The sequence below is a fragment of the Paenibacillus violae genome (assembly GCF_032461945.1).
In the GTDB taxonomy this organism is placed as follows: domain Bacteria; phylum Bacillota; class Bacilli; order Paenibacillales; family NBRC-103111; genus Paenibacillus_E; species Paenibacillus_E violae.
The window spans coordinates 115,343-230,685 of sequence record NZ_JAWCUD010000004.1; the positions used below are offsets into that span (position 1 = coordinate 115,343).

Annotated in this window: 101 protein-coding genes and 3 pseudogenes (2 of these 104 running past the window's edge); 27 read left to right on the forward strand and 77 right to left on the reverse strand. The window is 47.1% G+C overall.

Going from position 1 to position 115,343, the window contains the following annotated elements:
* Nucleotides 1–791, reverse strand: the 5' portion of a protein-coding gene (locus RQP52_RS14495; protein WP_315952386.1) for an L-fucose isomerase. 1,000 nt of this gene lie to the left of the window's left edge; only the first 791 of its 1,791 coding nucleotides appear in the window; it begins with the start codon at nt 789–791; the stop codon falls past the left edge of the window.
* Nucleotides 792–874: 83 nt separating this feature from the next.
* Nucleotides 875–1,300, reverse strand: coding sequence for an L-fucose mutarotase (fucU, locus tag RQP52_RS14500; protein WP_315952387.1), 426 nt, complete (start codon nt 1,298–1,300; stop codon nt 875–877).
* 120 nt (nt 1,301–1,420) lie between these two features.
* Here fucU and RQP52_RS14505 point away from each other — a divergent pair, with 120 nt between their 5' ends.
* Together RQP52_RS14505 and RQP52_RS14510 are read left to right on the forward strand one after the other, a co-directional pair.
* The gene (locus RQP52_RS14505) at nt 1,421–2,428 is read left to right on the forward strand and encodes a LacI family DNA-binding transcriptional regulator (protein WP_315952388.1); all 1,008 of its coding nucleotides are present in this window, start codon (nt 1,421–1,423) and stop codon (nt 2,426–2,428) included.
* 66 nt (nt 2,429–2,494) lie between these two features.
* Nucleotides 2,495–2,806: a hypothetical protein gene (locus RQP52_RS14510; RefSeq protein ID WP_315952389.1), complete on the forward strand. Its 312-nt coding sequence runs from the start codon at nt 2,495–2,497 to the stop codon at nt 2,804–2,806.
* A 318-nt stretch (nt 2,807–3,124) separates the two neighbouring features.
* Here RQP52_RS14510 and RQP52_RS14515 read toward each other — a convergent pair whose 3' ends face one another.
* The 7 genes from RQP52_RS14515 to RQP52_RS14545 form a co-directional block, all read right to left on the reverse strand.
* Nucleotides 3,125–3,634: a hypothetical protein gene (locus RQP52_RS14515; RefSeq protein ID WP_127450038.1), complete on the reverse strand. Its 510-nt coding sequence runs from the start codon at nt 3,632–3,634 to the stop codon at nt 3,125–3,127.
* Nucleotides 3,635–3,709: 75 nt separating this feature from the next.
* The gene (locus RQP52_RS14520) at nt 3,710–4,552 is read right to left on the reverse strand and encodes an SDR family oxidoreductase (protein WP_315952392.1); all 843 of its coding nucleotides are present in this window, start codon (nt 4,550–4,552) and stop codon (nt 3,710–3,712) included.
* A gap of 234 nt (nt 4,553–4,786) precedes the next feature.
* Nucleotides 4,787–6,589, reverse strand: coding sequence for a CBM96 family carbohydrate-binding protein (locus RQP52_RS14525; RefSeq protein ID WP_315952393.1), 1,803 nt, complete (start codon nt 6,587–6,589; stop codon nt 4,787–4,789).
* A gap of 200 nt (nt 6,590–6,789) precedes the next feature.
* The gene (locus tag RQP52_RS14530; RefSeq protein WP_315952395.1) at nt 6,790–7,635 is read right to left on the reverse strand and encodes an AraC family transcriptional regulator; all 846 of its coding nucleotides are present in this window, start codon (nt 7,633–7,635) and stop codon (nt 6,790–6,792) included.
* Nucleotides 7,636–7,825: 190 nt separating this feature from the next.
* The gene (tatA, locus tag RQP52_RS14535) at nt 7,826–8,038 is read right to left on the reverse strand and encodes a twin-arginine translocase TatA/TatE family subunit (RefSeq protein WP_315952397.1); all 213 of its coding nucleotides are present in this window, start codon (nt 8,036–8,038) and stop codon (nt 7,826–7,828) included.
* A 20-nt stretch (nt 8,039–8,058) separates the two neighbouring features.
* Nucleotides 8,059–8,619 (reverse strand): RidA family protein, encoded by a 561-nt coding sequence (locus RQP52_RS14540; protein WP_127450048.1) that lies wholly within the window; start codon nt 8,617–8,619, stop codon nt 8,059–8,061.
* Nucleotides 8,620–8,639: 20 nt separating this feature from the next.
* Entirely contained in the window at nt 8,640–10,247 is a 1,608-nt protein-coding gene (locus RQP52_RS14545; RefSeq protein ID WP_315952398.1) for a flavin monoamine oxidase family protein, read from the reverse strand.
* A gap of 231 nt (nt 10,248–10,478) precedes the next feature.
* Between RQP52_RS14545 and RQP52_RS14550 the strand changes: the two genes are divergently transcribed.
* The 3 genes from RQP52_RS14550 (at nt 10,479) to RQP52_RS14560 (ending at nt 12,462) form a co-directional block, all read left to right on the forward strand.
* A complete protein-coding gene (locus RQP52_RS14550; RefSeq protein ID WP_127450523.1) occupies nt 10,479–10,706 on the forward strand; it encodes a MerR family transcriptional regulator in 228 nt (75 codons plus the stop codon).
* Between the two features lie 28 nt (nt 10,707–10,734).
* Nucleotides 10,735–11,493 carry a twin-arginine translocase subunit TatC gene (gene tatC, locus RQP52_RS14555; protein ID WP_315952400.1) on the forward strand — a complete coding sequence of 253 codons (759 nt, stop codon included), beginning with the start codon at nt 10,735–10,737 and terminating at the stop codon, nt 11,491–11,493.
* A gap of 81 nt (nt 11,494–11,574) precedes the next feature.
* Entirely contained in the window at nt 11,575–12,462 is an 888-nt protein-coding gene (locus RQP52_RS14560) for a LysR family transcriptional regulator (protein WP_315952401.1), read from the forward strand.
* Here the strand turns inward: RQP52_RS14560 and RQP52_RS14565 are convergent.
* Complete coding sequence (locus RQP52_RS14565) at nt 12,446–13,777, reverse strand: APC family permease (protein WP_315952402.1); 1,332 nt, start codon at nt 13,775–13,777, stop codon at nt 12,446–12,448. The genes RQP52_RS14560 and RQP52_RS14565 overlap by 17 nt on opposite strands.
* 325 nt (nt 13,778–14,102) lie before the next feature.
* Between RQP52_RS14565 and RQP52_RS14570 the strand changes: the two genes are divergently transcribed.
* Both RQP52_RS14570 and RQP52_RS14575 read left to right on the forward strand, forming a co-directional pair.
* Nucleotides 14,103–14,474, forward strand: coding sequence for a hypothetical protein (locus RQP52_RS14570; RefSeq protein WP_315952403.1), 372 nt, complete (start codon nt 14,103–14,105; stop codon nt 14,472–14,474).
* 183 nt (nt 14,475–14,657) lie between these two features.
* The gene (locus tag RQP52_RS14575; protein ID WP_315952405.1) at nt 14,658–16,082 is read left to right on the forward strand and encodes a discoidin domain-containing protein; all 1,425 of its coding nucleotides are present in this window, start codon (nt 14,658–14,660) and stop codon (nt 16,080–16,082) included.
* 248 nt (nt 16,083–16,330) lie between these two features.
* On the opposite strand, the gene RQP52_RS14580 is transcribed toward RQP52_RS14575, so the two are convergent.
* From RQP52_RS14580 to RQP52_RS14605, 6 genes are read right to left on the reverse strand one after another with little or no spacing between them, the layout of a single operon-like run.
* Nucleotides 16,331–17,314 carry an ROK family protein gene (locus tag RQP52_RS14580; protein ID WP_315952407.1) on the reverse strand — a complete coding sequence of 328 codons (984 nt, stop codon included), beginning with the start codon at nt 17,312–17,314 and terminating at the stop codon, nt 16,331–16,333.
* 17 nt (nt 17,315–17,331) lie between these two features.
* Complete coding sequence (locus RQP52_RS14585) at nt 17,332–18,015, reverse strand: N-acetylmannosamine-6-phosphate 2-epimerase (protein ID WP_315952409.1); 684 nt, start codon at nt 18,013–18,015, stop codon at nt 17,332–17,334.
* Entirely contained in the window at nt 18,012–18,938 is a 927-nt protein-coding gene (locus RQP52_RS14590) for a dihydrodipicolinate synthase family protein (protein WP_315952410.1), read from the reverse strand. The genes RQP52_RS14585 and RQP52_RS14590 overlap by 4 nt, the downstream gene beginning before the upstream one ends.
* Before the next feature lie 29 nt (nt 18,939–18,967).
* Complete coding sequence (locus RQP52_RS14595) at nt 18,968–19,861, reverse strand: carbohydrate ABC transporter permease (protein WP_315952412.1); 894 nt, start codon at nt 19,859–19,861, stop codon at nt 18,968–18,970.
* Nucleotides 19,862–19,870: 9 nt separating this feature from the next.
* The gene (locus tag RQP52_RS14600) at nt 19,871–20,872 is read right to left on the reverse strand and encodes a carbohydrate ABC transporter permease (RefSeq protein WP_455430405.1); all 1,002 of its coding nucleotides are present in this window, start codon (nt 20,870–20,872) and stop codon (nt 19,871–19,873) included.
* Nucleotides 20,841–22,226, reverse strand: coding sequence for an ABC transporter substrate-binding protein (locus RQP52_RS14605; RefSeq protein ID WP_315952414.1), 1,386 nt, complete (start codon nt 22,224–22,226; stop codon nt 20,841–20,843). The genes RQP52_RS14600 and RQP52_RS14605 overlap by 32 nt, the downstream gene beginning before the upstream one ends.
* A 220-nt stretch (nt 22,227–22,446) precedes the next feature.
* Here RQP52_RS14605 and RQP52_RS14610 point away from each other — a divergent pair, with 220 nt between their 5' ends.
* Entirely contained in the window at nt 22,447–24,090 is a 1,644-nt protein-coding gene (locus tag RQP52_RS14610) for a response regulator (protein ID WP_315952416.1), read from the forward strand.
* A complete protein-coding gene (locus RQP52_RS14615) occupies nt 24,091–25,899 on the forward strand; it encodes a cache domain-containing sensor histidine kinase (RefSeq protein WP_315952417.1) in 1,809 nt (602 codons plus the stop codon).
* Between the two features lie 64 nt (nt 25,900–25,963).
* On the opposite strand, the gene RQP52_RS14620 is transcribed toward RQP52_RS14615, so the two are convergent.
* The 6 genes and pseudogenes from RQP52_RS14620 to RQP52_RS14645 all read right to left on the reverse strand — a co-directional run bounded on the left by RQP52_RS14620 (nt 25,964) and on the right by RQP52_RS14645 (nt 30,419).
* Entirely contained in the window at nt 25,964–26,758 is a 795-nt protein-coding gene (locus RQP52_RS14620) for a sporulation protein (RefSeq protein ID WP_315952418.1), read from the reverse strand.
* 2 nt (nt 26,759–26,760) lie between these two features.
* Complete coding sequence (locus tag RQP52_RS14625) at nt 26,761–27,519, reverse strand: AAA family ATPase (protein WP_315952419.1); 759 nt, start codon at nt 27,517–27,519, stop codon at nt 26,761–26,763.
* Nucleotides 27,520–27,542: 23 nt separating this feature from the next.
* Nucleotides 27,543–28,013, reverse strand: coding sequence for a pentapeptide repeat-containing protein (locus RQP52_RS14630; RefSeq protein WP_315952421.1), 471 nt, complete (start codon nt 28,011–28,013; stop codon nt 27,543–27,545).
* 138 nt (nt 28,014–28,151) lie between these two features.
* Nucleotides 28,152–28,250 (reverse strand): annotated as a pseudogene (locus RQP52_RS14635) (SDR family oxidoreductase); the annotation flags it as partial.
* An 82-nt stretch (nt 28,251–28,332) separates the two neighbouring features.
* The gene (locus RQP52_RS14640) at nt 28,333–29,256 is read right to left on the reverse strand and encodes an EamA family transporter (protein ID WP_315952425.1); all 924 of its coding nucleotides are present in this window, start codon (nt 29,254–29,256) and stop codon (nt 28,333–28,335) included.
* Complete coding sequence (locus tag RQP52_RS14645) at nt 29,253–30,419, reverse strand: iron-containing alcohol dehydrogenase (RefSeq protein ID WP_315952427.1); 1,167 nt, start codon at nt 30,417–30,419, stop codon at nt 29,253–29,255. Before RQP52_RS14645 ends, RQP52_RS14640 begins: the two co-directional genes overlap by 4 nt.
* 138 nt (nt 30,420–30,557) lie before the next feature.
* Here RQP52_RS14645 and RQP52_RS14650 point away from each other — a divergent pair, with 138 nt between their 5' ends.
* On the forward strand, nt 30,558–30,896 hold the full coding sequence (locus RQP52_RS14650) for a L,D-transpeptidase (protein ID WP_315952428.1): 339 nt from the start codon (nt 30,558–30,560) through the stop codon (nt 30,894–30,896).
* Between the two features lie 59 nt (nt 30,897–30,955).
* On the opposite strand, the gene RQP52_RS36485 is transcribed toward RQP52_RS14650, so the two are convergent.
* The 3 genes and pseudogenes from RQP52_RS36485 to RQP52_RS14660 form a co-directional block, all read right to left on the reverse strand.
* Entirely contained in the window at nt 30,956–31,408 is a 453-nt protein-coding gene (locus RQP52_RS36485) for a sensor histidine kinase (RefSeq protein WP_379171496.1), read from the reverse strand.
* Nucleotides 31,409–31,462: 54 nt separating this feature from the next.
* A pseudogene (locus RQP52_RS14655) lies at nt 31,463–36,151 on the reverse strand (AAA family ATPase); the annotation flags it as partial.
* Between the two features lie 103 nt (nt 36,152–36,254).
* Nucleotides 36,255–37,907 (reverse strand): hydroxysqualene dehydroxylase, encoded by a 1,653-nt coding sequence (locus RQP52_RS14660; protein WP_315952431.1) that lies wholly within the window; start codon nt 37,905–37,907, stop codon nt 36,255–36,257.
* 465 nt (nt 37,908–38,372) lie between these two features.
* On the opposite strand from RQP52_RS14660, the gene RQP52_RS14665 reads away from it, so the two are divergent.
* A complete protein-coding gene (locus RQP52_RS14665) occupies nt 38,373–39,602 on the forward strand; it encodes a PASTA domain-containing protein (RefSeq protein WP_315952433.1) in 1,230 nt (409 codons plus the stop codon).
* 57 nt (nt 39,603–39,659) lie between these two features.
* Here the strand turns inward: RQP52_RS14665 and RQP52_RS14670 are convergent, their stop codons facing one another.
* From RQP52_RS14670 to RQP52_RS14685, 4 genes are all read right to left on the reverse strand, one after another.
* Nucleotides 39,660–41,426 (reverse strand): methyl-accepting chemotaxis protein, encoded by a 1,767-nt coding sequence (locus tag RQP52_RS14670; RefSeq protein WP_315952435.1) that lies wholly within the window; start codon nt 41,424–41,426, stop codon nt 39,660–39,662.
* A 166-nt stretch (nt 41,427–41,592) separates the two neighbouring features.
* Nucleotides 41,593–41,967, reverse strand: a complete 375-nt coding sequence (locus RQP52_RS14675) for a hypothetical protein (protein WP_315952436.1) — start codon at nt 41,965–41,967, stop codon at nt 41,593–41,595.
* Nucleotides 41,957–42,127, reverse strand: coding sequence for a hypothetical protein (locus RQP52_RS14680; protein WP_157321945.1), 171 nt, complete (start codon nt 42,125–42,127; stop codon nt 41,957–41,959). Before RQP52_RS14680 ends, RQP52_RS14675 begins: the two co-directional genes overlap by 11 nt.
* Nucleotides 42,128–42,351: 224 nt before the next feature.
* Entirely contained in the window at nt 42,352–42,537 is a 186-nt protein-coding gene (locus tag RQP52_RS14685; protein WP_315952438.1) for a hypothetical protein, read from the reverse strand.
* Between the two features lie 74 nt (nt 42,538–42,611).
* On the opposite strand from RQP52_RS14685, the gene RQP52_RS14690 reads away from it, so the two are divergent.
* On the forward strand, nt 42,612–44,936 hold the full coding sequence (locus RQP52_RS14690; RefSeq protein WP_315952440.1) for an ATP-binding protein: 2,325 nt from the start codon (nt 42,612–42,614) through the stop codon (nt 44,934–44,936).
* A complete protein-coding gene (locus RQP52_RS14695; RefSeq protein ID WP_315952442.1) occupies nt 44,933–45,580 on the forward strand; it encodes a response regulator transcription factor in 648 nt (215 codons plus the stop codon). Before RQP52_RS14690 ends, RQP52_RS14695 begins: the two co-directional genes overlap by 4 nt.
* Before the next feature lie 108 nt (nt 45,581–45,688).
* Here the strand turns inward: RQP52_RS14695 and RQP52_RS14700 are convergent, their stop codons facing one another.
* The 7 genes from RQP52_RS14700 to RQP52_RS14730 form a co-directional block, all read right to left on the reverse strand.
* Nucleotides 45,689–46,411 carry a nucleoside phosphorylase gene (locus RQP52_RS14700; protein ID WP_315952443.1) on the reverse strand — a complete coding sequence of 241 codons (723 nt, stop codon included), beginning with the start codon at nt 46,409–46,411 and terminating at the stop codon, nt 45,689–45,691.
* A 1-nt stretch (nt 46,412) separates the two neighbouring features.
* Nucleotides 46,413–47,090, reverse strand: coding sequence for a sulfite oxidase-like oxidoreductase (locus RQP52_RS14705; protein WP_315952444.1), 678 nt, complete (start codon nt 47,088–47,090; stop codon nt 46,413–46,415).
* A gap of 21 nt (nt 47,091–47,111) precedes the next feature.
* A complete protein-coding gene (locus tag RQP52_RS14710) occupies nt 47,112–48,035 on the reverse strand; it encodes an ABC transporter permease (protein WP_315952446.1) in 924 nt (307 codons plus the stop codon).
* Entirely contained in the window at nt 48,019–49,086 is a 1,068-nt protein-coding gene (locus tag RQP52_RS14715) for an ABC transporter permease (RefSeq protein ID WP_315952448.1), read from the reverse strand. Before RQP52_RS14715 ends, RQP52_RS14710 begins: the two co-directional genes overlap by 17 nt.
* Nucleotides 49,079–50,578, reverse strand: a complete 1,500-nt coding sequence (locus tag RQP52_RS14720) for an ABC transporter ATP-binding protein (RefSeq protein ID WP_315952449.1) — start codon at nt 50,576–50,578, stop codon at nt 49,079–49,081. Before RQP52_RS14720 ends, RQP52_RS14715 begins: the two co-directional genes overlap by 8 nt.
* Nucleotides 50,579–50,668: 90 nt before the next feature.
* Entirely contained in the window at nt 50,669–51,700 is a 1,032-nt protein-coding gene (locus RQP52_RS14725; RefSeq protein WP_315952450.1) for a BMP family lipoprotein, read from the reverse strand.
* A gap of 226 nt (nt 51,701–51,926) precedes the next feature.
* Nucleotides 51,927–52,178: a late competence development ComFB family protein gene (locus RQP52_RS14730; protein ID WP_315952451.1), complete on the reverse strand. Its 252-nt coding sequence runs from the start codon at nt 52,176–52,178 to the stop codon at nt 51,927–51,929.
* Between the two features lie 318 nt (nt 52,179–52,496).
* Here RQP52_RS14730 and RQP52_RS14735 point away from each other — a divergent pair, with 318 nt between their 5' ends.
* On the forward strand, nt 52,497–53,006 hold the full coding sequence (locus RQP52_RS14735; RefSeq protein ID WP_315952452.1) for a metal-dependent hydrolase: 510 nt from the start codon (nt 52,497–52,499) through the stop codon (nt 53,004–53,006).
* A gap of 51 nt (nt 53,007–53,057) precedes the next feature.
* Here the strand turns inward: RQP52_RS14735 and RQP52_RS14740 are convergent, their stop codons facing one another.
* The 3 genes from RQP52_RS14740 to RQP52_RS14750 form a co-directional block, all read right to left on the reverse strand.
* On the reverse strand, nt 53,058–54,809 hold the full coding sequence (locus tag RQP52_RS14740) for a sensor histidine kinase (RefSeq protein ID WP_315952453.1): 1,752 nt from the start codon (nt 54,807–54,809) through the stop codon (nt 53,058–53,060).
* Nucleotides 54,810–55,277: 468 nt separating this feature from the next.
* Nucleotides 55,278–55,544: a hypothetical protein gene (locus RQP52_RS14745; RefSeq protein WP_315952454.1), complete on the reverse strand. Its 267-nt coding sequence runs from the start codon at nt 55,542–55,544 to the stop codon at nt 55,278–55,280.
* Nucleotides 55,537–56,928 carry a hypothetical protein gene (locus RQP52_RS14750; RefSeq protein WP_315952456.1) on the reverse strand — a complete coding sequence of 464 codons (1,392 nt, stop codon included), beginning with the start codon at nt 56,926–56,928 and terminating at the stop codon, nt 55,537–55,539. Before RQP52_RS14750 ends, RQP52_RS14745 begins: the two co-directional genes overlap by 8 nt.
* A gap of 152 nt (nt 56,929–57,080) precedes the next feature.
* On the opposite strand from RQP52_RS14750, the gene greA reads away from it, so the two are divergent.
* Nucleotides 57,081–57,551, forward strand: coding sequence for a transcription elongation factor GreA (gene greA, locus RQP52_RS14755; protein WP_315952457.1), 471 nt, complete (start codon nt 57,081–57,083; stop codon nt 57,549–57,551).
* An 80-nt stretch (nt 57,552–57,631) separates the two neighbouring features.
* Here greA and murI read toward each other — a convergent pair whose 3' ends face one another.
* The 8 genes from murI to RQP52_RS14795 all read right to left on the reverse strand — a co-directional run bounded on the left by murI (nt 57,632) and on the right by RQP52_RS14795 (nt 66,320).
* Nucleotides 57,632–58,408, reverse strand: coding sequence for a glutamate racemase (gene murI / locus RQP52_RS14760; RefSeq protein WP_315952458.1), 777 nt, complete (start codon nt 58,406–58,408; stop codon nt 57,632–57,634).
* Between the two features lie 31 nt (nt 58,409–58,439).
* Nucleotides 58,440–59,210 (reverse strand): Cof-type HAD-IIB family hydrolase, encoded by a 771-nt coding sequence (locus RQP52_RS14765; protein ID WP_315952461.1) that lies wholly within the window; start codon nt 59,208–59,210, stop codon nt 58,440–58,442.
* Nucleotides 59,211–59,335: 125 nt separating this feature from the next.
* Nucleotides 59,336–59,866 carry an ATP-dependent Clp protease proteolytic subunit gene (locus tag RQP52_RS14770; protein WP_315952463.1) on the reverse strand — a complete coding sequence of 177 codons (531 nt, stop codon included), beginning with the start codon at nt 59,864–59,866 and terminating at the stop codon, nt 59,336–59,338.
* A 151-nt stretch (nt 59,867–60,017) separates the two neighbouring features.
* The gene (locus tag RQP52_RS14775; protein WP_315952464.1) at nt 60,018–62,018 is read right to left on the reverse strand and encodes an MASE4 domain-containing protein; all 2,001 of its coding nucleotides are present in this window, start codon (nt 62,016–62,018) and stop codon (nt 60,018–60,020) included.
* Nucleotides 62,019–62,141: 123 nt separating this feature from the next.
* Nucleotides 62,142–62,459 carry an MGMT family protein gene (locus RQP52_RS14780; RefSeq protein ID WP_315952466.1) on the reverse strand — a complete coding sequence of 106 codons (318 nt, stop codon included), beginning with the start codon at nt 62,457–62,459 and terminating at the stop codon, nt 62,142–62,144.
* Nucleotide 62,460: 1 nt separating this feature from the next.
* Nucleotides 62,461–63,540, reverse strand: coding sequence for a lactonase family protein (locus RQP52_RS14785; RefSeq protein WP_315952468.1), 1,080 nt, complete (start codon nt 63,538–63,540; stop codon nt 62,461–62,463).
* A 269-nt stretch (nt 63,541–63,809) separates the two neighbouring features.
* Nucleotides 63,810–65,378, reverse strand: a complete 1,569-nt coding sequence (gene pruA, locus RQP52_RS14790) for an L-glutamate gamma-semialdehyde dehydrogenase (protein ID WP_315952470.1) — start codon at nt 65,376–65,378, stop codon at nt 63,810–63,812.
* A gap of 27 nt (nt 65,379–65,405) precedes the next feature.
* On the reverse strand, nt 65,406–66,320 hold the full coding sequence (locus tag RQP52_RS14795) for a proline dehydrogenase (protein ID WP_315952471.1): 915 nt from the start codon (nt 66,318–66,320) through the stop codon (nt 65,406–65,408).
* Nucleotides 66,321–66,549: 229 nt separating this feature from the next.
* On the opposite strand from RQP52_RS14795, the gene RQP52_RS14800 reads away from it, so the two are divergent.
* Nucleotides 66,550–68,277 carry a sigma-54 interaction domain-containing protein gene (locus RQP52_RS14800; protein WP_315952473.1) on the forward strand — a complete coding sequence of 576 codons (1,728 nt, stop codon included), beginning with the start codon at nt 66,550–66,552 and terminating at the stop codon, nt 68,275–68,277.
* Between the two features lie 56 nt (nt 68,278–68,333).
* Here the strand turns inward: RQP52_RS14800 and RQP52_RS14805 are convergent, their stop codons facing one another.
* Both RQP52_RS14805 and RQP52_RS14810 read right to left on the reverse strand, forming a co-directional pair.
* Nucleotides 68,334–69,068: a nucleotidyltransferase domain-containing protein gene (locus RQP52_RS14805; RefSeq protein ID WP_315952475.1), complete on the reverse strand. Its 735-nt coding sequence runs from the start codon at nt 69,066–69,068 to the stop codon at nt 68,334–68,336.
* 70 nt (nt 69,069–69,138) lie between these two features.
* Nucleotides 69,139–69,951: a phytanoyl-CoA dioxygenase family protein gene (locus RQP52_RS14810; RefSeq protein ID WP_315952476.1), complete on the reverse strand. Its 813-nt coding sequence runs from the start codon at nt 69,949–69,951 to the stop codon at nt 69,139–69,141.
* Nucleotides 69,952–70,136: 185 nt separating this feature from the next.
* Between RQP52_RS14810 and RQP52_RS14815 the strand changes: the two genes are divergently transcribed.
* Nucleotides 70,137–71,069 (forward strand): NHL repeat-containing protein, encoded by a 933-nt coding sequence (locus RQP52_RS14815; RefSeq protein WP_315952478.1) that lies wholly within the window; start codon nt 70,137–70,139, stop codon nt 71,067–71,069.
* A gap of 352 nt (nt 71,070–71,421) precedes the next feature.
* On the opposite strand, the gene RQP52_RS14820 is transcribed toward RQP52_RS14815, so the two are convergent.
* From RQP52_RS14820 to RQP52_RS14920, 21 genes are all read right to left on the reverse strand, one after another.
* Nucleotides 71,422–72,837: a sulfatase-like hydrolase/transferase gene (locus RQP52_RS14820; RefSeq protein WP_315952480.1), complete on the reverse strand. Its 1,416-nt coding sequence runs from the start codon at nt 72,835–72,837 to the stop codon at nt 71,422–71,424.
* A 5-nt stretch (nt 72,838–72,842) separates the two neighbouring features.
* Nucleotides 72,843–74,234, reverse strand: a complete 1,392-nt coding sequence (locus tag RQP52_RS14825) for a sulfatase family protein (RefSeq protein ID WP_315952481.1) — start codon at nt 74,232–74,234, stop codon at nt 72,843–72,845.
* Nucleotides 74,231–74,770: an adenylyl-sulfate kinase gene (cysC, locus tag RQP52_RS14830; RefSeq protein WP_127450158.1), complete on the reverse strand. Its 540-nt coding sequence runs from the start codon at nt 74,768–74,770 to the stop codon at nt 74,231–74,233. The genes RQP52_RS14825 and cysC overlap by 4 nt, the downstream gene beginning before the upstream one ends.
* 24 nt (nt 74,771–74,794) lie before the next feature.
* Complete coding sequence (locus RQP52_RS14835; RefSeq protein WP_315952483.1) at nt 74,795–75,790, reverse strand: Gfo/Idh/MocA family protein; 996 nt, start codon at nt 75,788–75,790, stop codon at nt 74,795–74,797.
* Nucleotides 75,784–77,232 carry a sulfatase gene (locus tag RQP52_RS14840; RefSeq protein WP_315952484.1) on the reverse strand — a complete coding sequence of 483 codons (1,449 nt, stop codon included), beginning with the start codon at nt 77,230–77,232 and terminating at the stop codon, nt 75,784–75,786. Before RQP52_RS14840 ends, RQP52_RS14835 begins: the two co-directional genes overlap by 7 nt.
* A gap of 31 nt (nt 77,233–77,263) precedes the next feature.
* On the reverse strand, nt 77,264–78,064 hold the full coding sequence (locus RQP52_RS14845) for a sugar phosphate isomerase/epimerase family protein (protein WP_315952486.1): 801 nt from the start codon (nt 78,062–78,064) through the stop codon (nt 77,264–77,266).
* A gap of 18 nt (nt 78,065–78,082) precedes the next feature.
* Complete coding sequence (locus RQP52_RS14850) at nt 78,083–79,072, reverse strand: Gfo/Idh/MocA family protein (protein ID WP_315952487.1); 990 nt, start codon at nt 79,070–79,072, stop codon at nt 78,083–78,085.
* Nucleotides 79,073–79,093: 21 nt separating this feature from the next.
* Nucleotides 79,094–80,050 carry an AraC family transcriptional regulator gene (locus RQP52_RS14855; RefSeq protein WP_315952488.1) on the reverse strand — a complete coding sequence of 319 codons (957 nt, stop codon included), beginning with the start codon at nt 80,048–80,050 and terminating at the stop codon, nt 79,094–79,096.
* A gap of 75 nt (nt 80,051–80,125) precedes the next feature.
* The gene (locus RQP52_RS14860; RefSeq protein WP_315952772.1) at nt 80,126–80,884 is read right to left on the reverse strand and encodes a DeoR/GlpR family DNA-binding transcription regulator; all 759 of its coding nucleotides are present in this window, start codon (nt 80,882–80,884) and stop codon (nt 80,126–80,128) included.
* A gap of 50 nt (nt 80,885–80,934) precedes the next feature.
* A complete protein-coding gene (locus RQP52_RS14865) occupies nt 80,935–81,756 on the reverse strand; it encodes a sugar phosphate isomerase/epimerase family protein (protein ID WP_315952490.1) in 822 nt (273 codons plus the stop codon).
* A 27-nt stretch (nt 81,757–81,783) separates the two neighbouring features.
* Nucleotides 81,784–82,239 (reverse strand): hypothetical protein, encoded by a 456-nt coding sequence (locus RQP52_RS14870; RefSeq protein ID WP_315952491.1) that lies wholly within the window; start codon nt 82,237–82,239, stop codon nt 81,784–81,786.
* Nucleotides 82,223–82,621 (reverse strand): hypothetical protein, encoded by a 399-nt coding sequence (locus RQP52_RS14875; protein ID WP_315952493.1) that lies wholly within the window; start codon nt 82,619–82,621, stop codon nt 82,223–82,225. The genes RQP52_RS14870 and RQP52_RS14875 overlap by 17 nt, the downstream gene beginning before the upstream one ends.
* Nucleotides 82,618–83,643 (reverse strand): ABC transporter ATP-binding protein, encoded by a 1,026-nt coding sequence (locus RQP52_RS14880; protein ID WP_315952495.1) that lies wholly within the window; start codon nt 83,641–83,643, stop codon nt 82,618–82,620. The genes RQP52_RS14875 and RQP52_RS14880 overlap by 4 nt, the downstream gene beginning before the upstream one ends.
* Nucleotides 83,640–84,674 (reverse strand): ABC transporter ATP-binding protein, encoded by a 1,035-nt coding sequence (locus tag RQP52_RS14885; RefSeq protein WP_315952496.1) that lies wholly within the window; start codon nt 84,672–84,674, stop codon nt 83,640–83,642. Before RQP52_RS14885 ends, RQP52_RS14880 begins: the two co-directional genes overlap by 4 nt.
* Before the next feature lie 12 nt (nt 84,675–84,686).
* Nucleotides 84,687–85,847: an ABC transporter permease gene (locus RQP52_RS14890; RefSeq protein ID WP_315952498.1), complete on the reverse strand. Its 1,161-nt coding sequence runs from the start codon at nt 85,845–85,847 to the stop codon at nt 84,687–84,689.
* On the reverse strand, nt 85,844–86,842 hold the full coding sequence (locus RQP52_RS14895) for an ABC transporter permease (RefSeq protein WP_127450180.1): 999 nt from the start codon (nt 86,840–86,842) through the stop codon (nt 85,844–85,846). Before RQP52_RS14895 ends, RQP52_RS14890 begins: the two co-directional genes overlap by 4 nt.
* A gap of 100 nt (nt 86,843–86,942) precedes the next feature.
* Entirely contained in the window at nt 86,943–88,904 is a 1,962-nt protein-coding gene (locus RQP52_RS14900; protein WP_315952499.1) for an ABC transporter substrate-binding protein, read from the reverse strand.
* A 1,192-nt stretch (nt 88,905–90,096) separates the two neighbouring features.
* Entirely contained in the window at nt 90,097–90,957 is an 861-nt protein-coding gene (locus RQP52_RS14905; RefSeq protein WP_315952500.1) for an AraC family transcriptional regulator, read from the reverse strand.
* Nucleotides 90,958–91,177: 220 nt separating this feature from the next.
* A complete protein-coding gene (locus tag RQP52_RS14910; protein WP_315952501.1) occupies nt 91,178–91,990 on the reverse strand; it encodes an MBL fold metallo-hydrolase in 813 nt (270 codons plus the stop codon).
* Nucleotides 91,991–91,994: 4 nt separating this feature from the next.
* A complete protein-coding gene (locus RQP52_RS14915) occupies nt 91,995–92,897 on the reverse strand; it encodes an SMP-30/gluconolactonase/LRE family protein (RefSeq protein WP_315952503.1) in 903 nt (300 codons plus the stop codon).
* A gap of 136 nt (nt 92,898–93,033) precedes the next feature.
* The gene (locus RQP52_RS14920) at nt 93,034–96,936 is read right to left on the reverse strand and encodes a polysaccharide lyase family 8 super-sandwich domain-containing protein (RefSeq protein WP_315952504.1); all 3,903 of its coding nucleotides are present in this window, start codon (nt 96,934–96,936) and stop codon (nt 93,034–93,036) included.
* A gap of 363 nt (nt 96,937–97,299) precedes the next feature.
* Between RQP52_RS14920 and RQP52_RS14925 the strand changes: the two genes are divergently transcribed.
* A complete protein-coding gene (locus RQP52_RS14925; RefSeq protein WP_315952505.1) occupies nt 97,300–98,451 on the forward strand; it encodes an MFS transporter in 1,152 nt (383 codons plus the stop codon).
* A gap of 48 nt (nt 98,452–98,499) precedes the next feature.
* Nucleotides 98,500–99,279, forward strand: a complete 780-nt coding sequence (locus RQP52_RS14930; RefSeq protein WP_315952507.1) for a 3'-5' exonuclease — start codon at nt 98,500–98,502, stop codon at nt 99,277–99,279.
* Between the two features lie 86 nt (nt 99,280–99,365).
* Here RQP52_RS14930 and RQP52_RS14935 read toward each other — a convergent pair whose 3' ends face one another.
* Nucleotides 99,366–99,743, reverse strand: a complete 378-nt coding sequence (locus tag RQP52_RS14935; protein ID WP_315952509.1) for an IDEAL domain-containing protein — start codon at nt 99,741–99,743, stop codon at nt 99,366–99,368.
* A 100-nt stretch (nt 99,744–99,843) separates the two neighbouring features.
* Nucleotides 99,844–100,349 (reverse strand): annotated as a pseudogene (locus RQP52_RS14940) (polysaccharide deacetylase family protein); the annotation flags it as partial.
* A 192-nt stretch (nt 100,350–100,541) separates the two neighbouring features.
* Here RQP52_RS14940 and RQP52_RS14945 point away from each other — a divergent pair.
* The 4 genes from RQP52_RS14945 (at nt 100,542) to RQP52_RS14960 (ending at nt 107,280) form a co-directional block, all read left to right on the forward strand.
* Nucleotides 100,542–102,110, forward strand: coding sequence for an SWIM zinc finger family protein (locus tag RQP52_RS14945; protein WP_315952510.1), 1,569 nt, complete (start codon nt 100,542–100,544; stop codon nt 102,108–102,110).
* Nucleotides 102,107–105,019 (forward strand): DEAD/DEAH box helicase, encoded by a 2,913-nt coding sequence (locus tag RQP52_RS14950; RefSeq protein WP_315952511.1) that lies wholly within the window; start codon nt 102,107–102,109, stop codon nt 105,017–105,019. The genes RQP52_RS14945 and RQP52_RS14950 overlap by 4 nt, the downstream gene beginning before the upstream one ends.
* A 67-nt stretch (nt 105,020–105,086) precedes the next feature.
* Nucleotides 105,087–106,355 carry a uracil permease gene (gene uraA / locus RQP52_RS14955; protein ID WP_315952513.1) on the forward strand — a complete coding sequence of 423 codons (1,269 nt, stop codon included), beginning with the start codon at nt 105,087–105,089 and terminating at the stop codon, nt 106,353–106,355.
* A 67-nt stretch (nt 106,356–106,422) separates the two neighbouring features.
* Nucleotides 106,423–107,280, forward strand: coding sequence for an AraC family transcriptional regulator (locus RQP52_RS14960; RefSeq protein ID WP_315952515.1), 858 nt, complete (start codon nt 106,423–106,425; stop codon nt 107,278–107,280).
* An 89-nt stretch (nt 107,281–107,369) separates the two neighbouring features.
* Here RQP52_RS14960 and RQP52_RS14965 read toward each other — a convergent pair whose 3' ends face one another.
* Together RQP52_RS14965 and RQP52_RS14970 are read right to left on the reverse strand one after the other, a co-directional pair.
* Nucleotides 107,370–108,779: a HEAT repeat domain-containing protein gene (locus tag RQP52_RS14965; protein WP_315952517.1), complete on the reverse strand. Its 1,410-nt coding sequence runs from the start codon at nt 108,777–108,779 to the stop codon at nt 107,370–107,372.
* Between the two features lie 118 nt (nt 108,780–108,897).
* On the reverse strand, nt 108,898–110,130 hold the full coding sequence (locus RQP52_RS14970; RefSeq protein WP_315952519.1) for an HAD-IA family hydrolase: 1,233 nt from the start codon (nt 110,128–110,130) through the stop codon (nt 108,898–108,900).
* 195 nt (nt 110,131–110,325) lie between these two features.
* Here RQP52_RS14970 and RQP52_RS14975 point away from each other — a divergent pair, with 195 nt between their 5' ends.
* Nucleotides 110,326–111,219: a helix-turn-helix transcriptional regulator gene (locus RQP52_RS14975; protein ID WP_315952521.1), complete on the forward strand. Its 894-nt coding sequence runs from the start codon at nt 110,326–110,328 to the stop codon at nt 111,217–111,219.
* A 188-nt stretch (nt 111,220–111,407) separates the two neighbouring features.
* Here the strand turns inward: RQP52_RS14975 and trhA are convergent, their stop codons facing one another.
* The 3 genes from trhA to RQP52_RS14990 form a co-directional block, all read right to left on the reverse strand.
* The gene (gene trhA, locus RQP52_RS14980) at nt 111,408–112,052 is read right to left on the reverse strand and encodes a PAQR family membrane homeostasis protein TrhA (RefSeq protein ID WP_315952522.1); all 645 of its coding nucleotides are present in this window, start codon (nt 112,050–112,052) and stop codon (nt 111,408–111,410) included.
* A 112-nt stretch (nt 112,053–112,164) separates the two neighbouring features.
* Nucleotides 112,165–112,797: a glycerol-3-phosphate acyltransferase gene (locus RQP52_RS14985; RefSeq protein ID WP_315952524.1), complete on the reverse strand. Its 633-nt coding sequence runs from the start codon at nt 112,795–112,797 to the stop codon at nt 112,165–112,167.
* Entirely contained in the window at nt 112,794–113,888 is a 1,095-nt protein-coding gene (locus RQP52_RS14990; protein ID WP_315952526.1) for a glycosyltransferase, read from the reverse strand. Before RQP52_RS14990 ends, RQP52_RS14985 begins: the two co-directional genes overlap by 4 nt.
* Nucleotides 113,889–114,096: 208 nt before the next feature.
* Here RQP52_RS14990 and RQP52_RS14995 point away from each other — a divergent pair, with 208 nt between their 5' ends.
* From RQP52_RS14995 to RQP52_RS15005, 3 genes are all read left to right on the forward strand, one after another.
* The gene (locus RQP52_RS14995) at nt 114,097–114,663 is read left to right on the forward strand and encodes an S-Ena type endospore appendage (protein WP_315952527.1); all 567 of its coding nucleotides are present in this window, start codon (nt 114,097–114,099) and stop codon (nt 114,661–114,663) included.
* Nucleotides 114,664–114,795: 132 nt separating this feature from the next.
* Nucleotides 114,796–115,128, forward strand: coding sequence for an S-Ena type endospore appendage (locus RQP52_RS15000; RefSeq protein WP_315952529.1), 333 nt, complete (start codon nt 114,796–114,798; stop codon nt 115,126–115,128).
* Nucleotides 115,129–115,288: 160 nt separating this feature from the next.
* On the forward strand, nt 115,289–115,343 hold the 5' portion of the coding sequence (locus RQP52_RS15005; protein WP_164819425.1) for a hypothetical protein. It continues 122 nt past the right edge of the window; only the first 55 of its 177 coding nucleotides appear in the window; the start codon lies at nt 115,289–115,291; its stop codon lies off the right edge, out of view.

The following is a 115,343-nucleotide window of genomic DNA, read 5'->3' on the forward strand; positions in this document are numbered from 1 at the left end:
TGATCTTTTCTTTCACGTGTTGTTTGGATGGCAGCTGGATTATTATCCGGCCCTTCTGAGCAGTTCTCTTTGACCCAGTTTAGCGCCAATTGGTACTCTTCCGGATCAAAAATTTCCTCCTCTATGCGGCGAACCAGCTCCGACATATCGACATATTCGTTGCGCATGCCCAGATAGTTCTGGAATAACTCCTCGTTCACGATTGAACCCGCAATCCCCATGGAAACGGAGCCAATCGCCAAGTACGATTTGCCTTTCATGTAAGCGGCTGCAAGACCAGCCTTAGAGAAACGGATCAATTTCTCTTGAACGTCTTGAGGAATGTCCGTCGTACCGGAATCCTGCACATCTTCCCCGTAAATACCGAAGGCAGGAATCCCTTTTTGGGCGTGACCGGACAAAACTGCCGCCAAATAAACAGCGCCAGGACGCTCTGTACCGTTAAAGCCCCAAATCGCTTTCGGTGTGGAAGGATCCATATCCATCGTTTCTGTTCCGTAGCACCAACAAGGAGTAACCGTAATAGACACGCCCACACCGGATTTCGAGAACTTGTTTGCTGCAGCTGCTGCTTCCGCTACCCCGCCAATGCAAGTGTCCGCGATGACACACTCAACAGGCTCGCCATTGGGATATTTAAAAGTTTCGCTCAATAGTGCCGCTACGGCTTTAGCCATGTTCATCGTTTGTTCTTCAAGGGATTCGCGAATCCCTTTTCTTCTGCCATCAATCGCTGGTCTGATCCCGATCTTCGGGAAATCCTGGTTCCATCTGTGATTGCTGTTTGGCATTTTTTATCCTCCTCAGTAGTGGGTTATTGCGATTTAAAAGGTTCTATCACACGCCGACTTTTTAGAGTTATCGATAATTCAAATTATGAGCTAATAACACCTTTTTTCAAAATTACATTGGCGTACAGAGCTTTCTCGCTTGTTGCTACAATGGCATAGGCTTTCTTAGCTCTTTCATAAAATGCAAAGCGTTCTACGTACTCAATCTCAGGTTTCATGTGCTTTTGAATGATTTGTTCGTATACGCCCCAGATCGGCGTTTCTACTTGATCTCCGGGGACAACGGCCATTAAAGCTACCGGCTGTTCACTGTATGTATCCAGTGGGAACAACGATAAAACCGCTTCCAATAATTCCGGAACGCCATGGCCGTCGCATCGAAGCAGACGATTCGTATGACTTGCTGCCGGAAAGTTCCCATCCGCTAAAACAATTTCATCACCATGGCCCATCTCCATCAACACCTTCAATAATTCAGGTGACAAGATAGGGGGTATCCCTTTTAGCATATTCAAGACCTCCTCAAAAGTATGTGTTATCGGTAACTCAAAATTATCAACTTTAAGCCTTGCTGTCAATCTTTAATTTCTATACAATAGACAAATATATGAATGAAAAGGTGACGCTACTTGATTACAATTTATGACATCGCTGAAAAAGCCGGTGTTTCCGCCATGACCGTTTCCCGAGTTATCAATAACACGGGCCGTATCAGCGAAGCCACGCGCAAGCGTGTGAAGAAGGTTATGGAAGAACTTCACTATATTCCGAACTCGATGGCCCGCAGCCTCGTCCTTCAAAAGACGAAAATTCTGTCACTGCTCATAACAGATATTACGAACCCGTTTTATACAACACTCGCCCGCGGGGCTGAGGATGCCGCTCTTCGGGCCGGTTACCGGCTGTTGTTCGCAAATAGCGATGAGGACTACGCGAAGGAAAAAGGTTATGTCGATATGATGTTGTCTACCCGTGTGGATGGCGTCCTGTTCGCCCCTACCGGGGATCACTCGCTCGAGAATTTGCTGCAGCTGCAAAAACACAACATTCCTTTCGTTATGCTTGACCGTGAAATTCCGGGCATTGGAGCGGATCTCGTGCTTGGGGACAGCAAGGAAGGCGCAAGAAAGCTTGTAGAGCACTTGATAGAGCTCGGGCATCGCCGGATCGCCATGATTAACGGTTCCCCTGATGTCTCTACCGCTCGACTAAGGTATTCAGGATATCGCGAAGCACATCTGCTCAACGGGCTCTCTGTCGAAGATTCGCTCGTGATTCATCGGAACTTTCGGGATTTTCAAGATGAATCCGCGCTTGATGCGCTGATCCATCACGAGAACCCACCTACCGCCATTTTTGCAGCTAACAACATGCTGGCCATTGGCGCCATTCAAGCCTTGAGAAAACGCGGCCTACAGGTTCCCAGCGATCTCTCGCTCGTTTGCTTCGATGGTTTTGGCCCCACGGATGCCTTAAATCCTTTTTTGACCGTAGCTTCACAGCCGGCCTATCAATTCGGTGCACTGGGCATGCAGCTGCTCGTTGAGCGCATTGAGGGCGAAGCAACGCCGGAGCATCGGAAGATGATCCTGCCTTCGGAGCTGCTCATTCGTTCATCTGCGCAAGCTTTGAGGTGAGTAAAATTGCCCTATTCTCTTACGCCGCACGCGCAGCAAAATCAACAAGTTATCAAAGGAGATCACATGAATCCAACCGTTAAACAAGCCCTGCAAACGACCATCGACAACTGGAACGCCATGTCAGCCTCGCGAAACGATGAGCAGGAAGCAGTCGCGGACCAATTCCAGTCCTCTTTTTACCTATTCATCGATGTTTTCCGTGAATGGGTCCAGGCATTGGAGCCGCGGCCGCATTCCATCGACGATCTGATGAATTTGGAGATGGTGCAGGACATCCTGGACATCCTCCCCGCACCGCTTCACCTCAACTTCGAGACAGAAGCCGAGTTGATCATGGATAATGTCCTCCGAGTTGACGAGGATAAATATGATTAAGCGCGGCATTCGTTTGAATATGGCGGCCAACGTTACTTACATTTAGCGGAACTACAAGACGCTATTCTCTGAAAAACAGGCGATTTGGCAGCGGAAACGGAACTACAGGGTTCTATTCCAGCGAAATCGCCCCATTTTATCCAAAAACCTTAAAATAGTGACCCACAGTTCCCTTACAATGGCTCAAATGGCCAATTACATCAAAATAGCGCCCTGGTGTTCCCTTATCTCTCCTATCTCCCTCATCTGCACCACGGCAAACAAAAAAAAGCTGTCTCCAAAGGTCCATCAGACCCACGAAGACAGCTTCATTCATGCCTATACCGTTTTATCCACAAAAGCAACTTGATTCTGCTCAGCAAATTTCTTCAATCTGCCCGCCATGGCCGCCACGTCAAAACGATTCAACGTTCTGTTGTACACCCAGCGCGGGGACTTGCCTTTCAGATGAATAACCACTTGTCCTGGCGCATACACGATCTCGTTAATGTTATCCGCGCCAAGTACCAGCTCTCTAGCAAATCCACGCTTCGATAAACTCGTCTTACTCACCTTGAGATAAGGTCTGCGAATGAAATAAACGAACAAACCAACAACCATATAGGCGCAAGTTGTATACCAATACATGGTGTCCCCACTCGTTTTAGTCAAAGTCAACAATAGAAAGACGGAAATCAGAACGAAAAACAAAGCTAACATAATGCTTCTGCCCTTAAATACTTCAGCCCGATCAGGATCTGTAGAAATTGGGGCAATCCCTCTTTTGGACCTATCCTTATTGATTTTCTTAGCATTTTTACTGACCATTCGTTCCCACTTGCGAGACATTCATTTCACTCCTTGATTTTCTGCATTCTGGACTCCCCGTTACAGCCACTGTCACTACCACTGTCATTGTCATTGTTATTTCAACAATCGATGTAATAGGCCTTCATACCATTTCCATGGCAAAAAACTTCTAGCCCAAAGCCCCATCTGCACGCCGCGACCAAGCGGATAGCGAAGTTTCGTTCCCGGCTTGTCCACCAGGCGCGCGATTGTATCTGCCACTTCCTGCGGATCGGGGGCTGTCATTGCCGCTTTCCGCGAATACGCCAGCACCTTGCTGAGCTGCTGCCAGTACGGCGATGCTTCCGTCGTATGAATAGCCTCGAAACCTTTTCGCCAAATCTCCGTGCGGTAAGCTCCCGGTTCAACCAGATGTACACGAATGCCAAACGGCAGCATTTCCAAACGAAGGGATTCGCTAAAACCCTCGATCGCGAACTTGGATGTGCTATAAGGTGCGTAACCGGGAAAGGCTGACAGCCCGCTCACACTGCTCACATTGACGATACAGCCTGATTGGTTAGCGCGCATAATCGGTAAAACGGCCTTGGTCGTGGCAATGACCCCAAACACATTCGTTTCCAGTTGGAATCGCCAGGCTTCCATCGGAACATCTTCCACATAGCCGCCAACAGCGAAGCCGGCATTGTTAATCAGCACATCGATTCGTCCATACTTCTTCATGATAGCAGAAACAGCTTCTTCAATCGATGTCTGAATCGTTACATCTAAGTGCAAAGTGTCGATAGCTGAGCTTACGCCTGCCTTTTCCGCTTGCAGCAGCAAAGAATCGCTCCTGCTCAGTTCCCGCATCGACGCGATCACATGATACCCTTTTTGAGCCAGCGTTATGGACGTTAATAAGCCGAATCCGCTGGACGCGCCTGTCACCAGTGCGATTCCACGTTTACTCCCCATCGCCGCCACCGCCTCTCATCTCGCCATCACTACCCTACATAATCCCACACAAACTTCACAATGTCGATATGTAAAAGTGATGAAGCGAGAGCAATCATTCTCATGCATGCCCATAACGCCAACTTTTAATCCCCTCTCACTGGGAATTTCATTCCATTCCAATAACGCCCACTAATTCTCTAATTCCCTCAAACTAAAAGAAGCCCCACATCAAGGGCTTCTCCTTCTTCGCTATCATTTATTCACATTGGAGTTGTACAAATTACCTCCGCCCGTACGGGTGTCATTCTGTGCCGTCGTCCCCGTAGCAGCGCTTGTCGCATAAACTACATAGCCTGTTGAGTTATCCAAATTTACGGTGTTATTGTTAAAAGCATTATTCGTACCTGTCGCATACTCCGTGCCATGGGTACGAACTTGGAACGCATCCAGCACGTTGGAGTTGCCGTTTCGGAACCCTTGATTATAGCGCACGATTGTATTTACACCTTTGATATCGATAAAGCTGTCCGCACTGTTCGCTCCACTTATACCGGTTCCGTTGAACGTACAGTACTCAATAATTGTACCGCTGGCTCCTTCTTTAACGTCAATATGTTCAGCGGTAATCCCGCCGTCAAAATTCGTGTGTGAGATCACATTTCCTGTCACAACATGCTCATAATTCGAGCTCGAATCCGAACCTACATAGGCCCCTTCACCGTAACCCGCTTGATATTTGCCGGTATCATAGATCAAAGAATACTCCAATGTGTTGTTCGAGCTGCCGTCACGGAAATGCACACCTTCGTCTCCCACATAATGAACTTCAACATTGTTAACCAGATTGCGGTTTCCATTGTCAATGATGATTCCTTTTTGGGCATTGGTGATCTCCATATCGCGAATTTGCCAGTAATCACCTGTCAGATGAATGCCATAGGAACCATCATTCACGTTCATGCCTTTGAGGATCGCAGGATTCGCAGCATCGCAGCTTTTCAAGATAATCGGATTGGCAGATGTCCCGCTTTTACCCGAGTAGAACAACCCTTGACCACCCGGATCGCCACTTGTCGATTGGTTGCCTACGTAAGTGCCTGGAGCAATAGAGATGACACTGCCTGCTGACGCATTCAGCATGGCATCCTGGATGGCAGCTGTTGTATTCAGCGCATTCGTGCAGCCCGTCGGCGGTGTCCCTACACTCGTTGTCGCATTGATCGTGCTGCTCTGCGCGGAGGCATTGCCTGCGGCATCTTTCGCTTTGACATAATAGCTGTATGTCGTCGAAGCCGTCAGACCGGTATCGCTAGTCAAAGTGCCGCTCACGTTCTTCAGGAATGTGCCGTTGCGGTACACATCATAGCCTGTAACCCCCACATTGTCGGTGGATGCGTTCCAGCTTAAATTAATTTGTGAGCTGGAGGCCGCTGATCCCGTCAAACCGGAAGGCGCAGAAGGCGCCTGCGTATCCCCGCCTCCGCCCGCACTGCCGCTAACGATAACAAGCTGAGGTTTATTCGCCGCATTTTCACTGCTGTTCAGGGTTGTATACTTGCCGACACTTTCCTGGAGTGCAAAAGAAACAACGCCATCCCCTGCAGCTTGCGCAGTTACATAGGACGTCACATCAATTTCGTTATACGTATTCGTCGTATTGATCGAAACACTGCCAGCCGAACTACCCACCGCAGGCTTATTGTTCCAGGTAAGCGCCGACTGCGTCCAACTGTCAGCCGTTTGATAAGCAGATAGAACCGTAGCTGCCGACGCACTCCCGTACACGCGCAATTTGGCGCTTGTCACATCGGTTAGACCGCTTAGATTAAATTTAAGATACGAGTAGCGAGATGCGCTTGCATCATTTTTGACATACAAGGAAGTGGCTGTCCCATAATTGGAATCCCCGTTACTTTGATGAACGTAAGCGTCATCAGACGGAGTGAGCGTCGACGTTGCGGCACTTGCGAACGATGGCAGCGCCATCAGCATCCAAGATGAGAGCAGCACCGCAGCCCAAGTCTTCCCTGCATGTTTGCGAACGATTGTAACCATTACACCATTCCTCCCAAAAGTTCAAATCATCTTCTCGTTGCCCGGTAAATCAGAGGTAATCAGAAGCAGACAGGTTCACACACTCCTCTTTTCCACACATTCTCACCAACTTGGCAACGCTTACATATGAAAGTATAAAAGATTGCCAGCTCAGCATGTGTCCATTTATTGTCTAGAAGTTGCACTGTATTGCGGTATTTCTAAAGCTGCAAACGGTATGTCTTCGGAGTGATGCCAAGCACCGTTTTAAATACCCGGCAAAAATAGGACCCATTCAGAAAGCCGACCTCCTGCGCGATGAAGCCGGCCGTTTTATTCGTCGTTTCGAGCAGCAAACAGGCTTCCTTTAGCCTGCGTGCCACGATAAATTCCGTGATGGAACTGCCCGTAGACTGCCGGAAAGTATGAGACAAGTAATAGGTGGATAAGTGCAAATCCTCGGACATCCGATTTAAATCGAATTTCTCTTTATAGTGAAGTTCAATCCATTCGATCATCTGTATGGCGGTATGCGAATAACGTGGTCTGAGCTTGTCTTCAAGACCGCTGTACAGCTTTTTCCTCACAGGTTCAATCCCCTGAAGAATAGCTAAAAGCGATAAAATGAACTCTTCCTCCTGTTTATGAAGGAGCGTACGCGCCAGCTTCTCGTGGAGTCGCTCAAATAAAACAGCCACATGCTGCTGCTCCCCTATAGCCTGACATTGTAACGGCTGCTTCCAGAGGATATTGAACCACTGACGTATTCCGCTGAAAGCGAGCAGCGCTGCATCCAGCTTATAGGGATCGAACATGAGAATGGAGCGGACGAACGGCCCCTTGATTTGAAGCCGATGCAATTGAAATGGCTGAAACACCAGCAGCGTGCCAGGTTCAACAGGCAAAACCTGCTTATTCACCTCGACACGGCCATGGCCCTCGTAGACATACAGAAATTCCATACAAGGATGAGCATGGTAAATTTCCCACGCGGGCTTTCGGCTGATCTTGTAATGGTTCAGGTGAAACGGTTCTTTTCTCACATCGACATTCGTGCTTAGCTTCAATCGCGATCCCTCCAACTAATGGAATGAAATGGCAGCCTTTTGCGTGAGCACACTATATCACATCCAGCCTTCCTGCAATTGTGTAAAACCTAGGTTTGCCAGTGTTTTTTATAGGCAAAAAAACCTGCACTTGCTCCCTCGCAATTAAGGAGGATCGCAGGTACAGGTTTCTTGTCTTCACACCGTCAAGTTAAGCTTTTGCTTTATCAAGCAGCTTATCATCGTTCTCGATATGGTCCGCTGTTTCTTTACTTTCGGAAACAAGCTCCCTTGCCGAGCTCTTAAACTCATGCAGCGTACGTCCAACAGCGCGCCCAAGCTCCGGGAGCTTGGATGGCCCGAATAACACCAGCACAACAACTAAGATTAACATAAGACCTGGAAACCCGATATTTTGCAGCATAGATCTTCAACTCCGTTTCATTAGTCTTGGTTATGATGTTTCGGATACACCGCTACCGCTTCGATTTCGATCAACCAGTCAGAGCTGACAAGGCCTGCCACGCCTACTGTGGAACGCGCCGGTTTAACAGGATTGGCTTCCGTACCGAAGAATTGGGCATAAGCATCAAACCAGCCTTGATAGTCGAACTTGTTCTCTTTGGCGGCATCAGCTGTCACATAGACTCGCAGATAAGCTACATCGGCAAGCGTCAAGCCTTTCTCCTTCAATTGCTTTTCAATTTCCTTCAAAATTCCGATACCTTGCGTTTTGGTATCCCCGTAACGTTCATAAACGGTTTTACCGTCCTTATTAATAACCGGCGGCACCGTACCGCTTGTAAACAAATAAGAAGAACCAGCAGGGACGGATACGCCCGCAGAAATCGAAGAGCTCGGATTGCCGTAGAACTCAACTTCATTAATAGGCTCCGCTGCGTATTTATTTGTCTTCTCAGCTCCTGCTGCATAAGCGCTAACACAAATGAGGCATGAACCTATGGTGGCAGCTGCTATGGTTTTCACTTTTTTAGTTAAGATCATCGTTCATCGCTCCTCTTTGTCTACTCTTTCATGACGCGCTCATGAATCTCGGTGACCACTTTTCTTGCAGATTCGATAGCCCCTGCTTGCCAAGCGGTAATATAGCTGATGTGCTCTCCCGCCAAATAAATACGCCCGTCCGGCTTACATAACGTCGGATAGTAGTTTTTACGGTCATCCGCCGTATAGGACGCCCATCCGCCCAGATTATACTTGATCTTCTTCCAGTCAATGGAGAACGAAGCTTCAAACTCTTTATAGTATTGCGGATGGATTTTAGCGCCTTGGCTTAATGCATAATCTTCGCGCTGGGCCGGCGTCATTTTGCCGAGTTTATCCGCATTTCCGCCGAACGCGTAGTACCCGAGCAGAAGCCCTTTTTTCGCAAAATAGTCGGTAGGCGGGTAATAAATGCTGGAAATATCCATATTCGTCAGTGTGCTTCCGCCATAGATGAACTCATCTTCCTCCCAGAAGCGGCGTTTGAATTGAAGACCGATTTTACCTGCAGATGCGTAAGCAATCTTGGAAATCGCCGTTCTCATTTCCGCGGAGAAATCAGCCTTAATATTATTGAGAACAGGAAGCGGAATGGTACAGATACAGAAGTCTCCTGAAATCTCTTTACCGGCACCCGTGTTCAAATCCTTGTACAGAATGGTTACGCCGTCGGATGATTGTTTAATTTCTTGCACTTCGGAATGGAAGACAATTTTGTCGCTGACACGCTTCTCGAAAGCTTTGGCAATCATGTCCATCCCGCCAACCGGGTGGAACATCATCATTTGTTGATCATAGGAGTATTCGCTGCTAAAAAATTGCCCAAAACCGGAATTGATGATGGCCTTTAAGCTAAAAGGATCTTTCCGGACGCCGGAGTCGAATTTACCGCCTGGTTCCTCGGTGTACCCGGCCCGCTCCGAGCCTTTGTAGAACAGATCCGCATTCAGATCCCCTTCGGATTTCAAGTAGGCGACAAGCTTCGCTTTCTCTTCCGTTGTTAGCGGGAGATCCAGCGCCTTCTGATTCACTGCTTTCGCCAACATTTCAGCGACATAACCTCTAACGTCCGCTTTCGCCTGGCGCTTCGGAATTTTCACACCCGATAGCTCGCCAACATTTTCATTGTAATAGTAGCCACTTTCGTTCACATTGTTAAAAGGCTCGATCGCTACACCGAATTTACGGGCATAATCCAAAGTCACATGAAACTGTGGAATCCGCATCGGTCCTGCGTTAAAATACATCCCATTATCAAAGCGGGCAACTTGCTTGGTACCACCAATTTCTGTGACCGCTGTTCCTCTGCGAACCGACCACGCTCTACCGCCTGCACGAGCTCTAGCTTCTAGTATAGTGCATTGATACCCCGCATTCCCTAGTTCATAGGCGGCTGTTAAACCTGCAATTCCTCCGCCCAAAATGATGACTTTCTTACCATTGCGATTGGTAGATGTGAGATCCCAGCCTGAAGGAGGCGTATAGTCGGCTGCTTTCATTGTCTCTGGGGATAACAAACCTAATGTACCCATTACACTGAAAAGTGCGGCTGACCCTCCTACTTTTCCGACTGTCGTCAAAAATTGTCTACGTGTAATTTGATCTTCTTTGATCGGTGTCTTCTCCATGCTCCCATCTCCTCGTTCGTGTTTGGATAAATCGCACCTTAAACATACCAACGGAAAATGGTTTCGTCATTAGTTTATGTAAGATAACATTACATAAATTAAACTTATACTAGGATAAAAATGGATTATTTGATCTGTTTTTGCCGAAATGATAGAGTTTACTTATGTTTACGTCACTTACATGTTAGTTTAACTTACATAATTGGAGGTTGGATAACGATGATAACGAAGATGACGCAAAAGAAAGTGATACAAATCGGCGTGGTCAGTGAATTAACCGGATTATCGGAGAGACAAATTCGCTACTACGAGGATCGGAAGCTTATTTTTCCGGAGAGGAGCAAAGGTGGCGTTCGCAAATATTCGTTCGAGGATATTCAGATGATTATGGACATTCATACCAAAATGTCGGACGGCTTCCATACCCTTGAGCTCAAGCGCATGCTGGCAGGTTCGTAAGGCAAACTGAGAGTTGGAGGCGCCTTCTATGCAACTAAAAGAAATGATGTCATTAGTTGACCATTTATCCGAACTTCGAACCCGCATTATTCGAATTTTGGTCGTGTTAGTTCTTACTATGATCGGCGGCTTTTTCGCAGCACAGAAAATTCTCCTTTACTTCAAAGAAACACCACCGGCTTCTACTATGAGTTGGCATGTGTTCTCTCCCATGGACGGTATTCGCATTTATATGATGATCGCTTTCGTCATTTCACTTACGATTACGCTGCCCTTCATCCTTTTTCAACTATGGGGCTTCGTGAAAGAAGGTCTTACCAAGGAAGAACAAAGCGCAACGCTGCGTTATATCCCTTATACGTTTCTCTGCTTTATCATCGGCCTTTCCTTTGCCTACTTCGTCGTTTTCCCGATGTGTATGACATTCACCGTACGCATCACGGAAAACCTTGGCTTAACCCAAACCTATGGCGTCGCTCAATATTTCGGCTTTATGTTGAACATCGTGCTCCCTTTATCCATTGCGTTCGAATTGCCGATCGTCGTGATGTTCCTGACGCGAATCAAGCTGCTCAATCCGAAGCTGCTGCACAAATTTCGCCGGTACGCTTACCTGGTTCTCGTCATCACGGCCAGCCTCATTTCACCGCCTGATCTTATTTCACACCTGATGGTTGCCGTGCCCTTATTTGCTTTATATGAAATCAGCGTCGTGCTTTCCCGCTTCGTGTTTAACGCGCAAATGCGCGAAAACAGTAAAGTAAGCGCAGAACTCCCTTCTTATTAAAATAGGCCTTCATTATCATTGCCTTCCCTTGTTGTATGGGATATATTTACACCAAGATATCCTACAGGGGCAGGGTGAATTATGCGTATCGAACAACTGCTGTATATGATTGAAATCAATCAAACAGGATCTATTTCGCTTGCAGCTGAGAAACTGCATGTTTCCCAACCGAATATTTCACAAGCCATCGTCTCTTTAGAGGAGGAACTTGGCGTGAAACTTTTTAATCGATCCCGTTTTGGTGCCGCACCTACCGTAGAAGGCAAGCTAATCATTAGTAAAGCAGAAGAAATCATAAACAAAGTAGAGGAGCTTCGGGAGTCCGTCAGTCATCATGACAAAGAACTCTCTGGACTCCTCTCCATTGCGTCCATACCCAGCTTGTGCTTAAGCGTTCTCCCAGGAGCGTTAGCGGTTTTTAAAGAAAAACACCCTGAGGTTGAGTTAGAGATGCTTGAGCTTGATTACCAGCAGATCAAACAAGAGGTTCTTTCCGGCAACGTGGACATAGGGTTAATTGCTTTGTCAAAACAGCACGAAGAGAACAATAAACAATTAACGGTAGAAAAGCTGATGGATAACCGAGTCATGGCGTGTGTAGGCAAAAATTCACCATTCGCTCATCGGACAAGCATTTCCATTGAGGAACTAGCGAATCAACCGATTCTGCTCAATTCCGAATACTTAATTGAAAAGCTCAAAAAATACGGGGAGCCGAACATTTTATTCAAACTCGGAAACTCGGAAGCTGCGAAACGCGTGATTGCCGAGGGTATTGCGATTGGCTTTTATACCGAACTCGGCTTGAAATATGACCCCTATATTCTTACAGGCAACACGATTGCCCTGGAAATCACCGGAGAAGACATGGATGTCACTTTCTGCTCCATCAGATTAAGAAATCGGCATCAATCCATCGCATCCAGAGAATTTGCCAAAGAATTAAAAGCGATTATTGCGTTAAATTAATTTCTAAGCGATCAGTTCTTCGTCTGCCAACCATTTTCACATAGAGGATCGAAGCGATGAATAGCAGGACATTCCCTATAATTAATGGCGTTGACAACCGGCTTAGCAGTAAATAACCCTGGTACACTAGTAAAATAACAGCTACGGAGACAATGATATATAGTAGTGTCGGTTTCATGGTGAAGGGAGCTTTCCGGTAAAGATCCGGATGTTTGCGTGGCAGTTGAAGTGCCGAGAGGACTGGGAAAATGCTTGAAAAAAGCAGGATGCCGACGCCAAGCTGAGAAATCGTCGTTAAAGATACGCCTGTCACGATCGGTATGACGCCGAGTACATAGTAAAACGACAGCAGCCAGTGCGGCGTGCCGAATCGGCGATTAACGGCGCCAAAGGCGGCAGGAAGCCAACCGTCCCGGCAGGCGACCAGCATTCCTCTCGTCACCCAAGAGAAGGTTACATTCAAGGTTGAAGCTAGCGCGAACATAGCTCCCCCAACGATAAAAAACAAAAACAACGGATTGGGCAATATCGTTCTGGCCACATCAGCAAGCGACTCTCCCGCAACCTCGCTAACCGGCAAAACACCGGTCGCCACAATGCCAATACCAATGTACAACAGCGCAACGATGCCACTGCTAATTAATATCGCAAGCGGAATGTCCCGATGAGGACGCTTCATCTCCCCTCCCATTTCAACAACCGCATACGCGCCGCCGGAAGCGAAGGAGGTCATCCCTACAGCCGTTAGCAGCCCCGTCCAGCCACCTGGCATCATCTCCTTTGGATGAAACACCGAGTAATCGACTTCCGTCACTCCCCACACAATGAAAACGAGCAGCGAAAGCAGCTTGATTACGACCAACAATTTACCCAAAGATGACATGAATTTCACGCCGAACAAATTAATCAGATAGAAAAATGTGAGAATACTGAAGGCAACCAGCATAATTGGCGCATCTGGCATAAGTCCTTGTAAATACTGAGCAAAAGAGATGGCATACACCGCTATCGTCAAATGGCCGAAAGTAAATAAAAGCAGATAAACAAACCCTGCATTCGGAGACAGCAGCCGGCTTGTGTACGTGTACATTCCTCCCGTTGCAGGCATGACAGATCCAAGTACCGCAAGAGGAATCGTAATAATGAGCATAAAAATCGAGGAAAGCAGGAAAGCAAGCGGCACCCCCGTCCCTGTTAAGCCAATAGCGATCCCTGTAATGGACATAATGCCCGCTCCAATGATTTGACCAATGGCAATGCCAATCGCGTCTTTTAACCCTAATACCTTTTTCAAATCCGCCACTTCATTCGTCACAATGACAACCCCCTCACAACTTTATTCACAAAGTTAACAACCAAATTCTTCATGCAGCCGACATTCCCTGCTTATTTTCTGAATATTTATATTTTTTGTAATCCGGCATAAATCTTCCCTGCACCTGCATAGTTTATATAGTTGCTAATTACTGAAAGCAGCATGAAACTTTTACAGAAAATCATTTTTACTTGGGAAGGGAAGTTGATTTCGTATTCTTACACTTGAGAAAATCGAACACATTGAGGTTGGCTGTACAAATCCGCAGGACGCCGTTATTATCCGCCTGCTGGTCGAGGGCATTGAGGCTCACGAAATCGTTTATTTGAAAAAGAGCTCCTTAGACGCCAAGAAGCAATTGCTTACTGTCACTGACGCATTCGGGGCCAAAAGAGCGGTACACGTCTCAAAACGGTGTGTCGACTTGTTTCAAAAGGCCGTCCTCCAAACGCAATATGTCGCCTATCTCGGCCATCCAACCAAACAAAAGATCACCGATCTGCGCAACAGCGACGACCTGATCAAAGTCAGCATGGACGATTTCATCGCAAACCGTTGTCTGATTACGCAGATGGATTGCGTACTTTTAAGAACAATTTATATGCGCCTTCGGCAGTTAGCGGAAAGGTTTGCCACGCCGGAGCTTACATATTTAACTACGACCAGGCTTGAGATTAAACAAGCCGCACATGCTTAACATGGAAAAAGAGGCCCTAGGGCCTCTTTTTTTGATAGCTAATTCCTGCCAACCTCCCCTTATACCACTAGTAAAATGTTCTTTTTTTATTGTTTATGTACGAAAATGTTTGAAAAGTTGAGGGTGATATGCTATCGTCATTGTTGTAAACGATTACATATAGGTGAAAGGTGGTATGAGGTAATGACTTATTTCTCAATGAGGACAGCCAACCTATCCAACGTTTTCAGGAGGAGATCCTCCCGACTGCTGCTCGTCTCGACGCTAGCAGCTGCATTTGCACTGCCGGCGCAAGCTGGAGCAGCTACCGTTAACTGCAGTACAGCCTCGTGTCTGACAACCGCACTGGCGAATGCCGCCCCCGGCGACAGGATCATACTTGCCGCAGGCAACTACACAGGCAACTTTGTGTCCGGTGTAAACGGAACGGCGGCGAATCCGATCACCATTGAAAGCGCCAGCGCCACCAACAAAGCTATTTTGAATGGCGGAGGAACTTCCAGTGGTTACACTCTTTACTTGACCGGTGATTACACCCAAGTGAAAAACGTGAAGATTACCAATGCCAAGAAAGGCATTATGATCGACAATGCCAACTATGGCCTAATTGATGGCGTCGAAGTGTATAATATTGGCGAAGAAGGCGTTCATTACCGTGATGGAAGCTCCAACAACGTCATTCAAAACTCTAGTGTGCATGATACCGGACAAGTCACCGCCGATTATGGCGAAGGTCTATACGTTGGTTCTGATGTCGGTAAATGGGAAACATACGTCAAGGAAGCGGATAACAATCGCATTACGAATGTAACGATTGGGCCGAACGTGACAGCGGAATCCGTTGATATCAAAGAAGGCACGACTGGCACCATCGTAGAGAACAGCACTTTTAACGGCACAGGCATCAGTGGTGCTAATGCAGCCGATAGCTTCATGGATGTCAAAGGCAATAATTCCATCATTCGCAATAACATCGTGAACCGCAATGGCAACACCATTATCGTTGACGCCTTCCAGGTGCATGAACGTTCACCAGGTTGGGGTTATAACAATGACTTTTACAACAATACGGCCAATTTAGATAATGCTACTCCCAACGTCGTGCTGGTGAACGGCGGTTCTGCGAAAGCCTGCAATAATACCCGCACGCCTGCGGGGAACATGTATACCACTGGTGTTACAACTTATACATCCTGCACGGGCGGGACACCGACGCCCTCCCTTCTGACTGTTTCAACCGTTAGCGATAGCGGCAACGATGGGAATGTCGCCACGAATACGCTGGACAACAACTTAAGCACACGCTGGTCCTCTCAGGGTGACGGTCAATGGATTAAATACGATTTGGGCGCCAGCAAAACCATCGCCTATGCTTCGATCGCCTTCCATCAAGGCGACATTCGCACGACAACCTTTGATGTCCAGATTTCATCGGACAACACGAATTGGACCTCGCTGCTAACGAATAAAATTAGCACCACGACCTTGTCGCAAGTGACCTACGATTTCCCGGATACGGCGGGTCGCTACGTCCGCATCGTCGGTCACGGCAATTCATCCGGCAATGGGTGGAACTCCATAACGGAAGTTGATTTTTACGGTAATTAAATAACGAAGAGAGACCGGCTCGGATGTCTTTAACGCCGATTCCTACAGCTATTCAGCGCGAGAAAGCCAATTATGCTCAAACAACGGGAGTTACTCCCGTTGTTTGAGCTGAAAGTAGCAGCTTTGGCCCAGCTATCGGCGATTTAGATGGAGTATCTACCGCTGTACCTTTTCCAGCCACAAAACAGCACAGATTAGCGGTAGCAATTCCATCTATTTTATCTGGAGCACTACATAATTAACGGCACTCAATCCAATGAAATCGCAGGATCCGCATACTCCCACACCTGCAAAGCAGCCCCAATCATCCCGCTCCAGTTCCCACGATAAGCCTTCTCGATCCTGACGCCATCATGCATCGACGGCATGGTTCTAGCAGCCATCTCTTTCCTTATGGCATCCAAGAAATCATCACCTGCTTCAGCAACGCCGCCGCCTATAATGATCAACTCCGGATTAAAGATATGAACAAGTGACGCCAACGCCGAGCCCAAGGCTGCAATCGTTTCCGCCATGACTTCCGCAGCCACACGGTCGCCAGACTGCCAGCGCGAGAAAACCTCTCGCGAATCCATAGCAACCGGAGCCTCACCCAGTGAAGCCAGCTTCTCCGTCATTCTGCTAGCAATATTCGTACCTGACGCATATTGCTCCAAGCAGCCTCTGCCCCCGCATAAGCAGGGCGCTCCGTTCCAATCCACCGAGAGATGGCCTAATTCCCCGCCTGCGCCCCAGCAGCCATGCACAAGATGTCCATCAACGACAACGGCGCCGCCGACTCCTGTCCCAAGTGCCACGCACAGGAAATGACGAACGCCTTTCCCTGCGCCAAGGTGTTTCTCTGTCAAAGCCAGGACATTGACGTCATTATCCACCGTGACGGGCAGCTGAAACTGCGCTTGCAGCAGCACCTTCAGCGGTGTCCCGGCGTAGCCCGGGAGCAGCTCAGAAGCGGACCGAACTTGCCCGGTCGACCAGTCGATTTGTCCTGCGCTGCCAACACCGATTCCTTTATATCGGCAGCCGGGTTTGATGGCCTCAACCTCGGAGAGCAAGCTCTGAATCGTCTGCGTAACACGGTCCTTAGTGTTTACTTCCCCTGCCAACGTCGGCAAACTAACTGTGAACAAGACCTCGCCACTCGAGCTGACCACTCCGGCATTCATTTTCGTGCCGCCGATGTCAACGCCGATTGCATAATCCGAATGGGGATCAAATAGGATTGTTTCCATCACTCCCCCCCCCTGCCCTACCTTCGGCTCATCGCCTTAATATATCGAGCCGTAATTAATTGCGGCCGGGTAATTGCGCTGCCGACAACGACATTAGCCGCACCGCATTCCAGCGCTTTCGCCGCCTCTTCCGGCGTCCAAATCCGCCCCTCTGCGACAACCGGGATCTTGACCGCCTCGCTTAGCTGCTGCAGCAGCTCAAAATCCGGTTCATCCGACTGCCGGCTGTAAGAGGTATACCCCGAAAGCGTGGTGCCGATCAAGTCCACACCAAGGCGCTCTGCAGCAATCCCCTCTTCCAGCGTGGAGATATCCGCCATGACCGCTGCACCCATCTTGTGGGCTAGAGCAATCAATGGTTCCACGGCTTCCAGACGGCCCTCGCGATCCGTCACATCGAGTGCCACGACGTCTGCGCCGGCCAAAACGATTGCTTGCACTTCATTTATCGTAGGCGTAATGAAAATGTCCGAGCCTGCGATATCGCGTTTGATTAAGCCGATTACCGGCACAGACACTTCCTGCTTAATAGCCAAAATGTCGAACACGCCATTCGTCCGGATTCCGACTGCACCTGCTTCCACAGCGGCTCTGGCCATTTTGGCCATCGTATCTCCGCCCCGGAGCGGTTCATGAGGCAGCGCCTGGCAAGATACGATCAAGCCTTTTGCGGGGAACAGTTCACCTGATCTCTGTGTCACAGCCCTTCTCCTTTCGCTTGCGCAGCGAACCCTAAAATTCGCTCGTTCAACGCATGAATACGGAACAGATCCGTTTCAGCAACCGGCAGCAGCGGCAATCTCGGTTCACCTGTGTCGTAGCCACGCAGCTTCAAGATGGCTTTGCAGGCGCCATACAAAGAAGGAAATGACAATAGGTCCACAATCAGTGCGTTTACAATAAACTGCCATTTCAGTGCCTCTGCCATCCGTCCCTGCACATAACAATTTTCAATGTGGAGGAAAAGCTCCGGCATAACGCCGTATGTACCGCCAATCCCACCATCTGCGCCAATGCTTCTGCCGGCCAAATATTGTTCATCCGGTCCATTGAGAACGAGAAAATCTTCGCCCCCGGCCGCTTTAAACTGCTGCAGCTCGAATGTGCTCTCTGCGGAAATTTTGACGCCGATGACTTTTTCTTGGGCTGCCATTTTGGACAACAGGCCCACGGATAACTGAAAGCCCGTCGTTTGCGGGATATGATAGATGATGAAAGGCAAATCCGTGCTGTCGATGATCGCCTGCCAATGCGCCTCTACACTTGGCGCCGACAAACGATAATAGATCGCCGGAACAGCGGAAACCGCATGCGCTCCAATTTTCTCCGCATGAACGGCAAGCTCCACGCTGTCGCGCGTAGCAGGTGCTCCGACGTGCGCAATGACCGTCAGCTCGTCGCCGACCTCGCCGATAACGGCTTCCAGCATCAGCTTGCGTTCAATCACAGATTGAAGCATACCTTCGCCGGAACTGCCGCCTATATACAAGCCTTTGACGCCTGAATCGGCATAATATCTGGCTAAACGACGTGTTGCTGCCAAATCAATTTCACCCGAAACGTTGTAACAAGAATACATCGCAATTATAATCCCTCTAAATCGATCTAAATTGTAGGATTTCATGTTGCATTTACCTCCGGTTTTGTCTTTATTTATCCTTTTACGGCACCCATTGTAATACCTTGTGTGAATGCTTTTTGGAACACTAGGAAAATTGCAATCATAGGAACGGATGCCAATGCAGCTCCAGCCATGAGTACACCATAATTCGTCATAAACTCACTTTGCGTCGTCATCATAGACACACCTAACGGTAAGGTCATCATTGTCGTCGAGCGGATCATAATGAGCTGACTGAAATAATCGTTCCAGGAAGCGATAAAGGTGAAAATTGCAAGCGCACCGAGTGCCGGTTTGAGCAATGGTAAAATGATCGTGGAGAACAAGCGGATCTCCGAACAACCGTCCATTTTGGCCGCTTCCATCAATTCTCCTGGAATGGTCTGAGCGAACTGCTTCATCAGGAATACACCGAATGGCCAGCCGATTGCCGGCAAAATAAGCCCATAATACGTATTAACCCAACCAAAATCCGCCAACATCGTAAAAAGCGGAACAAGAATAACTTGTTTCGGCAGCGCCATTGCCGCGATGAACATCGTAAAAATAATTCTGCGTCCCGGGAAAAGCTTTTTCGCAAGCACATAGCCGGCCGTCGAAGAAACGAGGCAAACCGCAATCATTTCTACGATAGAGATGGTGAAGCTGTTCAGCGTCCAACGCCAAATCGGGTTCTTAAACAATTCAAGCCAATTGCTGAGCGTGGGTTTAAGCGGAAACCATTCAGGAGGTATCGCTGTGGCAACCGTCTGAATTTTGAATGCACCGGTCATGATCCAATAAAAGGGAAAAATAAACACAATCGTTGAAAGAATTAAAAGCACGGTGGAGACCACTTTCGTCGGCGTCCATGTACGTTTATTTCCGGTGAGCCGCTGTTTTCTGACACTGCCGGCGTGTGCGTGCACATGTGTATTTGCTGTCATGATGACCTCCTAGTACTCAACATCGCTGCCAAAATATTTGAATTGAATAACGGATATGATGCCAATTACGATGGCCAATATAATACCCATTGCAGAAGCAAGACCGAAATGCCCGAGCATAAAAGCTTGCTCGTACACGCCATACATAACCGTCGATGTGCTGTAAACGGGACCGCCCGAGGTTAGCAGCTGAATTAATGCGAAACACTGGAACGTGTTAATTGTCGTTATGACAATCACATAAAGATTCGTCGGCATGAGCATAGGCCATACGATTTTGGTGAAAATTTGCCACGGAGTTGCACGATCAATCTCCGCCGCTTCGATATAGGAGGTAGGAATGTTGCCCAGCGAAGCGACATACAGAATGATGGGCTGCCCAACAGACGTTGTAATCAAAACAGCAATGATCGCGAGCAGCGCAGTTCTTGTATCGCCTAACCACGATATCGGATCGAAACCGAATAGACCGATGATATAATTCAAAATTCCATAGTTGGGATGATAAATCCAACCCCATACGACCGTAATGCTGACAACCGAAGATACGGCAGGCAAGTAAAATACACCACGGAAAAATGATCTGGAAAATTCCTTCATTTTGTAAATATTAACGGCTACAAAGATGGAAAATACGATGACGATCGGCACCGCAATTACAACCAACAAAATCGTATTTCGCATGGACTTAAGAAATGTTTCGTTATGCATTAAGGAAACGTAATTATCTAAGCCTATAAAATCAAAAGTTCTCAAAGAATAATCGAAAAAGCTGATGTAAATACCTTTTAGCATCGGATATGCGACAAAAATCAGAAAAAATCCAAACGCTGGAAGTAAAAAGAGATAGCTCATCAGCCAGTCGCGCAGGACCATATTTCTCGATTTGCTAACCGTTGCTTCCATTCCTTTTCCCCATTTCTCGTGTTTAGTGAAGGAGCAGCGCCGCTTGCTGCGCTGCTCCTCCTGCCATTGCTGCTTATTTTTGAACTTGCGCTTTCGCTTTGGCAATCGCCTCATTGGCTTTGGCCGCAAAGGCGTCAAGCGCCTCTTTTCCTGTTGCTGTTCCTGTCAATGCGCGCTGCAGCTCAGGGAACCAGAATGTGCGGATTTCCGCATAGCCGTCTGCAATTGTGGGAGGATCCGTGATAAATTGGCGCGCCAGGTCCGCGTATTTATACTCAGGGTCGTCATACAAGCCGGTTACCGACGTGCGTGCGGATAGACCACCGGTCTGGATGACATTCTTTTTACCCCAAACGGGATCATTCACAACAAAATCGATAAATTTCTTGGAAGCTGCAATTTTATCAGCATTACCGTTGTTGAAAATCGCAAGCCCCCCAAGGAATGGCTCAAGCTTAGGTTTCGAACCATCCAGTGTCGGGAATGGAAGCAGAATATCCTCGAAAGGCACTTTTTTATTCGCAACGTTTTGCGCTTTCAACACCGGCGAGTAGTTCAGGGTGAAGGCCAGTTTTCCTTGTAAAAACAAGTCGTTGACGTCAGACGCGGCCAGGGAGGCTGCTCCCGCTGCGCTGATCTTGTCTTTCGTTGCTTTGACAACCCAATCCAGCGCCTTGCCGGCATTCTCGGTATTAATCGCAACTTTCGAGTTATCCTCGGACAGGAATCTTGAAACCCCCATGTTAGCCAAATAGGCGCGAGTGCCTTGATCACCTGCCGTGCTTTTCGCAAAGAAGCCGGTTGGAATCATTTCCGGCGCTTTATCTTTCACAGCCTGCAGCGCTTTTTCATATTCCGCTACCGTCCACGTTCTATCCGGCTTGTTCAGCGGAAGTAGATCGACAGCGCCGATTTTCTCAAACACGGTTTTGTTCACAGCCATCATGAACGGCCCCGTATTCAGCGGATACATGACGATCTGATCGCCGACAGTGGATTGCTTCCAGAATGCCGGAGCAATGTCATTTTTAACTTCCGGGGTCACCATATCGTTTAAAGGCGCGAGCAATTTTTTCTTGCCCCAATCAATAATACGTCCTGGAGCATCATAAATGACGTCAGGCGCCGTGTTGGACGCAATCGCGACATTCAGCTTTTGCGGGCCTCCATCGAATGTAATCATTTCAAGATTGACTTTTATTTCCGGATATTTTTGATTAAATGCTGCAATGATTTGTTTCTCGTATTTGCCGACTTCCCCATCCAACGTTTGGAAGTTGGGAAAGTTCCACCAAGTAATTTCAACAGGCTTAGCTGCCGCTTGAGTCGCTGCAGGTTTTGCTGTGTCCGGCGATGAGGCCGGTTTACTTCCTTCCGAATTACTGGTGCATGCAACCAATTGGGATCCTACTAGCGCTACGCCTAAAACGGTCATCAGCCCTTTTTTCATTGCTCTCATCTAAGTACCCCCATTATCGTTATAGGAACGAATGATTTCGCTTTCATCCCTTGCTCTAAGCATAAAACATATCCATCCATGGCAAAATCCCACTGGTTTTACATCTATGGTCGTATTCTGACCTATTTGCTTTTCGATCTTTTTCAAACACGTTTTGTAGCGATTTTAGTATATAATTTAGGAAAAGAACAGAGAAGGCCATAATCTTTCGGGGGATTCCATGTATAAACTACTCATTGTCGAGGATGAGCCACTCATTCGCACAGGCATCAAGCATTATTTTAACTGGCAGGATCTTGAGGTCTCCCATATTGTAGAAGCGGACAACGGGAAAAATGGACTAACAATGGCATTACAGGAGAAACCTCATCTCATTATTACGGATATCCGCATGCCGGAGATGGATGGGCTTGAGATGATTGAGCACTTGCGCCCTCAGCTTCCAGATACGGTGTTTGTCATTTTGACAGGTTTCAATGAATTTGCCTATGCACAGCAAGCCATACGGTTGGGTGGCGTTCATGGCTTTTTGCTCAAACCGCTCGAATACGAAGAAAGTCTAGCCACGATCCAAAGCTGTCTACAAGAAATTGTAGCTAGGCAGAAGAAGCGGGAAACCCACTCCGAGCTCATCCAAGAAAGCAAGCTGTCCAAGGGCAGCGAATGGCTTCAGCTTTTGCTGGAGGAACCTGATCTCGCTGCGGCTCAAGAGGGAAAGCTGCAGCATCTCTTTGAATTCCAAAGCGACAACTATGCGTATGTCCCTTTTGTTATCTCGTGGTTGCCTATGAAAACTGCTGCTCCTCTTGCCAAAAATAACATCAAGCTGTTGTCGGCCACTTGGATCGATGATATGATTTCTTCGCTGTATTCGACTGAAACGGCACGTCAAATTATTACCTACATGTATAGATCCAAGTTATACGGGATTGCAATCTTAAATAGCCCCTGTGCGCAGGTCGATCAGAGATTTGCTTTTCAACAACAGGAGCGTTTGTTGAAGCAGGCGGGAGAAGTGAGCCAAACTTCTATTTTCATGGCCATCGGCGAATCAACAGATAGGCTGCCTGAATTAGGCCATTTGATGCACCAGACGGATAAAGCATTATGGCAGCGGTATTATGAACCTGGCCGGCATGTGTTTCTTGCACCCTCGGGCGAGACGCCGTATTCAGGCAAAACATCCACCATTCATTTAAATGATCAAGATAAAAAGCAACTCTATACCTGCTTAGAAATTGCTAATGCAGAGGAAATCAAAAAACTCTTGCACCGATTCGAGAAGGACAATCTAACTCACATGCCGCAAATTGCGCCTGCACGTTGGCTTGCCTTTTTGCAGGAACTCATCGGCTTTTGCATTCAGTTTGCCAATAAAAACAGCATCCCGTTTGAAAGCGTCTACAGCGACAAGCTGTTAAGCCTAGCCTTCGTGGATGATTTCTCAACATTCGAGGCTCTATTTGACTGGCTCGGTGATTGGATGGCTCAGCTCGGAACATTGTCTCAGGATGGCTCGCTTTCGGACCAGCAGCAGGACGTGCTTATTTTTGAACACATCGCTTCTTTCATTAAGCAGAACATTGCGGAAGATGTGACGCTGCAAATGGTCGCCGACCGATTTTTCTACAACCCTTCCTACTTAAGCCGCCTGTTCAAAAGAAAATTAGATAAAAATTACATGCGCTTCGTCACGGAAATTCGAATTGCCTACGCTCAGGAGCTGTTAAAGAAGCCCGATTTATTAGTAACGGACATCTGTACGATGTGCGGGTACAAAAGCTACAAGCATTTCGTCAAAACCTTTGGACTCATCGCCCAAATGACACCCACTGAATACCGAAAAAAGTGGGGTTGGTCCTAAATGCTGCAGTGGAAACAACTGACTCGACAGTTCCGGATGAAGCACGTCAACCATCAAATTTTTGTACTGATGATCCTGATTATTACAATTCCTTTATTAATCATTTCCGTTATCATCTACTTATTTTCCATACAAGCCGTCAAAAACGAGTACCAAAGCAGCTCCAACTTAATTCTTACGAATTTGTCCTTTAACATTGATCAGTACTTGCAAAGTATCGAAAAAGGTACGCTGAACGCACAAATGGACGGACAGCTGCAAGGAGCGCTGGAGCATTGGACGATAGCTGGCGATGACAGCGGCAACGATCAAATGATTGTATACGGCAACATTATCGAGCATTTTATCAGTTCCATCGAGATGACGATCAAGAACGTGGACAGCGTTCAAATTTACGCAGGTTCAAGAATGTTTTACTCGATGAATTTCAATCGTTCCGACTACGATGTGAAGGATTTTACACATGAAGATTGGTATCTCCAGACACAGCAAAAGGCAGGCGGAATCGTACTTTTCGGCGCACATCTTCCTTTTCATCGGGTCAACGCCAAAGAATCCGTTATTTCCATCGCCAGAGTCATTAACAAAGTAGGCAGCAAACAGCCCATCGGTGTCATGCTCATTGACATTCGTCTGGATTCTTTAAGGGAAATTCTGAAGCTGTCGGAAGATCGGAAGCGGAATTTCATCATTATTGATGATAAAGGCGGCGTGATTTACAATTCCAACCGCAATCAGTCGATAAGCAATCTGTCGGCAACGCTCAAGGAGCAAGCCATTCAATCCGTACTGAACAACGAAACGGGAAGTTTTTATGCCAACTTCTCTGGGGTTAACTCGTATATTAACTTTGTCACTTCTTCGTATTCCGGTTGGAAAGTCATCCAATATATCGATGAGAAAGAAATGACCAAGCAAGCTGATATTTTGATTAAAATAGTTCTGACCTTAGCCTTCCTCTCTCTGGGCACAGCGCTCCTCTTCATGTTCATCTTGTCTGCGCGTGTGACCAAGCCGATTATTCTGCTTAGCAGACAGGTTAAATTGGTCGGGTTAGGGAAATTCGACGTTGATTTAAGCAGCGACCGTCAGGATGAATTCGGTGTGCTGTACCAGGGCATCCGTAAAATGGTGGAAGATCTGCAAAGCTATATCGAGCGCTCGGCCACGGCGATGGTACAGCAAAAAATAGCTCAATTCGGTGCCTTAAAAAGCCAAATTAACCCCCATTTTCTCGCCAATGTACTCGAATCCATCCAAATGAAAGCCGTCATTAACGGTCAGCGGGAAATTAGTGAGATGGTCGGCATGATCGGTCGTCTGTTCCGTATTCAGATTCAGACCGGCAAAGAAACCGCGTCACTGCGTGAAGAGCTTGAACATATTCGGTTATATGTGAAAATCCAGCAGCTCCGCTTCGGTGATAAAATCCAGTATTCCGAGAAGCTTGCGGAAGAGAGCGCCGATATACAGGTCATTCACTTCTCACTACAGCCTCTCGTCGAAAATGCGATCGTGCATGGGTTGGAGCGGTTAAGCGGGCCAGGTTTGCTTGAGGTGTCTACGGTAAAATCCGGCAATGATATGCTCATCATGATCAAAGACAATGGTGTGGGGATGGACGAAGAGAAGCTGCAGCAGCTGCAACTAAGGCTCGCCCAGCCTTCCAACACGTTAGACGAAGCCCATATCGGAATTAAAAATGTTCACGATCGTATCTGTTTCTACTTCGGCGAACAATACGGCCTGACCTTGTACAGCCAAGCGGGGCAAGGCACCACGGTGATCATTCGCCTTCCGATCAAATAGAAAAGGACTGTTTCAAAAGATCACATGATCTTTTGGAACAGTCCCTTGGTGTATTGGGTGCGTGTTACCTATCCAGCAAATCGTCAAAAATGCCCCGGAACTGATCCGCCACGGATTCAGCGCCTTCCTCGAGCTCATCTACGCTGAAAAAGAAACGGTGATGGGACTCATCCGTATCCAGCATATCCGATAAAAGCCCGCCAAACCCCCGCGTTCTGCGGTCAAATTCCAGAAGAACTTCGACGCCGTTCTCATCCGGGTAGAAAACAAGCTCCAACTCATCTACGGAGCTGCGGTACTCCCCATTTTGATACGGTACAAATTCGAAATTTTGAATAAATGGCAGATGATAATTGCGCTGCGGATAATATTCGTTCTCTGCTTTATGTAAATGAAAACCGAGTTCCTCCAGCGCTTCAAAAATAACCGACGTGTGCGGGTGAGCCAATACCTCAATAGGATCACGATCGGAAGGATCAACCGCGTTGTCCACGTCCATGCCTGTACGGATCCATATCGGGCTTACACCAATAGAAATAGGCGTCTCGTGCGGCAGTACGAAATGAAAAGGAATTTCGACCGATTCTCCGGGTTCAAAAACAAAACTTTCGCCGAGCAGAATATTAGCAATTACAACCGTTTCTCTGTGCATCCGATTTGCGTCGTTATTTGCCGGCTTGAGGTATTCCGTCATGATTTGAAAATAGATTCTGTCCACTTTCTGCTCTACACTGCCGCCTTTGGCAACGATGACTCCCTCTACAAGCTCCCCGGGAATGAAAGCCTCCGTATGGAACTGCGTATCGATTTCAATGTTGCCAATCCCTACTTTAGCCATCATTTTCTTAAAAAAAGACATGATTATTCCTCCGCTTCATCATCATCAAAAAGAGCCCGAAAATACCGCTCCCGATGATTCAAGAAATCTCTCGTTAAATTGAAATGATCCGTATCTTCATACGAGATTGGCTCGATGGCGGTTTCAGTAAACTGCAAAATTTGCGCGCCTGGATACGCCATGATGATCGGGGAATGCGTAGCTATAATAAATTGCGCCTGACCTGATTTCTCCAATTCCCGAATCATGCCGAGGAAAGCCAACTGATTCTGTGGCGAAAGCGCCGACTCAGGCTCATCCAGCAGGTACAAGCCTTTGCGGCCGAACCGGTTCCGGAAAAAGGTCAAGAAGGCTTGTCCATGCGACTGCTCATTCAGGGATTTGCCTCCATATGGCGCGTAAGCTTGAAATCCAATATACGGATCCTTCGCCAGTTCATCGATATAACCGGCAAACGTATCAAAGGTCTCCGCACGGAAAAAGAGTCCGTGACTGACTTTGGGCAGCCACGATAATCTCATGATATTCGCCAGCGATTCATCATCTTTTTCTTTCTTGATCGTTAAATCTCGGCCTCCGACCACACTAAAGCCGCAGGAGACACCGATCGCCTCCAGCAGCGTAGACTTCCCCGAACCATTATTTCCGATAAAAAAGGTGACATTCGAACGGAAATTGAGCTCATCGATTTGGCGAATGGGCTTAATGTTAAACGGAAATGCAGCTTGATCCGCTTCGGACAGCTCCGACCAGTCCAAGGTTATTCGCTGTAAAAATGGCATTCGCGCCTCCTGTTACTCCTGACTTATTGGTTAGCTGAATAGTTTTTGAGTAAATCTTCAACTAGAATGCCATTAATTCTCATGCCTTTGAGTTCACAATCTGTAAGCTCCGCATCTGTCAAATCACAGTTGGCGATCTTGGTATTGGCTAGTTTGCATTTCGTAAATGAAGTGTCTATAAAATGAACATGCTCGATCTGAGCGTTGCTGAAGTTGGCATTCTGAATGCTCGTATTCGAAAGGTTGATATTCGAAAACTTTGTATTCTGCATATTGATGTCATCTAGTATCATGCCGCTCATATTCGCATTATGAATCTTTGTGTTTGCCAGATTCACATTGTCAAAAACAAGATCCTCAGCTTTCACTTTTTCAAATTTTGAACCCGTGATATCCGCCATCTGTAGATTTAATTTCTCCGTTTTCAAATTCAATCTCATCAACCTCGCCTTTTCAGCAGATTCATATACATGGACATCTAATAGAGTGCTCACATTTCACTTTACACGAAAATGGCTCTCAGGCAAACTGCAAGAAGCCAAATTTCTAGCAGGCGTCAGCCGCCGATGGCACTGATGTGGCACCGGATAAAATCAATGAGACACTACATGCAGCGGTTCCAAGCTGCCGTCTCTGGTGTCAATCGCTCCCGGCCCGATGCAATTGACGCGGATGCCGTGAGGCGCAAGATCAATAGCAGCAGATGCCGTCGCCCTCGCCAACGCAGCTTTAACTTCGATACTTGCTCAAAATTCCCCCAGCATAACAAAAAGGTGAACTCCCTCACCATCACGATGCAGAGTTCACCTGATTCTAATTTACGCCCGTTTGACTCCGCCGCTTCCGCAGCTTCATCAATTCTGGCAAAGCAATACCAACCATTGTAATAATAACACCAATCCATTGTATGCTATGGACGGTTTCATGAAGCACGACGAAAGACATGATGACTGCGGTCGGCAATTCAGCCGCGCTCATAATTGTCGCGATGCCACCGCCGATCCGAGGAACGCCAATCGCGAAAAACAACGGCGGTATGACGACACCGAAGAATGCAAGCAGAAGCGCCCAAGGCAGAAGTTCTTCATGTAAAGAGCCGTTGAACAGAAAATGCGGCGGATAAACCAGCATTACCAGGATTAACGATCCTGACTGCATAATAGCACTGCGAGTAATTGGCGCAATCGCGCTGGAAACTTTGCCGCTAAACATAATGAATAAGGCATAAGTTAGCGCAGAGAGAAGCCCCAGACTGATTCCAATCCATGACGGTGCTTCTTGCCCGCCACCTAAATATCCGCTTGCCATAATAATTCCGATAAACAGGATGATGAGCGCGAATATTTTATCTTTTCCAGGCCGTTTCCGCTCTGTTATCGCCTCAAGCAAAATTCCGATCCAGGTAAATTGAAACAAAAGAATAATGGCAAAGGAAGCTGAGATATATTGCAAAGCTGCGTAATAAAAAATACCCGTTAAGCCTGAGGTTGTTCCAACCGCCATGAGTGACAAGGCTTGCCGCGGTGCCACTTTATACTTCTTGGTCTCGGCGCTGCCGCCTCGATTGGATTTGGCTGTAACAAGAACCAAGATCCAAATCATCAGCACGCCGAACAAATTTTGGCTGCCAACCACTTCCCCCACTTGGAAGCCCGATTCATACGCTTTTTTGACAAAAGTGGATAACAATCCAAAGCTGCATGCGCCAGCCAACACGAACAAATAATATTTCATCATAGCGATTTCGTCAGAATATCTCTGACGGTATCACGCGTCATGATTTTGTAACTTCCCACTTGCTCCTTCATAAAGGACTTATGAATTAATTCCTCAAGTCTGGCATCACTAATGTCATAGTCCGCTAAACAGTTCGGCGCACCTAGCGAATTCCAGAATTGACGCAGCGCCTCAATGCCTTCATATGCAATTTCGTGATCGGTTTTGCCTGTGGGATCAACACCGAACACAGCCAACGCCAGCTTGGTCATCCGTGAAGGATCATCTTCTGCGCAGTGTCTCATCCAGTTCGGATAAATGATGGCAAGACCTCCGCCATGCGGAATATCATACACCGCGGACAAGCCGTGCTCGATCTGGTGAGATGCCCAGTCTCCGCCATCGGTCCCGCTGGATAATAACCCGTTAAAAGCGGTAGTTCCCGCATACATGATCGTTGCTCGATGTTCATAACTGTGCAGGTTCTCAAGCAGTTTAGGCGCAGCCTCCATGATCGTTAAGAGAACCGATTCCATGAAACGATCCATCATTGGCGTATTTTCGGTGAGGTGGAAATACTGTTCGAGCACATGAGACATCATATCCACAATGCCGTACACCGTTTGATCCAAGGGCACCGAATACGTAAACTCCGGGTCCAAAATAGAGAAAGCCGGATAGGCCAAGGGGCTGCTCCAGCCGCGCTTCTCGTTTTTCTCCCAGTGAGTAATGACTGAAATGTTGTTCATTTCAGAACCCGTGGCCGCCAACGTTAGCACCGTTCCGAATGGCAGTGCTCTAGAAGGGACAGCCTTGCGCGTAATAATATCCCAAACATCACCATCATAATAAACGCCAACTGAAATTGCTTTGGCACAGTCAATCACACTACCGCCGCCTACAGCTAGAATCAGCTCAATACCGTGCTCCCGGCACAGTTCGATCCCCTTCTTCACTGTCGTAAGCCGCGGGTTCGGCTCAACGCCTGACATTTCATACATGTCCGCTTGCATATGGTCAAGCTGCTGTTTAACAGCTTCGTAAACGCCATTTTTCTTAATGCTTCCGCCGCCAAATACGAGCAGCACCTTCTTGCCAGGAGTGCCTAGTTCCTGCGCTAACTGCTCAATTTGCCCTTTGCCGAACCATAATTTCGTTGGATTGAATTGTAAAAAAGATTGCATGATTGTAGCTCCCTTGGATGACTGATATCTGATTTCTAACTAATGCAGTATACCACAACTCCGTTTTAATTTCGAAAAAGGTTTGGCGCCCTGTCGTTTCTCATGTACCTACATAAGATAGACCGAGGTGAATATCCCATGCCCAATTACCGCATTATTATTGACCTGTCCGATTTCCAATTATATTTGCTTGATGTAAATCGCGTTGTACGCGCATTCCCGGTGGGAATCGGCAAGATGGTAACCCGTACACCCATCGGCGAGTATACGATTATTAATAAACAGCCCAATCCTGGCGGTCCTTTCGGCGTCTTCTGGATGGGATTGAGCAGACCGCATTACGGTATTCATGGCACCAACGACCCCTCCTCCATTGGCAAACGTACCTCTCACGGATGCATCCGAATGTACAACGAAGATGTGCTTGAACTGGCCGCACTCGTGCCGATTCATACCCGTGTGACGATACGACCTTAATAGGCTGTCCCAACAGTCATCATAATGACCGAGGGACAGCCTATTCATTTCTAGACTCATTAAATCCGGTGTACCGGCAAAGAGAACGAGATACTGCAGCCTTTGCCTAGACGGCTCTCCGCCCAGATCTGCCCTCCATGATATTGGACAATCTCTTTGGCAATCGCAAGACCAAGTCCGCTTCCGCCGGATGTGCTGCGTGATTTGGAAACCTTATAGAACCTTTCAAATATGTGCGGCAGATCCTCTTCGCTGATCCCCACGCCTGTGTCGGTCACCCGAATCACAAGTTGGCGCGGATCGCCTTTGATGTCCACATGCACATGAATGAAGCCGCCTTTAGCCGAAAACTTAATGGCATTGTAAATAATATTGGCATACACCTGCTCGATCCGATCCGTATCAACGGTTAACAACATCTCTTCATCTTCCGAATTCACCATATCGAGAGTGTAAGTGATACCCGCATTGGCGCAGTCCAGCTCATATTTGGCAAAAAGCTGGCGCACCATGGTCTGACAGGAAGTTGGCGCAAGCTGGAAATGGAACTGCTTTGTTTCCAAGCGGCTCAGTTGGTAGAGATCGGTAATCAATCGCTGAATACCGACAATGCGCATATGCACAACCGAAAGGTACTTTCTTTGTTCTTCGGGCTCCTGGATCACACCGTCCAGAATCGCCTCGACGTAGCCCTGAATGGAAGTCAGCGGTGTACCCAAATCGTGAGAAATATTCGAAAGCAAATCGCGCCGCGAAGTCTCCATCAGGATCAATTCATTCGTACGCTCTTTCACTTTGGACTCCAAGTCGTTATAAAGTCTGGCATTTTCAATCGAAATCGCCGCCTGCGCGGACAGCAGCTTGATAATATCAAGGCGGTCCGATGTAAAGGCATTGCGAATCAAGTTATTTTCCAGATAAAAGACGCCGACGAGATTGCCCTGATGCAGAATCGGTTCACAGAAAATCGATTTGCCCTCAGCGGCGCGAATATAAGGATCATGCGTGAAGATGCCTTTATTCGCGGCATCGTCCAACACGACGCCTTCCTTGGTCCGGGCAACGAAATGAATCACAGCGGCCGGAAGATCTTCCCGCGTTTCCAGAGCAACCGAGCTCACCGTGCAGGAATCTTTGCCTTCCGTCGCAAGCATTTCCGCCTCGACATACAGGCTTTCTTTCTCCTTCAGAACAAGGATGCTTCGCTCTGCGCCTGACGAATAAGTAACGATTTCCATCAATCGTTTGATGAGCTGCTCCAAATTGACTTCACTGGATAAGGATCTGGACGTATTCATAATCGTCATAAAATCCAGAGCCTGCAGCGAATAGTCGCTGATATTCGTCGTACTCCAGTCCTGCTGCTCCTTAAGTGAGGTCAGATAGTTTGGATAACGCAGCTTTAACTCATCGGCTTTCGCTTTAGCTCCCCAACTTAAATAGCCATAATAAGCATCAATGAAGTAGGTTTTTGCGATCTTCTCGCGGCCGGCATCCTTGTAGAGCCTCCCTGCCAGCTCGCAAGCGATCGCTTCATGTTGGATGAAGCCCTGCTCCCTTGCTTGCCGGATGGACAACTCGTAGTCCTGCTCGGCTTTCTGGAAATTCCCCGTGACACGGCTCCACTCGGCACGCATCAAGGAGCTAAGGTGCAAGAAGTTTTCCGGACAGTGAGTCGCCCACTTGTCCATTTTGCGCAGCATTTTACCTATTTGCTTGGCGTAAAGCTTCTGTTCAAATATGGTTGCATCCTTATACACAGCGGCAATGGATAAAACATAATAGAAATAGTTCTCAGGAATGTGGAACAATCCGAAAGAGACAGCCTGCATCGGCTCTGCTTCTTTGCCGGTCTTTAAAGCAGCTTCGTATTGACCGAACAAATAATACAGCATCATTTTTTTAACCTTATACTCATGTATAATGACTTGATTCGGGTGAATAATCAGCTTTTGGACAAACCGCTCTTCCGCTGCTTCGTCCGTGCCGACGATCAGGGGATTTCCGGCTTTTCCTTCCAGATTCTGAATCACCATGCGCAGCATTTCTAACATAAGCAGAGTGTCATGATGGTTGGTTTGCTCCAGGATGCGATAGTTCTTATTCAGATCTTCTTGTACTTCCGGAAGAGCCACGCCTTGAAAATCCTTAGCCAGCACCTGATAGGTCAGTGCGTAGCCTGCGAAAACCAAGTCTCCGTCTTCAATTCCACTTTTGAACGACTCATTCAGATGCTCCAAGCTAACTTGCAGCGGTTTGACCCACGGTGTAACGAACAACCCGAAGGAAAAGTGGCTTTTACTGCGGTATTGATGGGATTGGAAACGGGCATTCAATCTTTCGCCAAGTTGTCCGTACTGGTAGCCTAACTGATAATCACCGAAACCTGAGCCAAGGATTAATCCATAGGAGCCGTACACGTAGGCCATAACCGGTGTATTGCCGTATTTTAGCGCGTGTTTGGTCATGATGAACATAAAAAGTACGAATAAGTTCGTATTTACGAAATACGCCGAAACCGCAATACTCATCATCAAACTCATCAATTTGAAGCGGTATTCATCTTCCATGATTGGCAAATCATACAGCTGCAGTGTATTTTTACGCCCAATCTTAGCTTTGAGGTTGAGATAGGCCAGAAAAATATTCGCGCTCGTCGGTTCGCTTGGAATACGAATCCCTTGTTCAGCCAAGGCTTTTAAGCCAACTTCGACACTTTTACGCTGCTTTCCGACGTTGGTGTACAAGATAACCTGTAAGTTATACACTTCCAGCTTCAGCTCGTTCGTCCGGGCATCCAGGAGCAGCTGTTCATAGGAAGTTTCCGCTTCATCCGCTTGGCCGTTCAAATAGAGGACTTCGGACTTTTCCAGCCGAATCGAGAAGCTGAGATCCTCCATCTCCTTATTTTCTACCAGATTCAATAACGTCAAAGCCTTGTTGTAATATTGAAGCGCAGAACGATAGGCATTCGAAGATTTGGCTTTACGGCCAGCTCGCAAGTTAAACTCAAGCAGACTGACAAGCTCTTGACGCTCTTTCAACAACTCCGAACCTAAGTTCATATGGTTGATGATATCGAATAAGCGCTGCTCAATTTGTGCTTCAGGCAAGAACTCCAGCAGCTTGCGCGCAATATGCAAATGGGTCTCAGGCAGATCGGCTTGTTCGATCGAACCATATACAGCTTCCTGAATCGAATCATGCACGAACATAAAGCGAATGTCTTGAGCGGCGGAATTGCCTTGCGAATCCGTATAAAATTTATAATCCGTACCAACAGGGATGATCAAACCCGTTTGGATTGAAATTTCCAATTCCTGTAAAATATCCTCAAATGACGTCATCGCAATGATGCCAAGCGCCTCCAGATCAAAGGTTGCACCTAAGCAAGCTGCCTGACGCAATAAATATTGCGTTCTGGACGGCATACGCAGCAATTTTTCCGCCAAAAGGAACATGAGATTGTCTGTAATTCGCAACTTTTGAATTTCATTCATATCCCAAATCCACCGATTGGCTTCATAGCTGTAGGAAAGCAAATTTTGCTCGTATAAGGCAGTTAGAAATTGTTTGACGAAGAATGGATTGCCTCCTGTTTTTTGCAGGATCAGCTGTGCCAACTCGGCTACTTGATGGTTTTCCGTCTTTAATGACTCAGCTACTAGCTGCTTGACATCGCCGATTTCCAGCGCATTCAGCACAATCCGTTCCGCAACAAGCCGTTCCGGCAGCTTATCGAGCAGTTGAACATGCGTGGAGGATAACCAATTGGTATCGTGTTCACTTCGGTAGGCCCCAATAAATAGGAAATGCCTCATCTGTGAATCGTTTAGAAGCAGATCGATAAACTGCAAGGAGGCCGCATCCGCCCACTGCAAGTCATCAAGAAACAAGACGATGGGCCTGTCTTTCGAGCAAAAGATGAGCAAAAACTGCTGTAATAAGAAATGCAACCGGTTTTGCGTTTCTTGCGGCGGAAGCTGCTTCGCATGAGGTTGTTCGCCGATCAGCAGATTCAACTCTGGAATGAGATCGGTTAATACTTTACCGCTCGTTCCGAGCACTTTGAGCAACTGTCCTCGGTACTCTTCGATTTGTTGATCCTTCTCCGTCAGAAGCTGACGGACCAGCTGCCTAAGCGCTCTCGATAGCGCATGGTAGGAGACATGCTGTTTGCCGGGTTCAAAACGCCCGGCCAAAAACCAGCTATTGTCCTTCATCACCGTCTTCATCGTCTCTGCGATGAGGAACGATTTGCCGTAACCGGACTCCCCCGTTACCCACACGGCTTCTACGGAGCCATGAATGGCGCGCGAATAGACATGCAGCAGCTTTTCGATTTCCTGGGAACGCCCGTATAAACCCTGCGGGATTTGGAACATGTCGGTCATATCGTAGAGACCAATTGTGAAGTCTTGGATTTCATCCGGCGCATTGACCATCATTAGACAGTGTTCAAGATCCTGAATGATCCCGTAAGCACTTTGATAGCGGTCTTCGGCGTTTTTTGCCAAAAGTTTCATGACAATCTCGGCAAGCGGCTTCGGAATATCCATCCTAATCTTGTCGGGAGAAATTGGCGTCACGGCAAAGTGGCAATGAATAAGCTCCACCGGATCTTCGGTTTGAAAAGGAAGCCGGCCCGTGAGCATTTCGTAAAAAGTTACCCCTAGCGAATAATAGTCCGAGCGATAATCGATAATCCGATTCATGCGGCCTGTTTGTTCCGGGGACATATAACTCAGTGTTCCTTCAAGCTGGTGCGGATCTAACATTTCCTGGCGCTCTCTAGTAAAGGAGGAGATGCTGAAATCCGCCAGTTTCATAATCTTTTTATCAGGATTCGTAATAATGTTGCTTGGCTTAATATCTTTGTGTATCACATATCGCTGATGAATATTGCCGAGGATTTTGACCAACTGAATTGCCGCCGTTAAGAAAGCCTGAAGTGACTGGCGAAACAAAGGAAAGTAAGAGGATAAGGTGTCGCCGTCAAAGTCCTCCAAAACAAGCGCGATGCTGTTCTGATATTTAGGCAGCCCCAGCGGTTTCACAATGCCGGTTATGTCAAGCATTTTGCCAATTTCGTATTCTCGCTTCAGTCGTGCTACATCCGCAGAAACCGGAAAATCCGACCGAAGGGTTTTAATAATGACTTTTTCCATAGTCGGCTTATGGATGGCACGGAACAGCACGGTCCGGTCGCCCTGATAAATCTGTCTGATTAATTCATATTCCGGCAAAATTAACATAAAATCCTCCTAGTAAAACTTGCTGCCAGGTACTTTCACAGACAAACGCCCCTTAACAATCAAGGAGCGCGTTGGCCTGGAATGATATTTGATCTGCTATGTATTACCAACCTAAAATCTTGCCGTCCCAAGGAAGTCCCTTTTCAAAACGGTGCTTATCATGGATATGATACGGCTTCAATATGTCGAGGTGCCCCAGCTCAAAGGTGTACATTTCCCATATTTTACATGGTTTTTCCTTCGAACCGTCTCGTTCGAGAATCGCATTCACCGCACGGCGCGCCGCTTCATTGGCGCCTTCCATCGTTGCAAGGTTCGTATTCGTACGAACGTAGTCTGCCGCCAAGAACAAATTCGGAATAGCGGTATACGCTTCCGGACGATCATTCCAAGTTCCTACACGGTTGATCAGCAGCGGCTCCATATTCGTGCAGGCGTGTTCAGGATTATCAAATTGGATATCGGTATCGAGGAACCAGGAATGCAGTACTTCATCTTCCAATATGACGGCTCCGTCCACATTCAAGCTTTTCTTCATCTGTGCCCAGACTTCTTCTTTGATCTCTTCTGCCGTACAATGTGTAGCTGGCTTACCATATAAAATTCCTGGCGTATCCCAATCGGATATATCGACAGACAGAACGCCTTTAACCGTACCATCGCCATACTCGCTCAGATGAACATCAGGCCAGAATTGTTTCTGTGAAACGGACGTTAGCGACCAAGGCGCATCCAAGTAAATAACATGGCCGTGCGTAATTGTAACATCCTCTTTCAAATAATACTGGATCCCGTTCATCCACGCCACAGAATCAACCAACTTCTGAACGCCGGCAAGTGTTGGATCTGCTTCTAGCATTGCATTAGTAATGAATTTCCCCATCACCTCTACCGGGAAGGCAGCAATGTAATAATCCGCTTCAACGTCAAACGTTTCTCCGTTCTCCGTCACCTTCGCGCTGCGAATGACTCCATCAACACACTCGATGCTCTCTACCTTTGCAGCCAAATGATAGTCAACGCCTTTTTCTGTTAAAAAGGATAGCCAAGGATTCACCCATTTGTCATTCGTGGGACCGTTCAGAAGTCGGACAAAGCTCGTTCCTGGCGTTGTGATGTCCAGTGTCATTTGAGTGGCTACAGGACCTACCGTTTGTGTGTTGGCGATCTTGGACTGGCAAGCGACAAGGGTTTTGGTGAAACCTGCAAATATTTTCTGGAAAGCAGGGGATTGCTGCTCGGCTTCGATGAATGTCCACCAATCGATCAGGTTATATTCCTCGCGGATACGCTCCTCGCAGGAGGTCATAACTTGCCATAGCTTACGTCCATACTGCTCCATGTCGTCCATCGTCAAACCCAGATTATTATCGAAAAGATCACGGATAACAACCAGGAAGTTGTCAAGGCTGAACTCTATCTTCGCGAGCAATGGGAGCAAAGGTGCCGTGAAAGTCGCAATATCGAGTCTTGTTACTTCCATTAAATTATCATATACGGTTCCGTTTTCATAGGGAATATGTTGTAAAGTATCAATGACATGTCTGTAAAAACGTGGAAACAATCGGAAGCCATGCTCACCTGGAAGATCTCTTCTCCCGTCAACTCCGCTTCCTACATAAGGCATGCTTCTCGCTTTCCCGCCCGGTATAGTCTTAAACTCATAGACCGATACCTCATAACCTCTTGTGATTAGTTCATGTGCTGCGCTCATTCCAGCGACGCCGCCACCCAAAATTGCGACTTTTTTCACCATAATTCCCCCTCGATTTGGATCATATTGTAAAATTATCTGTAAACTATCATACCATCTAGGCAATTCGAATCATAGACTTTTAGTTCAATAGAAACATAAAAAAACTGAAAACCGATATCGTTTTTCAGCAAAATTGGGTCTTGTTATTATTTTTGCAAGTATTGTAACCTAGATAATCTATGAATTATAAAATTCTCGTTTAATTTGCTAAACCCTTGTTCCAAAACCAGGCAAAAAGGTGTACAGTAAAGTCTATGAAGGAATTAGCCTCACCTCTGGATCTTAACTCGACTTTACTCCTATTTTCACCCCACCTATTCCGAACGATCATCATAATTTTTAACTAAAAATTCGCTTTTCTATGGTTGTTACAGCAAACAGACTACCAAAATTCCTATATCTCACCGAATCATATATAATATAGGCAATGCTCATATGATGCCATCAAGAGAGGATGGATATTCCATGCATAACAAGATGGGTACACGATACATACCGGGAACCCGGATCATCAGTTTACCTCAGGGCACTCTTCATGATGGAGAAGATGTATTTCTGACTCGTAAAGTTCTTCTTTATAACATAAAGCTTGTTCCCGGACAGATTGGCGCAGATTATATGCGAACTCTTCATCACAAGGCTGCTTTCATCCATGACGGTTTTCAGCATATTCTGGACACTTCCGTAGAAGAAGATTCTGTAACCATTATTTTACAAGCTAAGCCAGGTTCGTTATTTTCTCGTGTCATCCATAAACAACCGTGGACATTCCATCAAATCATCACGATGATCGCAGATCTGGGAGTCTCCTTGCTTGATGCCTTGGAGGAACGGATTACCGGATTCTCCGTAGCCGCCGAAAACCTGTGGCTAGATGATCATCATAAGCTTACTGTTATCAATTATTGGGATGAGGGGGATGCCCAAGCACAAGGCGCAATCGGGCTCTGCCGCTTGATGCTTCAGCTCTTTAGCGGCACGCAGCCGAGTACAACCCCGTTTGAAGTAATCCATACGCAGTTAGAGCGTACGCCTATCCCTTCGGCTACTCCCGAACAGAAAGCTGCACTTATTAAGCTAGTGAAGCTCATCTGTCAAGGCCAAGCTTCCCTATCCTCCTTCGTATTTGGTTTGCGCAGCTTACAGCCTTCCAGCTTCAAAGAAGAAGCTTTCGCTGCACCCATGCATCGCCCATCCCGATCCCAGAAGGCGCAGGTGGTCGCCCACGCGGAAGAGGAAATGGATGAGGATGAGGACGAGGATGAAGAATCCGAGCAAAGTTACACCAAGAACCGGCTACGTAAAGTTGGTATCGGAGCATCTGCCGTGTTCGTTGTGGCTATTGCCGGTTGGATACTTTGGCCTTCTTCAGAGAAGAAGCAGCCTGTTGCTACTACGCCTGTGCAAACCGCTACGCCGACTCCACCGTCGAGTACCCCAACCCCCACACCTGTACCAACGAAACTTGTTGGGGATGCCAATAATCAGCCTGTGGAAGTAGAGATTCCCAATTTGGTTGGTAAATCACTTGCTGACGCACAGCAGCAAGCCCTAGATCTGCGACTACGCTTCAAATATTTCATCGAAGCAAGCACTTCTCCCGACGGTACGGTCTTTAAGCAAGACCCTCAGCCTGGGACCAAAGGATTGCAGGGCGATAGTGTAACGTTCTGGGTGAGCAAGCAAAGCCAATAAAAGGTAGGAAGAAACAAAACAGCCTCTCATCATCCAGAGAGGCTGTTTCTCATCCAACTATACCTTGATTTGCTCGATAGACTTCCGCATTTCGTCTGTAAGCCCGCTTAGTGCATCTGCCGAATCAGCGATTTCTCGCGCTATTTCGAGCTGCTCATGGGTCAGCTTATGGATGTTCGTCGTGCCATCCGATGACGATTTCGCAATATGCGCGATATCGACAACGGAAGCTGCGACTTCCTCAGAACCCGCAGACATTTCTTCTGTTACCGAAGATATCTCCTGAATCTGATGGGAAACGAAGCGGAATTGTTCCACAATGTGACGGAAAAACTCTTCTGCTTTTCTGGAAAGGTCAGCGCCCGTTTGAATTTCGCTCCGACCTGCTTCCATCGCCTCTCCCATACGCTCAGTCTCACGATGAATATTTTGCAATAAAGACGCGATCAGCTTCGCCGATTCTGCAGCGTGATCCGCTAGCTTACGCACTTCTCCGGCAACGACCGCGAAGCCCGCTCCATGTTCTCCGGCTCTTGCGGCTTCGATCGACGCATTCAAGGCCAACAATTTCGTTTGCTCCGAGATATCGGAAATGGATGATAAGGCAATACCGATCTCCCTCGAGTGGCTGCGAAGGGAGGCCGCGCGATCGAGCGCTTCTTGCGTAGCAGTCGTAATCGTCACGAATTGGCCATTCATGTTCTGAACGATTGATTGCCCCGATTGTGCGCTTTGCAGCGCGTTGTTTGATGCGTCGGCAACGGTCAAGGAAGCTTCGGATATGCGGTGAATAGCCGTCGCCATTTCTTCCATCGAGCGAGCGCTCTCGTTCGTGCTGAACTGTACGGTATTAGCGCCGTCAGCCACCACCTGGAGGGATGTATTCACATTCGTATTCATCTCGAGCAAACGGTGAGCCTGTACATTGAAATGCTGAGTGGTCACCACAAACTGCTCTGACGTATGCGAGACTTGGGAGACAATCGTTCGAAGCATATCATTGATGTCGTTAGACATCTTCATCATCGCGCGGTATACCGTTCCGATTTCATCGATAGAGCGAACCGGATTAGCAGCTAATTGCTTCCTTGCGCTTAGGAAGTCTCCTTTCGCTATGCTCTCCGCACCTGCCCCAATCCACTGCAAAGGACGAAGGGCTCGGGTTACTACGAGCATAACGAGTCCAAGTCCAAGTATAGTGAGAACAAGCATCAATCCATAAATGGGCAGATTACTTTTGATGACACTGGAGGAAATTTGCTCCGTTACACCTGCCTCCGTATCAATGCCAAGAACAGCAATCACTTTGCCCTCGGCATTTTTCACAGGGGTATAGGTTGAAATGTATTTCCCGTATTTCGGATTATCGATAATCGCCGAGCTTGCCGAAACGCCTTTCAACAGTGTTTCAACTTCCGTTGCCGCGATGTCCGTCTCCTCATTGATGGGAGAAGCGACGTCCGACCCCTTAGGTTGTCCATCGATCATAATGAGAGGTTTTTGCTGTTCGTCGAAACGAACCAAATAGACGTATAGCGCACCGATTTGTGTGCGGTATGTATCCAGCTGCTGTCTGATTTGCCAATAGAGATCATTTTCCTTGGGGTCTTTCAAGAATTGTTCGATTTGGCCAATATCCATTCCTTTGGTATAGCTATCTGAAAGCCGAATACCGTAACTGGATATCGCTTCCATCCCCGCATGCTTGGCATTTCGGAATTCCATTGTGATATAGCCGGCGGACAGTGCCAAAATAACAATCATAACAGCGGCTACAATACGAACAACCAAGTGTTTTCTGAACCATTGAACACTATGTAACATATGATATTCCCCTTATCCTCAACATCTTTTTCGATTGTTTTCGACAACTGTTTTCGACAATGACATGGAAAATCCTTCTTCTATAAATACGAATTTAGTTCTTAGGTCCTCATAAAATAAAAATGATCAGACAGAATTGCTCTGTCCAACCATTTTGAAATTTATATTAAGATTGTAAATCCGTATATTCACTGTTATCAGACAAACGTCCTAAGAAGGTAACGACGATCATTTTATATCGCGAATGGCCTGCCCGAAGCTCATTTTCTTCCATCAGCTCAAATTCAGCCACCATCTCTACATCATCATCAATGATAAACATCGTCGGTTCGTTGCGGTTACTGGGCTTAATTCGCTCATCTTCAAGCTTTTTCCGTACAAATAGGTTAACCTCTTCGAGATTTGCTTTTTCATACGTAACGCGCTCGCCAAATCGGGAATGAGCATGACCGGTTACGACGAGGTCGGCGATTTGTTTACCGCCCAGCTCAGCAGCTAAAGGTTCGTAAGTACTCCATCGATTCATCTTCTTATCGCTCATTCCCAGTATTCCACCGGTGATTCGCTTCGATCATATCCATCATCTTTTTCATAGAAATTTGGATTTGTTCTTTTGAGGGCAGGGAAAGCGTGCTGTAGGTTTGTTTAACAACATCCGTTAACACCGTATCAAACATAAATTCAAACTGTTCGTTATTCATTATGAAATCCCTCCTTATTTACATGAATTTGGAAAATTTCCTACTTACATCATATATCGAAGCGCTCTAAATATCAGCGCAATAATTATTTTCGTAAATACACCTCTGACTCTCAAATAAACGCACATTTTTTTGCGCAAAAAAAAAGATGGCAGCTAGATTTTAAAAATCTAATTGCAATCTTTTTGAGAGATTTGGTAAAATTAAGTAACGGTGTGCATGAACTAGAACCAAAATTCTTCTTTCGTTTCGTTCTTTCTAGAATTGGTAAACGTTTTCATAATTGCCTGTTTTTCGCATCCCGAGACACCTGTCAGACCTTGAAGTGCGGACGATCTCTCGCTCAAACCCAACTTTTTCAAATAAGCAATGGTTGTTGATAAATCCGGTGACCATGTTGCACTGATCATACACATACCCCCTAATTCAACCAAATTAAGTAACAACTGCTATTATAGCAGTGATTGAGAGGAAGATATAGTGATTGAATCACAAATTGTATAAAATTCTTCTATCTTTTTGTTTAGTAGGCTTGCAGATTTGGTTTTTATTCATCACCTTTCAGTACACATTCTTCGGGATTCAATTACAACGAAATGAACGCATGGAATGGCATATCAAATCGTTTCAAGATGACAAAATCCGATCGGAGCTTGGGCTTCAAGTTGGCGACAAAATTATTGATGTGAACGGAAAAGACCCTAACGAAAACAACATTGTCCAAAAATGGGCTACGATCGAGCAAGCGGATACAATTACCATCGCCAGGAATGACCAGCAAATAACGATATCATTCGAAGATATCGTTCAACCTGATTTCGACTTTATCTCTTTGTTCGGAGAAATTATTTGTCTTTGTGTTTCCTTTATGATCTTGTGGAAAATTCCCCACTCCAAATCAGCTCGTCTGCTATCGCTTGTTTTTCTCATTGTAGGCATCATTTTCATGTGCATCCCCCCTTCCGCTCGCGGAGATAGTTTGGCGAAAGTGCTAATCAGCAATCTTGTGATGATCATGCCATTTGTCTTCGTTCATTTTCTAACTTTATTTTTCAAAGAGAAAAGCGGTGTCTCACTGCCAACCACCTATTTGAAATATGTCTATAGCTTCATGTTTCTCACTTTTATTGGAAGATGCATCTATTTCACGCCGCTGGACACATACAAGTTTTATATATTAGACTATCGCTGTGTCCTACTTTTATTTTTGTGCGGATTCTTACTTAATATCGGATTACTATTTTATGTGTTTTTCAAATATCGACGGGATAATTCTTCCATCCAAGCCATTATTAAGCTTGTCTGGTTCGCCCTCTTTATTTCGACAGCACCGTTAGCTTTTCTATCCTTCCTGCCAATTTTGTTCACAGGAGCGCCGCTCGTTAAATCGCTTTATACGGGATACTTTGTTGTGTTCTTTCCATTATCGTTTACTTATATCATCGTCACCAAGCAATTGTTTGATATTCATATCTTGCTACGCCGCATTCTGTATACGTCTCTTATTTCGATGGTACCAACCACATTAATCGTGCTCATGATCGCTCTGATTTTTAGTAATGCAGTCACTGTGAAAAACATGTCGTTAAGCTTCTTATTTATTTTAACAACCATCTCTTTCTTGCTTTACGTGCTTGAATATTTTGTTACAAAGCTGGATGCTATCATGTTTCCCAAAAAGTTTTACTTACAGCTTGCCCTTAAGAAAATTGCAAGAAACTTGCGGACAATTACGAGTTTCCGCGAATTAAAAGATATTATTCTGGTAGATATCGTAAGTACCCTCAACGTCTACGGTGGAGCCATCGTTTTTCAGTACCCGCATTCCATGGAAACCATTGGCGAGGGCGTTCTGGATTTAAACGAAATCGAACAATATTTGCGTGAAAATCGGTTGGATGACTCGAAGTATTCTATTTTTGTTATTAATCAAAACGAAGAGTACTCCTGCTACTTAGTCACTGCCAGGAAAAAAACCAACACACTGCTAAGTCTGGAGGAACGTCAGTGGTTAAGTCTGATCATTTCTTATTTGGCGGTAAGCTTGGAAAATATATATCTGATTCGTAAATTAACCGTTAAATTGCATGATTTAGCTTCGCAAATTCCGAATGAGGAAGCCGGGCAGGACGTTGTTTGGCTTCGCAAATCACTTTTTGAACTACAGGAACAAGAACGATACAGACTTGCTACAGATCTGCATGACACGACGATGCAGGACATTTTATTAGTACGTAGAAGATTAATTTCTTTTATCAACAATAACGAGGATCAACAGCAAGTGGTTCAAGCGATCAAACACCTGGATCTGGTGAATGAAAGCTTACGTCAAAGCTGCTTTGAATTAAATCCGCATCTGCTTCAAAATATTGGGTTAATTCAAACCATTCAAGCAACATTGGATCTGGATATTGGCTTAAACGAATATGAAACGCAATTCCACGTGGATGGCGCGTTGATCATCGAAAGACTTGATATCGATATTAAGAAGCACATTTTCCGTATCTTCCAAGAACTTATGCACAATGCCAAGAAACACTCAAATGCCTCTAAAGTCATCATTAAATTGGCTGTCGCTGATAATGACTTATGTTTATTTTATCGGGATGATGGGGTCGGCATTGACCCGCAAGCCCTCGCGAAGGACAAAAGACTGCGAACGATTGCTAACACCAGCTTTGGACTAGAACAGATGAAAAGCCGTGTCTTACATTTGAGTGGACATCTAGAGCTTCTCTCGGATAAGGGAAGCGGCGTTGAACTCACCATTCGGATTCCCATACCTACTCAGGAAGGAAGTACTGCATGAACAAGCAATCAAAAATTTTAATCGTAGATGATCACCCTCTAATGGCTGAGGCAACTTCCAGTACGCTCAAACAAATTGACGGCGTGCAAATTGTCGGGATTGCGGGTAATGCCAAACAATGCTTAGAACTCATGGACTTGCATGTGCCGGATATTGTATTTCTAGACTTTAATTTGCCGGATCAGTACGGAGATGAAGTTGCCAAAATTATTAAAGGTAAATATCCCACGACACATCTCGTTATCTTCTCCGGAATCGAATTATCGCACCTCTACAACCATTTGATTGGGCTCGAGGTTAGCGCCGTAATCTCAAAGGAATCCAGCGGGACGCTCATCAAAAGCTTAGTTACTCTGTTAATGGAGAACTTTACGGTAGTACCTGTTCCTGTTTTCCACAAGATGAGAGTATCAAGCGGGAATTTGCACCAGACGGATTTATTGGACGATGATGAAGTGAATATGATGACGATGATTGTTCAAGGTTTAACCAATGAACAGATGGCGGATGAAGTACATATGAGCAAACGTACGGTCGATAATTATGTTCGCAAAATTTACGAGAAATTAGGCGTCAAATCCCGTGCGCAAGCGGTGGACAAATTCAATCAGTTCAAGCACATTTTTGATGTTAACCGCAGGTAAGGAAATGGAAGCTTAGCCGCGCGGCTGACAGCACAGAACGACTCAGCTGCAATAACAAAAGAGGTCAACCAGCTTGCGCTGATTGACCTCTTTTCTATGTCGAACATATTACTGGTTCAATTTGACTATGGCACGTATAGCAGCATCAATTTCCCGCTCAACAGCACCAGAAACCACATCTGTATGTGGATCGTATACTTCCCTCAGATCTGCATCCGCATAACCGTCCAATGCGACTATCGCGCCTGCACGCACTCCGCGGAGCGCTGCAATGACGTATAGTGCAGAGATTTCCATCTCAACAGCCAAGGCGCCAGCCTGCTTGTATTTCTGATGAGGGAATTCTTCCACACCTTGGAAGAAGGCATCCAACGTGACGGTAATTCCCTTTTTCACAAGACCATCTGTCTCGCTTGCAGCTTCAAACAGTGCCCGCACAACGTCTGAATCGGCTACTGCCGGGAAGCCTAGTGGTACTAACTGACGGGTCAAGCCATCTTCCCGAACCGCTGCAGTGCTCACTACCAAGCTCCCCGGAGGGACTTCTGCCGAGTAAGAGCCTGCGGTTCCAACGCGAATCAACGTTTTTACGCCGCCTTTAATCAACTCTTCAAAACAAACAGCAGCTCCAGGCGATCCAACGCCATGACTGACAACGGTAATCGCTACGCCAGACGCTTCACCAACGAAAGTTCGATATTCTCTGCTAAAAGCCAGCTCACGAACATTGTCCAGCTTGCGCGCGATGGATTCTGCTCGGAATGGATCCCCGCAAACAATCGCGTAAGGACTTAAATCCTCTGTATTCACCTGTAAAATGGATAATTTCAATTTAATCGAACTCCTTTCTAACCCACTCGTCTTCCGGAATCGGAATCGCTTCCCCTGAGAAACGTTGCTCTTGAAACGGGTCTGCGACATTATGGAAACCATTGCGCTCCCAGAATCCTTCACGGTCTTCTTTCATAAATTCGATACCTTGAATCCATTTGGCGCTTTTCCAGAAATATAAATGCGGTACGAGTAGACGAAGCGGCCAGCCATGCTTAGGTGTTAGCGGTTTGCCGTCATAGCTCATGGCCAACAAAATCTGATCTCCCATAAGGTCCTCGAGCGGAACATTCGTTTCATACTCATTATCAGCATGCAGCATAACATACTTGCCTTCCGGCTTAACGTTGATAAGCTTAAGGAAATCTCGAAAGAGCACGCCTTCCCACACCGTATCCAGCTTAGACCAACGCGTCACGCAATGAATGTCGCAGACGATTTGTGTCCGAGGTAACGCAAGCAATTCTTCATAACTAAAAGACTTCTCCTCCGCAACTTCACCGAACACACGCAGCGACCATGTGGACATATCGTATTTCGGCACTTCACCCTCGTGAAGAATCGGAAATCTCTCTGTGACCGCTTGTCCAGGTGGAACTCTGTCTGCAATCTCCTGCGGAACCTCAACAGCGGGAATATTCATTCGCTTAATGCGCTCTGCTTTGCTATCTTTGTGCATCTGTCATCCTCCGTTACTCCCTTATCGGGAACTGCCGTTTGCCTTCTGTGCATCAGCCAAATAATTGCTTCTCCGGAAGAAAAGCATCGCCAGCAATGTCACGACATAAGGCAGCATTTGTGTAAAATGAGTTGGCAGGGAAAAGCCCTGCAACCGGATACTAAACGCATCCATCAATCCAAAAAGCAAGCTGGACGCCATGACACCGATTGGATTTGCTTGGCCTAACATCGTTGCCACCAGAGCAATAAATCCTCTTCCGGCCGTCATGCCTTCCGTAAACATCGTCACTTGCCCCAGCGAAAGCTGAGCGCCAGCGAGTCCACAAAGCACTCCGCAGATAAGAACCGCCAAGTACTGCATCCGATTTACCTTAATTCCGATGCTTTTGCTGGCAATCGGATTCTCGCCAACAGCAACCAGTCGGAATCCAAGGACAGACTTGAACAGAAAATACTGAAGGACAAATACAAGGATAAAGGCCAAGTATACGAGCGGTGAATGCCCAGAAATAATGTCGCCGACGACGGGAATATCTTTAATGAACGGAATATCCCATTTCGGCAATCCGATCATATTTTTATCATAGAAAGCGCCTTTGACATGAAAAATCGCTCGCAAGCTAAACGCAGTCAAACCCAGCGCCAGGAAGTTAAACGAGATACCAACAACGATGACATTCGCTTGCAAATGAATACTTATATAAGCAAATATCAATGAAAAGAGCATCGTAACCGCAACAGCAATAAGAACAGCAGCCAATACATTTCCTGTGTAAAAATTACCCACAATTGCTGAGAATGCACCGACTAACACGAATCCTTCCAAGCCTACGTTAAACAAGCCGACTCTGGAACAAATCGCTCCGCCGAGTGCCGCAAGCAGAATCGGAGCCACCATCCGAATCATTGAACTGAATAATGACACATCAAGAAGATGCTGCATCGCCCTTGCCTCCTTTCCGTCGTTTCCAAAGGGTGTAGCTGAACTTCGCTGTAACGAACAAGATGAGCAAAGACTGAATAACACTTGAAATCTCTAATGGAATGCTCGTATTCCGCTCAACCCCCATACCTCCGGTTTGCAAAGCTGCAAGAAGAACGGCCGCAATTGCCGTACCTAAAGGATGAGCGCCTGACAGCAGTGTCGCCATAATGCCGGACCAGGCATAACCAGGATTCGTGATCATGCCATCTGTGTATCGATACTGCATGCCGAGAACTTCAATTGCGCCGGCTAACCCGGCAAATCCGCCACTGGCAAACATACTGGCGAGCATCACTTTCCCTCTGTTCACGCCTCCGTATCCGGCAAACAGCGGATTATATCCCAACATACGAATTTCATAACCGGCAACCGTATATTTAATAAACAGATACAGGAGAACCGCGAGTGCAAGCGCAATAATAAACCCACCGTGAATGCTCATCCCTTGAAATAGTTTGGGCAGCCAGACCCCTTTATCAATCATCATCGTTTGAGCGAGAGCGGCTGATCCTGTTTTGTCCTTAAAAGGATAGGCGACCATATAGCCTGCAAATAATGCAGCTATATAATTCATCAGCAGCGTTGTAATGATCAAGTTCATTCTGAACTTGGCGTCCAGCCAACCTGCAAAAGCCGACCATATGCCACCGGCAATGATTCCGCCAAGTATAGCTGCCAACAATTTAAATAATGCTGGCCCAGGCAAATAAATAGCGATCATTGCACTGGATAATGCGCCCAAAATCATTTGACCTTCCGATCCCATGTTGAAAAAACCTGAACGGAAAGCGATCGAAACGCCTAAACCTACGAGAATCAGCGGTGTGGCCCGGGTCAGCGTATTCGTTATGAAAAAGAAATTGCCGAAAGCACCCTTCCACATCTGTGCATAAGTGTCAATAACGGATCCGCCAATCAATGAGATGGCAATCGCACCGCCGATTAAGCCGATGATGACGGCAAGCAGCGGTTGGACCCAAGCGCTTATAGGGAAACGACTTTTAAGCATGAGAAACTCCTCCCGCCATCCACAAGCTAATCTGCTCCTCTGTTGCGTTCTCGGCAGAAATCTCACCGGCGATTCGTCCTTCATACATGACGAGAATACGATCCGAAAGCTTAAGAATTTCTGTTAGCTCCGAGGAAACTAATAATATCGCGCCTTGCTCGTCACGTTTGCGAAGCAATTCTTCGTGAATGAGCTCCATCGCGCCAATATCGACGCCACGAGTCGGTTCTGCAGCAATAAGAAACGGTTGCTTCTGCGCAATTTCTCTGGCTACAATCAGCTTCTGCAGATTACCACCGGACAGATACTTCACCTTCGCATCCTGCGAGCCTGCTTTAATCTGAAATTGCTGAATGAAGCCGTCCACCATTTTCCGCAGTTCTTTTCCCTGTAAAAACCCTTTACGGCTGCGGGTTCTGTGATGACCCATCGTCCCATTTTCTAAGACAGTGCCCTCTTTCGCCGCACCCCATTGATAACGATCCTCCGGAACATGTGAAAGACCAATGTCTCTGATTTCCCGCACAGAACGTCCTTTCAGATTGTCGCCAAGCAATCTAATCTCCCCATGGTCAATAAATTGGAGACCGGAGATAGCTTGAATGAGCTCGGATTGACCGTTCCCTGAAATACCTGCGATACCAACGATTTCTCCAGCTTTGACATGAAAGCTGACTTTATCCAGAACGGGCTTGCCTTTGTCCCCCATGATTGAGACGTCTTGGACCTGTAGAACGGTTTCACCAAGTTTCACATCACTTTTGGACGTAGGAAGCAGATCTCTGCCCACCATTAGCTTGGACAATTCCTCGACATTGGTTGCCCCGGCATCCAGCTCTCCCGTTACTTTCCCGTCACGTAGAACCGTAACCCGGTCAGCAATTTCCATCACTTCATGCAGCTTGTGCGTGATGATAATAAAGCTCTTCCCTTGGTTGGCCAAGTTTCTCATAATAACGAGGAGTTCCTTCGCTTCAAGCGGCGTCAATACCCCCGTAGGCTCATCCAAAATAATAATGTCCGCACCTTGATACAGCACCTTCAAAATCTCCACACGCTGCTGCATGCCAAGTGGAATATCCGCCACTTTCTTGTTCGGGTCAATCGGCAGGCGATACTGCTCACACAATGCCTCAACTTGCTTGACAGCCTTTTTACGGTCAAATTTGAGTCCTGACTTAGGTTCATTCCCGATAACAATATTTTCAGCCACGGTAAAAGAGGGAAAAAGCATGAAATGTTGATGCACCATGCCGATTCGATGACGGATCGCATCCGTAGGGTTCGTGAAGGCCACTTCTTTGCCATTCAAAAGAATGCTGCCTGCCGTTGGCTGCTCCATGCCGTACAAAATACGCATTAGCGTTGTTTTTCCAGCTCCATTTTCCCCGACTAATGCATGAATCTCACCTTGACGCAGCGAAAAATCAACATTTGAATTCGCTGTTAAATTGCCATATGTTTTCGTAATTTGACGCATTTGAAGCAGCATAACGATTTTTCGCTCCTCTGTCTAGACATGAGGAAACTGTTTACGTCTCCGTAAACAGTTCCCAAGGTCGATATGAAATGATCGTGCTCATTATTTGACTGGATTCTCAACTTTCACTTTGCCGGAAACGATATCGTCGCGGATCGCTTTAACTTTCGTAACGACATCTTGTCCAATGAAAGGACTAAGTGTAGATTTGCTATCTTTGGTCACAAAAGTAAGACCAACGCCGTCTTCTTTCAAACCGTAATCAACTGAACCGAATTTAAACGAGCCGTTTACGAAATCCTTCACCGTTTGGTAAGCTACGGCATCTGTTCCTTTTAGTTGAGAAAGGACGATATGTTGTGGATCCGTGACTGTACGGTCAATATCTTGTCCGGATGTGAAGAAGCCTTTTTCTTTCGCAGCTTCGAATACGCCCAGATCACCAACAGCAGAAGCAGCAGCGATGAAATCTGCGCCTTGTGAGAATTGCGTTAATGCTAATTCTTTAGCTTTGGCTGGATCCGTGAAGCTGCCTACGTAGTTAACGATGAACCTAGCATTAGGATTTGTTGCTTTCAAGCCTTCTTGGAAGCCAACGGTATACTTCTTGATCAGCGGGATATCAAGTGCCGCAACCATACCTACGACATTTTTCTTCGTTGCAAGACCAGCTGCCGCCCCCAGCAAGTAGGAAGCTTCATGCTCACGGAATACTACACTGCGAACGTTCGGAAGATCGACAACTGTATCAATAATGGCAAAAGATTTCTTCGGATTCTCAGCGGCTACTTTCTTAAGAGCATCTTCGGACTCGAAAGAGCTGGTAATGATGAGATCATAGTTATCTGCAACGGCAGCGCGTAAATTTTGTTCAATCGCGCTGGCATCCGTCGATTCTACCGTTTTAACCGTAATGCCGAACTCTTGTCCAGCTTTCTTAACACCTTCATCCTCTTGTGCGAAAAATGGGTTCAAACCAATTTTCTCTGGTGTAATCAGGATAACTTTCTTATCTGATTTAGCCGTAGCAGCTTTCGTTGCTTCAGCACCCGGTGCTGCAGTGTCTGTTTTTGCCGTTGCGCAGCCTGTCAGCAACACGGTAACAGCAAACATAGAAATTAATGCTTTTTTCATGTGTATCTCTCCCCTTGGTGAATATATGTTATGTAAAATACTCTTTTGTATATCCTACTAAATAACTCGGATTTAGTCAAAACATTTTTTCGTTCGACAAGTGTTAACGAATTATGTTCGAAATATACGAAACTCGTCGATTATTATACTATATTGTCGAATGACATGCTATAAAAAAAAGCCAGCCTCCTGAGACGGAGACTAGCTCTCTGTTCAATCCTCGGTATTAGGCTTCGTGATGCTGATGATCAGCCACTATATTCGCGGCTTCCATTAATTCACGCATCACATCGGATTGCAGCTGCGGATTAATATATATGCCTTTAACAAACAATGCACCCTTTTCACTTGACGTATATCTAGGCGGAATTTTGTTTAAAGCCAACGCTAGCATATCATCTTTACACTTATTACAGTCGCATTTCAATTCGTAATTTTTCTGAAATTCATCAAACATATTGACGACGATCGTTTCCATGGCATTAAAGACTGGCATCGGAGTTAGCTCCTTCACTATTTCAACTATATGTCTATTATAACGTATAAAACTATATTCAAAAAGTGCTCATAGACTACTTAACCCCTCATTATTGACTCATGGTAGGTAACTACGCCTAGTTCCAAGCACCCTGATCACATATTCCTCATCCCAATTTCAAAGAAATGACCACAACATTCACTAGAATATGATACGCTGTTTGTTGCATATGCTTGCTGTGAGCGGATTCCGTCTGAAAATACGTTTCTGCTTCGAATGCTATACAGTTATAAATAAATTAGACTTAGGGGTTAACTTATGCTACAAAAAACACACAGTATTGCCGGATTCATCTCGGCAGAACTCGTACTCGCTTATCAAGATGTAAGCTTTTTTTCGTGGGACACGGCCGGAGCTCTTCTGCTGGGCTGCTTGGCAGGAACGTTGGCCGATGTCGACAAGCCAGGCTCGACGATGGCCAAGGTTCTATTCCCATTATCTGCCTTGCTTCGCATTCTGAAGGTCCGCCATCGGACGCTAACCCATTCGATTGTCTTTATCCTCCTGCTGATGATGATTTCATTGCCGATGTCGCCTTTGTACTTTTGGGTTTTCATCGTCGCTTATGCATCGCATCCGCTTATTGATTTGCTCAATGAGCGAGGCATACAACTATTCTGGCCGCTCCCAATGAAAATTCGCATATTGCCGAAATTCATCGCAATTGATACGGGATCTTCGAGCGAAACCGTATTCCGTTGGCTGCTTTTGGCCGTCACCTTATTGATCCCTTTTATGCTTTATGTCTATCCCATGCTGCAAAAATAAACAAAAGCCCCTTCTTCTCTGTCTTAAACAGAAAAAGAAGGGGCTTTCCATTTACTGCATTGGAATCGATATTTTAAAGCAAATCCAGCCATCCTCCACGCACACTTCGATTGTCCCTTTGTAGTGCTCAATCCGCTCCTTCACGACCGACAAGCCTAATCCTTGATGCTCACCGTCACCTTTGGTGCTGTAGCCGATCGTAAACATTTGATTGTAGTCCTCTACTTGGAAATCCGGAAGCACAGGGTTGGAAACGGAGATCGTCACTTGATTGGACTCCGACCATCCGTTCACAATAACCTCCCGTTCGCCTGGCGGGAATTTATTCACCTCGTCAAAAGCATTATCAATCAGATTTCCGATAATTTTCACGAGATCAACGGATTTTACCCCTAAAGCTAAGCCATCAAGGCCTGTAAATTCATAATGAAAATCAATTTTCGTCCGCATAGCAAGCGCAAACTTCGCTTGAATCAAAGCAGCAATCGCCGGATGGCCAATACGAATGATATCGTTCACTTCATTGATTTCTTCCAGCAACTCTTTCATGTACTTCATCTGGTCTTCTTTTTTGCCATTTGCAAGGAGCGCATACATGGTCTGCACATGATTTAAGAAGTCATGCCGCTGGCTGCGAATCGTTGCAAACATCAAATCCACATTTTGAATGTACATTTCTTGTGTGGATTGAACCGCGGTTTCACGGCTTTTGGTAATAAATCGGAAGACAAAGTATATAAAGATGCAGCTGCAAACCGTAAACAGAACAACCACAAGCATAAGCTGAACGAGCTGTTTGTTTAAAGTCTCTTGAATCGATTGATAATCCGACGTAATGGAAATGACGTAGGGAACTTCTCGCTGCACTTCGGTCAGTTTGTTCTTAACCGGGACGTACATGAACGTTTTGAGAATCGGTTTCCCATTCCAGCTCTCTACGATGCTAACCGGTTTATTATTTTCGATGGACTCTTTGTAATACTTCAAATCTTTGTCATTCGTAATGTTGTACGAACCGAACAGCAGCGGCCGATCATACACCGAAATGAAAGATGTGCCGTCACTGCCTTTGTACTCAATTGGCTTAGTGCCGAACGTAACCCCATGCAGACCCGAAATTTCCAAAATATCCTGATTTGCCGCAAGCGTTTTCTTTACAACAGTATCAGCACCGACGATTTCTTTAAACCGTTGAATTTTATCGGCATTCACAAACACACAAATAATATAATTGGTCGAACCGTCGTAATAATAACCAAATTTACTGACATTGCTGGAGCCCGAAGCTGGAACCTCGTAAATACCGGACCAGAAATTCGGCAGTTTCTGACCTTCAGGAATCGTAACCTGGTGGTTCGTCATCAATTGATCGAAAGCCGTAAACCAATAGCCAAAAGGGATTGTGCTTTTAATTTGAAGTTCTTTGGGTTCCGATGACTTGGCGACCATGATATCGTTTCCAACACCACTCCGCTTCATCAGCGAGAAACCGTCGACCCCCGCTTGTTTGGCCAGCTGAACCAATTGTTCATTGGATACTTTATCGGCATCCGGATCGAGCTTGTTCGCGGCGAAAAGTGCGACAGCGCGTAGCTTTTCTCCAACTAAATCTTCCACGAAGAAGGATCCTTCCTCTGACAGTTCAATGGACGTTCGGATTTGGTTGGCCGTCGACTCCATCCTCATCGATAAGGCTTCCGTTAACAGTGATTTCGTATACCAGTAATAAGAGGTATTATTCGTCACCAGCAACAGAATAACGATAATTAAGGTGATGTAGATGACTTTGGAGTTTATTCTCATGAAGATGTTCACACTTTCTATATGTTGTAAAATGAATATTACAAATTCGACACTATGTAAAACTTTTTCGACACATCTCGAAATTAGTTGTCCCTTTCAGTAGTATAGTAGGATAGGAAAGCCTTGTCTATCAATTAATATTGCGGTTTTTAAACCATTGGTAAGATAGGGAAAAATACCAAGATACAGGATGGGAACTAGGGGTGGATTTCTCGTTGGTTTCTTCCTTACGGAAACGGAACTACAGGGCGCTTTTTCTTTGTAAAAGCACCTTCTCACTTGCGTTGGGAACTAGGGGACGCTATTTCTTCGCTTTTGGCTATAAACCAGCAAAATGCAAAGAAATAGTGCACTGTTGTTCCTCTCGTACCGCCAAAATACCGCTTTTCTCTGAAATAGCGGACTGTAGTTCCTTTCGAGACGCCAAAAAGAGAATGCAACCCGCAGGAACTAGGTTGCATGTTTAGGTTACTTAGCCGCTATCTCAGCACTTTTCTTCCAAATGATTCTTTCGCCTATGCGCAAGACAACATCGACTTGATGTCTCCCCACAGCTAACGGATGTGATGTTTTCAAGCTAAACAGGGTACCGGCTGAATTTTGATCCGACTGATTCACAATTCCTTTGTTCACGGAATTATGCTCGATTCCTCCGCGGTCTTCTCCCTCTTCGATGCTCAGTTGAAGCGGCATTTGCCCAGCATTGTAATCTTCTCTACTGGTCCAGTCATTCACGAATGCTTGCAATTCCAGCCGTCCGCTCTTCACACTTGTCGGAATGTCTTCGGCAATTACGGTATAAATCTCCTGTGCCAGTCGGTACAATATTCACACCATTCGTCTCCGTCTTGGCAACACGTGCTATCGTTTGAGAATCCTCATCCCACAGTGTATCCTGCGTACCGTTCCAGAATGGAATCCACCCCGTTCGGTTATCAACGTGTACTTTCAGCCACATAGATCCGCCATTCGGCGGATTCCAAGCTTCTATCACTTCCACTGTCTGATTGCGCAGCAGCAATGTCGTGTCGTTAAACGGCACTTCCGGATATTGCGACAGCTCTCTTGCATTCTTAACCAACATCTTCCAGTGAACAGGTACGGCAGACTCCGGTTCTCCGACCAGCTTGTTAATCCATCCTGTTCCCTTCGAGGAACGTACATGATACCAGGTGCTGTTATGCCAAATTTCGTATGGACCCCTCCCCGCCCATAAGGGTTCTATGATTTTCTCAAATACAATGACATTCTCGTCTTTAAGCACCGCATCTATTTTCGCCAACCCCGCGAAGACAGTAGGAAATAACGGCGTCTCACGTGCAATTTTCAGTGTTTCATCTGTCGGAAGAATGGTCACTCCTTTGTCTCGCGTCCAGACCGTCCCTTGATCGGTTTGAACTTCGAAAGCACGATCATATATCGTTGTAAATTCATGGACAATCGTGAAATCCCCTGCTGTCGTCGTAGACCAGTCCATCTGCTGCTGACCGACGCCCATTGCCGCGCCTAGATCGCTTTTTGCGGGAAGATTATCATAATGTGCTTTACGCTGAACGTCGTGAACCGTACCAATTTCCTTAACTGGAATAAACGCCCATAGATCTCCTAACCAACTTGTATGCACTTTTATCCAGGCTTTGCTGTTAGGATCGTTGGTATAGAACCACATCTTTTCAGCATCTGTTACCTCCACCTCTTGGGGGGTTAAAGCAGCGACAGGGGTATTTTTCGTGCTTGCACTGCGATAAAGCGGTGTTTCGTCTAGAAGCGTGATCCGCTTTGGCGGCGCAATCTCGATTTCCCAAGGTTTCGGCCTGATCCACCGCGGTCCGAACATGGTTTCGATTTTCCAAGTCGCCTCGCCGATCGACCAGCCGCTTTCGGTTTCCAGTACATGCACGGTCTGCGGAGCAAATGTTCCTTCAGGATCCGTGTTGTACGTATCTGCCGCAGCGTAATAAGGTGTTTCAGCCAGCAGCTCTATCTCGTCCGGGAATCGAAGCCCCTCTGGAGCAAAAGAACCTCCATAAATTGTATCCGCAGCTGCTTGGGACACATAACCAGCCAAACCCATTGCTGCTGCAACAACCGTGAATGTGAACAGTTTTATTTTCATCATCGTAAACTCACCGCTTCCGCATCCATTATAAGGAAAATACTTCCATCATTTAGACGTTCTCCTGATCAATAAGTTGCTTTTTTACGATTACTTTACTTGACCTCGCTACTTTAGTACTATAACAAGTATCGAATACATGAGGAGCTGTAAAAATGTCCAATGATGAAATCATTCTAACTCCCGAAGGATTACGCAGTTTAGAACTTGAGCTTGAGGAACTGAAAACCGTTAAACGCAAAGAATTGGCAAGCCGGATTAAGACGGCCATTAGCTACGGTGACCTGAAAGAGAACAGTGAATACCATTCGGCCAAAGAAGAACAGGGTTTCATGGAAACGAGAGTTTTGACCATCGAAAGAATGTTAAAAAAGGCGCGCGTTGTAACGAATCTGGATACATCTAAAGTTCAAGTAGGATCCACTGTTGTCCTTAATGATGTAGAATTCGCCGAAAAAATCGAATACAAAATCGTCGGCACCTCTGAAGCAAATGTCAATGAAAATAAAATCTCCTACGAAAGCCCGCTTGGTGTCTCGCTCATGGGCAAAAAAGTTGGCGATACAATCAGCGTCAATGCGCCAATGGGTGTTATCTCCTACGAACTGCTTGAGATTCGCGTATAATCAAGTTAAAACGAAAGGGCTGTCTCCCTGTAGATACATCTACTGGACGACAGCCCTTTTTGTGTTTTCCTATTCAGCTCTTATACCCCAACGACCTCAAAGAGCTGCAGCGCTTTCCGCATTTTCTCCAGGTACATCGGATTATCATCCGAGCACATCCATTTCAAATCGGAATGTCCTTTGCCAAGTAGTTGGTCTCGATCACTTAGCAGTTGAGTCAGCCGGTTCACGGTCCCTGCGCTTCCATCAACAATTTGGATATGATCGGGCAGAACCTTTTTCAATACGCTTCGAAAAAAAGGAAAATGCGTACATCCAAGGACTACCGTACCATACAGACTTAGATCGAACGAAGCGAACTGGGTATGAAAATAATCAATAATTTGCTGGCTATCCACGTTTAGTTGCTCACAGAATTGAACTAATTCCGGCATTGGCAGCGAATCCACCATGTGCATGTCATCGATACGGGAAACAAGCTCCCGGTATTTGGATTCTTTGAGCGTTAACGGTGTCGCAAGCACAAGCACTCTTTTTCCCGAAGAACGGTTCATGGCAAGCGCCGGCTTTACCGCAGGTTCCATGCCGATAATCGGCATGTCATAGATGTTGCGAAGTTCCGCGATCGCAATGCTCGTAGCCGTGTTACAAGCAATAACGAGTGCACAAACCTCTTCCTTGCTGATGGTTTCCACCGCTTGTTTCACAAAAGAAAGGACTTCATCCTTCGGTTTCGTACCGTATGGCACATGCAGCGTATCTGCAAAGTAAAGAAAGTCTTCATGAGGCAATTGCTTCATGGCTTCGTGTAAGACGGAAATCCCGCCTATTCCTGAATCAAAAAAAGCTATTCTCATTTGTTTTCACCCTGATCTTGTTCTTTCAATGTTAGAGCAATCCTGCTGTTATAAGTCCATTGCGAATGCCATCTTCATCCACATGCGTTGTCACATGATCCGCATAAGGAAGCAATTCCTTGTGGGAGTTCCCCATCGCGATGCCCATCCCAACAAAGGAAAGCATTTCCATGTCATTCAAGCCATCGCCAAATGCAACCGCTTCTTCCGGTTTGATGCCTACAAGCTCAAGCAGTGCTGCAATCCCCTGGGCTTTGGAACCTCCAGCAGGCAAAACATCGATCGCATGCTGGTGCCAGCGAATCAGCTTAAATTCCGTTTGAAGCTCTTCATACAAATGTTCATCCGTATCTTCGCAGTGCAGGAAAATCTGATAAATATCGTTCGTTTTCCAGAAATCCGGGTCATAACCTGGCAAATCTACCTTCAACGACGAAACGGATCCTGTTACGAATGGATGATCTTCTGTGTCCGTAAAAAACTGATGCTCCCCTTCGAATACGAGAGAATGTTTGTACTTCGCGGCAAGTTTTACCAAAGCTTCAATGCTGCTTTTGGCAATGATGCGTCTGTACAGAGGTTCCCCCCGATACACGGCATATCCCCCGTTCAAACAAACATAGGAATCGATCCCGAGCTGCTCAGCCAAGGGTTTAATGAAGTAAGGAGCTCGTCCGGTAGCAATCACCGGTTCAATGCCTTGCTGCTTTAATTGATGAATAGCGGTTACTGTGGAAGCAGGAACCTGTTTTTCCTCATTGACAAGGGTACCGTCGATATCAAAAAACACAATTTTATACACAGTTGGGTCTCCTTTGCACTTGGCGGCAGCTGTCGCTGCCAGCCTTCTCTCTTTCTCTCATTAAACACCAAAAAGAGATAAAAAACAAAGAAAAAGAGAATCCCCCAGGCTTCTCTTCCCAATTCCTATACAATTTCATCAATCACACCAAAGGATAAAGCTTCCTCAGGACTCATATACCAATTTCGCTGATGCTCCTGAACACGAAGGATTTCATCTTGGGTTAACTTTGTTTTAGATAAGAGGTATTCATCATAAATGTTTTGCAGCCTCTGCGTCTCATCCACCCTGTTTTTCAAATACTCCAGATGACCGTCAATATGCGTAGAAACGGCATGATACATAAAGGTGCTGAGCCTGCCGGCATACCTTTTGTGGCCACTCACAGCGATCAGCAAGCTCATGCTGGCAGCTAGTCCATACACGTAGGTGTGTACAGGCGTCTTGCTGTTTTCGATCACATTAATGAGGCCTAGACCGTCGTAGACGCTCCCCCCATTGCTATTAATAATGACGTCGATGGGAACGCGTTTAAAATCTTTCTCCTTTTTATCTTTGTCATCATCAAATTGGTTTATTTTCATAATTTGCTCGACAATGATTTTCACAGAGCTTTTATTAATGCCATCGAATAGATATAAGGTTCTTTCATTCATCGAAATGCCTCCTGTCCTATGGCCTATGATACAGATAGTCTATTCCCGACAGAACGACTTTGTAACACTTTTGATTGTTTTTGCTTATTTTTGGGCGAAAATGAGAAGAACCTGGCACGGGGCCAGATTCTTTTTGTTTTTCATAAGTAAGCTACCCCTCTTTGTGCTCATCGAATTGAACCGTAAAAATCGAACCCCTGCCTAATTCAGACTCCACCAGCACCTTGCCGTGATGAGCTTCTACAATCTCTTTAACAATAGACAGCCCGAGTCCGGTTCCCCCGATTTTCCTGCGATCTGAATTATCTACCCGGTAAAATCTCCCAAATAGTTTATCCAATGCCTCAGCCGGAATGCCGAGTCCATAGTCTTGAATTTTGATGTGCACACGGCCATTCTCACGTTCCACATACACATCAATCTTCGATTGATCAGGAGAGTACTTGATGCTATTGGAGATCAAATTATGAAAAACCTGTTTGAGACGTTCTTCGTCCCCATGAATAAAAAGGGATTCATCAAGGACATGCAGTTCAATCTCATGATTGTCTTTGCCCTGCCATTGATCCACGATTTCACCTACCAAATGAGCTGTGTTGAGCGTTTGAAAATGAAAGACCTGCCGTCCTGAATCCAATCGCTGCAAGTCCAAAAAATCGTTGATTAGATTGGACAGTCGCATAGATTCCTTATGAATCGTCTCTACGTACTTGACTCGCTTGTCCTCCGTGACGTTCCGGGTCGCCAAAATCTCAATAAATCCCATAATGGAAGACAGCGGAGTTCGGATTTCATGGGAAATGATGGAGACAAATTCATTTTTCATCTCATCGATCCGTTCCTCTTCGGTCCGGTCCCTGAATCCGAACAAATGACCCCTGAGCGTGTCAGCCCCCTCGTCCACTATGGGATTGACGTAACACTCATAATGCTTCATTTCACCGGAATGCGAGACTCTTGAGATCCTTTTCAGAAAAGGCGGTATAGTTTGGTTGAAATAAGCCTCGACGATGGATTTAAAAGCAGTGTCTGACGCTCGCATACCTTCGCAATATGTGAACAAACAGTCCCCTTTGTGAATCGGATTTTCAAAAAAAAGCTCCACACGGCGGTTAGCAAAAATAACTCTGCCTACCGTATCACACATGATAATAGCTTCATGACTGGACTCCAGCATCTGCTCGATAATCGTGTTCTGTTCGGAGATCGTCCTTTCCGCTTGCTGGCTTTCCCCAAGGAGCACCTTATAACTATACTCGCTGTCTTTGACTTTTCTAAAAAGATCCGCCATGTTCAGATACATTTTCGTAAATTCATAAATCATGCCGGCCAGCACAACATTCGAGCATACAAAGGAGTTCCACTTCGCCACATACCAACCCAGACTGAACCGTCCGCCTCCGCAAAGAACAATGACCACATCCAGCATCATCGCAAGGATTGCTACGCACAGCCAAGTTGAGGTTACCGTACTAGCTTTAGTCCGAACGTAAAAGATGAGCAGCGTGATGAACGTAAGCACAACGATCGGTATCCCAACAAACTTAACAAATGCGGGAGATAGCTGTCCTTGTGACAAAACGGTTGGCAGCCGCTCAACGAAATGCGTCGTAAACAACGTAAACACGGTCATCAATATGATTGTGCCAAAGAATGTACACCAACCGGCTAGCTTTGCCTTGCGAGAGCTGTACCGCACATTCCGATGTTTGGCTTCAAGTCGCAAATAAAGCAGGACTGCCACCGGAAAGCCTATGTGCCAAAGCGAATACACCCACACGGAGGTTTGTGGTCCTGAGTTGAACAACCCATTGTCAGCAAAAACACGGGGGAACGCGAGGATGTAAACTAAGCTCATGCCCGCCGAGAACAAATAACCCGCAAAAAGAGCAAGCACCGCGGGTTGGCGGGAGATTTTAAACTGACTATAGATCACATAGGCCGTAATGAGTTCGAAGCAAACAACCGTAGAAAAAATAGCCGGCTGGAAAGCCGGCATTTCTCCTAGCTGAATGCGGACAAAAGGCACAGTGAACAAAGAAATAAGGGTTACTAGAGCCCCAATGATATAAGCAAACCGCCGCTGCGCACGATTAGACGGCATCGTTAATAAATTGTATACCGCCACAGGCAGCGCTTGATGTTGACCCATGATAAACCCCCGATAATGCTTAGCTTTGTGCTTTACACTTCGACAAGATTCTACAGTTTCCTTCCGGCATACGAAAGCCTCACTTCTTATTGTGGCAAGAAATGAGGCTTCTTATGTTATCGTTTATGTATTTTCTTCCATGTGAGCCTGATAGCGCTCAAGTGAGATTAAGCGATCCTCAATGAGCTCGATACCCTCTGATTGAAGCAAAAAGCTTTGCAGCTCCGCTCCTTCATCATCTGCAATGGCAATTTCACCTTTTGCATTCACGACTCTATGCCAAGGCAGCTTATACTTCTTGCTCATGGCATGCAAGATCCGCACGACCTGACGGGCGCCTCTCGGGCTTCCCGCAAGTCGCGAAACCTGCCCGTAGGTCATCACTTTCCCTTCGGGGATGGAACGGATAATTTCGATCACGCGCTGCGTGTATGGTGTCATTTTAGTCTACAATGGCAAATTTGATGCATACCGGTTTGGACAGCGTCAGCACGCTTCCGGTTGGCAACAGCTTCCCAGTTGCGGCATCCCTTGCGAACGATACAATGTTATCGGAGTCTTTGTTTGCGACTAAAAGATGTGCCCCGTCCGGTGAAAGGGCAAAATTACGCGGATGCTTCCCAAGCGTAGGTGCATATTCAACAGGAGTCAATTTGCCTGTATCCGCATCAATAGCATACACAACTATACTGTCATGCCCGCGATTCGAGCCGTAAAGATACTTGCCGTCCGGAGAAACGTGAATATCCGCGCAAGCATTTTCACCTTCGAACGCCTCAGGCAGCGTAGAAATCGTTTGAATTTCAGTAAGCTCTCCCTGCTCCTCTTTGTAGCTAAAAGCTGTCACCGTCGAGCCTAACTCGTTGATTACATAACCATACTTGTAGGATGGATGAAAGGCAAAATGCCGCGGTCCTGACCCTGGAGCAACAGACACCTCACCATGAGGATGCAGCTTTTTCGCAGCAAGATCCAGCTTGTACAGCTTGATTTTATCCAATCCTAAATCGCAAACGCCTACATAGGTATTCGTACGATCCAAGAAAACGGAATGAGCACGCGGTCTATCCTGCACCTCCAAAAGACTGGAGCCTTCATGCTGCTGAATATCTGCATTTTCGCCAATTCGTCCGTCCGCCAGAACAGGCGACAAGCCCACCATGCCTCCGTGATAGCTCGAAACCATAATCACTTGATTCGAATGATCAAGTTGGATGTGACAAGTCGTTGCCGGAAGCGTAAGCTCATTATTCAAAAAGGCTAATTTCCCCGAGACCGTGTCAATATCATAGGAGCTTGCTGCTCCACAGCGTTGACCGTTTGCATTCGTTCCTTCCGAGATCGCATACAGCCTCCAATTTGTCGTATCGACGGATATAAACGTAGGATTTTGCAAGCCATCCACTTCATGAAGGACTTCCAGACTTCCATTCCCTTCTCCAAATTGGCAGGTATACACGCCTGGATTGCTTGAATCTGCATAGGAACCAATAAATGCTAGCGTTTTTTGGGACTTAGACATAATAACCATCTCCTATCTGTCAATTTCCTATGTGCATTATCTCAAATCCAGTCCTCAGGAGCAATATGTCGAGGGTTGGGGTATGTCTGACGGGTGATGGGCCCACTTCCGTAGCAAAGCAAATAAGCCATCTCCTCGACAGCATATACATTGATGGTGGGGAACTACGATCCGTTATTCTGGCGAACAGAGGGGGAATGTTTGGCCGGAGGGGAACCACACCACGCCAAAACAAAAAAAGACGGACGCATCGTCCGTCTTTCCCTTTATTACACCTTGCGAGATGTCAGCTTCGCTTGCGTGAAGAGCAGCAGGTAATCATATCCGCCTGCTTTGGAATCCGTTCCCGACATGTTAAAGCCGCCGAAAGGATGAACGCCGACCAAAGCGCCCGTGCATTTGCGGTTAATGTACAAGTTGCCGCAGTGTACCGTGTCAAGCGCTTCGGAGATACGCTCTTCGTTTGTCGAGAAGTACGAACCCGTCAAACCAAACTCGGTATCGTTGTACATCGCGATAGCTTCTTTCCAGTCCTTCGCTTTTGCGATGGCGAGCACCGGCCCGAAAATTTCTTCCTGCATAATGCGAGCTTTACCGCTCACATCGCCGAATACAGTAGGTTGAATATAATAGCCGTTGCCTTCCGCTTTGCCGCCGCCAGCAAGAAGTGTTCCTTCGCTTTTGCCAACTTCGATGTAATCAAGAATCCGCTCATAGGAAGTTTTATCGATCACCGGACCTGCTGCAAAATTAAGCTCAGGCAAACCGCTTTGCAGCTGGTTCGTCAAGGCAACCACTTTTTCAACCACTTCGTCATATACGGACTCTACAATGATGGCCCTGGAACCCGCGGAGCACTTTTGACCTTGAAAGCCAAAAGCCGAAGCCACGATTGCCGCTGCAGCCGCGTTAAGATCAGCTGTTTCGTCTACAACAATACCGTCTTTTCCACCCATTTCAGCAACGACACGTTTAATCCAAATTTGACCCGGAACGGTGTCAGCGGCAAGCTTGTTGATGCGTAAACCTACTTCTTTGGAGCCTGTGAAGGAGATAAAACGCGTTTTCGGATGCGTCGTTAAGTAGTCCCCAACCTCTGCGCCGCTGCCTGGAATGAAGTTGATAACGCCTGCAGGCAGACCCACTTCTTCCATGAGTGCAACAAATTTATGCGCAATTACCGGCGTCGTGGAAGCTGGTTTAAGCAGAACAGTGTTACCAGAAACAACGGCTGCCATCGTCATCCCAACACAGATAGCAAGAGGGAAGTTCCATGGAGGTATAATAACTCCAACGCCTAGAGGGATGTACGTAAGTTTGTTGTTTTCGCCGGGAATTTTGACCAGTGGCACCGTCTCGTTGATTTCACTCAGGCGAATCATTTCACGCGCATAGAACTCGATGAAATCGATCGCTTCAGCCGTATCAACATCGGCTTCCACGTAGTTTTTGCCGGATTCCAGCAGCATTAGCGCTGAGAATTCATGCTTGCGAGCACGCATCAGCGCTGCCGCTTTGAACAAGTATTCGGCACGCTCTCTTGCCGGAACCTTTTTCCAAGATTCAAACGTTTCAAGTGCAACGTTCATCGCCTTCTCAGCAAGAGCTTGGTCCGCTTTACTGACGTAACCGATAATTTCATCCACATTACCTGGGTTAATAGACGTAATTTTCGCTTCCGTCGTCACTTTCTCCGTTCCGATGTAAAGCGGATACTCGCGGCCCAATTCCTCTTTTACTTTCGAAATAGCTGCCTGCATCGCCTTTTTATTTTCCTCTAAGCTAAAATCAGTAAACGGCTCGTTCGCGTAAGGGCTCACCTTTGTAAATGTTGTCATGTTATTTCTCCTCTCCGAATGGGAAGTTTATTTGAACATATTTTTAAGAACAAACCAGACATTGGCTGGACGTTCCGCTAACCTTCTCATGAAATAACCGAACCAATCCACACCATAAGGAACATAGATACGTACCCGGTATCCTTCTTTCACTAATTGCTTCTGTAAGTCTTCACAAATCCCATAGAGCATCTGGAACTCAAACTGATCGCCCGAAATCCCGTTTGCCTTGGCAAAGTGCTTCGTAAAATTGATAATCGCTTCATCATGACTGGCGATCGCCGTATAATGGCCGTTTAGCAAATGTTTTTGAATAATCTTTTTATAGTTATCATCAACAGCGCTTTTCTCTGGAAAAGCAACCTGCGGGGATTCCTTGTAAGCCCCTTTCACAAGACGCAAGTTCGCGCCAAGCTCATGCAAATCATCCATATCCTGCATCGTACGGAACAAGTAAGCTTGAATCACGATGCCGACATTGTCGTAGTCTTTTCGCAGTTCACGATAGATGTCGAGCGATATTTGGCAGTGCGCATAGTCTTCCATATCAATCCGGACAAAATTGCCGTGCATGCGAGCCCGGTCAAGAATCCGTCTCATATTGCTTACACACAAATCTCTGCTTATATCCAGACCAAGTGAGGTCATTTTTAGAGATAAATTGGAGGTGACGCCGGATTGGGCGATGGCATCTAATGTTTGGATACACATATCAGCCGATTCCAAGGCTTCCGCTTCACTGAAAACAAATTCCCCTAAATGATCCAGTGTGGCAATACGGCCATCCTGATTGAGTCCACGCACAGCTTGAATAGATTGCTGAATGGTTTCACCGGCAACGAAACGTGCGGCGCCAAAACGTAAACCATATCGTTTCGCTAAGCGATTCGCGGTGCGGCTCTTCCCTAAAGATTGAAACATGTTTCTCATCATGAGTTCCATCTGTGTATTCCTCCAAAGGAATTTGTACAATAGTGTTTAATTTATGTTTTTATTGTACACTATAATTTATATTTTGAACACTACTTGTTTATGTGTATATTTTTCATAATTTTGAACACATTATCAACTATACTCCTATCATACTCGCCGCCCTTCCAGAACGTGTTGAATCGCCATTAGCTTCGTGGTAAATTTATAGCAAATCAACGCTCCATAAATGAGGTCGACTATGTTCAAAAATGAACACTTTCTGTTAAACACCGCGATCGTTACTGTTTCAATAGAAACAACGCTTGAGGAAGTTTCCATCTATTTAAATAAAGGCACAGGTGTCATTGCACATTCCGGCAGCCACACCTGTTTATTTACGCCGGAGGACGCCGCGCTTCTACCTGCATTGTCGGCTATGAACGTCCAGGCTTTATTGGAAAAGAGTTCTTATTTCCTTGCCGAATCTGTGCAATGGGACGACCAAGGAAATCTGGCAAGCCTCATTCCACTGACGTTGTCATCGAACCGGCCTCTTCTGATCAAGGATAAAGAAGGGAACGTTCGGGGATACTCCTCCTTATCAGACCTGCTGCGTGCTGCAACGCTAGAACAGCAAAAATCGGCGGCTTATTTCGCTGCCCTTGCTGACACCGTTACCGATGCTGTCACGGTCGTTGATCGAGACGGCGCTGTGATCTACTGGAATACGGTTGCCGAAGAGCTTTATCAGCTTCCCAGCGCAGATATTTTGGGGAAGCGGATTGGTGAGCATTTTGACGTGGAAACGTTAATGGTGCTCAAAATTTTGGACGAAGGCCGCATGATTCGAAATACGTATCACCGACCACGCCCAGACACACATGTCCTTATCAACGCCTCGCCGATCCGGGATGCCCAAGGGCTTATCATTGGCGGTATTGCGACTGAACAGGATATTACACAGTTGGTGAGGTTAAATGAACAGTTAACGGCTGCGGACTCCTTCGGGCTTCCTAATAAAGAACAAACGGAAGATTTATTTACGTTAATCAAAGGCAAAGGCCCTGCCATCGGCAAAGTCATTCAGTGGGCCAAAAAAGTGGCCGCAACAGAAACACCCGTCCTCCTCATCGGAGAATCGGGTGTTGGCAAAGAGCAGCTTGCTCATATTATTCATCAGTCCAGCTCGCGGTCCGAACATCCTTTCTTGACACTCAATTGCGGCATTGTGCCCGCGGGGCTGCTTGAGGCTGAATTATTCGGCTATCAAGGCGGAGCTTTTACAGGAAGTGAAACAGGGGAAGCCGGGAAGCTGGAACAAGCCAAAGAAGGCACTTTATTCATTAACGAAATCGAGAAGCTTCCACTGGATGTTCAAGCCAAGCTCTACCATTCTATCACGCAGCAAACCATCGTCCGTTCGGGCGGAAGCCAGCCTATCCGGGTGCGCACGCGGATTATTATTGCAACTACGCAGGATTTGGCAGCCAAGCTGGTTACCCAAGAATTCCGCTCTGATCTGTACTATGCACTTAACGTGATTTCCATCCGGATTCCGCCTTTACGCGATCGAACGGAAGACATTCCCGCTATGGTGCATATGTATCTGAAGCAGTTTTCTTTGAATTATCAGAAACCGGTTCCCGTGCTTTCGCCGGAAGTGATTTTGGCGCTCACGAACTATGCTTGGCCTGGAAATATCCAGGAATTAAAAAATGTCATCGAACGCTGCGTTATTTTAAGTGATGAGGATATCATCCAACTTGAGCACCTGCCTACAGCTTTACAAGAAGGTCAGCCTAGTCTCGCCTCGTTAGAAGGAGATTCTACTATTTTATTAAAAGCGAAAGTATCAGACGAGGAAGAAATCACACTCATCGAGGACGCACTGGCCAAGACAGCAGGAAATAAAAGCGCAGCCGCCAAGCTATTGGGCATTTCCCGAGGCACCCTTTATAACAAAATGAAAGAATATCAGATGGAGTAATCTATAGGTAAAAGTAAAAGTCCCCCTTCCATAGCCAGATGGAAAAGGGACTTTTATTAATGAACAGCCTGCTCAAGGGTATACCTGATAAAAGCCAACGTTTCATTGATTGCGTTGAGCTCATCTCCCCTGCGCCATGCCAAGGCTTGCCGGATCAACGACCCCCATTTACTTCCATGTGTTGTAGCTAGCATCCACTGGGCTGCGGCAGGTTTGGAAGCGACAAGCCCCTCTTCTATCGTGTACAAACACCTGCACATCGTAAGAATCGCATAGGCCTGATATTCACTCGATTTAAGGCGAGACGCATCTACAAATAAAGGGCTCCACCATTCGGTTAAAATTGCTTGCGCAGCTTTTTTAAGCTCGTAAGGTGCAACAGGATCAATCAGATTTTCTGGTGCTGGGCCATGCAGCGTAATGCCATGTTCACGAAGGATGGCACGCTGAATGATCCAATCACTCGCATGCCCGTCTACACCAAAACTGCCGTCACAGCGTAATGCAGGATGCCAACACTGCTGAGGATCATAGCGCTTAAGCAATTCCTGCGAAATATAAGAGCCTTCCATGTTGCCAGCCCATTTGAACCCCTGGTTTCGCAGCTCGGCATGCATCTGTTCCAAAGTTGGATGCTTCTCCGCAGGCAGTTCGGTCCGAGTTGCCACGAGAAAATCAACATCACTCGTTTCACGATTGAAGTCCCCCAGTGCCAAGGAACCGTGAACATAGACACCAACAACGTCCTGATTGAGTACACGTAGGATACCAAGAACAAGTTGCTCTAACATTTCATTGATATCTGGAAAAGGCGTAGGTTTCGGGCTAGGGATAAAGCAATTCCCCTTTCTTAACAAAGGGCTATCTCTGATACACCGCCGGGAAACTTTCTCCTGACACGATTTCGCCTGGCGCCACATGAATATGGGGTTCCATCGGATGACCGCCTGTCGGAGCGTAATACGTATGACCTGGCATATAGTGAACCGCAATTGCCCTGCGTTTCATTTCTGAACGGTTATTCGGACTGCCGTGCCATGTCAGAGAGTGGTGGTAGCCGACTTGACCTTTTTTAATTTCAAAAGGTACCGCTTCCACCTTTGCTCCTTCCGGAAGCAAATCCGGTTGTTTGTGAACCGGCATGAACTCATCGTTCGAGCCTAAATATTTTTGATGGTTGCCCCATTTATGACTGCCCGGCACCATCCACATGCAGCCGTTTTCTATGACGGCATCATCCAGTGCAACCCAGGCGCTAATGAGATCAGCTGGTTGAATCACAGGCCATAGCGGGTGATCTTGATGCCAATGTGTCGGTCCCCCCATGACAGGCGGTTTGTACTGAATTTGATCGTGCCAGATCCGAAGCGTATCCGTACGACATAGCTGCGCCACATCCTCGCATATTCTACGGTTGGACGCATGCTGCAAATACACATCGCTTGCCATCCATATATTCACGATTTGGACAACCGTTTCCTTCTTCGTTATGGTCATCCCGTAATGGGAGTTATCGAGCATATTTCGGTTGAGGATTGGCTTTTTGACAGATTTCCCTTCCATCACGTTTTCCAGTTCTTCACGTAGTTGCTCCACTTCTTCATCGGATAAAACGACGTCGCCTTTCAGAAATCCCAATTCATCGAATTGTTTGATCTGCTCTTGTGTTAGCATGATTGATTCCTCCTCGCTTGATATACCTTTATTGTAAGGTCAGCAAGCCTCCGAGTCGTTAGATATTTCCAACCTGAAATTGCACTTTTCACAGAAAAATTAACGATCAGAAATTAACCGACCTATTTTGTAAGGGCATGGTGTATGATGGTAAAGAAGCTTGTCAACCACTAAGGAGGTTTCATATGTCTGAGCAGCTTATTATTGGAAACGCTTCACATCTTTATGCCGTACAAGAAGGCTGGGGACAACTGCCGGCAGATATCCAGTATGGTTACACCCATGGGATAGTCGTAGACGATGAAGATCGTGTGTATGTCCATCACACTGGCAAAGAGTCCGTTGTTGTCTTTGACAAAAATGGCACCTTTCTCACATCCTGGGGAAGTGAATTTGAAGGCGGGGCCCACGGCTTTTACTTGCATCGCGATTCCGATGGACAGCAGTACCTTTATTTTGCAGACACCAAACGTTCCATGATTGTCAAAACGACGTTATCCGGTGAAGTACTCCTGCGGATTACCCCCCCCGATCGGCCTGATTTATATGATGCTGAGCGCAAATATGTGCCAACTGATGTTTGTGTCGCTCCTAACGGTGACATTTATGTTTCGGATGGCTATGGCCAATCCTACGTCCATCATTACAATGCAGAGGGCACATACATCCGTTCGTGGGGCGGAAAAGGAACTGAGCCAGGCAAGCTTAATTCGCCTCATGGCATCTCCATTAATCTGCGCGGAGAACAACCGGAAATCTACATAGCTGACCGCAGTAACAACCGTATTCAAGTCTTCACACTAGAAGGAGAGCATCTGCGTTTCGTTGAGCATAATCTGGATCTTCCTTGCTCTTTTTACTTCTTCGGCGATGAAGTCTATCTCCCCGATCTACATAGCCGGGTGACCATTTTGGACGCAAATGATCGCTTGATCACGCACTTAGGCGAGGATCAACAAGCCTACAAGCAGCAAGGTTGGCCGAATCTTCCCAAAAGCTATTACCGTCCGGATCGATTCAGCTCCCCGCACGGCATCTGTGTAGATTCCGAGGGCAACGTTTACTTGGCCGAGTGGATTTCCGATGGCCGGGTAACGAAGCTGGTCAGACAGCGGTAAACAAAAAGGACTATCTACAAGGTCATCATTGATGACTTTGTGGATAGTCTTTCTTTATTGACGCAAGCACACAATCTGGCTGCAACGCTCTATTCCTTTTGCAAAAGGATATAAAGGGCAGCTACTTTGCCGAAATCAGCTCGGGAACCGAAACTTCGCTTTTTGTCGCAAAAGGGGATTAAGCTTTGTTTATATGACGAAATAGGTTCATCTTAGAGATGAACCTGGGCAATTCATTGGATGAAATCCAACGAGATGTCAGAATTGGACGTGCAAATGTACTTTTCGTTGGAGTAAATCCAAACTCCATAAGGCCCATGAAAGATAAGCAAGCTGGGCATATCCTCCACCGCTACCCCTTCCGCCCCTCCAGCAGTTGATCCCGCATCCAATCATTTTGCACGATACCATCGCCATCCTCGTACAAAATATGATAGAGCCGCTTACGCAACTCGGCGACAGCAGTCTTGTTAGCCGGATGATGAATCACGTTATGAAGCTCATGCGGGTCATGGCGCATATCGTAAAGTTCATCGACATCTGTACAATTCCAGATGTATTTCCACTCCCGGGTGCGAATCATTCGCTGCGTGTAGAGGCCGAATTGTCCGCCATTGTAAGAGGCGACAACTTCTTCGCGCCACCCCCCCGGATCAGCGCCCAGAAGCAGCGGCAGCAAGGATTCCCCATGAAGCCGATGATCCACTGGCGGCTCCGCTTCGCCGATAGCCAAGAGTGTAGGCGGCAAATCCAGCAAGGTCTGGACGAATCGCTCGCAGCGGCTGCCTGGCGCAATAACTCCAGGCCACCTAATGATTAGGGGAACCTTTACGACGTCCTCGTATAGGACGTAATGTTTATCCAACATGCGGTGCCCGCCGCACATGTCGCCATGGTCGGTTGTGAAAATGACAACCGTGTTCTCATTTTGTCCCAAAGCGTCTAACTCCGCGAGAAGCTTCCCAACAGCATCGTCTAACTGCGAGATGATCGCATAATAACGAGCGACGATTGGCGCCCAATCCGCCCAATCATAATGCTCGATTTCCCAATTTCTAAGCTGCTGGCTCTGAATATAAGGCTTATTCGCAAACGTTTCACGGAAACTTCCCCATTCGGGAATGCTCTCCGGTGGATACATGGCAGCGAATTCGGCAACCGGGCGGCAGGGCAGATGAGGCTCCTGGAAATTTACCCGCAACTGCCAAGGTGAACCGGCGCTTTCCTCCGACAGCTGCTTCATCAACGCCGTGGCCATGGCGGCCGTCTGGTGTGTGCGCGTATCCTCCAGCGGCAAAGGGTCGATTTCGCCAAAGAACCCGCCCGTATACCCCAGCTCCGGGTACCGTGCCTTTGTCCGCTCCCGGTACTTCTCATCACTGGAAACGAACATATTGTACCCATAATGTGTCGGATCATAGGTCGGATGGACATCCCATTTGCCAATATATCCGTTCATGTAGCCCGCCGCTTGCAAAGAACGGGCCCACGAGAAGCTCGTGGGCTCCAGTGCGCCGATCCGCATGCCCAAAGAGAAGTTCCAAAGTCCGCCGAAGGCTTCAGCCCTTCTGCCACAGACGAAAGACTGCCTCGCGGGGCCACAGATGGGAATATGATTATAGGCACGGTCAAACCACATACCCTCAGACGCGAGCTTATCGAGATGAGGTGTCGAAACAGGCGCCTGATTACTATAACCAAGGCAATCATAGCGCAGTTGATCGACCACGATGATAAGCATATTAGGCTTTTGAACCGTCTCCGTCAAAGTGATTACCTCCCCGCATGCCTGGCTGCGGAAGCTTCGTCGAACCTGTCTCGCCGAGGATCCTGTATCCATTCATCCCAGGTCAAGCCATACTGCAGCAAAATCTCATGGATACGATTGCGAAACGGAAGGCCTACTTCGATCTGTTTCAGCATGGGATCCGCCCGTCCATTCAGCATTTTTTCCGTCCAATTGTCCAACTGATAGGCAAGCTCATCGGCAATGGCCGGAGAACTTTCGGCGATATTCACTGTTTCATCCGGGTCAACACGCAAATCGAACAGTTCCCTTGGTGGACGAACAAAAGGTCCTGCATCCAGTGTGCGAATAAATTTATAATCCTTCGTCACAATCCCTCTGCTCGCTTGCCAAGCGCATTCACTTAAATAGACGGCATCATGCGTTCCATCCGCTTCCCCGCGTATACTCGGCCACAAGCTGCGCCCGTCAATGTTCGTCGGTGTCATGATACCGGCTGCTTCCAAGATGGTCGGCAGCATATCGACCTGCTGAACTAAGCCTTTAACTCGGCGTCCTTCCGGAATTCGTCCAGGCCATCTCATAATCATCGGCACTTGAACCGAGGTTTCGTATAATCCGCAGTGATCCCAGTAAATATCATGCTCCGTCAAGCTTTCTCCATGATCGCCGAACAAAATCAACAAGGTGTCCTCATAGACCCCTTCCGCAATAAGCAGCTCATCAAGCTCACGCAGACGATCATCGAGATAACGCACTTCTGCATCATAAAGCGCATTAACGTACGCAGCATCCGTTATAGGGCCGAGCAAGTCATAATGATGATGCTTAAAAAACGGATAAGCCGCATGATTATATGCGGCATCCATACTGCGATTGGCCGGATCATAAGGGTCCCGGGTCTGATCATAGAAAGCCGGCACATAACTTGCCGGAGGCTGGTAAGGTGTATGCGGATCCCAATAATGCAGGAACAGAAAGAAATCATCTTCTTTATGCTCGCGAATCCACTTGAAAGCAAGCTCATTCACCGACTTCCCGTCGATGCTGCGCGTCTTTTGAACCGAGTTGATGTAATATCGGTAACCTCTCGCGAACCATTCCTTTAATTGATACAAATTATCGACAGCAGCCGTCGTAAAACCTTGATTTTGTAAAAGAGATGGCAGCCACGACTCTTTCTTGGGCAGCTGCGTTAGCGGTGATCCGTGTGAAACGACACCTGTTCGCAGCCCTACTTTCCCCGTAAATATACCGGTATGGGCCACTTCCGTTGGGATATCTGCTGCATACGCTCTTTCGAACAGAACACCTTGCTCCGCGATTTGGTCCATGTAGGGCGAAGTCGGCTTCCCATAGCCATAACAGCCCAGCCGGGAGGCGCGCATCGTGTCCATTGAGATGAAAACAATGTTCATACGGCCTCACTCCGTCCTGTTTTTGTCATCAAGTAATCCATGATTAAAGCGACATTGCTCTCTACTTCGTCCACATGCGTTTGAATCACGATGTCCGGCTGCTCCGGCATTTCATATGGATCTCCAATACCTGTAAATTGCTTAATTTCATCGTTTCTGGCCTTGGCATACAGCCCTTTCACATCTCGCCGCTCACATTCTTCAAGAGGGCAATCCACGAAAATTTCAACATAACCGGGCAGCTCGGCACGGGCATGCGCTCTCATCTCTTCATAGGGCGTAATGGCCGATACAATGACCGTAACACCGTTGCGCGATAACAGTTTGCAAAGAAAAACGATACGCTCAACGTTCGTGATGCGGTCCTTCCTGCTAAAGCCCAACCCTTGGGAAATCGTCTGCCTTAGCTCGTCTCCATCGAGCAGCTCTACTTTCCTGCCGCTGACGCGAAGTGGCTCAACCAAGGCACGAGCCGTCGTTGATTTGCCTGAGCCCGAGAGACCGGTGAACCACAGTACCTCTCCATCTTTACTCATAACCTTCCTCCTTCGGATCGGTCTTTAGGAAATCGGGATAACAGCACCATTGGCCAGATGGGAACGGATCGCCGCCTCAATAATTTCTTGAACAGCCAAGGCGTCCGCCCCGGATGCTGTAATTTGTTCAGGAGGAACTCCCTCCTTCACTTCCTGTATAAAGGCATCCAGCCGCAGACGAAACGTATCCTCGAAACCGCGCATTCCGCTCATAATAGAATTCCGGTAAACCCTCAGGTCTTCCTGACGATGTGGATAGTACGTAAGCGATTCAAACACATTATCCAAAACAAATCTGCCTTGATCGCCTGCGACCTCACAAGCCTCAATGGGATGAATGCCGAACATATCGTAGCTGCCCAGCAAATGGCCCACCGCGCCAGAGGCAAATTCCAAATTAATGGAAGCCGTTGACCACACCGTGCGACCAGGGGCCTTCGTCAAAAAAGCTTGAACACGGCGAACCTCACCTGCAAAATAACGCATCACATCAAGTGAATGCGGATGCAGAGCGCGCAAATGGATCCAGGGACTGGATTCATTCGGATTGCCGATCGTCAGCTTCATATTGACAAAAAGCGGTTGGCCGATATCGCCATTCATCATCCACTGCTTCGCCTTCTTGGCAGCCGGCGTGAAACGATGATTGAGATTACAAGCGAAACGAACGCCTTTTTCTTTCGCAAATTGAACCATTTCCCGGGCTTCTTCCAGTGAATTGGAAATGGGCTTTTCGACCAGTACGTCCTTACCGGCCGCAATGGCTTTCATAACAGGCTCTCGGTGATGAGAGCCGTTATCGATTCCTCCAGTAGCCACGCTGATAATATCCAGTTGTTCAGCTTCAAGCATGGTATCCAGGTCATAATAGGCTTTCACGCCAAACTGTGCAGCGACAGAATCCGCCAGCTCTTTGTTCAAATCGCAGATAGCGATGAGATCGCTATCTGCATGTTCCTTGTAACAACGGCAATGTATACGTCCAATGTGATTAACTCCTACAACGGCTATTCTCAGCATGTCGTGTCAGCTTCCACTTCTGCGGGTTCCCCTTCCGCTGCTGCCACCGGTTCGGCTTCCTTCTCTTTCGTTTGCAAGGATCGTGCCGTCCTCGGGGAACCGATGTGCATGGAGTCAAAAGCCTGCTGAGAAGTCTTGAACGGACCGCATCCTAATCCATGCCAATTCAAGTTCGTATAGATCGGATTCTCACGTCCTGTTTCTTGTTCCCGCTTCGCGATATGCGCATTTAACCGGCTCATGAGATGGGCCGCTACTTCCGGCTCTTCATCAATGAGGTTATGCAGCTCCTCAGGATCGCGAACCAAATTATACAGCTCCACTGGAGGCTTGAAATGCAGATCCGGCTCAAGCGCTACAATCAGCTTCCATTCCGGCGTCCGCCAACCATGTTTACGCATCCATGTACATTCCGTAATGTACATTTCACTTTCCGGCACCCGCTCCTCGCCTTTCACAAGTGGAATTAAGCTGCGGCCATCGAATGGAATCTCACACGGTATACCCAGAAGTTCCACAATAGTCGGCATTACATCTTTAATTTGCGAGGAGCTGGATACTCGCTTACCTGCCGGGAGCTTGCCCGGGAAACGCAGAATGAGCGGAATTCGCAAATTCGTTTCATACAGTCCATGATGGTCATAATAACAGTCATGCTCATTTAAAGTTTCACCATGATCGGAGGTGATGACCACAAGCGTTTCATCTTCGATGCCAAGGGACTCAAGCGCCGTGAATATGGACTGAATGCCCGCATCCATGTAGGCAATCGCGCCATCATACTGCGCATCAATATATTTGCTGTCAGTACATCCCTCAGGGAACCAGGAGCTGAAATAGTCGGCGAATGGTTTAAAATCGTAAAGCTCATCCAAAGAGTGATTGTCGGGATCGCACTCATTGCCGTCATAAAACATCCGTTCAAATGGCTTAGGCGGCAAATAAGGCGAATGCGGATCCATATGGCGCAAGAAGAGAAAAAATGGCTTCCCCTCTTCCTTAAGGCGCTTCATTTCCGGGATGGCGACACGGTTCAAGTTGTCCGCTTTCGGGCTTCTTCCCGTTTCGTCAGGTCCCCAGCCTTCGAAATCGATATATTTCTGAAAGCCGCGTGCCGAGGGGTTGCCTGTGAAGCCGATACACGTTGTATTGTAACCGTTCTCTTCTAGCAGCTCGGAGAGCATCTTGACATGGTCGCCGACAGGTCCGCCGTGCCGCAGCGCGACAACGTCCGTTCCGAAGCAATCCATACCCGTGAGCATGGAGGCATACCCCGGCGTCGTTGGAATACTCGGGGAGAAATGCTGTTCAAACAGCACGCCCCCTTGGCTATATTGGTCAATATGCGGGGTTGTCAGCCGGTGATAACCATAACCGCTCATATGATCTCGACGTAAGCTATCTATACCAAGCAGCAGTAAATTCGGCATTTTAGATGTCATGGGAATTACTCCTTCTCCGTTTATAATCGACTTATCTTGCTCCAAAAGAGCGCAGTACCGCATTCAAATAGCCATAGCTTTCAGCCGCTACAATAGAAACCTGTGCGAGAGAGTGCCCATTGGCGCCAATGACTTCAAGACACACAGGACCTTCATAACCATTATCTGCAAGCACTTTGCAGTAGCCAATCAAATCAATGTCTCCACGCCCGCATGCCTGCTTGTCGATTGTGCCTGGCCCCGCTTGTCTGCCGCTGCAGTCGCGAATATGAATATGCTTCACGCGCGAGATCACAGCCGGTAAAGCCGCTTCCGGATTCTCGCCGGCCCGATAAATATGACTAGGGTCCATATCGATGCCAAAAGATGGATTCTCAATTGCCTCGATCGCTCTTAATGAGGTAGGCGTATTATAAATCGAACCGCCGACATGCGCTTTCACGCAAAGCGTAACCCCGTATTCACTTGCGAGTTTTGACATTCGCGTCAGCTTTTCAATCGTGAATTGCAAATCCTCTTCGACGTCCGACTTTCCGCCCGGTCCCACATTGACAACCGGGATCCCGAGCTCTGCCGCCGCTTCAAAAGCAAGCGGAAGCCTCGTCTCATTCAGCTCAGCCACTTCCATCGACAGAAGCTTCAGCCCAGCCTCCTCGGCGATTCTACGAATCTCCGGTGCCTGCTCCCGCCAGTTGTCAAGCTCAATGTGCTCGCACATGCCTTTGATCGCCGAGATCTCCACACCATCATAGCCGCAAAGCTTAATATGCTGCGCTGCCGTAGCGAAATCAAAATCTTTGAACAGTACGGAATTTATCCCTAATTGCATCATGGTTTACAGCCTCCCAAGTTAAAGTTCAACAATGCTTGACGTTTCAAATGAACGAATAGCCGCTTCAATAATCGTCTGTGCCTTCAGCGCCTCTTGGCCCGAACCATTGATTTGATCGTAAGGCACTTTGGCATCCAGCTGCTCAATCCAGTCGCTGATGCGACTTTTAAACGTTTCGTTGAAATGGCGCATGCCGCCCAAATAGCTGTAGCTTTCCGTTGAAATGCTATGACGGGGGTAGAAAGTTAAGTGCTCACAAGCGTCGTCCAGCACGAAACGGCCTTTGGAGCCGACAACTTCGCAGCGCTCCAAACCGTAACTGGCTCCAGCATCATAGCTGCCGACGAGGTTCCCGATGGCGCCATTTTCAAACTCAAGCATTACCTGCGTATTGGACCAAATTTTCCTGTTTTCGCCTTTCATCATGAAGGCGGCTACCCGTTTCACATCCCCGCAGAAATAACGAATCACATCGAAGGAATGCGGATGAAGCGCGCGCAAATGGAACCAAGGCGAAGTTTCGACCGGGTTGTTGATCCACATTTTCATATTAATCATATGTAACTGACCTAGACGGCCTTCCTCTACCCATTCTTTGGCACGAAGCGCTGCAGGCGTAAAACGATGATTCAAGTTGACGGCAAAAGGAATCTGCTTCTCTTTGGCAAGCGCCACCATCCGCTCCCCTTCGTCAATCCGGTTGGAAATCGGCTTTTCCCCAAGAACAGGAATGCCCGCCTCGAGCAGCTCCATCGTAGGCTGATAATGCTCGCCGCCATTCTCTTCCCCTTTGGTCGCCATCGAGCAAGCATCCAAATGAATGCCGCTGGCCAGCATTTCCTGCACGCTATAGAAAGCTCTGCAGCCGAATTTGGCCGCAGCCGCATCTGCTTTCTCCTTGATGATGTCACATACAGCAACAAGCTCTGTTTTCGCATGTTCATGGTACACATTGGCATGAATGGAACCGATATTGCCAACCCCTACAACCCCAACCTTTAACGTCATCGTCTATTCCTCCCGTTTCTTCTACTGAATTTCCTGTGTGTTCACCAACACTTCCCCGTGTAAATCACGATACTGCCCTGGCGAGCATCCGACCCTCCGTCTGAACAATTGTGTGAAAAAGGCCGGGTCCTCATAGCCAACACGCTGGGCGACATGAATCACTTTGTCATCGCCTTCTACTAAATACTGCTTAGCCCGTTCAATTCGAATGTCATGAATACGTTCCGTTACGGTTTGATTCGTTTCCTGTTTAAACACCCTGTTGAGCTGCCTGCTGCTCACATTAAACAACTCGCACAAATCGGGAATGGTCATTTTTTTATCAAAATGACGCTCCAGAAACCCGGTGATCCGGCGTACAAGTATGGTATGATTCGCTGATCTTGAGCTCTTTTTCTCCTTGTTGGTGGAATCCGCATAGCAGCGAGATAACAGGATGAGAAGCTGGAGCATTTGCAGTTTAATGAGCGTTAGATAGCCCGGCCGGTGATGCTCCCATTCTGAAATCATCGTTTCAAGCAAAATAAGAACATGGTTCGATGCTTGCCCCATCAAATTCAACCTGTGATGAAAGCGCTCTCTTGGATTTAAGAAAGGATGCACATAATAGTAATCCATGGACTGTGACACGCCCAATTCCTTCAGCAGAGACTCATGAATTAATTCTGGCGTGAAGAGACAATTAATAATCTCGATGCCTTCTCCCGGCTTCGTACGATACGTATGAACTTCCCCGGGGTTAATAATAAAAACATCGCCCGTTTGGATCTGGTAGGATTCTCCTTCAAATACATGATCCGCTTGACCGCTAACCACATAAACAAGTTCGATAAAGTCATGTGAATGAACCAATGGCGTATTATCTTGATGATGGAAGCAGCGGTTAATGTAGAACGGAATTTGCTTGTCTTTCATGAATTGACTTTGTCGCAGGAGATTAACCATATGTACAATTCCTTTCTTTGCTTCTGTCTTCATCATAAGGCATCCAACTCACGCTTTCATTGCGGTTTCAGCCATCTTACAAGGGTATTGCGCCATATTCATTTGCTCTTAAACTTGAATAACATTAATGAACTTACGCTGGAGCAGCTGAACGTGATCAAGAGGCGTTTGTTCATCCGTAATGAGATGATGAATCTGGTTCCAAGCCCCGATCATCGTAAAAGCCTGCATATCAAATTTGCTGTAATCCGCGAGGACAAATACCTGTTCGGCCATGCCGATCATTTTCCGTTTCACCCTCGCTTGCATTTCATTCGACTCGCTGATGCCCCGCTCCATATGTACGCCTTTGCAAGAAACGAACGCTTTATTTACATGATACTCTTCCAAGGCCTGCTCCGTCAGCGGTCCAACGAAAGAAAGTGAATTTGGCACAAGGATGCCTCCTGTGCTGATGACGCTGACGTTCTTTTTCTCGCTTAGAACCAAAGCCACCTTCAAGGAGTTGGTGATGACGGTGAGTGGAATGTCGGGCAGCAGCTCTGCCAAATGCCATGTCGTGGAGCTCGCATCGAGGACGATGCGATCATGCGGTTCCACAAATTTGGCAGCTTGAGCCGAAATACGCTGCTTTTCCGTCACATGCACCGTTTCCCGCAGCTCATACGACGTTTCGGACGTTTGCGGCTGCAGACGAATCGCGCCGCCGTAGCTGCGCAGCAGCCGGCCTTCGTTCTCCAAACGGTCCAAGTCCCGGCGGATCGTTTCTTCCGTAACCCGGCATATCTGGCTAAGTTCAGTGACGCGCATGCTCCCCCGCTCGTTAACCAGCCGTAGAATGTGCTGAACCCTTTCCGCGACTAGCATCATCAAACACCTCCCTGAGCTTCAGATTTCCGATTCGTTGTAGCGGACAATTAGCGGGCTTGGTCAAACGCGATCACCCGATCACGAATTTCACAGAAATTATGGATATTGACATATTCCAAAATAAAAGGGACACCTTCCGCATGCTCATGATACAAATCGAGCAGCTTTCTCCAGTCAATATCCCCATCCCCAACGCAGCGCCCGTAGGTATCATTGACTTTGCGGTCTTTCCCGTGAAAGTAAGCCAAATGCGGAGCTAAATACTGGAACATCTCCTCTTCCGAACTGTTCGCGATTAAATTCGCCGGATCCAGGAGCACTTGAACGTGCGGTGAGCCCACCTGCGCCAGGAAATCGGCTGTTCGTTTCGCGCTGGGCACAACATCCAAGACGCAGGGTTCAAGCGCAAGCTTAATGCCGTAATGTCCTGCACGCTCGCCAAGCCAGCTTATCTGCTGTTTGAGACGTTCGAAGTCTTTTTCGTACGAATCCGCTTGAATGCCCCTTTTTCCCGGAATGAATCCACACTCCGTTGCCACGACCGGTACGCCGGTCCCGGCAGCAATTTGCATATGCCGTTCAAAATACTGCAAATTCGCCTCCATTTCCTGCTCATCCGTTTCCAACAAATTCGTAAATACGCCAATTGAGGCAACTTCAATGCCATGTTTGCGATAGGTCTCTACGATTTCTTGACTTCTTTTATCCGTTAGATCACTAAGATCACTCCGCCCGTTGTAACGCCAATAGTTAGAATCCGTTTGGGAGAAGCAAAGCTCTGTCCATCTGAACCCGCGCTCAGCCAGTAGCGCTGCCACCTCTTCATTTGATAATTGCGGAAAACTGCGCGAAACCACACCTACATCCATAAGAGAATACCCACCTTTATCTACAAATTATTGTAAGACTCTTTTGCGAGCCGCATGCCTAGCAAACCAGCCCAGTATGACAGTCAAAACACCTTCAAGAATTAAAAAAAGCAACATGTACGTTTCAAACGGCACGCTCAGCAAAACATGTGAAAGGAGATTGCATACAAATAAAATCCCTAGCTGTATAGCCAACAGCATCGCTGAAGCTTGCAGCACCTGCTTGGCTTCCGCCTTTTTTTTCAAATAATATTGGCAGTAGAATACGTAAGCGAGCCAAACGACACCCATGAACAGAAATGAGAGATTATCAATGGCCTGCCAAGAGGAACGTTTAACGCCAAAAAAGGTCAGCAAAACCAGCAGCAGGCTCCGCAATTCAAACCAATTTATTATGCCCAGCGCTGCAGTAATAACGGTAATTCCCACCGATTTATATCCCGCCGACGGATCACGCTGTTTCAACTCAAGAAAAGGATCCATACGAGTTAGCATCCCTCCAATCCCGCTCCACTCTTTGCAGGATACGCAGCGTAGCTTTTCGTGCTTCTTCACTTTCTACCAGTGTTGATTTTTTTACAAAGGCTATTAGTTTACCGATTTTGTTTAAATAGGACTTTCGTGCCAATCGTTCAATTCGGTCTACTTGTTTGGTATTTCCCTGCTTTTGATGTTGAATCATACGCTCGTTAAATTTGACCGTCCACGTTTCAGGGATTGTGCCCGTCGCTGTTAGTGTCTCCAAGTCGCGCAGCTTGCCTCCGACCATTTTCTCCAACAGCACCCTCATATACCATAACGAACCCACCATAATGAGACTAAGACAGACGAAGAAAACCAGCAGCGTAAGCAAAATATACGTCATATCGACGTTGCCCCCCTAAGGTCAAGCTCCCCTGCAAAATGACAGGCTGCGTAGTGCCCATCGCCAACCTGCTTCATTTCTGGAGCCTGCTTTTTGCAAATGTCTTTGGCATAGGCACATCTCGGATGGAAATAGCAGCCGGAAGGCGGATTCGCCGGGTTGGCGACTTCCCCTTGCAAAATAATGCGGTTCGACTTCTTCCGAGGATCAGGTACCGGCTTCGCAGAGAGTAGCGCTTCAGTGTAAGGGTGTTTGGGAGCAGCAAACAAATCTTTCGTTGCCGCTGTCTCTACCATTTTGCCAACATACATAACCCCGACACGGTTAGATATATGCTGGATAACACCGAGATCATGAGAGATAAACAAATAGGACAAGTTCAGTTTTTCCTGTAAATCCTGCAGCAGGTTAATAATCTGCGCCTGTACGGATACGTCCAATGCCGACACGGCTTCATCACAAACGATGAACTTGGGATTCGTCGCTAATGCTCGCGCAATACCGATCCGCTGGCGTTGTCCTCCGCTGAAAGCATGCGGATACCGCTCCAGATGGCGGCTGTTCAAGCCCACCATCTCCATGAGCTCTGCCACGCGCTCTTTGAGCTCGTCGCCATGCGCCATGCCGTTGCAGACGAGCGGCTCGGCAATAATATTGAGCACCGTCATCCGAGGATTAAGTGAGGAGTACGGATCTTGGAAGATGAGCTGCATATCCCGCCGAATCGATCGCAGTTCCTTCGCGTCGAGCTGCAGCACTTCCTGCATCTGACCTTTGCGGTCGCGAAAGCGCACTGAGCCCGAGGTTGGTTCGATAGCGCGAAGAATACAGCGTCCGAGTGTTGTTTTGCCGCAGCCGGACTCGCCGACAAGACCGAACGTTTCACCGGGACGGATATAAAACTGGACATCGTCGACCGCTTTGACATACCCGACATTTTTTTGCAAGAACCCCTTTTTAATCGGGAAATATTTCCGCATATAGCTCACATCAAGAATGAGTTCGTCTGTTTGTACCGTCATGAGACCACCTCGGCTTCTTTAAGCTCCGTTTCAACCAATAAGCAGCGAACTTTATGATCTTTTTTCACCTCGACAAGCGGTACATCCGCTACGTTGCACACGCCGTCGATTGCCATTTTACAACGCGTATAAAAGCCGCAGCCCTTCGGCAAATTCATCGGGAACGGCACGGTCCCTTCAATGGATTCCAGCCTTTTGTTCTCCCTGCCGATCGCAGGAATCGAATTCAACAGCGCCTTCGTATACGGATGTTTCGGATTATGAAATAAGGAGTCTACATCCGTGTATTCGACGACTTTGCCAAGGTACATGACCGCTACTTCGTCCGACATTTCGGCAATAACCCCAAGGTCATGCGTGATGAAAATAACCGAAGTATCATGATTAGCTTTCAACTCATTAATCAACTGAAGCACTTGCGCTTGGACGGTAACATCCAAGGCCGTCGTCGGCTCGTCTGCGATAAGAATCGAGGGATTGCAGGATAGTGCCATGGCAATCATGGCCCGCTGCCGCATCCCGCCCGACAGCTGATGCGGGTATTCGGCAAGCCGCTGCTCGGGATTGGACATGCCGACCTTGCGCAGGATGTCCACCGCCAAGCGGTAAGCTTCTTTTTTATCCTGTGTCATATGCAATAAAATCGCTTCCATAATTTGATTGCCTACGGTATGAATCGGAGAGAATGCTTTCATAGGCTCCTGGAAAATCATCGCGATTTCATCGCCTCGGATATCCCGAATTTCCTTCCCTCTCGGGTCCAGCTTCACCAGATCCACCGATTCATTGCTCCCGGCACCGTTTCGCTGCAGCTTGATCTCGCCTTCCACTTGGCCCGGCTTGGGCACAATGTGCAAGAGCGCTTGCGATGTGACACTTTTGCCGCAGCCGCTTTCGCCGACGATACCGAGCGTCATGCCCCGCTTGATTTGCAGATCAACGCCGTCCACCGCTTTCAATACGCCTTCATCCAGATGGAAGTGAACTTTCACGTCCTTCATTTCCAATATGACGTTATCCCTGTTTGCCATTCACTTCACCTCCTATTTGTATGGATCTGCCGCATCGCGCAGTCCGTCCCCAAGGAAATTAAACATTAAAACCGTCAAGATAATGAATGCCGCCGGCCACAGCAGCCAAGGGTGATGGGCCAGTGTTTCCAGGTTTTGCGCATCCTGCAGCAACACTCCCCAGCTGACAACCGGCGCCTGAAGCCCGATCCCAAGGAAACTTAATGCGGTCTCTCCTAGAATCGTGCCGGGAATCGAAAGCGTCACGTTTACGATGATGTAGCTTGCGAAAGACGGCAGCAAATGCTTGCGAATGATGCGGAAATCACTTGCGCCCGCAAGTCTGGCCGCCATGGTGAAATCCTCTTCACGAAGAGACAATATTTTTCCTCGCACAACGCGAGCAAGTCCAGTCCAACCAATGATGGAAAAAATGAGAATCAGCCCGAAGTACGTTTGCAGCGCCGTCCAATCTCTTGGCAATGCAGCTGTGAGCGCCATCCAAAGCGGAATCGTTGGAATACAGATGAGCAAATCAATTGTCCGTTGAATGATGGTGTCCGAAACACCGCCAAGATAACCGGATATGCCGCCTAGTACTAATCCCAAAATGAGGGTTACGACGATGCCCAGCAGTCCGAAGGAGAGCGAAATTCTGGCTCCGTAAATGATTCTGGACAACAGGTCATGCCCCAGCTTATCCGTCCCCATCAAAATGAGCGCATCCTTTGGATTTTTCAAACCAAACAAGTGACGTTCCATGGGGATGAGCCCCCAGAGCTTATACGGCTCGCCTTTTGTGAAAAAATAAATCTCGAATTTCTTCGCCGGATCTTCGGAGAACGTTCGTTTAAACGTTTGGGGATCGACTTTCTCGCTCATCCCGTAAACAAAAGGTCTAAGCTGAAATCCGTTATTCGAATCGACAAAATGAATTTGTTGCGGTGCTGCGTTCTTATAATCGGAGTACCTTGCATCCTGCAGCGTTGGCGCCAGAAATTCACAGAAAATCGCCACCAGATAAAATAAAATCAATACAACCGCAGAAAATACAGCCATTTTATGCTTGATGAATTTCCACCACATCAGCTGCCACTGGGAAGCGACTTCGTATTGATTATCCGCTCCGACTCGGTTTCGGTTGCTCACCTTGGTCCTCCGAAACCGATTCGCAATCGTCGTTATCGCACTCATTCCGCAACACCCCCGAAGCGTATTCTCGGGTCAACGAATGCTAACAAAATATCGGATAGCAGCGTCCCGATAACCGTCATCACGCTTAGAATCAACAGGAAGCTTCCCGTTAAGTACACGTCCTGGAACATCAAGGCTTTGAGCAGCATCGGCCCCGTTGTCTGCAAATTCAGCACAATCGAGACGATTGCTTCCCCTGAAATAAGCGCCGGAAGTGTCCAACCGATGGTTGAAATCAGCGGATTGATGGCTAATCGAACCGGATATTTGAACAGCAGCTTGCCCTCAGGAACACCTTTGGCTCTAGCCGTAATGACGTACTGCTTCGACAACTCATCCAGCAGCATCCCACGTGTAATACGGATCAGCGATGCAGTCCCCGACATGCCGATAACCACGACAGGAATAATGAGCCTTGGCAGCATATTCAAGATTTTGTCCATCGTCCAGGGAGCATCCACATATTGAGCTGAGAATAAGCCAGTGATCGAAACGCCTGTTTGCGCGAAAATGACATACACGATAATCAAAGCAATGAGAAATCCTGGCATGGCCAGACCAATGAAGCCTATAAACGTAAACACATAGTCAAGTGCCGAATATTGGTGCGTCGCTGAATAAATGCCGATTGGAATCGCGATCAGCCACACAAAGACTAAGCAAATGAGCGATATGATAACTGTCAACGCCAGTCTTGGACCAATGACTTCTGTCACAGGCTGATTCCATTGAAAGGAACGACCCAAGTCACCGTGAAGAATAATATTTTTGATCCAAATGATGTATTGAACGATTAATGATTTATCTAACCCGTAAAGCTGTTGAAGGTTAATAACCGTACTTTCTGAAACCGCTGATCCGGACTGTTTTAAGGTGGCAATATATTGTGTTAGGAAATCCCCAGGTGGAAGCTGAATGATTACAAAAACAATAATACTGATGGCTATCAGCAGCGGAATAAGCTGCAAAAGCCGATAGGAGATATAATTCAGCATGTAATTCCTCCTTCCAAAAATGTAACCTGTCTCTGAACGAACCGTGGAGCCCGGATCAAACGACCTGCCGTCGCCCGGGCTCGCACTAGCTCTTGTTCAATTATTTGCTATAAAAGAACTGCTCGCCACTGAAGTTCGCGCCGATCGCAAAGCTGGTGTCATTCGGAATGTTGTGCAGCTTCGCATTGACGATTAGAGGCTGCTTCACTTCCGAGATCGGAATGAAATAGTAGACCTTGTCTTTCATGACCTGCTTAATTTCTGCTACTTTTTTCTTCGCATCATCTGGTTTCGCAGCTGCAGCGTCATTGATCATTTTGTATAGGTTCTTAATGTCTGCAGGCGGCTCTTGACCGTTCTTACCGCCTGAAGTACGCCAGAGATCCCATTGCGCGCCCCAAAGCTGAGTGCCCCAATCGCCCATGTACCAGAGCGGTGTATGCGTCCAAATCATTGTCGCTTGCAGCTCATTGTTCGTATTCCGCGTCGTCCAAAGCGTTTGGTCAATTGTTTTCATCGTGACGTTCAGACCAAGCTGCTTCCACATCTCCACGATTAATTGGGTTAACGGGACGATATCCGGCGCTTGTGCTCCAACTTCGAACGGAATCGTGAACACCTTGCCATCCGGTCCAAGACGTTTGCCGTCAGCCCCTTTGGTGAGGCCCATCTCATCCAGCAATTTATTCGCTGCAGCCAGATCAAACGTCGGATCTTCAATGCTGCCCGGCTTCGCAAAGCCATAGTAGATCGTGTCGATGATCTCTTTGCGGTTCAGCGCCAAGCTGAGCGCCTTGCGGAAGCGAACATCCTGAACAACTTTTTGCCAGTTCGGATCGTTGAACGTTTCGTTCAAGAAAATATCCGTTGGCGTCACGTGCATGTTGGCCAGCAATGCTTTGTAGCCGTTTTTCTCATTTTCACGATAAAGCGGCATTTTGATCAGAGCTGCTGACTCCCTGGAGAAGTCGACTTCACCTGCAATCGTTTTCAAACCAACCATCTCAATGTCCTGTACGAGCGTACTCTGAATGCTGTCGATATAAGGCAATTGGTTACCTGCAGTATCTACTTTGAAATAGTACGGGTTGCGCTCATATGTTGTTACAGATTCCGTCGATTTGGTCATCATCCATGGATAAAGCACAGGGAAACCAACGGCTTTTTTATTCGCAAGTTCCCAGTTTGTAATATCTTTATCGTTAAAAAGATTGAACCATTCGCCAGGTTGGAAACCTCCTTGTTTAATTAGCGGTTCCAGTTTATCCAGTGGCGTGTACTTTTTGTGGAACTGTTTGAGATAGTGCGCAGGACGGATGAGCTCAGTATATCCGCGCCAGCCTTGAATGGCGAAGCGGATCAGGATACCTCCGTACGGACGGTCAAAGACCAACTTGAAGTTCAGATCGTCGATTACTTCCAGTTTCATCGGAGCTGCATCGGCTTCACCGCCGCCACGCAACCATACAGGGAAGATCGGCGTCAGCTCCGTATTGTTCAAAATATCCTCGACTGTAAATCTCACGTCTTCCGTTGTAACCGGTTGACCGTCGGACCATTTCAGCCCTTTGCGCATGGAGAACGTGAATGTTTTTTGATCATCGCTGACTTTGTAATCTTTGAGCACGTTACCTGTGATCTGATCACCGAGAATACCCGGCGTGTTAAGCAGCGGTTCGTTGTTCATAACGAAAACGTCAGCATCCCAGTCCGGAGCGGATGTAACCGTTCTCAAAACACCGCCATACGTACCGATTTCGTATTTCATTTGGCTCTCCGGTAATTCATTCGTGAATTTATAATCGCTCGGCAAGCGATCTTTCACGGGTGGCAGTCCTTTTGACGCCAAAACCGGCGATTCCTTGAACGCTGTCAATTGCGCAGGTTGTCCGCCTCCACCGTCAGGTGCTTTTGTTGGATCCGGCGCTTTCGTTGCTTGTACGGCAGCAGTCGTTGGCGCTGGAGTCGTCGAAGCTGGACTGTCTTGACACCCCCCAAGTACAAGCGTCAACATGAGTGCTGAAACCAGGAGTAAAATAATCGACTTCCTCCTTGACTTCATTTGCAACCCTCCGATTTCCTAAAATGTTTTTGAGTTTGTGGACTCATCCTCATTGTTATGGAGATTGCCCCTAATAATCAACCTTATTTTCTGAAAATTCACTATCTTCACTAAACACACTACTCATCGTTAAGATTCGACAAGATTAGACCGATTCGGCTTTTTGCGCACAACATGTAACCGCTACCAACATCTTCTCGACATCATTTGCGGCTATGAAAATGAAAAAATGCCGCCTCCTCATGAAGCCTGCCTAGAGGCATTTTCTGGACTCTTAGTTTGAGTCAGGCAAACGCAAAGAAAGTCCCACAAAGTCACAACAGGACTTGGGCTTTGACGGCAGGCGAGCTGTGAAGCCAGTAACAAGGTTAAGCCTTGTTACCGAGTGCATCGACAGTGCGCAATGCCAATGCAGAGCTCTTGAATGGGTTCGTTGGACGAAATCCAATGAACCTAATGATTTGAGGGCTAGAGTATTAATTTTATTGGATGAAATCCAATGACATCAGATAATCGTGCCGCTATAGCGCTGGATATTGCTGTCCTATTGGATTTTGTCCAATGAAATGAGCAATTTAGAAGCCTTTTAGGGGTTTTCATTGGATTTTGTCCGATGAGGCTGCACAGCTTTTAGCTCTTAAACACGCTATCTCTCGCCGGGGGGCTCATATCTGTATGCTTCGCCCTGTAACGATGTTTTTCATCGCTAACTCATGTTGACCGCACCAGTTGCCTGCTGTAACGATGAAAAACATGCTTAACTATCGTTACTGCCCTCCCAACTTGCATGCCCCACCTCTGTAACGATGTTTTCCATCGCTAACTCGTGCTGAGCGCACCAATTACCTGCTGTAACGATGAAAAACACGCTTAGCTATCGTTACTGTCCTCCCAACTTGCATGCTCCGCCCTGTAACGATGTTTTTCATCGCTAACGCATGCTATTCACTCCACACGGATCACTTAACATCGCAAAACACGCTTAACAGTCAGCGGACTTCCAACACAGTCGCCATAACCTACCCTAAACACAAAAAGCCCGCCCCAGAAACGGAGCAGGCCTAACATCCATATTAAGCGTTTACAAACGTAATTCTTTGTCATTCCTTTATTTCACTGTTCCATCTTATCTGCACTTGCGCTTGCTTGCTCTTGCTCACTCATCCCTCATAGCCGCTCTACGCGTACACTTTCACATCTGCTTCCTAAGCTGCTGAGGCGTCATCCCTAAGGTCTGCTTAAACAGGCGGAAAAACTGCGTTTTATCCTCATAACCGACGCTTCGTCCGATGGATTCGACAGAATCCTTCGTTTCCAGCAGCATTCGCTTCGCTTCGCGCAGCCTGACGTCGTGAACGTATTCCGTGAAGGTGAACCCCAGGCAATCTTTGAACATTTTACTCAAATAATAAGGGGAATAAAAGCTCTCGCGCGCCAAATCATTCAGCGTAATATGCCCCGCATAGTGCTCCTCGATATAGGACAGCAGCTGAGGAAGCATGTGATAAGCCGTACGCAATTCCGAGTTATGTAGATTTTCTTGCATCGACCTGAGCATACGCGTCAATAACAATGTCGCATAGCCGTGAAGCATAGCTAAATAACCGCTTTTTTTACCGCAATATTCCGCATACATCGTTTCGAGCAGCTGCTCGACCTCAATCATGTTTTTCCCTCTGAACGTGACGTGAGGCGAAGGATTCGCAAGTGAGGACTTGAACTCCTGAAACAACATGAGCGGGAGAAAATCGGAAGCGCTTTCGGTAGCCTGCAATCGATTGCTTAGAAACTCAGGATCCAGCAAAATGTTCATATACTGCATGTTCTTTTGAATTTCAAACGAATGCCGGTCGCCAACATTCATGAACAAAAAATCCCCGCGCTGCACGGCAAATGACTTCCCATTCACTTGATGGTACCCTGCTCCCTGCCAGATATAAACCAGCTCGATGAAATTGTGCGTATGCTCCGGCTCATTCGCCTGTTGATGAAGCTTGTAAAGCGCGATTTTCTCAGTCTGCTGGATGTAATCAACGGATTGGTACATTTTCATCTGAACAACACTCCATTCATAATGGTCATGTTAGCAGCTGTTTAGGTGCGTACCAGCCTCTTCAGCATATCACATCACATGGGATACCTGAAGATGAAGATGTGCTTAGTTGCAATAGCCTTATGGCCTATTTTCAACGCACAGATGTGTCGAATAATCCGAAACCAAGGCCCCATCGTGCTAACTCGGACACTGAGAGGCCCTAATTACTGATCGCAATCTATCTCGTTTTCCTATACAAAAGTGTCTCACCTGGTTGAAAAATATGAAATTTCTGCCCCAGATGCTTCTGATACAATCGGTCTACGAACGGCGAAATGCCTTCGCTATTATTAGGATACATATCAAAGTGAACAGGCACCACAATGTCAAAACGAAGATGCGCAGCCAAATCTGCCGCTTCCAAAGCATTCATATTGCCAACGACGCCAAGTCTGTTGCGGAAAATATCTCGGCCATTAATCGGCAGGAAGCCTACATCAATCGTGTAACCCGACAGCGTATTCACCAATTCATCCGTCAAAAGCGTATCGCCTGCATGATAGAGACATAAATTGTCCCATTCGAGCATGTAGCCCAAATAATGGTCCCAGCCCGCTTCATCCTGCACACGCTCTTCATGCCACGCAGGTATCGGTTGAATGTTCAGCCCTTCAGCGAACGGCCAAGCCTCTTGAACACCAAGCGCCTGCAGCCGATTAGGTGCAATTCCCATTGCCTCCAGTGCCGGCAAGCAAACCTTAGGAGCGCCGAAGCGGCAATGCGGAGACGCCTCCGCAATAACCCGCAGCGTCGCCGGATCCATATGATCCATATGTTCGTGCGTACAAAGGACAAGATCCAGATCCGTCAATGTTTCGGGTTTCACCGGCGGTGCATATCTTCTCACCCAGAACCTATCGGGAGACCCTCCGAGTTGATCGACAGAATCCGTCAAATACGGGTCAATGGCTATGGCCATGTCGTTTTTTCGCAAAATAACGCCAACCTGTCCAATATACTGAATGGTTAGCTGATTAGATTCTACTGACATAAAACTACTCCTTTTGCTGGATATATGGTGTACCGAATGCATGCGTCTTCGTTCCTTTAACGCCAGGTTTGACTGCAAAAATGCCACCGGCATGAGGCTGATCTCCTGCTTTTTCGTCCTCCAGCCCTTTTCGTGCGCTCGTTATGTATAAAGTGTCCAGCTCATCTCCGCCAAAAATACACGAAGTTACTTTCGCTGCGGGGACCGCGATGCTCTCCAGTTTCATGCCTGTGCGGGGATTCCAGCGTGACACCTGCCAGCCATCCCAGTGTGCAATCCAGAGCATCCCTTCCGCATCAATCGTCATACCGTCTGGAAATCCTTGCTCGCCAGCGAAATCGATTAATAATCTAGGACGGCTAATTTCTCCTTTTTCCGCGTCAAAATCAAAAACTAACACTTGTTTTCTCATCGAATCAATATAGTACATCTCATTTTCGTCAAGACTCCAGGCAATCCCGTTCGATACACCCACGTCTTCGTGAACTTTGCGGTAGCTGCCATCTGTTTCAAGTACATAGAGGGAGCCTGTCGCCCCTTTTTCAATAATTTCCATCGTTCCCGCCCAGAACCGGCCATGGCTATCACATTTTCCATCGTTAAACCGATTGGAAGGCAAGTGTGCTTCTGGATCAACGAGAGGTGTTAAAGTACGCTGCTTCATGTGATAGGACTGGAAACCGGATTGTGTCGCCAAAACGACCTCATCTTTCCCGGCGCAAACAACTGCACCTACATATTCGCCAATAAGAAAGGACTCATTATGACCGGTCTCCGGATAAAACCTGCAAAACTTTTCTCCTACAATGTCAACCCAATAAAGCGCTTTCTCCTCTTCGTTCCAGCTTGGCCCTTCTCCTAGAGTGGCTTTAGCGTCCAGAACCAGCTGTACGTTCTTCGAACCCATTAGACATCAACTCCTCTTCCGTTATTGTAAACCGTCCTCGTACGAATTGGAAGAAGCAGGAATGCCTTTCCACAAAAAAAGAAAGGGCTTTCCCTCCGTCATATTCATGACTTGTAGGAAAACCCGATGATCTTGTTTATGCCTTCAGAATTGAGATGGCATCCAATAAAAATGTTGCAAAATTGCTGTCGATTTTTTTACCCGATTGAGCTCGAACATGCTGTTCAATAGCGTTCAATGCCGCCTTGACACCCTTGTCATCCAAGTGCTTTTGCAACGCCTCAACCATCATTAACAAGCTGTTATAAATGCCTTGATTCGTAATCCAGCCTTGTTGATAAGCATAACGAACCGCTTCATCCAAATGCATGACATCCATGTGCACCTTAAGCACATAGCTCACGGTCGCTTTATTCCCGGCAGCATCCGTTGCCGTTACTTTTATTGGATGATCACCAATACGGAACGTAAAAGGTTTGTACGTATAGGGATCGTTAACGCTAGCGCCGTCAATGCTGACTGACTTGGCAACGACTCCGCTTATTTCATCACTCACGTTGAAGGTCAAACTGCCGCCATCCGTCCAATAAACATCCATCGTGACCGAAGGTGAAATGACCGGCGCTTTGGTATCGATTTTGACTTCAACCGTTTTGACTGATTCTTGGTTGCCGGCTTGATCGACACTGTAATATCGAATTTGATGCACGCCATCATCCGTAACAGAAACCGCGTTCCCTTCTGTGAAGGCACCGTTATCAAGGTTGTACATGGTTGTTTGTACGCCGCTGCCAGCATCGCTTGCCGTTAATGTCACCGTTTGCGCCGTGCGCTGCCATCCTGATTTCGCGTCATCTGTCGTTACAGGAGCTGTGCTGTCTTTCTTGAAGGTAATGACATGCGTTTTACCATACGAATTGGCAACCTGAATATCAAGCTTCAAGCTAGGAGACGTTTGCTGCACAGAAATCGTGCTGTCACTGCTTACGAGCTGCAAGCCCGTTTTATTCAGCTCAAGTGAAATCATGCTCTGCGCTTGTGTTGGATCGGATACCGCGATGGAAAGCTCGGACTCCGATTCCTTCACCATCAGAGATGCCGGATTGCTGGCGGTAATGCCTGCCACGGAACCCGGGTTCCAGAAGTTAGCCGCTGTAATGCCCAGCTGCTTTTCTTTCACGGCATGCAAATCGGCTGTATTACTTAAAATCTCAACATTCGGCGATTGGCTGTACGCCGCTGTTGCCGCTGCATCCTTGTGTGGCAGCATGACGTAAGCATAGGAAGCATTGTTCGGATTTTGCCCGTGTTCGAAAGCCAAGCTTAAATAATTACGCGTAATCGGCGTATTCGATTGGCCGCTGTTAATCTCTTGCCAGCTTCCCGTTCTCGCTTCACGCAAGCCATAGATGGTAGCTGACCCTGGGAAATAATAACCGATATCTGAATTCGCCACATTACCGGCTAAATGAGCCCAGTTCACTTGATTTAGCGTTCCTGACCAGCCGGGCTGATTCGATTGCACTGAACCATTGATCGTTAGCACATTGTCTCCGGCATCATCCAGTTTTCGATTATCGATGATCGTTTCAACCGGCGCGTTCGCCGCTGAGCTTTTCGAGATTCCAGCTCCTAAAGCGACGATTTCATCGTCGAACATGAACCACGATTTTTTGCCTTGCAGCGTACTGCCTGTCACTTTATCCATCGAAAAGTCCATGCCTGCGGCGCCATATAAGCCGTCGATAGAGGAGCCGCCCACCCAATTTTTCGCGTTCATGTACGAGGTCCACTCGCCCGGAGTCACGCCTTTCCCTGACTGATCCGTCGTAGTGCCTGGCAATCGGAAGGAATCCACAGTCGGCCAGAAGTCATTGCGGTACTGGTTAAGATCCTGATCATACAGGAACGTCATGCCGATTCCCGTGTACCAGCCTTTGAGATTTTCGTTATTTCCTTTTTCAAAAGCAGAAATTCGGTTCGAAAAAAGGCTTAATCCAAAGCCATATCCTTCACGCAAATGAACCACACGATCCATGCCGGCAAATACTTGATTCCGCTCTAATTCTCCTCTGCGCTGAATTGATGAATCGCTCATTAACTCTTTGATCAACGTCAACTCGTAAATCGGCAGCCCATCCACATAATTTGCGTAGGTCGTATCGCTCAAAATCCATTCCTTGGCCATCCGTTTAATCGAAAGTGCAACATCTGCCGGCGCTCCTTCCGCTAAACGAAGCAAAGTGGTAATCGTACTTCTAGCGCTGCCTGTTGCTTGTCTGGAAATACCCCTTCCGTTCACCATATCCATGTAAAGTCCTTTGTAAATAACAGGTTCGAACGTGTCTGTAACCCATTTGTACACATTGTTTACATTAGGATCCGTTACAGGCCATGGGGAGCCATTAAGGACGTACGTCATATCAGCAGCTCGGCTTAGCCATACAGCGCCATATCCTGCTGTATACGCAATATTCGTATGCTGCACTAATGAACCATCTAGGTATACACCGTCTCCATGATTGGCATAAACAAATTCGGGACCAATCGGGTCGCGGCCTTGCGTAATTTTCGCACTGTTATTGCCGATGATGCCTCGCATTGTAACAACAAGCGCCTTGTCCAGCAGATTGGCGCCGGTTTCAACAACATTATTAAGCGTGCGCTTTTTCGGATCAGGGACAAATCGGTCGATCGCTTTCATATGTTTTGTAATTTGAGCAGGTGTCAAATGCTCATACATCAGCACGAGGATATCATTCATAATTTGCGGAGCGCCGATTTCCCAATCCCACCAATTGCCGTACTCCGTTTTGGACTCGTTGTAACGGTTAGCGTTCAGCCAATCCAACGTGTTCAAAATGTCTACTTTAAGCGTTTCATTATGATATAAGCTCGATCCCTTGAGCGTATAGGCGAGCGCCATCGTCCTCAATCTGCTGTACGAAGTCGTGACTTGCGCGGAATCTGTCGTACTGGCAAGATCGTTCCAGACCAGCGTTCGGCCTGCGGATTTGTTCAGTGTATCCCAGAAGCCGGTCGCATCGGCGTTCGTAACACTATCGGCAATTTTGGCCAAGTTAGCTGAAATATCAGGATCAGCGGCATCGTAATTAGGACCGCCTGTCAGCTTGTTGAACCATTTGGCCCGCATCTGCGCATAGGATTGAAAAAGCTCGGCAGATTCAACGTTTACGAGACAATCTGCCTGGATTGTTCCATCTGGTGTCGACACCGTTATCGTCGTGGAGCCTAGCCCTACAGCAGTTACATTTCCGCTGTTATCCACAACTGCCGTATTGGGGTTCGATGAACGCCAAATCACCGATTTGTCCGCCGCATTCGCTGGAACAAACGTTGGCGCTAACGCCACTGACGCCCCCTGAGCCATAGAAAACGCACTTTGATCCAAAGTAATTCCTGTAACTCCGTTATATTCCTCCAAACTCATATCATCAAACCATACCTTCCCTTTGCCTGTTTCTAGGAACGGCTCTATCACCAACTTCGTGACATTTGCCGGAATTGTCATAAAAACTTGCTGCATCGTCCAATCCTTCGTACCGAGCAATTTCGCGGATGCAGGGCCGTCACCTACTTTGCTTGTATTATAGTACTGTGTTCTAAAATAAGCACCAGTCCCCGTGACATTATCGGTTTTCACCCATACTTTCAGTCGATAGGACTTGCCGGGTGTAACCGTCAACACGCTTTGATTGACAGAAACTCTGCTCGTTGCAAAAGCGTCAAACAAAAGCGATTTACTCCCTTCATGAAAGGTAGTTGAGTCCAGGGAGACATTCACCGTTTGATTGGGTGCTTTGCCGCTCCCTGTAGGAATCCATAAGCCCCAACCGACCGGTGCAGGACTTGTCACCCCGTTCCAGCTCGCATCCAGCGTTGTTGTTGCTTGTTCGAAGCCGCCGTTGCTCAGCAGGTTGACCGCAGCGGCCTCCGCTTTAGGATAAGCGCTTTCATAAAAGGGCACAAAAGATACTAGAAGACTCGAGACCATACTGACCGATAGTAATTTTGTCATTGTTCCCAAACGATCACCTCATCGACTTTTTTTCATGCGAGAAAACAAGTTCTAGCAAATGCTTCGTACCAGCTTTTCTAGCATAAAAGACGCATCTCTTCCGAAGCAATCTTCAATTCTTGCAATTGGTTATATAAAAAACGCCGATCCAATGATGATAAAAAAAGCCGACCTAGCAAAAAAAGCCTATTCGTCACCTAACAGACTGAGATGACGCTATTTGCAATGGAGTCCATAACAACTTCACGCCTCTTTTGCAACTGAGACATTTTTCTTTTTGGAATCTTTCGTGCATCGTGTTAGAATGTAGTTTTACAGCAAACATCAGCTAATTTCAACCAGGAAGGTTACGGTCATCACCTCATGAATTCTTCAAATCTTTTACGTTCGTTTAATTTTTTGTACTTTGCCCTGCTTGCCATGTTCGTATCTTTTCTCCCTGTTTATCTAGATGCTCAAGGGCTTCCAGCGACCAAAATCGGTCTGATCATCGGTACAGGAGGAATCATTACGATCTTCTCGCAGCCGCTTTGGGGCATGATTAGTGACAGGACCAGAACCATTAAGAAAGTCATGTTACTTCTATTAGTGTGTTCAAGTCTTGTTGGGTATTTTTTGTATACCTCCAATAGTTTCATTGTACTGCTTCTGTTTACGATGTTTTTGTACTTTTTCCTTATGCCGCTTGATCCGTTAACGGAAAGCTTGAACTTCCAAACAGCGGAAGCGAACGGCGTCAGTTATGGCTCCATACGGACTTTCGGTGCGATTGGCTATGCCGTCATGTCCTTGGCCGTTGGATACGCGATTCAATATTTAGGCTTGAACAGCTTGGGTTACCTTTTCGGAGGGATCGGTGTCATCAGCCTTATTATTTGTCTATCACTTCCAGATGCACCAGTTGCCGGAAAACCAATCACATTAAAAAGCTTACGTAATTTCCTAGGAAATAAAGAGACAATTTGGTTCCTGGTGTTAATCTTTATTGTTGCCGTTCCGCAACGGATTAATGATACATTTTTAGGCGTATATATACGAAAATTAGGCGGCAGTCCTGAACTGGTCGGACAAGCATGGTTTTTAGCGGCAGGAAGTGAAATTCTTGTCTTTGCGCTAAGTTTCTGGTGGCTGCGTAAAGGAAAGGAACTCCAAATCATCGCATTTTCTGCATTCTTTTACTTCATTCGCTTTTTATTGTCCTCATGGATAACAGAACCTCATGTACTTGTTTATTTACAGCTTCTGCAAACCTTCACTTTTCCAATCTTTTATTCCGCGGCGATTCAATACTTATACCGTATTGTACCTGAGGAGTGGAGAGCGACCGGTCAAACAGTTCTTGCTCTGCTGTTCTTCGGCGTATCCGGTATTGTTGCCTCTTATCTGGGCGGGTGGTTCTATGAAAGCTTTGGCGGTCAATCGCTTTATTTATGGATATCCGGTATGTCCTTTATCGGACTGCTGTTCAGCCTGGTACTTAGCGCAATCTATGGAAAAGCCAAGATGGCAGCCTAAACATTTTCTGTTAAAATGATAGGAATAGAAAGAACGGGGGCAAGCAGCATGGACTACATTATTTTGGATATCGAATTTAACGGTCGCAAATTTGCGAGCGATTTACCTATGGAGGTCATCGAGATTGGGGCTGTGCGCCTTAATGACTCCCTTCAACCGGTCGATGAGTTCTCATCTCTGATCAAGCCGGTTTATTTCTCCAAATTAAACGGGTTTATTAAAAAGAAAACGGGCATTCCGCAAGAAGACATTGATGGCGCCGCCGGCTTTCGCAGTGTCATTGCGGAATTCATCAGCTGGCTGAACCGGAGTGATGCTTTTCTCCTTGTTACATGGGGCGGGGAAGATTTGAAACGCATTGTATTCGATACGAGAATGCACAAATTGGACGATGCATACTGGATGAATGCCAACTATTTTGACTTGCTGAAAGGGTTTATCCGCTATAAAAATGTAACGAATGACGTCAGCGTCGAGGCTGCCCTGCTTGATTTGCAAATCGAGGCGGAAGGCTCCGCCCACAGAGCACTGGATGATGCGCGGATGACATCGCTCGTGTTCAAAGCAATCTTTCAGGAGCTTGATTTTGAGCGCACACAGCAATATGTAGATGTCTACAGCAATGCTAAGGAACGCCGGCTTCTGAAGACAGCCATCCGTTCCATTATGGCCCAGAAAGTCGTGCCTACCTGGGAGCTCGTTGTAGAACAGTATTTTAAAGATAAAATGGCGCTTACCGATCCAAGGAAAATTACCGAGCTGCAAGCCCTGTTTGAAGCGGAAATGGTAAAAGGGCCGCAGGTTGTGAAAAAGGCGCCTGTGCAGTAATGCACGGGGGCACATTCCTCCCTCCCCTTCAACCAAAAAAAGCCAATCCACTCGACATATTTCACATGTCTTGGATTGGCTTTTCATTATAGCTGATCAACGCCTAAGCGGTTTTTGAACGTTAGGGACGGAAGATGATCGCGCTCGCTGCGCTTGGACTCGTTTTGTTGAATCGCCAGCAGTTTACCCGTCAATTCAAGGAACCACATTTCGTCTCTTACCGCGAGGGCGACATCGATCAAGCTTCTCACTTGTTCTTCTATATCCAGGGAACTTGGCGGCAATTTTTTAACATCTTGGTTGCTGACTTCCATGACTTTCCCAATCGTCGATTCACGGTCGGATGCAATCACGTAAATGCGAGTCAAACCTCCAAGCACATCCATGGATTCTACATACCCATGCAACATTTCATCTTGATTCGTAGTGGCTGTAACCCAATCACTGATTTGATAGTTCATCATCCAGCACCGCCTTTAGCGTTATTTTTAATCACTCACTAGCTATACTGTAATTATAAATGTTACAGTATCTTTTGTCAATGTGGCTCATGCTGAATGAACATTATCTATTTTGTAGGTCATTGACAGTCACAAAGGTGTAGCCTTCTTTCGTCAAAGCATCCGGAATGCCTTCTATCGCAAGAAGCTCCGACTTATCGTACATAGGATGCAGCAGAATGATAGAGCCTGGCTTCACATGCTGAATGACTTCGTTAACCTTGTCGGAAGCTGTTTGATAATTCGTGTCCGGCTCCAAATTCCACATGATCGTTTGAATCTGCTGCTTATGTAAATAATAAGGTAAGCCAATCAACTTTTTACCGTTTGGCGGCCGAAAGTCAATTTCACCTTCATAACCCGTCTCGCGGATTAGTTGATTCGTTTTTTCAATTTCTTCGCGGATAAAAGAGGGCTTTTTGAAAACCATTCGTTGATGCGAAAGGTATGATTTCCGATCTGATGCCCCGCCTTCGCGATCAGCTGCCCAGCTTCTCTATTTTTCTCAAGCTCGCTTCCTATTAGAAAAAAAGTAGCCTTTGCTTGATATTTACCCAATAGGGCTAAAATTGAAGCTGTAATAGAACAAAGACAGCAAATAGTCCTATTCCAATTATGACTATTCTTTTTCTCATTTATTCACTCTACCTTCCCTAATTTCAAAAAAACCATTTAAATAAGAAACAAAATTTACAATATTAGCTGTACTATTTATACTTATAAGGTTATTAGATACTCTATTCATTAGCAAGGAGCCTTCCTATGAGTACTTCTACTGTTTTAAATGATGAAGAGTGGTTGAAGCTGCTCGAATATGTCGCTGAAACCTATTCGGATGTGACCCTTTCCAGAGGATTTACCTATTTTAAACAAGGACAAGTTATCTCCCTCAGCATCTCTGACGCTCGTTTGGTGCAAGCCAAAGTCGATGGATCTGAAGCTTATCGTGTATCGCTTAACCTAAATAAGTTGAAAGAAGGCAGCTGCACATGCCCCGTTCATGGCGCTTGCAAACACCAAGCCGCTGTCATGATGGAACTGGCGGACCGGCTCGGATACCCGGCAACCCAGATTATGAATGCAAAAATGCAGCTCAAACGCGCGGCTTCGCAAGCTACCTCGGAATCCGCCATGATGAATTTGCCTACTATGTCTGTTAGCGGCTGGCAGCAGTTTCTGGACCAATACACCGTCTCCATAAAACCTAGCTACGATCAAGGCATTTACGCTCAGCAGTTGCGAAGCCATTTAAGCACCTTAATGAACGTTGCCATTCCTTTTTCTGAACAGGATCAGGGATTTTTCGAGCTGCATCAATCGTTATTCCTTCTTAGGAAAATAAAAGGACAAAACACACAAGGTGGGACGAGCTTCTTTACGTCATCTGCAATCTACAAGATTTACGATGAGATTCTGAGTTGGTTAAAAGAGCAGGCTAACCGACTCGCCTTTTCCGAGTCCAGCGAGCGCCTTGAGGCGACATTCGCTTATCTCAGAACGCAGATGGCTGATCAGAAAGGCCACAGTTATCAAGATTTTGGCGTTTACTGCGCACTTTGGAACGAATGGATGACTTCAGAAATCGCAACGGCTTTATCCTACGCCCCTAAAGAAATTGAAGCTATAAAGACATCGATCGCAGATGACTCTGCCGCCACGCCCTCGGTTTCAGCTGCGCTAGCTTACTTGCACTTGCTGACGTCACAACCGAATATTGCTTGGGCAGTACTAGCGGAGGGGCTAACCTTTAAAGACACGCCTGCCTACCTTCTCGTTACGTTCTTCGACCATCTGCAGGATAACGCCAACTGGAAAGAACTTGTAGACTGGCTAACCAAAACGGCCGTCTTCTTCAACAATCCACGAACCCGTGAACTCAATACATACGCGAATTATTGGCAAAAAGCTGTCGCTCGTTTTCCTGAGGCCGAGGAGCTGATGTGGCAAGCCTTTGAAAGTCTCCTGCCGCGGTCATACACTCTCATTGAAAATGTCCTCTACGAGCAAGGCAAATGGAAGGCTTGGCTCGAAATGCAGATCCTTCAGGGCCATGACCCGCTTTTTCACCGGGTCAGCGTGCTTCAGCCGATCGAAAAAGAAGCGCCACAGCTGCTTTTACCCTATTACCATCAAGCTGTGAACCATTACGTTGGTTTGAAAAACCGTTACGACTATAAGGCTGCTGTCAGGCTTTTGAAAAGACTCGAAAAAGTGTACAAGAAAATGAAGCAACCCGGTCATTGGGAAACATTTTTTGCCGGTTTCGTTGATCGACACAGCAGACTGCGGGCGTTGCAAGAGGAACTGAGGAAAGGAAAGCTGCTCGGATGAACGCAATATTGCACAATTTACAAGTGAGCATGACATTAACAGATAGCGGCGATGCTTTATTCTGGGGATTTCTTGACGACCGCGATGTGCCTGGTGAGAAGCTGCGAAATCTCATGTTCGCTTGGCACGAATCTTCCTATTACGGCACATCTTTGGACCTGCAGCAGGCTGGTGACATCTCGGTTGTCGTGCTCCCTGCGGATATGGTGCTTCCCTACTTCACGGAACCAGGTTTCATGGAAATCCTGCGCTTTGAGGATGGGAATGAAGGCATGAAAGCAATGCGCGAGCTTGCACCGCTTCTTTACCAAGAAGCGCAAGCTGGTCGCTATGTACCCAGCTTGCACGATTTCCGCAAAGGGACGCTGGGTTGGACTTGGGATGCCGAATCCGATGCGCTGAAATCGTTCGATTGGGCAGCCTTTCAAAACCTTGACGCCCTTGGTCAAGGCCTAGCCGGGCTGCGCGCAGCGTTCTCCGCCGTAGTTACCACGGAGCACTATGCAAGTGAAGCCGCGATTTCCGATCTTCGCCGCGACTACCCCGCGTTGTTCCAACGCTCCGCTTCGCCTGTCACTTTGACGGAAGAAGAATGGCTCGCCTCCTTAGGATGGCGGCCTGATACGGCTCCGTTCCGGCCTGCGCTGCAGCTGCTGGAACCTGATGAAGAGGACGACACGTGGCGACTCCGCCTTGTCCTGCAGGACAAGCAGGATCGATCCGTGCTCGCGCCGATTCGTCTTGCTGCGGACGGAACCGCAGCAGGAACTTGGGACACCAACTGGAGTCCCTATGTGCTGGAACGGTCAGCCGGCTGGGCAGCCAGGCTAGCCGAACCTCTGCCCAGCGGGAGCAGCGGCGTAGAGCTCTTATCCAGGCCTCTAAGCGATGAATCTGCCTGGACGTTTTTAACGACAGACAGCCGGCATCTTTTAGACGGCGGTTGGAATGTTATGCTGCCCGGCTGGTGGGAAGCCGCCTCCAAGCGTAAGCCGCGGCTGCGCGCGAAGGTATCCTCCGAAGCTGGAGGCAAAGGGCAGTCGCTCTTCGGGCTGAACGCCTTAGTCGACTTCGACTGGCGGATTGCCATTGGCGAAGCGGATCTAAGCGAAGCGGAATTCGCTGCGATGCTTTCGCGCAATGAGCGCCTCATCCGCTTCCGCGGCCAGTGGGTCTACCTGGACCCGGCGCTGCTTGAGCAAATTCGCAGACTGATGGCCAGCGTTGACCCGCAAGAAGGTTTGTCTTTGCTGGATATTTTCCAACTCCACCTGCTGAATGAATCAGAGAAAGAGAACGTGCCTAAGGGAAGTTCATCACCTGAGGACGACGCTGAGAACGAAGAACGCATCAAAATGGAAGTTGAGTTAAACGCGCATCTGATGGGCCTTTTGCGTCAACTTGCACAGCCGTCGGAACTGCAGGAGATTCCTGTTCCAGCAGGCTTGCGTGCTGAACTGCGCAGCTATCAACATGAAGGTTTCACATGGTTAACTTACCTAAGAAAGTTCGGGCTTGGCGCTTGTCTTGCCGATGATATGGGGCTTGGGAAGACCATTCAATTCATCACCTATTTGCTGCATCACCAAGCTGAATCCGAGCAGCCTGCTTTGCTGATTTGCCCCACTTCTGTACTCGGCAATTGGCAGAAGGAACTCGTTCGTTTTGCCCCGGATCTCAAGGTGCTGCTTTATTACGGCAAAGGCCGTCTAAGCGGCGAAGCGCTTTCTGAAGCTTTGAAAGGCACCGATATCGTGCTGACCTCATACACGACCGCTCTTATGGAGCAAGAAACGCTGCAGGAGACGGTCTGGAGCTCCCTTTGTCTGGACGAAGCGCAAAATATTAAGAACGCCCAAAACAAGCAGTCCGCCGCCGTGCGTTCACTTCAAGCCAAACATCGCATCGCCCTGACAGGCACACCGATCGAAAATCGGTTATCAGAGCTGTGGTCGATCTATGACTTCCTGAATCCCGGCTATTTGGGAAATCAGCGCGGCTTTCAGCATCGTTTCGCGAATCCGATTGAGAAACACCAGGATGAGGAGCGGACGATGCAGCTCCAGAAACTCGTCAAACCTTTTATGCTGCGCCGGAAAAAGAAAGATCCCGCCATCCAGCTCGATTTGCCGGAAAAGCAGGAGATGAAGGTCTACTTGAACTTGACCGCCGAGCAAGGCGCGCTGTATGAGCAAGCTGTCAAAAACCTCATGGAGCGCATGCAAAAGCTGGAAGGCATGGAGCGCAAAGGCGCGATTCTCTCTGCGTTAACACAGCTTAAGCAGCTTTGCGATCACCCTGTTCTGCTGACCAAGGAGGCTCCTATCTCCGAGGAAAGCCTGCTTAACGAAGACAGCCGGGAAAGCTTCATCTTACGTTCAGCTAAGCTCGAACGGCTCGTTGCAATGGTTGGCGAACTGCGGGATGAAGGCGACTCCTGCCTAATCTTCACACAGTATGTCAGCATGGGTAAACTGTTGGCCGATATTTTGCAGGCACAACGGGACGAACCCGTGTTGTACTTGAACGGCAGCACGCCGAAGCAAGAACGCGACAAGATGATTGACAAGTTCCAAGCTGCCGATGGGCCTGGCATCTTTATTCTGTCGCTCAAAGCAGGCGGTGTCGGTCTCAACTTGACCGCTGCCAACCACGTGTTCCATTTTGACCGGTGGTGGAATCCAGCCGTAGAAAACCAAGCGACAGACCGTGCTTACCGGATGGGTCAGAAACGGAATGTACAAGTGCATAAGTTTATTTCGTTGGGCACGCTTGAGGAGAAAATCGACGAGATGCTCGAGAGTAAAATGAGTCTCAGCGAAAATGTGATTTCCACCTCCGAAGCTTGGATTACCGAGCTCTCGAATGAAGAGCTGCATGATTTATTTGCGCTGCGAAAAGATTGGTAAGGCTTACCTACGAGCACGTTTTGTGATAAGATATCGAACGAGAAGAAACAGAAAGGGAGTTTATACCGTGTCTCGTATCATACAAGTTGATGAACGCCCCTCCATAGGCGAAAGCATTCCCCTTAGTTTGCAGCATTTATTTGCGATGTTTGGCTCCACCGTGCTTGTTCCGATTCTATTTCATGTCGATCCAGCTACGATATTGTTGATGAATGGGATCGGCACATTGCTCTATATTTTTATCACAAAAGGCAAAATCCCCGCTTTCCTGGGGTCCAGCTTCGCTTTCCTTTCGCCTGTTTTCGTCGTCCTCGGTCAAAAGGGTTACAGTGCGGCACTAGGCGGATTTCTAGTCGTGGGTCTGATCTTTACGATTATTGCTTTATTGATACGCTTTGTTGGAACGCGCTGGATTGATGTTGTCTTCCCACCTGCGGCGATGGGCGCTATCGTGTCCGTTATCGGGCTGGAGCTAGTGCCCACAGCCGCTTCGATGGCCGGCATAATCGCTCCTGCCGATGCCAAAGAAGCCTGGGTTCCCGATATGACCGTGATTACGGTTTCTATTTTCACCTTTTTAGTAGGCGTGGTTGGTTCCATCGTATTTCGAGGGCTGTTGAAGGTCATCCCTATTCTGGTAGCTATCATCCTGGGGTACGTACTTGCAGCATTACTTGGTTTAGTACATATTCAAGAAACTTTAAGCGCCGCACAATGGCTTCAACTTCCTACTTTCTATTCGCCAACGTTTGATTTAGCAAGTATATTAATCATTGCCCCTGCGGCACTTGTTGTCATTGCAGAGCATATCGGCCATTTAATCGTAACCAGCAATATGGTGGGCAAAGATTTATCCAAAGACCCGGGTCTAAGCAGATCTTTACTTGGAAACGGGATCTCCACGATGCTGTCTTCCTTGGTTGGGTCCACGCCAAATACAACGTACGGTGAAAACATCGGCGTCATGGCGATTAGCCGTGTGTACTCGGTTTGGGTCATTGGCGGAGCTGCGATCCTGGCGATTGTGCTCTCTTTTGTGGGGAAAATCTCAGCCTTGATTCAAACGATTCCCACAGCTGTCATGGGAGGCGTTTCCATGTTGCTGTTCGGCATCATCGCCGCTTCCGGTATTCGGATGCTCGTGGAAACGAAAGTGGATTATTCCAAACCGATCAATCTGATTCTGACAACGTCGGTTCTTGTCATCGGTCTTAGCGGTGCAACGTTGAAGTTGGGGAATTTTGAATTGAAGGGCATGGCGCTGGCCACTATTGTCGCTATTGTGCTTAGCCTGTTTTTCAAACTGCTGGATAAGTTAAAGCTGACGAACGAGTAATTGAGCACTGTGGATTAGACTTAGGACTGTAGGCGATGCCCGAATATTCGTGAAAGGAATATAGGCTATGAAGAACGGAATGAACACGAGCGAACGCACGTTCTGGAAGAAGTACCTCGCCAAGGCAAAGCTGGATCTATCCTACGCGGCCTATACCAAAGTCCAAAAGTCTTGGACAGATGAGAATCCCGCCTGTCCGTTTAACCGACTTTATTTTATCTGCGAAGGTGAAGGCTATGTCAGGATCGGGGATCAGACTTACTTCCCGAAACCCGGGGAGCTGTATTTGTTGCCAGCTGGAAGCGACCAGGCTTATGGCACGATAAGCGACAATACTTTCGGCAAGTATTGGTGCCATTTTTCCGCCAAAATCGGAGATTTGGATTTGTTTCAAATTTTGCAAACCTCGCCTTGCTTGAAAGTTCAGAATCCGGAAGAGCTCGTGAAAGCTTTCGAACAATTGATTGCTTACAGCCAGAGCGATAGCATCACCTCAGAGTTCCGAGCTTACTCCATTCTGATGACGTTTATTGCCGATTTTATTGAGCAAAATCAATCCATCAAGCTGAACCTGACCTCCACGCCGACTTTTGAAAAAATGAATAAAGTCTTGCTGTACATGGAACAGCATATTGCCGAAAATGTGTCCGTGGATACACTTTCACGCATAGCTCATTACCATCCTAATTATTTTATCAATGCTTTCAAGCAATTCACGGGCTACTCGCCTATCCAATACATGAATCATCTGCGTTCCGAAAAAGCCAAAGATTTGCTTATGACGACGGAATTGAACGTTTCGCAAATCGCTGATGCGTTAGGGATGGAATTATCGTATTTTTCCCGTATGTTCCGAGAGCAGACCGGATTTAAGCCTACGGCTTTCCGTGATTTGAGACTAAAAACCATGGAAAATAGCCCATAACTAAAAGACGAGGCCGCCTCCAAACCATGAAACATGGCTGAGAGACGGCCTCTTTTGTATATCAGCGTGCCTATGCAATTTCTTGCAGCTTACGGATAGAAGGCATTTGCCTTTGTCGTCGTGGAGCACCAGCGGTTGTTCAACAGGAAACGGATCAGCGAGTTTTTCGCCCGATCTGTGCCGATGTAATTCAACGTTTCTGCGGCATGCGCACGAACGTATCGGTTCTCGTCATCCAACGCGATTTCCAATTGCGGAACAGCCGATTCTGCGGAAGCGCCCAAGCGGGATAACGATAGACTGGACATGAAGCGCACTTGTGCGTTCTGATCTTGAAGACCGCGAGTTAAGCTGGCAACGACGTCCTCAACAGGCGAGTTCATGAAACCAAGTGCATCCACAACAGCGCTGCGTATTTTATCCTCCGGGTGATCAAGCAGCTCGGTAAGAGCTGGAACCGCTTTGGCTGCTAGCCCGCTCAATTCTCCCAGAGCAAAAACCGCATGCGTTACTGTATTTACATTCTCATGGTTCAGCGCAGCAATCAACCCGTCAACCGCCTCGCTTCCAGCAACAGCCAATCCATACGCGGAGATTCGCGATACATGAACATCATCGCTGCGGAGTCCGTCCAGCAGAGCATTCACGCCAGCCTGGCCTCTACGTGCAAGATCATAAGAGGCATTGATGGCGATCGTTTCCTCACCGCTCAATTTCCCCGCCAGTTCCTGAACTTCCTGCGGATCGGATGAAGCCGTTCCCGCCAAGGAGCAGAGTTCACCGGATAACCAGTTCCACGTCTCTTCCCACATCAAGTCATGCGCAGCAAGCGGTGCTAGCAAGTTCGCCGGTTTCTTCCATTCGCGTTCTTGATTATTCCAGCTTGGCTGTTTAGGCAGTTCAGTACGCATGAACTCAAACTTCAGCATATAACGCGGTTTTCCAAGAATGTTCGGAGTGGAACGATGCCAGATATCATAATGGATCAACGCGAAAGTGCCTGCCTCGCCGCTTGCCAAAACTTCAGCCGGATGCTCATTCGCTTCAAAAGCCCGCTTCTGGTGATTTTGCGTGCCTGGCATAATGCCTGTCGGCCCCAAATCTACCGGTGTATCTTGCGGGAAATACATAATCATTGCCCAATTCGGGTGATGATTGCGCACGCGGTCATAGCCCCAATAGCTGTCTTTATGCCAGCCGCCTGCAGTAGGCAGGGCATTGAAATGCCCATGTCTGTGTGCATGCATCATATAATTTGGACCTAACACGCTTGTTAGTGCTCCAGTAACAACGGGATGGTCAAATACTTTTTGCAGCTCTCGGATACGCGGCAGCAAGTTATTTCCAGGATTCCCCTCTTCTGCATACACCGTATTTAATTGCTCAAGCAGATTGTCATGAAACGCATGGGAAAAATCCGTTTTAAGAATTAGACACCCATTCGTAATAAATTCTCTCATTTGCTCATCCGTCAATAGTAAAGGTTGTTTCTCCTGCATTGTTCCTGCCTCCTTGGCGTGTTTTGAATGCTGTAACCTTACCCTTATTATAGAAAAGTCAAATGAGATACTTAATAGACATTCTTAATCAGAGCTAGCACAAAACTAAGATAACCTCCTAAAACACCTCCAGATCGAATTCATCCAGCGAGGCAACTCTCAGATCATGTGCGATAAACTCCAAGTTCCGCGTAACCTCATTCGGCACGATCACGCATCGGATACCAGCTGCCTTGGCAGCCTTCAACCCATTAGGTGAATCTTCAAAAACGAGAGCCTCCCCGGCTGCTACGCCAAGCTTGTCCAGTGTTAATGTATAAAGCTCTGGATCAGGCTTCACCCTCTTGACATCATCAGCTGTATGAATCACATCAAAATATGAGAATATACCTTGTTGCTTCAAGTATTTGTGAACCCACTCACGTGTTGAACTGGATGCTAACCCAATTCGTAGACCTCTCGATTTGGCTGCTTTCAGTACATTAAGCACACCGGGAAGCAGCTGAGCTTCTCCTAAATAAACGGCATACTTTTCGTGAGACAACTGTTTGATATATCCATGATCCAAGGGTTTTTGGATGGAGCTTTCCAGATAAACATAAGGATTAAACTCATCAAAAGAAGTGCCTACATTTTTACACCAAAGCTCAAGTGAAAGTTCGATTCCGTGTTCCTGATATATGTCTTTAAAAGCGTAGTACCAAGGAGTTTCTGTATCCATAATCAATCCGTCAAAATCAAAGATAATGGCTTTAAGGCCAAATCGGCTCTGAGGTTTGGTCTCAGTAACCATTAAGTTCATAAAGTGCGTAGTGCTCCCTGTTCCTTGTGGGGATTGAGCGACAAGCCCAGCCTTACATTCACTTGGAGTACGCATCCCGAAATAACGAACTAACGTCCATTCTTCACCATCCTGTGAGTAAAAAAAGGATACGCAATCGTCGACTTTACGGATTCTCAGATACGGGTTAGCCACATGAACGATTTCTGAATTACAGTCATCGGAGACACCATCTTTTGTCACGACAGAAACAATCGTTGGCACTTTACCGTTATATTCAAAACACAATTTACACCAATTGTTTTCGTCTACTAGAAGCATTAAGCATCCCGAATCATATTTATTTTTCATTTCAACGGTAAGCTGCGTTGTCATTTCAAAAGATTGCTGCACAAACGTGTACAAAAAAGGAGCCGACGCACAAATATGCTTTCCAGCAGGATCGCAAAAATAATCGGCGCCTGGAGGAGCAGTAACGATCATTCCCCCGTCTTCTGTCAATCTCCACTGTTCTGGCTTATTCATCCAGGAAAGTTCCAGCTGGTTTTCAACATGCAATAGATTGGTCATATTTACCTCCCAAAGTACCTTTATGAGTATTTATTCTCTTTGATAGGCCCAAAACCTTTCTACTATTGAAAACCACACCAATCTTGCTCTAAAATGAAGGCACAATGTCATCACAATCGGTAATCTTTTCAATAAATCTATCTGATCTTGCTAAACAAGCATTATTACTCTGACAACTAGAAAGCGAGGCTGCGCATGACTTACCCCCAAGATTTAAGGGAGAAAACACCTCTCTGGGACAGCAACTATCCGATTCGGTTTTACCGTAATCGATCTAGGATGGCCAAAAAAGACGACAATATTTTATATCTCCATTGGCATGAGCACTTCGAGATTATTGATATGCAAGCTGGTAAAGCACAGTTTCATATCGATAGCCGCCCTTACGAGGCGAGCGCCGGGGACCTGCTATTCGTCCCTGCCGGGGCGCTGCATGTCGGCTATAATGCATCCGACGAAGACGTGGAATTCGTAGCCGTTGTCTTCAACGCCTCCCTCCTTCGAATGTTGCACCCCGATCCTGTCTATGAGCGTTACATGCTGCCTTTCTTGGACGGACGCGCGCAACTGCCCGTTAAGATTAGCGCAAGCGACGAACAAGGAGCCCCATTTCGGCGGCTCATTCGTGAATCTACCCATGAGTTTGAGCACCCGGCTGCTGCCTACGAGCTGATCATCAAACATAACTTTCATCTTCTGTTCGCCTTGCTCTCCAGACAATTTCTGCCTGACAAGTTCGTGGATAAACCCGCTCCCCTGAGGCATTCTGAATCATTTAAGCCGTTAATTCAGCACATTGAGGCTCATCTTGCGGATCCGCTCTCCGTTGATCAGGCGGCGAAGATGGTCAACCTCAATCCGTACCATTTTTGCAAAACGTTTAAAAAGCTGACCGGACGAACTTTTGTCGATTTTGTCAACTGGCTGCGGATTAACGAAGCAGACCGTTTGCTGCGTGAAACGGAATGGACTGTAACCGAGATTGCCGAAAACATCGGCTGCGGGAACGCGAACTATTTTACAAAACTTTATAAAAAATATAAGAGTTATCCGCCTTCTCAAGTTCGGAGGAGATTGTTGATTACCTGACTAGCCTGCCATTATTTGTAGAAAGGAGGTGAATGTGAGGAAAATGCTCGCCGCACTTTACATTTAGAGCAAGCAGGCGAGCGCATCTGGCGTGAAATCTGTGACATTGAGGAAGGTAAACGAACGTAGGCAGAAATTCTGGGGCATCAGGAATTTAGCATTAAACGGATCGGTTCCCAGCCTGTAAGTTAAAGTACCGCGGGCATCACGTACGCGTAGACAGCAACGAAATGGCAGCTGCTGCCCGCAACAACGAACACATGCCAGACCAGATGATGGTAGCGCAATTTCCGCCATAGAAAAAATAATAATCCGATACTGTACAGAATAACGCCGGTGACGATCCAAGTAATAGCGATTAGAGGAAGCCTTTCCTGCAGCGGTGAAATCAACGAGGCCATGAACCCGGCCAGCAGCAAGTAGAGGAACAGACCCCAAGGGATAAATCGCCGAATGATGAACTTGATGTAGCGCACGCCCCCCAAAGCAAGCACCCAGACCAACATCAGCATAGAGTAGCCTAATGGGCCCTGAAGAGTAATCATCAAGAATGGCGTGTAGGAACCCGCAATGGCGATGAAAATAGCCGCATGATCCAGCATTTCGAAACGCTCCCCCCACTTGCGCGAACGTGAGCAATGCAGGAGTGTGGAGGACAGATATACCATGCAAAAAGATAAGCCGTAAATCGTATTGCTAACTGTATAAGCAAAATCTTCGAACAGGGCGGCTCGCTGAAGGAGCAGCACAAGACCGAAGGCGCTTAGCGCGGCGCCGATTCCGTGACTTAAAGCGTTTAGGCGTTCCTCTTTTAAACGAAAGCTGTCATCCATGCGAAGGGGTCACTCCTTTCTGATTATTTCCTAGTTTTACCCTTCGTCGGGACTAGTATGTAATCAGATCGTAGTGACCCCTTTTTCCTTACGGGCTGCATGCTGCCAGCATTTACTCACCGCCCGGCTTGGGCTGCTTTTTTGCCAAATAAAAGGCAAGCTCCTTTCGATGCTTATACGCAATCAGCACAGAATTCCCCAGCCACACCCACATGATGGATTCCATATAACTGCCTATATACAAATACACACCTAGAAGCAGCATACCTATTACCACTTGTAAGCCATCCGCCGAGGAGGAAGTGGGCTTTCCTCTTGTCGCCAGCTTCGTTACGGCTACGCTTACGGCCAATATAACCGCTAGTGCAAGGGAAGCCTCAAACTTCGTCAGCGCGCTCCAAACACCGAAAGTAACGGCAATCGCTTTGCCTCCTTTCCCTTTCAGAAATGGCGAAAAGGCATGCCCTACAATCGGTGCCAGCGCGACAGGAATCAAGGCATAACCTTGAACACGCGTATTGTCCAAACTAAATCCTAAGAGCCAAACCAGCACCAGGTACCCTTTTAAAAAGTCGAGAATAATGCCCGCAAGCCCGATCCGATACCCCGCTGCTCTCCACAAGTTCAATGCCCCTGGGTTTCCATCTCCAATGTGATCTAGATGGTGTCTGGCCAGTAGTCCAAGCCAATAAGAAAACATCAGAGCGCCTGATAAAAAAGCGCAAGCTATCCATACGATGGTCATAGCTCCCGCCTGCTTCCTACTTTGACATTCCTTCCTTTCCATGCTACATGGCCCAGAAACACCACTTGATAAACGGAATACAGCATGACAACAACCATAAATATTGTGGAAAAGATATGCAAAATGGGCATGATGACACCAAACTTCCCCACATACCTGACAAAATAAAACAGCTGCATCATGTAGATCAAATAGCCCATAAATAAAGGAAGCCACCAGGACGTATTCAAAAATAAAAAGAACGTTTCCGAGGCAACGAGACCGAGTACCCACAGGGCAATAAGCGCGATCGTTCCGCCTTTCAGTTTGGATGTTCCGAGGGCGGCCCCTTTACCAAAGCCTTGAATGCGACTTTTCATCCCCTGCGCATACATACGGAAGGAAACAAGACCGTAACCAATGAAATTCGTCACTCGGATACCGGCTTTGCGAAAGGCGGCTCCGAGGTTCAGGTCGTCCAACATCTCCGCTTTGACGCTTTCGTGACCTTTAATCGCTTCGTAATCTGCTCTTGTTGTTAAAATACAGGAACCGTAAAGCCCCTTATTAGGACTGTCTTTCTCTATTGGTGATGTGAAAGCGAACACCCCTAAGAAGTTAAAAATGAGAGCTAACCTTTCACCGAAACTCACCGTGTAGTGAAATGGCACAACCGAGATGACCCCTCCGGCTTGCTGTCTAGCCATGATTAACATTTCTAGTGCGCGTGGCACCAATCGAATGTCGGCGTCAAGAAAGACGATCATATCCCCGGTGGCCTGTAAATAGCCGTTCCATACGGCCCAATTTTTGCCCGTCCACCCCTCCGGAAGGCTGGGATTGGAGATAACGGTAACTCCGTAGCTCTCCGCAATCTCCCTGGTGTCATCCTCCGAGAAATCATCTACGACGATAATTTCGAAGGGTTCCAGGGTTTGTATTTTGAGCGCGTGAAGCAGATGAGGTAAATTGCACGCTTCATTTCTGGCTGGAATGATGACGGACAGCTTCACTTTATCTGCGCCTGGGACATAACCTGGCCGAATCACATTTTTTCTGAACAGTATAAAACCGCAGAGACACCCGACTACGCAAATAACCGCAATCAACATCCTGGAAACCCCCTCAATCCTATTCCCCGCAGCCGCTTGCTGAATAACTCCCTGGCCCATCACTGGCGTTCGAGCTTGTATTGATGTATATGAACTTTGGCGCGATTTTAAGCCAGTGCAAAAGGCATTGGAAACAAACATGGATGTATTCATTAGTCAAGTCGTCCAACCATCTCCGGGGCTTCATCCATAGATTGGTGTATAGGAGGTGGTTTCTTTGCCATGCCATAAAAGACGTGTTAGAAAATCATGCAAAATTTGCAGAACAAAAAAATTCATCTGTAGAAAGAGGAAAGCATCTCCACTTCGAAAACGACTCGTAACGGATGAAATCTGCGGCAGTATTTCACAAGAAAGCAATGGCGAAAGTGTGGAATACTGGCGGACGGCCAATACGGGGCGCAATCTTCCCTTTGGAACGATTACGGTACGGAACCAGAGTCCGCATTGTACGTTGACGGTTAAAGCTGATACAACAGGGGATGGGATTTCCGATATCACCTTGTTTACACTAACGGAACTTAATCAAACGAAATCCATTACATTGGGAGCTGTCGCAAGCCTAGAAATAAGCTCCTCAAGTTCTGCAGAGATTAAAAGCGTAGGCCAGTACTCCATCACCGCACATTATTTTTTCACGATAAAAAAACGTAAGCATCCTAAGAAAAAAATAACTGTCGTTAAGCTGCGACCGCAAATCCTAAGTGACATCCCTCGCAAAGACGAGATCTGCCTAGTAAAAGAAGAGATGGAGCAAATCACTTGCAAATCATAGAGTTGGTAGGTTTTTGAACATATTTCTAAATATAGACGAGCTGCTATGTTAGTATCTATACCAACTACAATCAGGACGCATTAATAGTAAGGTAAAGATTTTTCAAAACTCAGATCCGTAGGAGATGATTGTATGCCTTGTCTATGCAACAACAGAAATCCTTATAATGACGATATTTGCGGTACGTTTATGATAACGGCCGGCATGTCATTAACCGTGTACGCAATTAATACTTCAGCTCCTGCCATCCCGCCATTGCCAATTAGCGGTTCTGTTAGTGTAAAAGCATCCGGTGGAGGAAACGTAGATGTGACGATTCGCAACTCAATCGGAGCTTCTATCGATACTTTTACAGTGCCGGTAGGCAGTACATTTACAAGAACTTACGGTGATATCGGGTTTGTAGCGCTACTTAACAATTCTTCTTCAGCATCAGGGGAATATGGTCTGTCCCTTCACTACTAACATTGCTAGACTCCACTTCTCTGCGTATAAAATGCGACAAAAAAACAAGCTGCCTAATGGCGGCTTGTTTTTCATGTCATCCTAAAAAAGCCACCTCATGCGAAGTTTTCAGCGATTGTGTTATAATGATCCATATCAACTTATTTGGAGGCATTTTGACATGAAAATTTACGTCATCCTCTCTTTCGACGGCGAAGAAATGGAAAATGTTTATG

Coding starts and splice junctions, on each gene's coding strand:
- RQP52_RS14885 (WP_315952496.1), bottom strand. CDS start 84,674: ATGGCAAACAGGGATAACGTCATATTGGAAATGAAGGACGTGAAAGTT.
- RQP52_RS14825 (WP_315952481.1), bottom strand. CDS start 74,234: ATGAACATTGTTTTCATCTCAATGGACACGATGCGCGCCTCCCGGCTG.
- RQP52_RS14560 (WP_315952401.1), top strand. CDS start 11,575: ATGCGTATCGAACAACTGCTGTATATGATTGAAATCAATCAAACAGGA.
- RQP52_RS14650 (WP_315952428.1), top strand. CDS start 30,558: ATGCCCAATTACCGCATTATTATTGACCTGTCCGATTTCCAATTATAT.
- RQP52_RS14810 (WP_315952476.1), bottom strand. CDS start 69,951: ATGCTAACACAAGAGCAGATCAAACAATTCGATGAATTGGGATTTCTG.
- RQP52_RS14640 (WP_315952425.1), bottom strand. CDS start 29,256: ATGATGAAATATTATTTGTTCGTGTTGGCTGGCGCATGCAGCTTTGGA.
- RQP52_RS14595 (WP_315952412.1), bottom strand. CDS start 19,861: ATGACAGCAAATACACATGTGCACGCACACGCCGGCAGTGTCAGAAAA.
- RQP52_RS14870 (WP_315952491.1), bottom strand. CDS start 82,239: ATGGATCCTTTTCTTGAGTTGAAACAGCGTGATCCGTCGGCGGGATAT.
- RQP52_RS14730 (WP_315952451.1), bottom strand. CDS start 52,178: ATGGAAACGATCGTCGTCAATATGTTTGATGAATTTCAGAAAAATTAC.
- RQP52_RS14695 (WP_315952442.1), top strand. CDS start 44,933: ATGAACAAGCAATCAAAAATTTTAATCGTAGATGATCACCCTCTAATG.
- RQP52_RS14935 (WP_315952509.1), bottom strand. CDS start 99,743: ATGATGAACTATCAAATCAGTGATTGGGTTACAGCCACTACGAATCAA.
- RQP52_RS14860 (WP_315952772.1), bottom strand. CDS start 80,884: ATGCTAGTCGCGGAAAGGGTTCAGCACATTCTACGGCTGGTTAACGAG.
- RQP52_RS14775 (WP_315952464.1), bottom strand. CDS start 62,018: ATGGGTCAACATCAAGCGCTGCCTGTGGCGGTATACAATTTATTAACG.
- RQP52_RS14985 (WP_315952524.1), bottom strand. CDS start 112,797: ATGACCATCGTATGGATAGCTTGCGCTTTTTTATCAGGCGCTCTGATG.
- RQP52_RS14645 (WP_315952427.1), bottom strand. CDS start 30,419: ATGCAATCTTTTTTACAATTCAATCCAACGAAATTATGGTTCGGCAAA.
- RQP52_RS14960 (WP_315952515.1), top strand. CDS start 106,423: ATGAAGAACGGAATGAACACGAGCGAACGCACGTTCTGGAAGAAGTAC.
- RQP52_RS14850 (WP_315952487.1), bottom strand. CDS start 79,072: ATGACGTTAAAGGTTGGGGTTGTAGGGGTTGGCAATATCGGTTCCATT.
- RQP52_RS36485 (WP_379171496.1), bottom strand. CDS start 31,408: ATGGTGCGCCAGCTTTTTGCCAAATATGAGCTGGACTGCGCCAATGCG.
- cysC (WP_127450158.1), bottom strand. CDS start 74,770: ATGAGTAAAGATGGAGAGGTACTGTGGTTCACCGGTCTCTCGGGCTCA.
- RQP52_RS14705 (WP_315952444.1), bottom strand. CDS start 47,090: ATGCACAAAGATAGCAAAGCAGAGCGCATTAAGCGAATGAATATTCCC.
- RQP52_RS14520 (WP_315952392.1), bottom strand. CDS start 4,552: ATGGGGAGTAAACGTGGAATCGCACTGGTGACAGGCGCGTCCAGCGGA.
- RQP52_RS14855 (WP_315952488.1), bottom strand. CDS start 80,050: ATGAAGACAGAAGCAAAGAAAGGAATTGTACATATGGTTAATCTCCTG.
- RQP52_RS14805 (WP_315952475.1), bottom strand. CDS start 69,068: ATGTTAGAGCAACTTGTTCTTGGTATCCTACGTGTACTCAATCAGGAC.
- RQP52_RS14920 (WP_315952504.1), bottom strand. CDS start 96,936: ATGACAAAATTACTATCGGTCAGTATGGTCTCGAGTCTTCTAGTATCT.
- trhA (WP_315952522.1), bottom strand. CDS start 112,052: ATGGATGACAGCTTTCGTTTAAAAGAGGAACGCCTAAACGCTTTAAGT.
- RQP52_RS14815 (WP_315952478.1), top strand. CDS start 70,137: ATGTCTGAGCAGCTTATTATTGGAAACGCTTCACATCTTTATGCCGTA.
- RQP52_RS14580 (WP_315952407.1), bottom strand. CDS start 17,314: ATGGAAACAATCCTATTTGATCCCCATTCGGATTATGCAATCGGCGTT.
- RQP52_RS14725 (WP_315952450.1), bottom strand. CDS start 51,700: ATGAAAAAAGCATTAATTTCTATGTTTGCTGTTACCGTGTTGCTGACA.
- RQP52_RS14675 (WP_315952436.1), bottom strand. CDS start 41,967: ATGAGCGATAAGAAGATGAATCGATGGAGTACTTACGAACCTTTAGCT.
- RQP52_RS14910 (WP_315952501.1), bottom strand. CDS start 91,990: ATGTCAGTAGAATCTAATCAGCTAACCATTCAGTATATTGGACAGGTT.
- tatC (WP_315952400.1), top strand. CDS start 10,735: ATGCAACTAAAAGAAATGATGTCATTAGTTGACCATTTATCCGAACTT.
- tatA (WP_315952397.1), bottom strand. CDS start 8,038: ATGCTGCAAAATATCGGGTTTCCAGGTCTTATGTTAATCTTAGTTGTT.
- RQP52_RS14525 (WP_315952393.1), bottom strand. CDS start 6,589: ATGGTTACAATCGTTCGCAAACATGCAGGGAAGACTTGGGCTGCGGTG.
- RQP52_RS14905 (WP_315952500.1), bottom strand. CDS start 90,957: ATGAAAATGTACCAATCCGTTGATTACATCCAGCAGACTGAGAAAATC.
- murI (WP_315952458.1), bottom strand. CDS start 58,408: ATGAGAATAGCTTTTTTTGATTCAGGAATAGGCGGGATTTCCGTCTTA.
- RQP52_RS14750 (WP_315952456.1), bottom strand. CDS start 56,928: ATGATGAAAATAAAACTGTTCACATTCACGGTTGTTGCAGCAGCAATG.
- RQP52_RS14840 (WP_315952484.1), bottom strand. CDS start 77,232: ATGACATCTAAAATGCCGAATTTACTGCTGCTTGGTATAGATAGCTTA.
- RQP52_RS14965 (WP_315952517.1), bottom strand. CDS start 108,779: ATGCAGGAGAAACAACCTTTACTATTGACGGATGAGCAAATGAGAGAA.
- RQP52_RS14740 (WP_315952453.1), bottom strand. CDS start 54,809: ATGAGAATAAACTCCAAAGTCATCTACATCACCTTAATTATCGTTATT.
- RQP52_RS14945 (WP_315952510.1), top strand. CDS start 100,542: ATGAGTACTTCTACTGTTTTAAATGATGAAGAGTGGTTGAAGCTGCTC.
- RQP52_RS14515 (WP_127450038.1), bottom strand. CDS start 3,634: ATGTCTCGCAAGTGGGAACGAATGGTCAGTAAAAATGCTAAGAAAATC.
- RQP52_RS14770 (WP_315952463.1), bottom strand. CDS start 59,866: ATGAATGAAAGAACCTTATATCTATTCGATGGCATTAATAAAAGCTCT.
- RQP52_RS14620 (WP_315952418.1), bottom strand. CDS start 26,758: ATGTCTTTTTTTAAGAAAATGATGGCTAAAGTAGGGATTGGCAACATT.
- RQP52_RS14875 (WP_315952493.1), bottom strand. CDS start 82,621: ATGACGTATATTTTGCTTACGCTGCTGGTTTTCTTCGTCTGTCTTAGT.
- RQP52_RS14895 (WP_127450180.1), bottom strand. CDS start 86,842: ATGCTGAATTATATCTCCTATCGGCTTTTGCAGCTTATTCCGCTGCTG.
- RQP52_RS15000 (WP_315952529.1), top strand. CDS start 114,796: ATGCCTTGTCTATGCAACAACAGAAATCCTTATAATGACGATATTTGC.
- RQP52_RS14845 (WP_315952486.1), bottom strand. CDS start 78,064: ATGATGCAATTAGGGATAAATTCCGTACTGTTCAAAGATTTTGATTTC.
- RQP52_RS14970 (WP_315952519.1), bottom strand. CDS start 110,130: ATGACCAATCTATTGCATGTTGAAAACCAGCTGGAACTTTCCTGGATG.
- RQP52_RS14835 (WP_315952483.1), bottom strand. CDS start 75,790: ATGCTGAGAATAGCCGTTGTAGGAGTTAATCACATTGGACGTATACAT.
- RQP52_RS14900 (WP_315952499.1), bottom strand. CDS start 88,904: ATGAAGTCAAGGAGGAAGTCGATTATTTTACTCCTGGTTTCAGCACTC.
- RQP52_RS14590 (WP_315952410.1), bottom strand. CDS start 18,938: ATGAAATCCTACAATTTAGATCGATTTAGAGGGATTATAATTGCGATG.
- RQP52_RS14930 (WP_315952507.1), top strand. CDS start 98,500: ATGGACTACATTATTTTGGATATCGAATTTAACGGTCGCAAATTTGCG.
- RQP52_RS14660 (WP_315952431.1), bottom strand. CDS start 37,907: ATGGTGAAAAAAGTCGCAATTTTGGGTGGCGGCGTCGCTGGAATGAGC.
- RQP52_RS14550 (WP_127450523.1), top strand. CDS start 10,479: ATGACGCAAAAGAAAGTGATACAAATCGGCGTGGTCAGTGAATTAACC.
- RQP52_RS14715 (WP_315952448.1), bottom strand. CDS start 49,086: ATGCTTAAAAGTCGTTTCCCTATAAGCGCTTGGGTCCAACCGCTGCTT.
- RQP52_RS14785 (WP_315952468.1), bottom strand. CDS start 63,540: ATGTCTAAGTCCCAAAAAACGCTAGCATTTATTGGTTCCTATGCAGAT.
- RQP52_RS14865 (WP_315952490.1), bottom strand. CDS start 81,756: ATGGATGTAGGTGTGGTTTCGCGCAGTTTTCCGCAATTATCAAATGAA.
- RQP52_RS14880 (WP_315952495.1), bottom strand. CDS start 83,643: ATGACGGTACAAACAGACGAACTCATTCTTGATGTGAGCTATATGCGG.
- RQP52_RS14990 (WP_315952526.1), bottom strand. CDS start 113,888: ATGTTGATTGCGGTTATTTGCGTAGTCGGGTGTCTCTGCGGTTTTATA.
- RQP52_RS14670 (WP_315952435.1), bottom strand. CDS start 41,426: ATGTTACATAGTGTTCAATGGTTCAGAAAACACTTGGTTGTTCGTATT.
- RQP52_RS14950 (WP_315952511.1), top strand. CDS start 102,107: ATGAACGCAATATTGCACAATTTACAAGTGAGCATGACATTAACAGAT.
- RQP52_RS14710 (WP_315952446.1), bottom strand. CDS start 48,035: ATGCAGCATCTTCTTGATGTGTCATTATTCAGTTCAATGATTCGGATG.
- RQP52_RS14625 (WP_315952419.1), bottom strand. CDS start 27,519: ATGCCATTTTTACAGCGAATAACCTTGGACTGGTCGGAGCTGTCCGAA.
- RQP52_RS14685 (WP_315952438.1), bottom strand. CDS start 42,537: ATGATCAGTGCAACATGGTCACCGGATTTATCAACAACCATTGCTTAT.
- RQP52_RS14890 (WP_315952498.1), bottom strand. CDS start 85,847: ATGAGTGCGATAACGACGATTGCGAATCGGTTTCGGAGGACCAAGGTG.
- fucU (WP_315952387.1), bottom strand. CDS start 1,300: ATGCTAAAAGGGATACCCCCTATCTTGTCACCTGAATTATTGAAGGTG.
- RQP52_RS14680 (WP_157321945.1), bottom strand. CDS start 42,127: ATGAATAACGAACAGTTTGAATTTATGTTTGATACGGTGTTAACGGAT.
- RQP52_RS14720 (WP_315952449.1), bottom strand. CDS start 50,578: ATGCTGCTTCAAATGCGTCAAATTACGAAAACATATGGCAATTTAACA.
- RQP52_RS14915 (WP_315952503.1), bottom strand. CDS start 92,897: ATGGGTTCGAAGAACGTACAGCTGGTTCTGGACGCTAAAGCCACTCTA.
- RQP52_RS14925 (WP_315952505.1), top strand. CDS start 97,300: ATGAATTCTTCAAATCTTTTACGTTCGTTTAATTTTTTGTACTTTGCC.
- RQP52_RS14510 (WP_315952389.1), top strand. CDS start 2,495: ATGAATCCAACCGTTAAACAAGCCCTGCAAACGACCATCGACAACTGG.
- RQP52_RS14575 (WP_315952405.1), top strand. CDS start 14,658: ATGACTTATTTCTCAATGAGGACAGCCAACCTATCCAACGTTTTCAGG.
- RQP52_RS14610 (WP_315952416.1), top strand. CDS start 22,447: ATGTATAAACTACTCATTGTCGAGGATGAGCCACTCATTCGCACAGGC.
- RQP52_RS14800 (WP_315952473.1), top strand. CDS start 66,550: ATGTTCAAAAATGAACACTTTCTGTTAAACACCGCGATCGTTACTGTT.
- pruA (WP_315952470.1), bottom strand. CDS start 65,378: ATGACAACATTTACAAAGGTGAGCCCTTACGCGAACGAGCCGTTTACT.
- RQP52_RS14545 (WP_315952398.1), bottom strand. CDS start 10,247: ATGGAGAAGACACCGATCAAAGAAGATCAAATTACACGTAGACAATTT.
- RQP52_RS14540 (WP_127450048.1), bottom strand. CDS start 8,619: ATGATCTTAACTAAAAAAGTGAAAACCATAGCAGCTGCCACCATAGGT.
- greA (WP_315952457.1), top strand. CDS start 57,081: ATGTCCAATGATGAAATCATTCTAACTCCCGAAGGATTACGCAGTTTA.
- RQP52_RS14615 (WP_315952417.1), top strand. CDS start 24,091: ATGCTGCAGTGGAAACAACTGACTCGACAGTTCCGGATGAAGCACGTC.
- RQP52_RS14780 (WP_315952466.1), bottom strand. CDS start 62,459: ATGACACCATACACGCAGCGCGTGATCGAAATTATCCGTTCCATCCCC.
- RQP52_RS14605 (WP_315952414.1), bottom strand. CDS start 22,226: ATGAGAGCAATGAAAAAAGGGCTGATGACCGTTTTAGGCGTAGCGCTA.
- RQP52_RS14795 (WP_315952471.1), bottom strand. CDS start 66,320: ATGGAACTCATGATGAGAAACATGTTTCAATCTTTAGGGAAGAGCCGC.
- RQP52_RS14735 (WP_315952452.1), top strand. CDS start 52,497: ATGCTACAAAAAACACACAGTATTGCCGGATTCATCTCGGCAGAACTC.
- RQP52_RS14665 (WP_315952433.1), top strand. CDS start 38,373: ATGCATAACAAGATGGGTACACGATACATACCGGGAACCCGGATCATC.
- RQP52_RS14975 (WP_315952521.1), top strand. CDS start 110,326: ATGACTTACCCCCAAGATTTAAGGGAGAAAACACCTCTCTGGGACAGC.